Origin of the sequence: Kocuria sp. CH-021 (genome assembly GCF_049716185.1) — a bacterium.
Lineage (GTDB): Bacteria > Actinomycetota > Actinomycetes > Actinomycetales > Micrococcaceae > Kocuria > Kocuria cellulosilytica.
In genome coordinates, this window is the sequence record NZ_JBNAFK010000005.1 from 1 (window position 1) to 111232 (window position 111232).

At 73.8% G+C, this 111232-nt stretch carries 104 protein-coding genes and 2 pseudogenes; 60 read left to right on the forward strand and 46 right to left on the reverse strand.

Features of this window, described 5'->3' with window-relative positions; all coding sequences use genetic code 11:
- Both ACPYN7_RS04895 and ACPYN7_RS04900 read right to left on the reverse strand, forming a co-directional pair.
- Window positions 1-145 (reverse strand): annotated as a pseudogene (locus ACPYN7_RS04895) (creatininase); the annotation flags it as partial.
- 86 nt (window positions 146-231) lie between these two features.
- Window positions 232-1533, reverse strand: a complete 1302-nt coding sequence (locus ACPYN7_RS04900; RefSeq protein WP_424347011.1) for an MFS transporter — start codon at window positions 1531-1533, stop codon at window positions 232-234.
- 490 nt (window positions 1534-2023) lie between these two features.
- On the opposite strand from ACPYN7_RS04900, the pseudogene ACPYN7_RS04905 reads away from it, so the two are divergent.
- The 3 genes and pseudogenes from ACPYN7_RS04905 to ACPYN7_RS04915 form a co-directional block, all read left to right on the forward strand.
- Window positions 2024-2716, forward strand: a pseudogene (locus ACPYN7_RS04905) (NAD(P)-dependent alcohol dehydrogenase); the annotation flags it as partial.
- Between the two features lie 186 nt (window positions 2717-2902).
- Window positions 2903-3778, forward strand: a complete 876-nt coding sequence (locus tag ACPYN7_RS04910) for a helix-turn-helix domain-containing protein (RefSeq protein WP_424346870.1) — start codon at window positions 2903-2905, stop codon at window positions 3776-3778.
- A gap of 119 nt (window positions 3779-3897) precedes the next feature.
- Entirely contained in the window at window positions 3898-4443 is a 546-nt protein-coding gene (locus tag ACPYN7_RS04915; RefSeq protein ID WP_424346871.1) for a DapH/DapD/GlmU-related protein, read from the forward strand.
- A gap of 118 nt (window positions 4444-4561) precedes the next feature.
- On the opposite strand, the gene ACPYN7_RS04920 is transcribed toward ACPYN7_RS04915, so the two are convergent.
- Complete coding sequence (locus ACPYN7_RS04920) at window positions 4562-5218, reverse strand: isochorismatase family protein (RefSeq protein WP_424346872.1); 657 nt, start codon at window positions 5216-5218, stop codon at window positions 4562-4564.
- Between the two features lie 141 nt (window positions 5219-5359).
- Here ACPYN7_RS04920 and ACPYN7_RS04925 point away from each other — a divergent pair, with 141 nt between their 5' ends.
- Together ACPYN7_RS04925 and ACPYN7_RS04930 are read left to right on the forward strand one after the other, a co-directional pair.
- A complete protein-coding gene (locus ACPYN7_RS04925; protein ID WP_424346873.1) occupies window positions 5360-6322 on the forward strand; it encodes a GlxA family transcriptional regulator in 963 nt (320 codons plus the stop codon).
- Window positions 6323-6459: 137 nt separating this feature from the next.
- Window positions 6460-7536, forward strand: coding sequence for an SDR family oxidoreductase (locus ACPYN7_RS04930; protein ID WP_424346874.1), 1077 nt, complete (start codon window positions 6460-6462; stop codon window positions 7534-7536).
- Between the two features lie 136 nt (window positions 7537-7672).
- Here ACPYN7_RS04930 and ACPYN7_RS04935 read toward each other — a convergent pair whose 3' ends face one another.
- The gene (locus ACPYN7_RS04935) at window positions 7673-8707 is read right to left on the reverse strand and encodes an MBL fold metallo-hydrolase (protein WP_424346875.1); all 1035 of its coding nucleotides are present in this window, start codon (window positions 8705-8707) and stop codon (window positions 7673-7675) included.
- Window positions 8708-9138: 431 nt separating this feature from the next.
- Here ACPYN7_RS04935 and ACPYN7_RS04940 point away from each other — a divergent pair, with 431 nt between their 5' ends.
- From ACPYN7_RS04940 to ACPYN7_RS04950, 3 genes are all read left to right on the forward strand, one after another.
- Window positions 9139-9513, forward strand: a complete 375-nt coding sequence (locus ACPYN7_RS04940; protein WP_424346876.1) for an ArsR/SmtB family transcription factor — start codon at window positions 9139-9141, stop codon at window positions 9511-9513.
- Window positions 9510-10046 carry an SRPBCC family protein gene (locus ACPYN7_RS04945; protein WP_424346877.1) on the forward strand — a complete coding sequence of 179 codons (537 nt, stop codon included), beginning with the start codon at window positions 9510-9512 and terminating at the stop codon, window positions 10044-10046. The genes ACPYN7_RS04940 and ACPYN7_RS04945 overlap by 4 nt, the downstream gene beginning before the upstream one ends.
- 359 nt (window positions 10047-10405) lie before the next feature.
- Window positions 10406-10717, forward strand: a complete 312-nt coding sequence (locus tag ACPYN7_RS04950; RefSeq protein ID WP_424346878.1) for a hypothetical protein — start codon at window positions 10406-10408, stop codon at window positions 10715-10717.
- A gap of 190 nt (window positions 10718-10907) precedes the next feature.
- On the opposite strand, the gene ACPYN7_RS04955 is transcribed toward ACPYN7_RS04950, so the two are convergent.
- Window positions 10908-12080 (reverse strand): MFS transporter, encoded by a 1173-nt coding sequence (locus tag ACPYN7_RS04955; protein ID WP_424346879.1) that lies wholly within the window; start codon window positions 12078-12080, stop codon window positions 10908-10910.
- 548 nt (window positions 12081-12628) lie between these two features.
- Here ACPYN7_RS04955 and ACPYN7_RS04960 point away from each other — a divergent pair.
- Together ACPYN7_RS04960 and ACPYN7_RS04965 are read left to right on the forward strand one after the other, a co-directional pair.
- Entirely contained in the window at window positions 12629-13657 is a 1029-nt protein-coding gene (locus ACPYN7_RS04960) for an arsenic resistance protein (protein WP_424347012.1), read from the forward strand.
- On the forward strand, window positions 13654-14241 hold the full coding sequence (locus ACPYN7_RS04965; protein ID WP_424346880.1) for a hypothetical protein: 588 nt from the start codon (window positions 13654-13656) through the stop codon (window positions 14239-14241). The genes ACPYN7_RS04960 and ACPYN7_RS04965 overlap by 4 nt, the downstream gene beginning before the upstream one ends.
- A 15-nt stretch (window positions 14242-14256) precedes the next feature.
- On the opposite strand, the gene ACPYN7_RS04970 is transcribed toward ACPYN7_RS04965, so the two are convergent.
- Window positions 14257-14865, reverse strand: coding sequence for a flavodoxin family protein (locus ACPYN7_RS04970; RefSeq protein WP_424346881.1), 609 nt, complete (start codon window positions 14863-14865; stop codon window positions 14257-14259).
- Between the two features lie 225 nt (window positions 14866-15090).
- Between ACPYN7_RS04970 and ACPYN7_RS04975 the strand changes: the two genes are divergently transcribed.
- Window positions 15091-15576: a pyridoxamine 5'-phosphate oxidase family protein gene (locus ACPYN7_RS04975; RefSeq protein ID WP_424346882.1), complete on the forward strand. Its 486-nt coding sequence runs from the start codon at window positions 15091-15093 to the stop codon at window positions 15574-15576.
- A gap of 83 nt (window positions 15577-15659) precedes the next feature.
- Window positions 15660-15842: a PspC domain-containing protein gene (locus tag ACPYN7_RS04980; protein WP_058874078.1), complete on the forward strand. Its 183-nt coding sequence runs from the start codon at window positions 15660-15662 to the stop codon at window positions 15840-15842.
- A 115-nt stretch (window positions 15843-15957) separates the two neighbouring features.
- Here ACPYN7_RS04980 and ACPYN7_RS04985 read toward each other — a convergent pair whose 3' ends face one another.
- From ACPYN7_RS04985 to ACPYN7_RS05035, 11 genes are all read right to left on the reverse strand, one after another.
- On the reverse strand, window positions 15958-16755 hold the full coding sequence (locus ACPYN7_RS04985) for an ABC transporter permease subunit (RefSeq protein ID WP_058874079.1): 798 nt from the start codon (window positions 16753-16755) through the stop codon (window positions 15958-15960).
- Window positions 16752-17732 carry an ABC transporter ATP-binding protein gene (locus ACPYN7_RS04990; RefSeq protein ID WP_424346883.1) on the reverse strand — a complete coding sequence of 327 codons (981 nt, stop codon included), beginning with the start codon at window positions 17730-17732 and terminating at the stop codon, window positions 16752-16754. Before ACPYN7_RS04990 ends, ACPYN7_RS04985 begins: the two co-directional genes overlap by 4 nt.
- Before the next feature lie 240 nt (window positions 17733-17972).
- Window positions 17973-18758 (reverse strand): VOC family protein, encoded by a 786-nt coding sequence (locus tag ACPYN7_RS04995; RefSeq protein WP_424346884.1) that lies wholly within the window; start codon window positions 18756-18758, stop codon window positions 17973-17975.
- Window positions 18759-18917: 159 nt separating this feature from the next.
- Entirely contained in the window at window positions 18918-19946 is a 1029-nt protein-coding gene (locus ACPYN7_RS05000) for an ion channel (RefSeq protein ID WP_424346885.1), read from the reverse strand.
- An 86-nt stretch (window positions 19947-20032) separates the two neighbouring features.
- Window positions 20033-21133: an NAD(P)/FAD-dependent oxidoreductase gene (locus tag ACPYN7_RS05005; protein ID WP_424346886.1), complete on the reverse strand. Its 1101-nt coding sequence runs from the start codon at window positions 21131-21133 to the stop codon at window positions 20033-20035.
- 71 nt (window positions 21134-21204) lie between these two features.
- Window positions 21205-21411, reverse strand: a complete 207-nt coding sequence (locus tag ACPYN7_RS05010) for a hypothetical protein (RefSeq protein WP_058874083.1) — start codon at window positions 21409-21411, stop codon at window positions 21205-21207.
- A 45-nt stretch (window positions 21412-21456) separates the two neighbouring features.
- Window positions 21457-22401 carry an EamA family transporter gene (locus ACPYN7_RS05015; protein WP_424346887.1) on the reverse strand — a complete coding sequence of 315 codons (945 nt, stop codon included), beginning with the start codon at window positions 22399-22401 and terminating at the stop codon, window positions 21457-21459.
- Between the two features lie 33 nt (window positions 22402-22434).
- Window positions 22435-23307: an N-acetylglucosamine kinase gene (locus ACPYN7_RS05020; RefSeq protein ID WP_424346888.1), complete on the reverse strand. Its 873-nt coding sequence runs from the start codon at window positions 23305-23307 to the stop codon at window positions 22435-22437.
- A gap of 97 nt (window positions 23308-23404) precedes the next feature.
- Window positions 23405-23626: a hypothetical protein gene (locus ACPYN7_RS05025; RefSeq protein ID WP_298584530.1), complete on the reverse strand. Its 222-nt coding sequence runs from the start codon at window positions 23624-23626 to the stop codon at window positions 23405-23407.
- 274 nt (window positions 23627-23900) lie between these two features.
- Window positions 23901-24659 carry a dienelactone hydrolase family protein gene (locus ACPYN7_RS05030; protein WP_424346889.1) on the reverse strand — a complete coding sequence of 253 codons (759 nt, stop codon included), beginning with the start codon at window positions 24657-24659 and terminating at the stop codon, window positions 23901-23903.
- Window positions 24660-24665: 6 nt separating this feature from the next.
- Window positions 24666-26108, reverse strand: a complete 1443-nt coding sequence (locus ACPYN7_RS05035) for a sodium/glutamate symporter (RefSeq protein WP_058874088.1) — start codon at window positions 26106-26108, stop codon at window positions 24666-24668.
- A gap of 139 nt (window positions 26109-26247) precedes the next feature.
- Between ACPYN7_RS05035 and ACPYN7_RS05040 the strand changes: the two genes are divergently transcribed.
- The 4 genes from ACPYN7_RS05040 (at window position 26248) to ACPYN7_RS05055 (ending at window position 29633) form a co-directional block, all read left to right on the forward strand.
- A complete protein-coding gene (locus ACPYN7_RS05040; protein ID WP_424346890.1) occupies window positions 26248-27279 on the forward strand; it encodes a DUF368 domain-containing protein in 1032 nt (343 codons plus the stop codon).
- Window positions 27280-27357: 78 nt separating this feature from the next.
- Window positions 27358-28839 carry a DUF1538 domain-containing protein gene (locus tag ACPYN7_RS05045; protein WP_424346891.1) on the forward strand — a complete coding sequence of 494 codons (1482 nt, stop codon included), beginning with the start codon at window positions 27358-27360 and terminating at the stop codon, window positions 28837-28839.
- Window positions 28836-29186: a P-II family nitrogen regulator gene (locus ACPYN7_RS05050; protein ID WP_424346892.1), complete on the forward strand. Its 351-nt coding sequence runs from the start codon at window positions 28836-28838 to the stop codon at window positions 29184-29186. Before ACPYN7_RS05045 ends, ACPYN7_RS05050 begins: the two co-directional genes overlap by 4 nt.
- A gap of 57 nt (window positions 29187-29243) precedes the next feature.
- Window positions 29244-29633 carry a CBS domain-containing protein gene (locus ACPYN7_RS05055; protein ID WP_157571368.1) on the forward strand — a complete coding sequence of 130 codons (390 nt, stop codon included), beginning with the start codon at window positions 29244-29246 and terminating at the stop codon, window positions 29631-29633.
- Window positions 29634-29721: 88 nt separating this feature from the next.
- Here the strand turns inward: ACPYN7_RS05055 and ACPYN7_RS05060 are convergent, their stop codons facing one another.
- From ACPYN7_RS05060 to ACPYN7_RS05080, 5 genes are all read right to left on the reverse strand, one after another.
- Window positions 29722-29913 carry a CsbD family protein gene (locus ACPYN7_RS05060; protein ID WP_058874092.1) on the reverse strand — a complete coding sequence of 64 codons (192 nt, stop codon included), beginning with the start codon at window positions 29911-29913 and terminating at the stop codon, window positions 29722-29724.
- A gap of 115 nt (window positions 29914-30028) precedes the next feature.
- Entirely contained in the window at window positions 30029-30532 is a 504-nt protein-coding gene (locus tag ACPYN7_RS05065) for a hypothetical protein (RefSeq protein ID WP_424346893.1), read from the reverse strand.
- Between the two features lie 32 nt (window positions 30533-30564).
- The gene (locus tag ACPYN7_RS05070; RefSeq protein WP_424346894.1) at window positions 30565-31617 is read right to left on the reverse strand and encodes an alcohol dehydrogenase catalytic domain-containing protein; all 1053 of its coding nucleotides are present in this window, start codon (window positions 31615-31617) and stop codon (window positions 30565-30567) included.
- A gap of 83 nt (window positions 31618-31700) precedes the next feature.
- A complete protein-coding gene (locus tag ACPYN7_RS05075) occupies window positions 31701-32666 on the reverse strand; it encodes a hypothetical protein (RefSeq protein WP_424346895.1) in 966 nt (321 codons plus the stop codon).
- A gap of 189 nt (window positions 32667-32855) precedes the next feature.
- Entirely contained in the window at window positions 32856-33470 is a 615-nt protein-coding gene (locus ACPYN7_RS05080; RefSeq protein WP_424346896.1) for a PadR family transcriptional regulator, read from the reverse strand.
- A 178-nt stretch (window positions 33471-33648) separates the two neighbouring features.
- Between ACPYN7_RS05080 and ACPYN7_RS05085 the strand changes: the two genes are divergently transcribed.
- The 3 genes from ACPYN7_RS05085 to ACPYN7_RS05095 are packed head-to-tail and all read left to right on the forward strand — an operon-like array spanning window position 33649 to window position 37151.
- Window positions 33649-34764, forward strand: a complete 1116-nt coding sequence (locus ACPYN7_RS05085) for a Rieske 2Fe-2S domain-containing protein (protein WP_424346897.1) — start codon at window positions 33649-33651, stop codon at window positions 34762-34764.
- 10 nt (window positions 34765-34774) lie between these two features.
- On the forward strand, window positions 34775-35779 hold the full coding sequence (locus ACPYN7_RS05090) for a PDR/VanB family oxidoreductase (protein ID WP_424346898.1): 1005 nt from the start codon (window positions 34775-34777) through the stop codon (window positions 35777-35779).
- Window positions 35780-35789: 10 nt separating this feature from the next.
- Window positions 35790-37151, forward strand: a complete 1362-nt coding sequence (locus tag ACPYN7_RS05095; RefSeq protein WP_424346899.1) for an MFS transporter — start codon at window positions 35790-35792, stop codon at window positions 37149-37151.
- Between the two features lie 14 nt (window positions 37152-37165).
- Here ACPYN7_RS05095 and ACPYN7_RS05100 read toward each other — a convergent pair whose 3' ends face one another.
- Both ACPYN7_RS05100 and ACPYN7_RS05105 read right to left on the reverse strand, forming a co-directional pair.
- Window positions 37166-38098 (reverse strand): hypothetical protein, encoded by a 933-nt coding sequence (locus tag ACPYN7_RS05100; RefSeq protein WP_424346900.1) that lies wholly within the window; start codon window positions 38096-38098, stop codon window positions 37166-37168.
- 7 nt (window positions 38099-38105) lie between these two features.
- Window positions 38106-38603 carry a DUF427 domain-containing protein gene (locus ACPYN7_RS05105; protein ID WP_424346901.1) on the reverse strand — a complete coding sequence of 166 codons (498 nt, stop codon included), beginning with the start codon at window positions 38601-38603 and terminating at the stop codon, window positions 38106-38108.
- Between the two features lie 128 nt (window positions 38604-38731).
- On the opposite strand from ACPYN7_RS05105, the gene ACPYN7_RS05110 reads away from it, so the two are divergent.
- From ACPYN7_RS05110 to ACPYN7_RS05120, 3 genes are all read left to right on the forward strand, one after another.
- Window positions 38732-39787 carry a YeeE/YedE family protein gene (locus tag ACPYN7_RS05110; protein ID WP_058874102.1) on the forward strand — a complete coding sequence of 352 codons (1056 nt, stop codon included), beginning with the start codon at window positions 38732-38734 and terminating at the stop codon, window positions 39785-39787.
- Window positions 39788-39822: 35 nt separating this feature from the next.
- Window positions 39823-40050, forward strand: coding sequence for a sulfurtransferase TusA family protein (locus ACPYN7_RS05115; protein ID WP_058874103.1), 228 nt, complete (start codon window positions 39823-39825; stop codon window positions 40048-40050).
- A 196-nt stretch (window positions 40051-40246) separates the two neighbouring features.
- Window positions 40247-41680, forward strand: a complete 1434-nt coding sequence (locus tag ACPYN7_RS05120; protein WP_424346902.1) for an aminobutyraldehyde dehydrogenase — start codon at window positions 40247-40249, stop codon at window positions 41678-41680.
- A 76-nt stretch (window positions 41681-41756) separates the two neighbouring features.
- Here ACPYN7_RS05120 and ACPYN7_RS05125 read toward each other — a convergent pair whose 3' ends face one another.
- Entirely contained in the window at window positions 41757-42440 is a 684-nt protein-coding gene (locus ACPYN7_RS05125) for a TetR/AcrR family transcriptional regulator (protein ID WP_058874105.1), read from the reverse strand.
- Window positions 42441-42584: 144 nt separating this feature from the next.
- Here ACPYN7_RS05125 and ACPYN7_RS05130 point away from each other — a divergent pair, with 144 nt between their 5' ends.
- The 4 genes from ACPYN7_RS05130 (at window position 42585) to ACPYN7_RS05145 (ending at window position 47258) form a co-directional block, all read left to right on the forward strand.
- On the forward strand, window positions 42585-43316 hold the full coding sequence (locus ACPYN7_RS05130) for a hypothetical protein (protein WP_424346903.1): 732 nt from the start codon (window positions 42585-42587) through the stop codon (window positions 43314-43316).
- Window positions 43317-43417: 101 nt separating this feature from the next.
- A complete protein-coding gene (locus ACPYN7_RS05135; RefSeq protein WP_424346904.1) occupies window positions 43418-44869 on the forward strand; it encodes a flavin monoamine oxidase family protein in 1452 nt (483 codons plus the stop codon).
- Complete coding sequence (locus tag ACPYN7_RS05140) at window positions 44866-45741, forward strand: universal stress protein (RefSeq protein ID WP_424346905.1); 876 nt, start codon at window positions 44866-44868, stop codon at window positions 45739-45741. The genes ACPYN7_RS05135 and ACPYN7_RS05140 overlap by 4 nt, the downstream gene beginning before the upstream one ends.
- On the forward strand, window positions 45738-47258 hold the full coding sequence (locus tag ACPYN7_RS05145; RefSeq protein ID WP_424346906.1) for an APC family permease: 1521 nt from the start codon (window positions 45738-45740) through the stop codon (window positions 47256-47258). Before ACPYN7_RS05140 ends, ACPYN7_RS05145 begins: the two co-directional genes overlap by 4 nt.
- An 89-nt stretch (window positions 47259-47347) precedes the next feature.
- On the opposite strand, the gene ACPYN7_RS05150 is transcribed toward ACPYN7_RS05145, so the two are convergent.
- A complete protein-coding gene (locus ACPYN7_RS05150; protein WP_424346907.1) occupies window positions 47348-49327 on the reverse strand; it encodes a M13 family metallopeptidase in 1980 nt (659 codons plus the stop codon).
- A gap of 136 nt (window positions 49328-49463) precedes the next feature.
- Entirely contained in the window at window positions 49464-50327 is an 864-nt protein-coding gene (locus tag ACPYN7_RS05155; RefSeq protein ID WP_424346908.1) for a transporter substrate-binding domain-containing protein, read from the reverse strand.
- A gap of 277 nt (window positions 50328-50604) precedes the next feature.
- On the opposite strand from ACPYN7_RS05155, the gene ACPYN7_RS05160 reads away from it, so the two are divergent.
- The 6 genes from ACPYN7_RS05160 to ACPYN7_RS05185 all read left to right on the forward strand — a co-directional run bounded on the left by ACPYN7_RS05160 (window position 50605) and on the right by ACPYN7_RS05185 (window position 56961).
- Window positions 50605-50982, forward strand: a complete 378-nt coding sequence (locus tag ACPYN7_RS05160; protein ID WP_424346909.1) for an RNA-binding S4 domain-containing protein — start codon at window positions 50605-50607, stop codon at window positions 50980-50982.
- Window positions 50983-51111: 129 nt separating this feature from the next.
- Window positions 51112-52569 carry a benzaldehyde dehydrogenase gene (locus ACPYN7_RS05165; RefSeq protein WP_058874113.1) on the forward strand — a complete coding sequence of 486 codons (1458 nt, stop codon included), beginning with the start codon at window positions 51112-51114 and terminating at the stop codon, window positions 52567-52569.
- Between the two features lie 52 nt (window positions 52570-52621).
- Window positions 52622-53974: an MATE family efflux transporter gene (locus ACPYN7_RS05170; protein ID WP_424346910.1), complete on the forward strand. Its 1353-nt coding sequence runs from the start codon at window positions 52622-52624 to the stop codon at window positions 53972-53974.
- A 51-nt stretch (window positions 53975-54025) separates the two neighbouring features.
- Window positions 54026-55006, forward strand: a complete 981-nt coding sequence (locus tag ACPYN7_RS05175; protein WP_058874145.1) for a universal stress protein — start codon at window positions 54026-54028, stop codon at window positions 55004-55006.
- Between the two features lie 52 nt (window positions 55007-55058).
- Window positions 55059-55952 carry a universal stress protein gene (locus tag ACPYN7_RS05180; RefSeq protein WP_424346911.1) on the forward strand — a complete coding sequence of 298 codons (894 nt, stop codon included), beginning with the start codon at window positions 55059-55061 and terminating at the stop codon, window positions 55950-55952.
- 136 nt (window positions 55953-56088) lie between these two features.
- Window positions 56089-56961: a TPM domain-containing protein gene (locus tag ACPYN7_RS05185; RefSeq protein ID WP_424346912.1), complete on the forward strand. Its 873-nt coding sequence runs from the start codon at window positions 56089-56091 to the stop codon at window positions 56959-56961.
- 121 nt (window positions 56962-57082) lie between these two features.
- Here ACPYN7_RS05185 and pdxT read toward each other — a convergent pair whose 3' ends face one another.
- Together pdxT and pdxS are read right to left on the reverse strand one after the other, a co-directional pair.
- Window positions 57083-57685, reverse strand: a complete 603-nt coding sequence (gene pdxT / locus ACPYN7_RS05190; RefSeq protein ID WP_424346913.1) for a pyridoxal 5'-phosphate synthase glutaminase subunit PdxT — start codon at window positions 57683-57685, stop codon at window positions 57083-57085.
- Window positions 57682-58647, reverse strand: coding sequence for a pyridoxal 5'-phosphate synthase lyase subunit PdxS (gene pdxS / locus ACPYN7_RS05195; protein WP_197412676.1), 966 nt, complete (start codon window positions 58645-58647; stop codon window positions 57682-57684). Before pdxS ends, pdxT begins: the two co-directional genes overlap by 4 nt.
- Before the next feature lie 108 nt (window positions 58648-58755).
- Here pdxS and ACPYN7_RS05200 point away from each other — a divergent pair, with 108 nt between their 5' ends.
- The 4 genes from ACPYN7_RS05200 to ACPYN7_RS05215 all read left to right on the forward strand — a co-directional run bounded on the left by ACPYN7_RS05200 (window position 58756) and on the right by ACPYN7_RS05215 (window position 61890).
- Window positions 58756-60306: a PLP-dependent aminotransferase family protein gene (locus ACPYN7_RS05200; RefSeq protein WP_424346914.1), complete on the forward strand. Its 1551-nt coding sequence runs from the start codon at window positions 58756-58758 to the stop codon at window positions 60304-60306.
- A 69-nt stretch (window positions 60307-60375) separates the two neighbouring features.
- Window positions 60376-60966 carry a DUF308 domain-containing protein gene (locus ACPYN7_RS05205; protein ID WP_424346915.1) on the forward strand — a complete coding sequence of 197 codons (591 nt, stop codon included), beginning with the start codon at window positions 60376-60378 and terminating at the stop codon, window positions 60964-60966.
- Between the two features lie 60 nt (window positions 60967-61026).
- A complete protein-coding gene (locus ACPYN7_RS05210) occupies window positions 61027-61533 on the forward strand; it encodes a hypothetical protein (RefSeq protein WP_424346916.1) in 507 nt (168 codons plus the stop codon).
- A gap of 159 nt (window positions 61534-61692) precedes the next feature.
- Window positions 61693-61890, forward strand: a complete 198-nt coding sequence (locus tag ACPYN7_RS05215; RefSeq protein WP_058874119.1) for a hypothetical protein — start codon at window positions 61693-61695, stop codon at window positions 61888-61890.
- 82 nt (window positions 61891-61972) lie between these two features.
- Here ACPYN7_RS05215 and ACPYN7_RS05220 read toward each other — a convergent pair whose 3' ends face one another.
- The 3 genes from ACPYN7_RS05220 to ACPYN7_RS05230 form a co-directional block, all read right to left on the reverse strand.
- Window positions 61973-64195, reverse strand: coding sequence for a heavy metal translocating P-type ATPase (locus tag ACPYN7_RS05220; protein WP_424347013.1), 2223 nt, complete (start codon window positions 64193-64195; stop codon window positions 61973-61975).
- 67 nt (window positions 64196-64262) lie between these two features.
- Window positions 64263-64472 (reverse strand): heavy-metal-associated domain-containing protein, encoded by a 210-nt coding sequence (locus tag ACPYN7_RS05225; RefSeq protein WP_082697062.1) that lies wholly within the window; start codon window positions 64470-64472, stop codon window positions 64263-64265.
- Between the two features lie 67 nt (window positions 64473-64539).
- The gene (locus tag ACPYN7_RS05230; RefSeq protein ID WP_058874121.1) at window positions 64540-64854 is read right to left on the reverse strand and encodes a metal-sensitive transcriptional regulator; all 315 of its coding nucleotides are present in this window, start codon (window positions 64852-64854) and stop codon (window positions 64540-64542) included.
- Window positions 64855-64953: 99 nt separating this feature from the next.
- Between ACPYN7_RS05230 and ACPYN7_RS05235 the strand changes: the two genes are divergently transcribed.
- Genes ACPYN7_RS05235 through ACPYN7_RS05245 form a run of 3 tightly spaced genes read left to right on the forward strand, consistent with a single transcriptional unit; the run spans window position 64954 to window position 68026 of the window.
- Window positions 64954-66993, forward strand: coding sequence for a glycoside hydrolase family 15 protein (locus ACPYN7_RS05235; RefSeq protein ID WP_424346917.1), 2040 nt, complete (start codon window positions 64954-64956; stop codon window positions 66991-66993).
- Window positions 66990-67718 (forward strand): AzlC family ABC transporter permease, encoded by a 729-nt coding sequence (locus tag ACPYN7_RS05240; protein ID WP_058874123.1) that lies wholly within the window; start codon window positions 66990-66992, stop codon window positions 67716-67718. Before ACPYN7_RS05235 ends, ACPYN7_RS05240 begins: the two co-directional genes overlap by 4 nt.
- The gene (locus ACPYN7_RS05245) at window positions 67715-68026 is read left to right on the forward strand and encodes an AzlD domain-containing protein (RefSeq protein WP_368826677.1); all 312 of its coding nucleotides are present in this window, start codon (window positions 67715-67717) and stop codon (window positions 68024-68026) included. The genes ACPYN7_RS05240 and ACPYN7_RS05245 overlap by 4 nt, the downstream gene beginning before the upstream one ends.
- A 100-nt stretch (window positions 68027-68126) precedes the next feature.
- On the opposite strand, the gene ACPYN7_RS05250 is transcribed toward ACPYN7_RS05245, so the two are convergent.
- Window positions 68127-69548, reverse strand: coding sequence for an FAD-binding oxidoreductase (locus tag ACPYN7_RS05250; RefSeq protein WP_424346918.1), 1422 nt, complete (start codon window positions 69546-69548; stop codon window positions 68127-68129).
- A gap of 298 nt (window positions 69549-69846) precedes the next feature.
- Window positions 69847-70497, reverse strand: a complete 651-nt coding sequence (locus ACPYN7_RS05255; RefSeq protein ID WP_058874126.1) for a helix-turn-helix transcriptional regulator — start codon at window positions 70495-70497, stop codon at window positions 69847-69849.
- Between the two features lie 423 nt (window positions 70498-70920).
- Here ACPYN7_RS05255 and ACPYN7_RS05260 point away from each other — a divergent pair, with 423 nt between their 5' ends.
- The 4 genes from ACPYN7_RS05260 to ACPYN7_RS05275 all read left to right on the forward strand — a co-directional run bounded on the left by ACPYN7_RS05260 (window position 70921) and on the right by ACPYN7_RS05275 (window position 75149).
- A complete protein-coding gene (locus ACPYN7_RS05260) occupies window positions 70921-73092 on the forward strand; it encodes a glycosyltransferase (RefSeq protein ID WP_424346919.1) in 2172 nt (723 codons plus the stop codon).
- A gap of 152 nt (window positions 73093-73244) precedes the next feature.
- The gene (locus tag ACPYN7_RS05265) at window positions 73245-74633 is read left to right on the forward strand and encodes an OFA family MFS transporter (protein WP_424346920.1); all 1389 of its coding nucleotides are present in this window, start codon (window positions 73245-73247) and stop codon (window positions 74631-74633) included.
- 1 nt (window position 74634) lies between these two features.
- Window positions 74635-74736 carry an MFS transporter small subunit gene (locus ACPYN7_RS05270; protein WP_424346921.1) on the forward strand — a complete coding sequence of 34 codons (102 nt, stop codon included), beginning with the start codon at window positions 74635-74637 and terminating at the stop codon, window positions 74734-74736.
- 233 nt (window positions 74737-74969) lie between these two features.
- A complete protein-coding gene (locus ACPYN7_RS05275; protein WP_424346922.1) occupies window positions 74970-75149 on the forward strand; it encodes a hypothetical protein in 180 nt (59 codons plus the stop codon).
- Window positions 75150-75199: 50 nt separating this feature from the next.
- Here the strand turns inward: ACPYN7_RS05275 and ACPYN7_RS05280 are convergent, their stop codons facing one another.
- Both ACPYN7_RS05280 and ACPYN7_RS05285 read right to left on the reverse strand, forming a co-directional pair.
- Entirely contained in the window at window positions 75200-75958 is a 759-nt protein-coding gene (locus tag ACPYN7_RS05280; RefSeq protein ID WP_058874130.1) for a FadR/GntR family transcriptional regulator, read from the reverse strand.
- A gap of 75 nt (window positions 75959-76033) precedes the next feature.
- Window positions 76034-76180, reverse strand: coding sequence for a hypothetical protein (locus tag ACPYN7_RS05285; protein WP_157571373.1), 147 nt, complete (start codon window positions 76178-76180; stop codon window positions 76034-76036).
- Window positions 76181-76329: 149 nt separating this feature from the next.
- Between ACPYN7_RS05285 and eat the strand changes: the two genes are divergently transcribed.
- The 5 genes from eat to ACPYN7_RS05310 all read left to right on the forward strand — a co-directional run bounded on the left by eat (window position 76330) and on the right by ACPYN7_RS05310 (window position 82200).
- Complete coding sequence (gene eat, locus ACPYN7_RS05290) at window positions 76330-77760, forward strand: ethanolamine permease (protein ID WP_424346923.1); 1431 nt, start codon at window positions 76330-76332, stop codon at window positions 77758-77760.
- A 72-nt stretch (window positions 77761-77832) separates the two neighbouring features.
- On the forward strand, window positions 77833-79215 hold the full coding sequence (locus tag ACPYN7_RS05295; RefSeq protein WP_424346924.1) for a glutamine synthetase family protein: 1383 nt from the start codon (window positions 77833-77835) through the stop codon (window positions 79213-79215).
- Window positions 79196-80011, forward strand: coding sequence for a gamma-glutamyl-gamma-aminobutyrate hydrolase family protein (locus ACPYN7_RS05300; RefSeq protein WP_424346925.1), 816 nt, complete (start codon window positions 79196-79198; stop codon window positions 80009-80011). Before ACPYN7_RS05295 ends, ACPYN7_RS05300 begins: the two co-directional genes overlap by 20 nt.
- Complete coding sequence (locus tag ACPYN7_RS05305) at window positions 80008-81366, forward strand: aldehyde dehydrogenase family protein (protein WP_058874134.1); 1359 nt, start codon at window positions 80008-80010, stop codon at window positions 81364-81366. The genes ACPYN7_RS05300 and ACPYN7_RS05305 overlap by 4 nt, the downstream gene beginning before the upstream one ends.
- A gap of 57 nt (window positions 81367-81423) precedes the next feature.
- A complete protein-coding gene (locus ACPYN7_RS05310; protein ID WP_058874135.1) occupies window positions 81424-82200 on the forward strand; it encodes a 3-oxoacyl-ACP reductase in 777 nt (258 codons plus the stop codon).
- Between the two features lie 84 nt (window positions 82201-82284).
- On the opposite strand, the gene ACPYN7_RS05315 is transcribed toward ACPYN7_RS05310, so the two are convergent.
- Window positions 82285-83358, reverse strand: a complete 1074-nt coding sequence (locus tag ACPYN7_RS05315) for a threonine aldolase family protein (protein ID WP_424346926.1) — start codon at window positions 83356-83358, stop codon at window positions 82285-82287.
- A 95-nt stretch (window positions 83359-83453) separates the two neighbouring features.
- Between ACPYN7_RS05315 and ACPYN7_RS05320 the strand changes: the two genes are divergently transcribed.
- The 6 genes from ACPYN7_RS05320 (at window position 83454) to ACPYN7_RS05345 (ending at window position 92132) form a co-directional block, all read left to right on the forward strand.
- Entirely contained in the window at window positions 83454-83852 is a 399-nt protein-coding gene (locus ACPYN7_RS05320; RefSeq protein ID WP_424346927.1) for an NUDIX hydrolase, read from the forward strand.
- 223 nt (window positions 83853-84075) lie between these two features.
- A complete protein-coding gene (locus ACPYN7_RS05325; RefSeq protein WP_058874138.1) occupies window positions 84076-84549 on the forward strand; it encodes a DUF2867 domain-containing protein in 474 nt (157 codons plus the stop codon).
- Between the two features lie 131 nt (window positions 84550-84680).
- Window positions 84681-88232, forward strand: a complete 3552-nt coding sequence (locus ACPYN7_RS05330; RefSeq protein ID WP_424346928.1) for a proline dehydrogenase family protein — start codon at window positions 84681-84683, stop codon at window positions 88230-88232.
- A 39-nt stretch (window positions 88233-88271) separates the two neighbouring features.
- The gene (ggt, locus tag ACPYN7_RS05335; RefSeq protein WP_424346929.1) at window positions 88272-90122 is read left to right on the forward strand and encodes a gamma-glutamyltransferase; all 1851 of its coding nucleotides are present in this window, start codon (window positions 88272-88274) and stop codon (window positions 90120-90122) included.
- A 157-nt stretch (window positions 90123-90279) separates the two neighbouring features.
- Entirely contained in the window at window positions 90280-90966 is a 687-nt protein-coding gene (locus ACPYN7_RS05340; protein ID WP_424346930.1) for a hypothetical protein, read from the forward strand.
- 113 nt (window positions 90967-91079) lie between these two features.
- Window positions 91080-92132 carry an LLM class flavin-dependent oxidoreductase gene (locus ACPYN7_RS05345; RefSeq protein WP_424346931.1) on the forward strand — a complete coding sequence of 351 codons (1053 nt, stop codon included), beginning with the start codon at window positions 91080-91082 and terminating at the stop codon, window positions 92130-92132.
- 71 nt (window positions 92133-92203) lie between these two features.
- Here ACPYN7_RS05345 and ACPYN7_RS05350 read toward each other — a convergent pair whose 3' ends face one another.
- The 3 genes from ACPYN7_RS05350 to ACPYN7_RS05360 all read right to left on the reverse strand — a co-directional run bounded on the left by ACPYN7_RS05350 (window position 92204) and on the right by ACPYN7_RS05360 (window position 95318).
- The gene (locus ACPYN7_RS05350) at window positions 92204-93589 is read right to left on the reverse strand and encodes a sensor histidine kinase (protein WP_424346932.1); all 1386 of its coding nucleotides are present in this window, start codon (window positions 93587-93589) and stop codon (window positions 92204-92206) included.
- Entirely contained in the window at window positions 93586-94251 is a 666-nt protein-coding gene (locus ACPYN7_RS05355) for a response regulator transcription factor (RefSeq protein WP_424346933.1), read from the reverse strand. Before ACPYN7_RS05355 ends, ACPYN7_RS05350 begins: the two co-directional genes overlap by 4 nt.
- A gap of 155 nt (window positions 94252-94406) precedes the next feature.
- Window positions 94407-95318, reverse strand: a complete 912-nt coding sequence (locus tag ACPYN7_RS05360; protein WP_424346934.1) for an AfsR/SARP family transcriptional regulator — start codon at window positions 95316-95318, stop codon at window positions 94407-94409.
- A 287-nt stretch (window positions 95319-95605) separates the two neighbouring features.
- Here ACPYN7_RS05360 and ACPYN7_RS05365 point away from each other — a divergent pair, with 287 nt between their 5' ends.
- The 5 genes from ACPYN7_RS05365 to ACPYN7_RS05385 all read left to right on the forward strand — a co-directional run bounded on the left by ACPYN7_RS05365 (window position 95606) and on the right by ACPYN7_RS05385 (window position 101229).
- Entirely contained in the window at window positions 95606-96169 is a 564-nt protein-coding gene (locus ACPYN7_RS05365; RefSeq protein ID WP_424346935.1) for a hypothetical protein, read from the forward strand.
- 193 nt (window positions 96170-96362) lie between these two features.
- Window positions 96363-98159: a multicopper oxidase family protein gene (locus ACPYN7_RS05370; protein ID WP_424346936.1), complete on the forward strand. Its 1797-nt coding sequence runs from the start codon at window positions 96363-96365 to the stop codon at window positions 98157-98159.
- Window positions 98156-98647, forward strand: a complete 492-nt coding sequence (gene lepB, locus ACPYN7_RS05375; RefSeq protein ID WP_424346937.1) for a signal peptidase I — start codon at window positions 98156-98158, stop codon at window positions 98645-98647. The genes ACPYN7_RS05370 and lepB overlap by 4 nt, the downstream gene beginning before the upstream one ends.
- A 99-nt stretch (window positions 98648-98746) precedes the next feature.
- Window positions 98747-100426 (forward strand): peroxidase family protein, encoded by a 1680-nt coding sequence (locus tag ACPYN7_RS05380; protein ID WP_424346938.1) that lies wholly within the window; start codon window positions 98747-98749, stop codon window positions 100424-100426.
- 92 nt (window positions 100427-100518) lie between these two features.
- Entirely contained in the window at window positions 100519-101229 is a 711-nt protein-coding gene (locus ACPYN7_RS05385; protein ID WP_424346939.1) for a cation diffusion facilitator family transporter, read from the forward strand.
- Between the two features lie 144 nt (window positions 101230-101373).
- Here the strand turns inward: ACPYN7_RS05385 and ACPYN7_RS05390 are convergent, their stop codons facing one another.
- From ACPYN7_RS05390 to ACPYN7_RS05400, 3 genes are all read right to left on the reverse strand, one after another.
- Window positions 101374-103326 carry a hypothetical protein gene (locus ACPYN7_RS05390; protein ID WP_424346940.1) on the reverse strand — a complete coding sequence of 651 codons (1953 nt, stop codon included), beginning with the start codon at window positions 103324-103326 and terminating at the stop codon, window positions 101374-101376.
- Window positions 103327-103484: 158 nt separating this feature from the next.
- Complete coding sequence (locus tag ACPYN7_RS05395; RefSeq protein ID WP_058874143.1) at window positions 103485-104060, reverse strand: cysteine hydrolase family protein; 576 nt, start codon at window positions 104058-104060, stop codon at window positions 103485-103487.
- 115 nt (window positions 104061-104175) lie between these two features.
- Window positions 104176-104703: a hypothetical protein gene (locus ACPYN7_RS05400; protein WP_424346941.1), complete on the reverse strand. Its 528-nt coding sequence runs from the start codon at window positions 104701-104703 to the stop codon at window positions 104176-104178.
- A 214-nt stretch (window positions 104704-104917) separates the two neighbouring features.
- On the opposite strand from ACPYN7_RS05400, the gene ppc reads away from it, so the two are divergent.
- Window positions 104918-107734, forward strand: coding sequence for a phosphoenolpyruvate carboxylase (gene ppc, locus ACPYN7_RS05405; protein WP_424346942.1), 2817 nt, complete (start codon window positions 104918-104920; stop codon window positions 107732-107734).
- 93 nt (window positions 107735-107827) lie between these two features.
- On the opposite strand, the gene ACPYN7_RS05410 is transcribed toward ppc, so the two are convergent.
- The 3 genes from ACPYN7_RS05410 to ACPYN7_RS05420 form a co-directional block, all read right to left on the reverse strand.
- Window positions 107828-109612, reverse strand: coding sequence for an ABC transporter ATP-binding protein (locus tag ACPYN7_RS05410; protein ID WP_424346943.1), 1785 nt, complete (start codon window positions 109610-109612; stop codon window positions 107828-107830).
- Between the two features lie 51 nt (window positions 109613-109663).
- The gene (ppk2, locus tag ACPYN7_RS05415) at window positions 109664-110599 is read right to left on the reverse strand and encodes a polyphosphate kinase 2 (protein ID WP_424346944.1); all 936 of its coding nucleotides are present in this window, start codon (window positions 110597-110599) and stop codon (window positions 109664-109666) included.
- A gap of 126 nt (window positions 110600-110725) precedes the next feature.
- A complete protein-coding gene (locus tag ACPYN7_RS05420) occupies window positions 110726-111184 on the reverse strand; it encodes an OsmC family protein (RefSeq protein ID WP_424346945.1) in 459 nt (152 codons plus the stop codon).
- Window positions 111185-111232 lie beyond the last annotated feature (48 nt).

The following is a 111232-nucleotide window of genomic DNA, read 5'->3' on the forward strand; positions in this document are numbered from 1 at the left end:
TTCGGCGCAGCCCGGCCAGGCGGCGCTCGAACTCGGCGTCGGAGAAGGTCAGCTGCTCCTTGACTCCGTTGTGCAGGATCTTCAGGCGCTCGAGCTCGGCGACGCTGGTCGCGTTCGGGGAGGTGGCGGTGGGCGAGGTGGTCATGATCGTCCTTTCGCGGAGGATGTGTCGGGACAGAGGGTGAGGATTGCGCCGAGGGGCGCTGCCCGTGGGAGAGGAGGCGGGGAACCTCAGCGTGCCAGCGGCTTGTTGCACGTCTCGCGGGAGAGGGCGACGGCGACGAAGGAGATCGCGGCGGCGGCCATGAGGTACCAGGCCGGGGCGAGGTTCGTGGCGAAGACGGAGATCAGCAGGGTGGCCATGAACGGGGCGGTGCCGCCGAAGACGGCGTTGGACAGGTTGAAGCTCACGGCGAAGCCGCTGTAGCGGATGCGTGTGGGGAACAGCTCGGCCAGGAAGCTGGGGAGGGTGCCGTCGTTGAGGGTCAGCATGGCCCCGAGGACGATCTGGACGAGCAGCACGACCAGGAAGGACCCGGTGTCCAGGAGCATGAACAGCGGCACCGTCAGGAGGATGAAGCTCACGGAGGCGGTCATGAGCATCTTCTTGCGTCCGAACCGGTCCGAGGCCAGGCCGGTGAGGAAGATGAATCCGATGTAGGACAGCAGGGCGAAGGAGGTGGCGAGGAAGGACTCGGTCTTGCCGAAGCCGACCTCTTCGGAGAGGTAGGTCGGCATGTAGCTGAGCAGGATGTAGAAGCCCACGGCGTTGAGCAGTACGGCCCCACAGGCGCGCAGCAGGGTGGCCCAGTGGTTGCGGAACATGTCACGCACCGGGGCCGTGATGACCTCGTCCTCCTCGGCCAGCTCCTGGAAGACCGGGGTGTCCTCGAGCTTGGTGCGGATGTAGCGGCCGATCAGGCCCATCGGTGCTGCCAGCAGGAACGGGATCCGCCAGCCCCAGCTGTTCAGCTGGTCGTCGGAGAGCACCATGGTCAGTCCGGCCACGAACAGGGACCCGAAGAGCAGGCCGGCGGCGGTGGAGGCCGGCACGACTGCCGCGTAGAGCCCGCGCCGGTTGGCGGGGGCGTATTCCACGAGGAAGGCCGATGCCCCGGCGTACTCCCCGGCCGCGGAGAACCCCTGCACGATGCGCACCACCAGCAGGAGCGCCGGGGCGAAGATCCCGATGGTGGCGTAGCCCGGGATGAGGGCGATGCAGAACGTGGCCACCGACATGATCAGGATCGACAGGGACAGCGCGGTGCGCCGGCCGAGCTTGTCGCCGATGTGGCCCCAGACGAACCCTCCCAAGGGCCGGACGAAGAACGAGATGGCGAACAGGGCGAAGGTCGCCAGCAGGGCTGTCTGCGGATCGGACTCCGGGAAGAAGACCACCGCGATGGTGGCGGCCAGATACCCGTAGATGGCGTAGTCGAACCACTCGACGAAGTTGCCGATGAAGCTGGCAGAGATGACCCGACGTCGTGTGGAGGCGGTCACCACAGCTGCAGGATCGGAGGAGGTCTTCATCGTGGGCGGCACTTCGGTGCCGGCTTCGTGCGTCATAGATCCCCCAAGGGTGAAGGTGTTGCATTCATTGCAACGTGGTTGCATCAAAGTAAGCTGGGTCACACGGGTCAGTCAACGGTTGTGCAGAAGTTGCGCCGTTATCGTGATAGTGAGTGACATCCGCTTGACTCCAAGGGAGTGCGTGGAAAGCATCTATGGAAACTCAATTGCGATCAGTGCAACCGCAGGAGCCCTCGGCTGGCTGAGGGGCACCTTTCCCCGTCACGGCCATCCACGATGGGCTCGCCGGTCTGCGCCGTCATGGTCACCGTCAGGGTCGTCCTGGCGCAGACGGAGCTGGAGACCGAAAGGGGCGGATCACCGCGCGCTGACGTCGGCAGCGGTGTGAGCGCGGAGGCGCCGCCCATGGGGTGCTCTCCCGGTACACCCTTCACCAGGGACTCCCTGAGCTCTGCCGAACCTGAGGAGGTGGTGCAGTCGCCCCGCCGTCGGCCCCGACCGGGACGGCACCATCACCCAGGGCGGCTACTCCACCCACGTGGTCGTCGACGCCGGCTTCGTCCTGTCCGTGCCCGAGTCCCTGGACTTCGCCGCGGCCGCGCCGCTGCTGTGCGCCGGGATCACCACCTACTCCCCGCTGCGCCGCTGGGGCGCCGGCCCCGGCCGGAAGGTCGCCGTCGTGGGTCTGGGTGGGCTCGGGCACATGGCGGTGAAGATCGCTTCCGCGATGGGCGCTGAGGTGACCGTGCTCTCGCAGTCGCTGAAGAAGAAGGAGGACGGGCTGCGGCTGGGGGCGGACCACTACTTCGCCACGTCCGAGCCGGCCACCTTCGAGCAGCTGGCCGGGTCCTTCGACCTGGTGCTCAACACCGTCAGCGCGGTGATCGACGTGGACGCCTACCTGTCGCTGCTCACCGTCGACGGTGCGCTGGTCAACGTCGGGGCCCCGGCGGAGCCGCTGAGCCTGAACGTCTTCTCCCTCATCGGGGGCCGGCGCTCCTACGCCGGGTCGATGATCGGGGGCATCGCCGAGACCCAGGAGATGCTCGACTTCTGCGCCGAGCACGGCATCGTCCCGGAGACGGAGCTGATCTCCGCCGACCGGGTCAACGAGGCCTACGAGCGGGTGCTGGCCTCCGACGTGCGCTACCGCTTCGTGATCGACACCGCGACCCTGGTCTGAGCCGCCATGACGGAGAGACCCACCCACGTCAGAGCGCTGGTGGAGGCACCCCGTGCGACCACGGCAGTCCTTCCCCCGTCCCTGGTCGGGCACCGGCAGGATTCCTGCCGTCAGCGCGGGACTCCGGGCCGAGGGGTGTACGGGCAGGGTCTCCCTCGCGCGTCGACGGCGACCTACGCTGGCGGGATGGACAACCGCTCCGAGGTCCGTGAGTTCCTCGTCTCCCGCCGGGCCAAGCTCACCCCGGACCGTGCCGGTCTGCCCGCCGCGGGCAACCGGCGGGTGCCGGGGCTGCGCCGTTCCGAGGTCGCGGCCCTGGCGGGAGTGAGCGTGGAGTACTACGCCAAGCTCGAGCGCGGGGCGATCGCCGGGGCCTCCTCCTCGGTGCTGGAGGCCATCGCCGCCGCCCTGCGCCTGGACGAGACCGAGCGGGCCCACCTGCTGGACCTGGCCCGGGCCGCCGACGGCGTCCCGGCTTCGGGACGCCCGCGGCGCCGGGGCGTCAAGCCGGGGCCGGCCCGGCCGTCCCTGCAGTGGGCGCTGGAGGCGATCACCGACGGGGTGGCCTTCGTGCGCGACGCGCATCAGGACCTGTTGGCCACGAACGCCCTGGGCCGGGCCTTCTACTCCCCGCTGATCGGGGCCGGGGGGCGCACTCCCAACCTGGCCCGGTTCCAGTTCCTGGATCCGGCCGCCCGGGACTTCTACCCGGACTGGGAGGTCTTCGCCCAGATGTGCGTGGCGATCATGCGCGCCGAGGCCGGGCGCGACCCGCACGACCGGGGCCTGCAGGACCTGGTGGGGGAGCTGTCCACCCGGAGCGAGACCTTCCGCACGCTGTGGGGGGCTCACGACGTGCGGACCCACGGGACCGGCACCAAGCGCTTCCGGCACCCCGTGGTGGGGGAGCTGACCCTGGCCTACGAGGAGCTGGCCGTGACCGCCGAGCCCGGGCAGGTGCTGATGATCTACTCCGCCGAGCCCGGCTCGCCGTCCGCGGAGCGGCTGCGGCTGCTGGACTCCTGGGCCGCCGACCACCCCGCCACCGTCACCCACCACTGACCCGGGCTCCGGATCGCGGGGCACCCACGGACGCGTCCGCTGAGAGGGCGCGGGCCGGGCCGCTGGACCAGGCGCTGGACCCGCGGGCCTCGCTGCCCGGACACCACTGAGAGGACACCATGGACCTGACCGATCTTCTGGAGGCGCTCGACGCCGGGCGCACCATCACAGGGGACTCGCCCCTGCACGAGGTCATGCACCGGGTGAGCCAGGAGGCCCTGCGCATCACCGGGGAGCTCAACGGCGGATACCGTGAACCGGCCCGGGTGCGGGAGCTGCTGGCCCAGCTCACCGGCAGGCCGGTGGACGAGACGGTGACGGTGTTCCCGCCCTTCTACGCCGACTTCGGGAAGAACATCACCCTCGGGAAGCGGGTCTTCATCAACTCCGGCTGCAGGTTCCAGGACCAGGGCGGTGTGGTCATCGGCGACGACTGCCTGATCGGGCACAACACGGTGCTGGCGACCCTCAACCACGATCTCGCCCCGAGCCGCCGGGCGGACATGCACCCGGCGCCCATCGTGATCGGCCGCAACGTGTGGATCGCGGCCAACGCGATCATTCTCCCGGGGGTGTCGATCGGTGACGACGCCGTCGTGGCGGCAGCGTCGGTGGTGACCAAGGACGTCCCGGAGAGATCCGTGGTCGTGGGCTCCCCAGCATGAGTGGTGCGCTCCGTGAGCGGCTGAACCGCCCCGGCACCGCTTCGTCCGAGCCAGTGAGTGATCCGCGACCTCGGCTGGGCCACCGCCGACGGCGAACGCATCCCCGACGGCTACGGCCTCAGGCGGAACGCCCGGCCACGGCGGCGTGCTGCTGGGCGCCGGCGACGGCGGAGCTGCCCAGGTCGCTGCCCGGCAGGGGCTGCCCGGCGTTCAGCGCCTCGACCCAGGCATCCGTCGAGGCGACGGCGGCCCAGTTGGAGTGCAGCAGGGTCATGAGCGTGGTGTGCACGGTCTCGGCGTCGACGGAGCCGGCGTCATTGGCGAGGTTGACCGCGCCCGTGGCGTCGGCGAGCACCTCGGTGGTGAAGCCGAGGCCCTCGCCCTCGACGGCCGAGGCCAGGACGCAGTTGTTCGTCATGTATCCGACCAGCGTGACGGTGTCGACTCCCTGCTCGCGCAGCCAGGTGGAGACGTCGGTGTCGGCGTAGACGGAGCCGTACTGCTTCACCACGGTCTTCCAGTTCTCGCCGCGGCGCTGAGCCACCTCGGGGTGCAGCTGGAAGCCGGGCTGGGTCGGGTCGAACACCGGCGCGCCCTCACCCATCGTGTGCTGGACGACGACGACGGGGATCCCGGCGGCGCGGGCCGCCTCGATCGCCTGGGTGACGCGAGGGACCGACTCGCTGTGCGGCGGGTGCTGGATCGCCAGCGGGCCGCCGCCGAAGTAGTCCTGCTGGACGTCGACGAGGACAAGCGCGCGCTGCGGGCTGGGCATGGGGGACTCCTGGGGTTCCGGCGGTCGCGGAGGTGCGACCGGTGATGGGTGCTCCTCCATCCTGCGAACGCCGGCCAGGATCCACCAGTGGCGCAAAGGCCGACGTACGATGGATTCACGCCAAGCGGAAGGGGGGGGCGGATGCGGATCGGGATCCATGCCTTCGACGGGATCACCATGTTCCACCTGTCGGTGCCGCAGATGGTCTTCGACGAGGTCGCCCGGCAGGGCCTGGGCGACTGGGAGACCTTCCTGTTCGGCGACCGGCCCGGCAGGATCCGCACCGCGGAGGGATACGGCATCGAGGGGATCCAGGGCCTGACGGCCGCGGAGGGCGCCGACGTCCTCGTGATGCCGTCGTGGTTCCTCGACGGGCGCCCGGCCGGTGCGGCGGTGCGCGGCACGCTGAGGGCAGCCCATGCCGCGGAGGCGACGATCGTCGGTCTCTGCCTCGGGGCGATCCCGGTGGCCGATGCCGGACTGCTCGCCGGGCGCCCGGCTGTCACGCACTGGCAGGCCTTCGACCTGCTGGCGCAGCGGCATCCGGACCTCGCCCTGGACGAGTCGGTGCTCTACCTCGACCACGGCGACGTCCTCACCTCGGCGGGCACCGCATCGGGACTGGACGCCTGTCTGCACCTGGTCCGGACACGCCTCGGGGCCGACGCGGCGAACAAGGTGGCTCGGAGTCTGGTCATCGCCCCGCACCGGGAGGGCGGACAGGCCCAGTACATCGAGCGCCCCCTGCCTCCCCGGCCCGACGACGACGCGATCTCCCGGGTCATGGACTGGGCCGGGCAGCATCTGGCCGAGCCCCTGTCGATCGAGGTCCTGGCCGCCGCGGCGCACATGAGCACGCGGACCTTCGTGCGCACGTTCCGGGCGGCGACCGGAACCACGCCGGCCACCTGGGTGCGGACGCGGCGCCTGGACGAGGCCCGCCGGCTGCTGGAGACCACCGATCGGCCGATCGACACGATCGCAACTGACTGCGGCATCGGCAGCCCCGTGACGCTGCGCCAGAACTTCTCGGCCGCCTTCAAGATCTCACCCTCGCAGTACCGCGCGCGCTTCCGAGCCGAGGTGGCCCAGACCGAGGAGTGACCCCGTCGGTTCTGACGGACGAGCGCCGAGGGGGCGGTCCTCTGCCGGGCAGCGGCCGGTGCCGTCGATTTCTCCCTCCGCGCACATCGCCCTCCGGGAGCGGCGGGGCCCGGGGCGCGGTGGCACAGTGGGGTCCCATGAACTCATCTGAGATCTCCGCCCGGACCGCCCTGGTCGTCGGCGCCAGCGGCATCGCCGGCTCCGCGCTCGTCGAGCAGCTCACTGCCCAGGACTGGGACGTCGTGGCGCTGTCGCGCACTCCCGTGCCCGGCAGCACCGCCCGGCACGTGAGCGCGGACCTGCGCTCGGCCGAAAGCCTCGAAGCGGCGCTCGCCGCTGAGCGGCCGACGCACGTGTTCTTCACCGCGTGGTCCCGCCAGGCCACCGAGAAGGAGAACATCGAGGTCAACGCCGGGATGATCCGCAACCTCCTGGCCGCTCTGGCCCATGCCCCGGTGGAGCACGTCGGGCTGATGACCGGGCTCAAGCACTACCTGGGTCCCTTCGAGGCCTACGGGCAGGGCGACATGCCCGACACCCCCTTCCTGGAGGAGGAGCCCCGGCTGCCGGTGGAGAACTTCTACTACGCCCAGGAGGACGAGCTGTGGGCCGCCGCCGAGCGCCAGGGATTCCGCTGGTCGGTGCACCGGGCGCACACGGTCATCGGGCACGCGGTGGGCAACGCCATGAACATGGGACTCACCCTGGCGGTGCAGGCCGCGATCTGCCGGGAGACCGACCGGCCCTTCGTGTTCCCCGGCTCCGAGACGCAGTGGAACAGCCTGACCGACATGACCGACGCCACGCTGCTGGCCGAGCACATGATCTGGGCTGCCACCACGGAGGCGGCCGGGAACGAGGCCTACAACGCGGTCAACGGTGACGTCTTCCGGTGGCGGAGGATGTGGCCGGTCCTGGCCGACTTCTTCGGGGTCGACTGGGAGGGTTTCCAGGAGGCACCGCGGCCCCTTCAGGAGCAGATGCGCGGCGCCGACGACGTCTGGGCCCGGATCGTGGCCGAGCGCGATCTGGTCGAGCCGCGGCTCGAGCGAGTGGCCTCGTGGTGGCACACGGACGCGGACCTGGGCCGGCCGATCGAGGTCGTCGCCGACATGAGCAAGAGCCGGCTGGCCGGGTTCACCGGCTATCGCCGCACCCAGGACTGCTTCATCCGCCTGTTCGAGCGCTACCGGGCCGAGGGCATCATCCCCTGAGCGGAGCCCCGCCGGCCGGTCACCGCGGCACCGTCACGGACCTTCACGGAAGGACGGGCCGTCCCATGCTCGGCCGGCGGCTCGGGACGTTGTCGGGGGTCAGGGCGTTCCTGAGCCGCCCGGGATCGTCCGGCGGTCAGCCGATGGCGATGGAGTCGAAGTCCTCGCTGATGATCAGCTCCCCGGAGAAGTTCTTCCCGGCCTCCTCCCACTTCTCGACCGGCCAGTTGCCGGGCACGAGGTGGTTGAGCACCAGGGTCTTCACTCCGGCGCGTTCGGCCACGCCTCCGACGTCCTCGATGGTGGTGTGCGCTCCGATCAGGTGCTGGTACTCGGCCTCGGAGGTCGCATCGCGCGGGGCGGGGTGGTGCCGGCCGACCCACTCCTCGGCGATGGCCTCGTGCACCAGGAGGTCCGAACCCTTCGCCAGCTCCACGAGGTTCTCGCTCGGGCTGGTGTCCCCGGAGAAGGTCACGGAGCCGGTGTCGGTGTCGAACCGGTAGGCGAAGGCCGGGAAGACCGGGGCGTGCTGGACCAGGGTGGCGGTGACCTTGACCCGGTCGTCCTCGAAGACCTCGATCGGGCTCATCCGCGGGTGCGGATCACCGTTGGGGTCATCGGTCAGCTCGGCCGGCAGGGCGATGTCGCGGCCCACGAAGAACTCCCGGGGCGGGGGGTAGCCGGAGTCGATGATCCGGTCGTTGAAGTCCGTGGCGAAGGTCCTGATCATCGCCTCGATGGTCTCCCGGGTGCCCGGGGTGGGGTTGGCCGGATGGACCACCTGGTCGGCGGGGATCTGCTCGCCCTTGTAGTTGACCGGCAGCGCCCCGCGGTTGCCGGGCCCGAAGACCTGCAGCACCCGGTCGGGCACGGTCACGCCGTTCTGCAGGCCGGTGCCGAAGATGTTGTAGAGGTCGGAGATGTGGTCCGAGTGCAGGTGGGTGAGGAACACGGCCTCCAGGGCGTCCAGGGGGCCGCGCATGTCCTGGGTCCAGTTGCCCAGTTTGGCCTTCTTGATCTGCTTGCCCACTCCGTCGCCGGCGTCGATCAGGTAGTACTTGTCCCCGACGACGACGGCGGAGGCCACGCCTTCGCGGTGGGAGTCGTTCCACCAGGGCGGCCCGCCGCTGGTGCCCAGCAGCACGATCCGGTTCCGCGCCTCGGTGGTCAAGGGGGTCCGGCCCGCAGCCCGGCCGGGGGCGATCGCGGTGGGCGAGGCGGTGGCGCTTCCGCCGCTGGAGGAGGCTGCGCTGCCCGGGGCGCAGGCGGTGACCGCCAGCGGCGTCAGCCCCAGGGCGGAAGCCAGCCCGAGCGCGCGGCGACGCGAGATGCCTCCCGGTGAGTGGGCATGGTGATCGGATCCAGAAGCAGACATGGAGTTCCCCCAGGGATGTGGCGCACGTCAGGTGTGGAGATTCCAGTATGGATGACCGCTCCAGGCCCGTACCCCCCTTGCGGGGGGCCTTTCCCAGACATGATCAGCGCTCACTGATACGTGTCTCGGATGAGTAGTCACATCCCTGCTGGCGGGCATGGAAGCCTCCCGATGGTCTCGTCCAGGATGTCTGGCAAATTGGTAACTGGAGGATTACCATAGATGTCGTGGACGTGTTCACGGCTCTCGGGGACCCGGTGCGGCGGGCCCTGCTGCGGCGGCTGGCCGAGGGGCCGGCGCGGGTGGTCGACCTGGCGGCCGATCACGACATCAGCCGCCCGGCGGTCAGCAGGCACCTGAAGGTGCTCGGCGGCGCGGGCCTGGTGGCCGGGGCCACGCACGGCCGCGAGCGCCACTACACCCTGGTGCCCTCCGCCCTGGAGCCGGTCGCCGTCCTGCTCGAGGAGCTCAGCGGCCGGACACCGCGGATCCCGGAGCACGTCCTGGACGGACTCGACCTCGAGGTCCGCCGCACCAGCCGCGACCGCGCCGCCGGCCGGCAGGACCGGCCGGCCCGCACCGAGAGGAAGGACGCAGGATGACCGCACCACAGGCCACCGGCCGGCCCGAGACCCGCCAGGACGGTGAGTGGATCGTGTTCACCCGCCACTTCAGCGCTCCTGTCGAGGACGTGTGGGCCGCCGTCACGGATCCCGAACGCCTCGAGCGCTGGATCGGCACGTGGACCGGGGACCCGGCCTCCGGCAGCGTCACCTTCCGGATGACCGCCGAGGACGGCATGCCGGAGGAAGAGCATCACATCGAGGCCTGCGAGCCGCCGCGGCTGCTGCGCACACGCGCCCGCAGTGAGGGCCTGGACGGACAGGACCACGACTGGCGAGTGGAGTTCCGGCTCACCGAGGACGACGGTGGTACGACGCTGCACTTCGGCCAGGTCCTGCCGGAGCCGGGGTGGGCGCACAGCATCGGCCCGGGCTGGGACTACTACCTGGACCGCCTCGTGGCGGCCGAGACGGGTGGGGACGTCGCGGCGATGGACTTCGAGCGCGACTACTACCCCGCCCTGGTCCCCGCCTACGAGGAACGCTTTCCGGCCACGCCCCGGCAGTCCTGACCCGCCGACGGGACCACGGGCCGGCTGCAGGGCGACGGCGGCCCGTGCTCCAGCACGTTCCGGCCCGTTCTCGCGCGCCGATGCAACGACATATTTCGTCGGGTGGTTCCGCGCCAGGATCCGCTTCACTAGGGTCAGGGGCACCTGCGGGCGAACGCGAAGCCACACCGGTGCGTCGCCTGCCACTCTCGCAGTCCTCGGCGTCCACCAGCACGCCCGGTTCCACCCGGACCGCCGAGATCCCCGGGCCCAGTGACGGACCTGGGGATCCGGGAGGCGGAGCACTCCACCGGAGTCCTCACACCCTGCGCGGGTGGAGACCGCCCCAGCACACCACTACAACGACGTAGGGAAGCGCGATGACCACGACCACCAGCATCCACTTCGGATCCACTCCTTCTGCGCCGCCGGAGATCGAGGGCCCCATCGAGGGCCCTGGAGGGCTCCAGCTCCGACCTCTCGAGCAGTCCCGGCCCAGCACCCCACCGGTCACCGGAGTCGGGGGTTCCCCGAGTCCTTGGAGCCGCGAGCGGGAACGGCCCGAGGACGACGAAGCCGTCGTCACCGCGGTGCTGGCCGCTGCCACCCGTCGCGCCTTCGGGGAACGCCCCGAGGACGACGAGGTGATCCTCACCTACACGAGCGAGCCCGCCTGCCGGCGCATGAGGTGAGGCCCCGGCCGGGCGCATCAGTGCCCCGCGGGCCGGCGGACCGGGGGAGACCGGCGAACGCCTCTGTTCCCTCGATCGCCGAGAGGACGAGGGTGCAGCGCTGCTCGACGACGGCCTGCACCCGGTCCGCGAGCACCTAGGTGCTGCGCGCCGCCAGTCGGGCGGCGCGCAGCACGGTGGATGCTGGTGCTCACGGGCTGGTCTCGCCGACGGCCGCCCTCCGGGAGCTCCCCTGCACCAGCAGCAGCGCCGCTCCGCTGAGCAGCGCCACCGCGGCGGTGAGCACGAGCAGGGTCCCCAGGCCCAGGCCGGGGATGACCGCGCCGGCGACGGCCGGTGCGGCGACCGAGCTGAAGGCCCCCACGACCAGGCAGGCCGTGAACGCCGCCCCGGCGCGGTCGGGCACCAGCTCGGCGGTCCAGACGGCGAGCACCGCCGATCCGGTCATGTACCCGACACCGAAGATGCACGCCGAGACCATCGTCGCGGCCAGGGAGTCGGCGGCCAGCCCGAGCAGCGCCAGCGCCGCGGCGACCGTCACGAGACTCAGCGCGGCCACCCGCCCGCTGCCCATCCGCTGCGCGAGGGCCCCGGTCGTCACGCCCACCATGCCGGTCAGGCCGATGACCGCGTAGAGGGCAGGCACGGCCGCCGCCGGAAGGGTGCCGCTGCCGAGGGCGTCGGCGGCGTAGGTGAAGTAGATGACGACGACCGCGAAGTAGACGACGGAGTAGGCGCCCGGGACGCGCAGCGCTGTGACCAGGGAGGAGGCGCCGCCCGGTCCGTCCGGGCGCGGGGCCGGCCTGGTGCGCGGCACCAGGCGGAGGTTCACGACCGCGGCGGCCACCGCGGCCACGGCGATGCCGGCCCAGACCAGGCGCCAGGAGCCCAGCGCGGCCGTCACGGCCAGCCCGCCCAGCAGCAGCAACCCGCCGCTGGTGCCGGTCGTGATGATCGCCAGGGCCCTGGGCTGCTGCCGCAGGGGCACCGCACGGGTCACGATGTCGGAGTAGGGCGCCCAGACCCAGCCGCCGGCGCTGCCGGCCAGGACGACCCCGACGGCGAGCAGCCAGGGGGACTGCGCGAAGGTCACGATCACCGCCCCCGCGGTGCCGCAGACCCCGCCCACGGTCGTCGGAGCGCGCGAACCGTGCCGAGCGGCCAGTCGTCCCGCGAGCAGCAGCCCGGCCAGGTAGCCCGCGAACGTGGCGCTGGAGACCAGGCCGAGCACCAGCTCGGAGAGCCCCAGGTCCTCCCGGATGCCGGGCAGCGTCAGACCGTAGGCGTAGCGGGCCATGCCGAAGGCGACCCCGACCACCGCCGCTCCGGCCAGCCCGATCCGGTGGCCCGCGGAGAGTGTCATGAATGCCTCCAGGTTCTGCGGCGTGTCCCGGTGCCGCTGCCGGCCGCAGCGGAGTCGGCGTTCCGACGCGCTCGGCCCGACTGCTCATCGGTGCACCGGGGCGAAGAAACCGACAGCGCCGCTCGTGCCGTTCGTCCGACCTCGAGGCTACCGCGTGAGCTGATCGGGGTCCGGGGGCGGTGCCGGACCGCGTCGGCGGACGCCCATGTGTTCGCGATCACACACGTTTGCTTCCGATTGTGAATGCGCGGCACCCCGGGGGTCTTGCCTGGAGGGACGGGATGAGCGACGCTCCTGGTGAGAGGGCGTTTTCCAAGACCCCTCGAGCTCTGGGACAGGCGGGCAGCACAACGGATCCGGGGGGATCCGCCACCGTGGGTGGGCGTCCGTCCTGAGGCGGAGAACAGAGGGGCGGGAACGGCTGGGGGGCCGTCCCGCCCCTTTCTCCTGTCCTCCCCGTGGTGACCTCTCCTCGGTGTCCCCGTGCGGGGGCGGCAGGGAGCCGGCGGTGCCGCTCCAGCGGTGGCCGCCGGAGCCCTGCCCCTAGGCTGGGGCGGGTGAACGGGTCGACAGCCGCCGGGTGGGCGGAGCGCCACCAGGTGGCGGTGTACCTGGCCGCCATCGCGGCCGCGGTCCTCGTGGGCTGGGCGGTGCCCGGTGCGCCGGCGCTCGCCCCGGCCATCACCCCGGTCCTCGGGCTGCTGCTGTTCGCCACGTTCCTGGCCGTCCCGTTCGCCTCGCTGGGCCGGGCCTTCGCGGACCTGCGTTTCCTGGCGGCGCTGCTGGTGCTCAACTTCGTGGTGGTCCCGGTGGTGGTCCTCGGACTGTCCCGGGCGGTCGCGGGGCACGAGGCGCTGCTGCTGGGCGTGCTGCTGGTGCTGCTGGCCCCCTGCGTGGACTACGTCATCGTCTTCACCGGCCTCGCCGGCGGCGCCGCCGACCGGCTGCTGGCGGCGGCCCCCCTGCTGATGCTCGCGCAGATGCTGCTCCTGCCGGCCTACCTGCTGCTCCTCGCCGGTCCGGAGGCGGTCGCCCCCGTGGAGCTCGGGCCCTTCGCGGAGGCGTTCGTGCTCCTGATCCTGCTTCCCCTCGCCGCGGCCGCGCTCGTGCAGCGGGCGGCGTTCCGCTCCGCCGCGGCCCGGCGGGTGGGGGCCGCGACGACCGCCGCCATGGTGCCGCTGATGGCCCTCACCCTGTTCACCGTGATCGCCTCGCAGGTGCGCGGGGTGGGGGAGCAGCTGGCCGACCTCGCGGCGGTCGTGCCGCTCTACGCCGGTTTCCTGCTGCTCATGGTCCCGCTCGGGGTCCTCGCCGCCCGGCTGGCCCGCCTGGACGTGCCGTCCTCCCGGGCCCTGGTCTTCGGCGGGGCCACCCGCAACTCCCTCGTGGTGCTGCCCCTGGCCCTGGCGCTGCCGGAGCGGCTCGCGCTCACGCCGTTCGTCGTCGTCACCCAGACCCTGGTCGAGCTCGTGGGGATGGTGCTGCTGGTGCGGCTGGTCCCCGCGCTGGTGCAGGACCGCGATCCACGACACAGTGGGGGGAACCCCCCGTCCGATCGAAAGGCTCCCCGCCCATGACGCAGCGCCTCCGTCCCGCCGCCCAGGCCCTCCGCCTGTGGGGCCCGCGCCAGTGGGGCGTGGCCGTGCTCGCGGGCCTCGCCACCGCCCTGGTCCTGGGCCTGGCCACCGTGCTCATCCCCAACAGCGTCTTCAGCCGCGAGATCCCGCCGGTGTGGTGGAACTACCCCGTCTGGCTCGCCACCTCGGCGCTCACCGGTGTCCTCGTGGCCTCCTACGTCTCGCCCGTCGCCGGCGGGACCCCCCTGCCCGACGACGACGTCGCCGCGGCCACCGTGGCCCGTGCCGTCGAGTCCGGCGAGCGCCGCAGCGCCCGGCTGGGCGCGGCCGGCACGTTCGCCGCCTGGTTCGCCGTGGGCTGCCCGGTCTGCAACAAGCTCGCGCTCCTGGCCCTGGGGTCCACCGGGGCCATGACGTGGTTCGCGCCCGTCCAGCCGTGGCTGGGGGTGCTGGCGCTGGCCCTGAGCGCGTTCGCCGTGGTCCACCGCCTCGCCGGGCAGATGGCGTGCCCCGTGAACCTGCCCGTCAGCACCGCGAGGAACGCGGTGGTCCCGGCCGCGTCCGAGACCCCGGGCGACCGGTAGATCCCGGAACCGGTCTCAGGCCACCGGGTACGGCTCGGCGCGCAGCAGCCGCGCCAGGTGCGCGGCGTTGCGGGCGGCCCCGGCCGTGGTGGCCGTGACCTTCTCCGGCACCTGGTCGAGGTCCTGGTAGTCCACGGACTGCATGGCCTCGCCCACCCAGTACGTCCCGGCCTGCGCCGGGACGGTGAACCCGATGTCGCTCAGGGCCTGCGTCATGTCGGCGATCGTCTTGTGGGCGCCGTCCTCGTTGCCGACCACGGCCACGATCGCGGTCCGGTCGTACATGATGGGCCGGCCCTGCTCGTCGGTCTCGGCGAGGTCCGCGTCGAGGCGCTCGAGCACCCGCTGGGCGATGCTGCAGGGGTGGCCCATCCAGATGGGGGTCGCGAGCACCAGGATGTCGGCGTCCAGGACCTGCTGCCGCAGCGCCGGCCACTCGTCGCCGGTGCCCATGTCCACCTGCACGCCCGGCTTCACGTCGTGGTCGACCACCCGGACCGAGGAGGTGCGCACCCCGTGCTGCTCGAGCTGGTCCAGCACGTGCCGGGCCATCAGCTCGCTGCTCGAGGGCTTCGGCGAGGGGGTCAGGGTGCAGACGAGGGCGACGGCGGAGAGCTGCTGCATGGGGCGGTCCTTCCGGGTGGAACTGGCCTCGGGGCGGTGTCAGCTCCAACCTAGCGGTGACCGATCGCCGGGGCACCCCTCGTGCGATGCGCCCGGTGTTCGTAGACTGGCCGTCCGTGCCGCGGATCCGCAGCGCGGACGTCGACAGGTTCAGCTGTCGGCCGGCCCGGTTCTCGACCAGCCCAGTTGTCGAACAGAGTTGTCGAACAGAGAAGGGACCTCCCCATGACCGACCAGGACGACGGCACCGCCAAGGTGCGCGAGCTCATCAAGAACACCCGGATCGCCATGCTCACCCACGCGGACGAGCACGGGAACCTGATCTCCAAGCCGATGGCCACGCAGGACGTGGACTTCGACGGCACCGTCTACTTCATCGCCGAGCGCACCTCGGACCAGGTCCAGGACCTGCAGCAGCGGCCCTCCGTGAACGTCGCCTACGCCGGGGACGGCGCCTGGGTCTCGCTGACCGGGACGGCGCTCGTGCTCAACGACGAGGCGAAGCTCAAGGAGCTGTGGGACAGCTTCACCGGCTCCTGGCTCGAAGGCGGGCCCGAGAACCCGGACAACGTCCTCATCGAGGTCACCGGCCGCTCCGCCGAGTACTGGGACACCCCCGGCGGCGGCAAGGTCACGCAGGTGGCGAACCTCGTGAAGGCCAAGGTCACGGGCGACACCATCAAGGGCGACAAGGGCGTCGTCGACCTCTGACGCCTGTCCGGGGCCGTCCGCACCGCCCGTCCGGACGGCCCTGCGCCCGGGCGTGTCCCGGAGGCCGTTGGTAGAATCCGGGCATGAGAACTGCACTGGTCCGCCCCCGCAACGGCAAGCTCATCGCCGGCGTCTGCGCGGCCCTCGCGGCCCGCTTCGGACTGCCGAAGTTCCTCCTGCGCCTGGGCTTCATCGTCTTCGGCCTGGTGGGCGTGGGGGAGCTGGTCTACATCGCCCTGTGGATCATCATCCCCAAGGAGTCCTGAGCCCCGACTCCGCCCGAGCTCCGCGCCGGACCCGGCTCCGCCCGCCGGGGCCCGACCGGGCGGAGCCGGGTCCTGCCCGCCGAACGGGCCCGCGGGGCGGTGCGGGCCCGTGCCTTCAGACCATGAGGTCGCGCCGCGCGAAGGCGACGGCGCCGCCGAGCGCCACCAGCACCGCGAGGGCGGCCAGCAGCGCCAGCCCCGGTCCGTCGAATCCGGTGGCCAGGGGTTCGGCGCCGATGTACCAGTGGAAGGGCGAGATCTGCTCCATCCACGGCGCCTCCGCGATGGGGGAGAGGTAGCTGAGCAGGTAGGAGGCGACCGCGGCCGCCGCGGCCGCTCCCAGGGCGGTCCCGCGCCGGCCGGTCGCGGCTCCCACCGCGAAGGCCACGGTGCCCAGGGCACCCCCGAAGAGGAGCAGGCCTGCGCTCGCCGCCGCCACGTTCACGGCCGACAGGCCGAGCTCCAGCGCGGCGGAGAGCACACCGAGGGCGGCGGTGAGGGCGAGGACCAGCACCAGGACCGTCAGCCACAGCGCCGCCAGCCGCTCGGCGTAGATCCTCCGCCGCGAGACGGGGGCGCTGAGCTCGAGCTCGAGCGTGCCGTCCTCCTCCTGCCCGGCGATCAGGCGCGCGCCCAGCCCGATGGCGCACACCAGGGTGAGGACGGCGCCGAGGAGCGAGTACACCGTGGAGGTGACGTAGCCGGCCGCCGTGGTCATGCTGTCGAAGCCCATCGCCGTGATGAACTCCGACGGCATGGACTCGAGCATCGCGTCCATCTGGCCGCCGCCCACGCTCGGGTAGAACGCCGTGTACAGGGCCGTGACGGCCGCGACGGCGAGCGCCCACAGCAGCAGCGACCGCCGGTTGGTGCGCAGCACCCCGGCCAGAACGGTCCCGCCGCGGCCGGTCATCGCACGCCCCCCGGGCGCGTGGCCGCGGAGCCCGGCGCCGGCCGGTCCGAGGGGGCGGGCGGTGCCGGGGCGGTGGAGGGGAACGGCCGCCGGTAGAAGTCCAGGAACAGGTCCTCGAGCTCACGGTCCTCGGCCTGCCAGCGGACCACGCGGTGCCGGACGGCCGCGGTCAGCAGGGGCATCGGGTCGCCGCGGAGCAGGCAGCTCAGCGTCGTGCCGTCGGAGGGGTCGAGGGCTGCGTCCTGCACGCCGGGCAGGTCCGCGAACTCCGCCAGCGGCACCGGCTCGGCGAAGCGCAGGAGGACCTGCTGCCCGGCGCGGGCCCGCAGGGCCCGGACGTCGTCGAGGTCGACCACCCGGCCCTCGCGGATGATGGCGACCCGTCCGGCGACCTCCTCGACCTCCTGGAGCATGTGGCTGGAGAGGAAGACCGTGGCGCCCCTCGCGCCGGCCTCGCGGGCGAGGAGCAGGAACTCCCGCTGGAGCAGGGGGTCCAGGCCGCTGGTCGGCTCGTCCAGGACGAGCAGCTCGGGATCGTGCATGAACGCCTGGACCAGCCCGACCTTCTGCTTGTTGCCCTTCGAGAGCGCCCGGAGGGGACGGGACAGGTCCAGGGAGAGCCGCTCGGCGAGCTCGCCGGTGCGCCGCCGGCCCCGGCCGCCCCGCAGGGCCGCGAGGTAGGCGAGGTACTCCCCGGCGCTCATCCGGGCGGGGAAGGAGAGCTCACCGGGCAGGTAGCCGATCCGTGCGCGCAGCCCGGGCCCACCGGCGGCGGGGGCGGTGCCGAAGATCTCGACGCTGCCCGCCGTGGGGCGCAGCAGGTCCATGAGCACCCGGATGGTGGTGGACTTCCCCGAGCCGTTGGGGCCGAGGAAGCCGAACACCTCCCCGGCCCGCACCTCGAGGTCCACGCCGTGCAGGGCACGGGTGCGCCCGTAGTCCTTCACGAGCCCGTGCACGCGGATGGCCGGTGTCATGTCAGGGCTCCTGGACTTCGCGCACGCTCGGTGCTGGACGCATGGGCTCATCGTAGAACAGGGCGCACGGACGGTCCGGGACGCGGCGGACCCATCCGTGGCGCCGACGGCGCCGGCTTCCGAGCCGTCCTGCTGCGGCTCGACGTGGAGTTCTCCGCGCTTCCCGGTCGGGCCGGCACCCGGCCGGTCGCCGCGGCGCCGGGGCGTCTCGACCGGAGCCGAGACGCCCCGGTGCGGCGCCTACATCTCCTCCTTCGGGGTCATCACCGCGAAGACCTCCCGGTCGGGTCCGGCGACGCTCGCCATCCGCCCGAACTCGAAGTCGAACGGCTCCTGGTCGACCGACCCGCCGGCCTCGCGCACGCGCCGCACGGCGGCGTCGGCGTCCTCGACCTGGAAGGCGACCGACCAGCCGAGCTGGGTGTCACCGGCCCGGGGGTCGGGGCCGCCGATGCCCCCGGCGGGCATCTGCCCGCCGGGGACGGTGAACAGGGCGTAGGCCATGGTCTCGTCCCCCATGTCCTGGTACGTGTAGTCGAAGACCTTCGCGTAGAAGTCCTGGGCGCCGGCCGGGTCGCCGGTCATCAGGTCGCACCAGGCCACCGCGCCGGATTCCGCGGAGGCCTCGAAGCCGGTGTGCTCGTCGGCCTGCCACATCCCGAAGGACGCCCCGGTGGGGTCGGTCCACATCCCCATGGAGCCGAAGGACGCGACCTGCATGGGCTCGAACAGCGGGGTGGCCCCTGCCGCGGCCGCCCGCGCGGCGTGGACGGCGATGTCCTCGGTGGCCAGGTAGACCGACCACGCGTGCGGGGCGTCCGCCATGCCTTCCATGGTGGGCGAGAGCCCGGCGACGGCCCGGTCGCCGAGCAGGGCGTTGCAGTAGCCGCCGTACTCGGGCTGGGAGTCGGTGTACGTCCAGCCCAGGACGTCGCGGTAGAAGGCCTGGGTGCGGCCCAGGTCCGAGGCCATCAGGTCCACCCAGCAGGGTGTGCCGGCCGGCCAGGGTTCGATGTGCGTGGTCATGGCGAGGGTCCTTCCGGGGAACGGGTGCGGCGGAGCCGCCGGCGGTCTGCGGCGGGACCCGGGACCGGGCACCGGGGACTGTGACCTCCGACACGTTCCAGGCTAGGGGGCCGCTCGGACGCGCTAGCGGGACCGCGCCGACGGGACCGGCCGCCGGCCTCAGGCCGAGCAGGTGTCGGCGATCTCCTCCGCCGTGAGGCGGCGCCGGCCCACGTAGTACAGCACGGAGCCCTCCGGCAGCGGGGTCTCCCAGCTCGGGTCGAGCAGCTCGCCCCGGTGCTGGACGGCGAGCACGGTGGCGCCGAAACCGCGCCCCAGGGCCTCCTGGACCCGCCCGAACCCCCTGCCGGCCAGCCGCGCGGGCAGCCGGGCACTGTAGGTGTTCCGCCCGCCGTGGGTCATCAGCTCGGCGTAGACCGCGGCGATGCCGGGATCCTGCAGCTCCTCGGTGGCCAGGCGCGGCGAGTGCCACTGCACGCACCGCACGTCGTCGTCGACATAGGAGAAGTTCCGGGCCCGGCCCATGTCCCGCAGGGTCACGACGACGTGGGCGTCCGGGCGCACGTGCGTGACCGCCACGGTGAGCGTGAGCGCCTCGTTGTCGTCGCGGGCGTCGACGAGGACGCGGGCCGCGCGGTGCAGGCCCGCCCGGCGCAGCGCGGCCTCGTCGGCGAGGTCGCCGCGGACGAACTCGACGCCGGCGTGCTCGGGCATCGGGTGCTGCGGCACGTCCTCCCACGCGCACAGCGCGATCGACCCGGTGCCGTCCCCGGCGAGCTCCTCGACGAGCCGTTCCGTGCGGCCGGGCGTGTAGCCGAGGATCACCAGGTGGTCCGAGATGTCGAGCTCGATCCGGCCCTTCATGCGCTGTCCCTTCGCGGTCTCGATCGCGGTGGCGATCCTGGTGAAGACGGTGGTCAGCGTGGCGATGCCGCCGACGATGACGTACACGCCGACCAGGTGGCCGCCGAGCGTGGTGGGGAAGAAGTCGCCGTAGCCCACGGTGGACGCGGTGACCAGGAACCACCACCAGTAGTTCTCCGCGGCGGTGATGGTGTTCTCGGGCGGCTCCGCCCAGGCCATCAGGGGCCAGCTGGTCAGGAACACCGTGAGGATGATCAGCAGCGGCAGCCCCCAGGCCTGCACGCGGCCGAGCCGGCGGACCAGGCGGATCAGGATGAACGGCACCGGACGTCTCCTGTCTGCTCGCGGGGCACCTCCGGTGACCTTACGCCGATCCGCGCCGGCGGCCACCACCGCGTGGCCCGGCGGTGTCAGCCGGCCGAGCGGCCCAGCTGCTGCCCGTGGTGGAGGTGTCCGGGGACGGCGCCGGTCAGCGCGGTCTCCGCCAGCGCCTCGCCGAGCGCCGGGGCCTGCTTGAAGAGGTTGTGCCCGGCCAGGGCGGTGAGCCCGTCCCCGGACCAGATCCCCACGCCGTCGTCGCCCCACGGCAGCCGGGTGACCCAGCAGTGCACGTGGTCCACCGGGCGCGGGTCCAGCCCGGGCAGGGCGCGCTCCACGTAGGCCACGGTCCGGTCGGCCAGGGCGGCGAGCGCCGCGGGGTCGGCGAGGCCACCGTCCGGACGGGCGGGGGTGTCGGCGCTGAGGCCCACCGAGAAGTGGCGGCCGTCCGGGTACGGCGCGGCGTACACGCCGGTCTCCCCGAAGGCCCCGCTGCCGTCCTGGAAGGTCGGCAGACCGCGGCCTGCGGGTACGCCGGGGGTCACCGCGAAGGTGAGGCGGACGTGCGCGCCCACCTCCACGGGCAGGTCGAGCCCGGCGCCGCGGGCCAGCGGGGCGGTGCCCCGGCCGGCGCACAGCACCACGTGGTCGTAGGTCTCGCACGTGGTCCCGGTGCGCACCTCCACCGGTCCGGCGTCCGTGCGCCGCACCGAGAGCACGTGCTCGCGCAGCACCGCGTCCTCGAGCCGGTCCGTCAGCGCCGCGACGGCGGCGAGGGTGCGGATGGCGCCGCCGTCGACGTCGAGCATCGCCGGGCCCGTCCAGGCGGCCAGGAGGGGCAGCCGCTCGTGCAGCTCCTCGGACGCGAGACGCCGCACGGGGATCTCCGCGAACGGCTCCAGGGTGCGGAGCTTGTCCTCGACCCCGTCCCCGATCGCCACGGCGCCGTCGGGGGAGATCAGCTCGAGGCCGAACTCCTGCTCCCACTCCCGCCACAGGGCCCGGCTGCGGGCGACCAGCGCCACCAGCCGGGGGTCCTCGTGGGCGTGCCGGAAGATCCGGCCCTGCCCGGCGGACTGTCCGCCGCCGGGCGGCCCGGACTCGTAGAGGATGACGTCGGCGCCGCGTGCGCGCAGGGCGTGGGCGGCGGCGAGGCCCACGATGCCCGCGCCGACCACGGCCGTGCGGGCCACCGGTCCGCTCCGGGCGGCCTCCTCATCGCGTGCGGGCGCGCCGTGGTCCGAGGGTCCGGGCACCCGGGTGCTCAGCCGTCCTGCTCGGGGTCGGAGCTCTCGCCGAGGATGTCGTCGAAGGCCTCGCGCACGGCCTGCCGGGTGGCCAGGCGCACGCTCGCGGCGCCCTGCTTGTCCGCGGTGTCGGCGGAGGCGATGTTGCTGCGCTCCTCGCGCTCCTGCTCCAGGGCGTGGTCGCGGGCGGAGCGGATGCGGTCCATGATCTCGTTGGCTTCCATGGACCCATCCCATCACGGGAGATCAGGTTTTGAACAGGGGGCTGATCATTTTCTGCCGGGCCCGGCGTCCAGCGCGGCGTCCGTCCCGGGCGCGGCGTCCGTCGCGGGGTCCGCCCCGAGCTCGGGCGTGCCGCCGCCGACCATGACCACGGCGCTCGCGGCCACCACCAGGCCCATGCCCGCGAGCTGCGGGCCGGTGAGCCCCTGGCCGAGCACCAGCAGCCCGGCGAGGGCGGCGACCGCGGGCTCCAGGCTCAGCAGGATCCCGAAGACCTTGGGCGGGATGGCCCGCAGCGCCAGCAGCTCGAGGGAGTAGGGGACCACCGAGGAGAGCATCGCGATCCCCGCCCCGGCGCCCAGCACGGCCCACGTGAGGGCGGGGGCGTGGGCGGTGAGCACGCCCACGGGGGTGACCAGGACCGCGGCCACGACCAGCGCCACGGCCAGGCCGTCCAGCCGGTCGAAGTGCCGGCCCGCGGAGCGGCTGCCCAGGATGTAGGCGGCCCAGCCCGCCCCGGCCAGGGCCGCCCAGGCGATGCCGGCGAGGTCCAGCTCCGCCCACGGCACGGTGAGGGCCTCGGAGATGAGCACGATCCCGGCCAGGGCCGCCACCACGGCGAGGACGTCCCGGGGGCGGCGGGAGAGCACCGCCGAGAGGGTGAGCGGGCCCAGGAACTCGATGGTCACGGCCACGCCCAGCGGGAGGGTGGCCAGGGACTGGTAGAACGCGAAGTTCATGCCCGCCAGGGCCGCCCCGAAGAACAGGCCGGACCGCCACGCCTGCCGGGACCGGCCGCGCAGCCGCGGGCGGATGACGGCCAGCATGATCGCGGCGCTGATCAGCAGACGCATGGTCACCGTGGCGGAGGCCCCGATCAGGGGCACCAGCACGGCGGCGAGGGCCCCGCCGAACTGGACGGAGACGACGGCGGCCAGCACGTAGACGGTCGGCCGCAGCCCGGGGCGGCGGGCGGGAGCGAGGGTGGTCACCCGTTCAGGGTAGGGCTCCGCCGCGCCCCTCGCTCACCGGCGGGCCGCGAGGGCCGGGGCGCCGTGCACGGGATCGCGCTCGAGCACCCGCAGCTCGCCCAGCCCGCGGGCCGCGGCCGCCTCCCGCAGCCGCTCGCGCAGCAGCGGCTGGTGCCGCGCCAGACCGCCGCCCACCACCACCGGGCCGGTCAGCTCCAGCCGCCGGGACACGGTGGCGGCGAGGTCGGCCAGGGCCCCGGCCGCGCAGTCCACCAGCCGCAGGGCGTCGTCGTCGTGCGCCGCGGCCTCGAAGGCGACCCGGGAGAGCCCGGCCCAGTGCCCGCGGTCCGCGCCGCCGTGGAAGCGCTCGATGAGCCGGCCGGGCTCGGTCAGTCCGCAGTGCGCCAGCACCGCGCGGTCCAGGGCGTCGGGGCGCAGCCCGTCGTCGAGCCGGGCGAGGGCACGGCGGACGAGCTCGCGGCCCAGCCAGTAGCCGCTGCCCTCGTCGCCCAGCAGGTGCCCCCAGCCGCCGGCCCGGGCCTCCCGGCCGTCCGGGGTGGTGCCCCACGCGGCGGAGCCGGTGCCGGCGATGACCGCGATGCCGGTGCTGCACCCGCCGGCCGCCAGGACCAGCCGGGTGTCGTGCACGACGACGATCCGCGCCGCGCCCGTGTGCGGGGCGATGAGCGCGCGCAGCGCCTCGGCGTCCGCGGGCGTGTCGACGCCCCCGGCCCCCGCCACGACCACGTCGGCGTCGGCGGACCCGAGCTCGCCGAGGACGCCCGCCAGGGCACGGGAGGCCTCCTCGGCGCTGACGTTCTGCACGTTGGCGCTGCCGCCGACGGCCTCCCGCGCCGGGCGGCCGTCCTCGGCCCGCAGGCCGTGGGTCGAGGTGCCGCCGATGTCCAGGCCGATGAGGATGCTCATGGGTTCATCCTGCCGTGCGGGCCCCGGCCGGGCACGACGACGCCCGACCGGGCGCCGGTGGGAACCGGCCCGGTCGGGCGTCGTGGACCGTGTCCGGTCAGGCCGCGAGGGCCAGGGGCGCGGGGCGCAGGCGGCACCCCTCGAAGGAGAACAGCCGGCGGACCCCGGTGCCGGCCTCGAGGATCCACAGGACCCCCAGGGGGTGCGAGACCTGCCCCACGGTGCCGATGCAGCTCTCGTAGAACTCGTCCCAGATCTCGAGCCGGTCACCGGGCTGGATCCGGCTCAGATCGGTCATCCACTTCTCAGCAGCGGTCATGTCGCCACCTCCCATCACGTGTTCGTCTGTGTACCCCTCCATGGTGCACCGTCCCGGGCGACCTGCGCGGACGCGTCGATTTGACAAACGCCCCGGACGTCTTGAGCTTCGTCACACCCTCTCCCGGCCGGCAACCCGCACCGGTTGTCCGCGCCCGTGCAGGGCGGCGATCCGTGACGGGCGTCCCGGCCGGGAACGTGAACATCACCACGTCGGAAATCCGCCTTCGCACGCCGTCATCCGTGTCGCGCAGGCCCGCCGGCGCCCCGCGGGCTCAGCCGGCGGTGTCCTGCGCCACGTCCGGGCCGGACCGCTCCCGCAGGTGCCGGTCGAAGAACGCGGCGATCCGGCGCCGGGCGTCCTGGGTGGCGGGGTCGTCGTAGGCGGTGCGGCTGAACCGGCCGAGGACCCGCAGCACCGGGGAGAAGTCCTCGGGGTCGTGGTCGTTCATGAAGCCGTGGCCCACGCGGGGATAGATCTTGATGTCGTGCTCCACCCCGAGCTCCGTGAGGATGCCCTCCAGGCGGCGGCCGGCGTCCCCGCCCAGGGGCGTGGTGTCCGCCCCGCCGTAGCTGCCCACGATCGGGCACGCGCTCGGGAGCCACTGCTCGGCGCCCCGGGGGCACCCGCCGTAGTTCGTGCTCGCGGCCGAGAAGCCGTGCTCCGCGGCCAGCGCGAGCGCGTAGCCGCCGCCCATGCAGAAGCCGATCACCCCGATCCGGCCGGTGCAGTCGGGGCGTTCCGCGAGCCAGGACCGGGCCGCCTCGACGTCGTCGAACGTGCGTCCCCGGCGGGCGCCGATGTCCTTCACGATCGTGCGCAGGCAGCGCAGCCGCCCGCCCCAGTGGAAGAGGTCCGGGGCGACGGCCAGGAACCCCTCGCCCGCCAGCCACTCCGCCTGGTGGCGCAGGTCCTGGCTCATCCCGGTGAAGTCGTGCACGAGCACCACGCCGGGCCAGGGCCCCGGACCGTCGGGCACCGCCACGTGGGCGGGCATCCGCCCGTGCTCGGTGGCGACGACGACGTCGCTCATGACCGCTCAGGCCTGCCGGGCGTGGACGGCGTCGGCGGATCCGGTCGCCACGAGCCGGCGGCGGTAGGCCATGCCGCCGAACAGGGCGATCACGAACAGCACCGACATGGCGATGAACAGGGGCCACGGGCCGAACTGGTAGATCAGCGGCACCGAGGCGGCGGTGATCAGCCCGCCGCCGAAGAACGGCTCGAAGAACAGCTGCTTGTAGCCGAAGGCCTCCATCGCCGGGCTCTCGTCGTGCGGATCGGCGATGCGCATCAGGATGAGGCCGGTGGCGGTCACGCCCATGGACTGGCCGAAGTCCGCGATGCCGCGCTCGAGCCAGTAGTCGGGGATGACCTTGGGCACGAACAGGAGCAGGAAGCCGGTGCAGAAGACGACACCGGCGACGGACAGGACCAGGAAGACCTCCCAGTTCGCGGCGATCGCGGTGAGGGACAGGGTCGCGATCGCGGCCAGGATCAGGAAGTCGAGGGCGAGCCCCTGGATGCGCAGCATCATCTGGTGGTCCAGCAGGTGGCCGATGCCCCGCCAGTCCATGACCAGCTGCACCACCACCCCGCCGAGCATGGCGAGCGGGAACAGCGGCACGAACGCGAGCAGCTCCACGGTGTCCGCCCACAGCGCCTGCTCGATCCACTGCAGGGCCGTGAGGATGAGGTAGCCGATGAGGATGGCGATCCCCACGACGGCCACGTGCAGGGTGAGCGGCTCGATCGAGGCCGGCCGGGAGGTCATCATGGCCGCGGGGATGTTCTCGTCCCGGCGGTAGAGGCCCTTCTGCTCCTCGACGGACTGCTCCACGTTGCCCTTGAGCACCTTGGTGCGCCCGGTGCGCACGCCCCAGTTGATGACGGCGATCCCGATGACGATGCCGCCCACCAGGCCGATCGTGGCCATGCCCAGGGCCAGGTCCGCGCCGTCCGCGAAGCCCAGCTCCTCCATCACCGGGCGCATCCCGGCCGCGGTCCCGTGACCGCCCTCGAAGCCGATCTCGATGAGGGCCCCGGCCATGGGGGAGATCCCGAACAGCGGGCCGAGCACCGCGATCACCAGCAGCAGGCCGACGACGTACTGGCCCGAGCCGAAGGCCAGACCCACCGACAGCTGCGGGCCCGCGAGCCGGGCGACGCGGCGGGGACCGGGGATGGATGCCCCGAGGAAGAGCGTCGCGAACACCACGCTGATGAGCAGGCTGGGCAGCGTGGCCCAGACCTCGAGGATCTCCGGGGTGAAGACGCCCCCGTCCGCGAGCCAGCCGACGCCGGCGGCCTCACCGATCCGGCCCAGGACCTGGGGGCCGGCCAGCAGGGCCAGGAAGCCTGCGATGATCGAGCTCGGCAGGAAGATCTTCTGGATCCACCGCACCCGGACCCGCAGCCACTTCCCCACCAGGAACAGCGCTGCCAGCAGGATCAGGGCGAAACCGACGTGGTTCGGACTCATGGCGGGCTCCTGGGTCGGGGGCGCGTGCGGTCGGGCCAGTCTACGCACGAGTGGCCGACGGCACGCCAGGAGCCGCCGGGACGGGCGCCCGCCCCGGTACCCTGGCAGGCGTCCCCTCTTCCCCTGCCCAGGAGCACCCGTGACGCCCTCGTCGCCCCCGGACCGGCCCTCGTCCCCGCCGACCACCACCACGACCGCCGCCCCCGCCGGTGAGCCCCGCCGCAGCATCCCCGGCAACGTGGTGCGCGGCGCCCTCATCGGCGTGGTCGAGACCGTCCCCGGGGTCAGCGGCGGCACCGTGGCCCTCGTGGTCGGCATCTACGACGAGCTCATCAACTCCGCCGGGCACGTGGTGTCCGCCGGCAAACGGGCACTGCTCGGGCCCGACCGCGCCGCCGGGGTGCGCCACCACCTGGCCCTGGTCCACTGGCGCATCGTGGTGCCCGTGGTGCTCGGCATGGTCGCGGCCCTGCTCACCGTGGCCGGGCCCATGAGCCACCTCGTCGAGGAGTACCCGGTGACCATGCGGGCGCTGTTCTTCGGCATGGTCCTGGCCTCCGTCGGGGTGCCCCTGCGCCTGGCGGGCGGAGCCGTGCGCGCCCGGGACGCCGCCTTGGTGGCGCTCGCGGCGGCGCTCGCGTTCGTGCTCGTGTCGATCCCGCCCACCACGGTCGCGCCCGCGCCGCTGCTCGTCGTGCTCGCGGCCATGGTCGCGGTGTCCGCGCTGCTGCTGCCCGGGCTCTCCGGCTCCTTCCTGCTCCTGACCATCGGGCTCTACCAGCCGACGCTGCGGGCCGTCGACGAGCTCGACCTCGGCTACCTGTCCCTGTTCTTCCTCGGCGCCGCCCTGGGCATGGTGGTCATCGTCAAGGGCCTGCAGTGGCTCCTCGACCACCACCACCGCGTCACCATGCTGGCGCTGACGGGACTCATGCTCGGGGCCCTGCGCACCCTGTGGCCGTGGCAGCTCGAGGACCGCACGCTGCTCTCCCCGGAGGGGGACTGGTGGGTCCAGCTGCTCGCGGCCGCGGCCGGCTGCGTCGTCGTCCTCGTCCTGCTGGCCGTCGACGCCCGCACCCGGGCGCGCACCGGGCACGGCTCCCAGGAGGAGCTCGCCGGCGTCGAGTCCGGCGACGAGGCGGCCGGCGGGGCCCCCGGCAGCACCCGGTAGACGGCCCGGGCCTGCCACGACAGACTGGCAGGGCACACTCCCGTCCGCGGATCCCCCGGAGGAGGTCCGGCAGCGCCCATGGAGCACGTCAGGCAGTTCTCGCGGGAGTTCCTCGGGGCCCTGCGGAGCCTGCTGCCCATCGTGGCGGTGGTCGTGGTGTTCCAGCTGGCCGTGTTCCGGCAGGCCCCGGACCGGCCCCTGCAGCTCGTGGCCGGGCTGCTGGTCGTGGGCGCCGGGATCGCCCTGTTCCTGCACGGGCTGGACCTGAGCGTCTTCCCCGTGGGCAAGAACCTGGCCAACCAGTTCGCCCGCCGCGGTGCCCTGGGTCTGCTGCTGCCGTTCGGCTTCGCCATCGGCTTCGCCGCGGCGGTCGCCGAGCCCGCGCTGATCGCCGTGGCCGCGCAGGCCGAGCTCGTGAGCGAGGGGCGCGTCGACGCCCTCACGCTGCGCCTCGTCGTCGCCGTGTCCGTGGGCGCGGTGCTCGTCCTCGGGATCCTGCGCATCCTCCGGGGCTGGGCCGTGCAGCGGCTGCTGATCCCCGGCTACGCGCTCGTGCTCGTGGTCACGTACGTCTCGCCCCCGGAGATCGTCGGCCTCGCCTACGACTCCGGCGGCGTCACCACGAACATCGTCACCGTCCCCCTCATCGCCGCCATCGGGATCGGTCTGGCCAACTCGATCCGGGGCCGCAGCGCGCTCACGGACGGGTTCGGCCTCGTGGCCCTGTGCGTCATGGTGCCCATGATCGGCGTGCAGCTCTACGGCGTCTGGGTCTACACCGTCGGCGACGCCGCGCCCGTCGGCGCCGGCGCGTCCGGGGACACCCCGGTGCACCCCGTCCTGGAGCACGTCCTGGGGCTCGCGCAGATGGTCCGGGACGTCCTGCCCATGGTGCTCGTGGTCCTGTTCTTCCAGTACGTGGTGCTGCGGCGCCGGCTGTCCCACCCGCTGCGCGTCGCCGTGGGCTTCGTGATGGTCCTCGTGGGGCTCTACGCGTTCGTCGTGGGGCTCAAGCTCGGCCTGTTCCCGATCGGGACGATGATGGCGGAGCAGCTGATCGAGCGCGGAGCGCCCGCCCTCATCCTGCTCTTCGCCCTGCTCATCGGCTTCGCCACGACCATGGCCGAGCCCGCCCTGGTGGCCATCGGCGAGCAGGCCGAGGCGGCCTCGCCCGGCAGGATCAGGGGATCCGTCCTCCGGATCGTCGTGGCCGTCGGCGTGGCGGTCGGCATCACCCTGGGCGTCTACCGCATCCTCCTGGGAGCACCGCTGCACTACGTGATCATGGCGTCCTACGCCGTGGTCATCGTCCTGGTCCTGCTGGCGCCGAAGCACATCGTGGCCCTGGCCTTCGACCTCGGGGGCGTGACCACCTCGGAGGTCACCGTGCCCCTCGTGACCGCCCTGGGCATCGGGCTCGCGAGCTCGATCGAGGGTCGGGACGCGCTGATCGACGGCTTCGGCCTGATCGCCTTCGCCTCCATCTTCCCGATCATCTCGGTGCTCGGGTACGCCATGATCCTGGAGAGGATCTCCCGACCGCAGAAGGAGCCGACATGAAGTTCACCGCCGTGGTGGTCATCGCCCCCGACGACCTCGAGGACACCGTCATCGAGCAGTCCCAGCGCGCCGGGGCCACGGGCGTGACCATCCTCCCGGGCAAGGGCATCGGAGGCGGGGCCAAGCGGACGTTCTTCGGCCTGACGTTCGAAGGGTCCCAGACCGTGCTCCTGATGGTCGTGGGCACGCACCTGGCCACGCCCATCCTCAAGGTGCTGCACGACATACTGATCGACGAGGACGGCTCCCGCGGCATCGCCTTCTCCGTGCCCATCGACCACCTCACCGGCATCGACATGCAGCAGGTCGCCCGGTTCGAGGAGCACATGCGCCGCGAGGGCGCCTGAGCCGACCGCTGCCCGAGCCCCGTCCGAACCCCGTCCGAGAACTCCAGGAGGATCCCCGTGCTGACCGTCCAGGACGTCATGGTGCGCGACGTCATCACCATCTCCCCGTTCAGCACCCTGCGCGAGGCGCTGACGACCATGCGCACCCGTCAGGTCAAGAGCCTGGTGGTGGAGCCGCAGCACCCGCACGACGGCTACGGGCTGCTCAGCTACAGCGAGCTGCTGCAGACCATCGTGGCGGAGGAGGGGGACGTGGACCTGCTCAACGTCTACGACGCCGCCGTCAAGCCGGTGGTCACAGTCGGCGAGGACCTCTCCGTGAACCAGGCTGCGGCGCTGATGGCCCGGTTCCGCCTCAACCGCCTGGTGGTGGTGCAGGGCAACGAGCTCATCGGACTGCTGGCGATGAACGACATCCTGGCGCGGCTGATCAGCGACCTCACCTGAGCCCCCGGGGTCACCTTGGGCACGGCGAAGGGCCCCGGTGTCGCGTGCGACTCCGGGGCCCTCCGGGTGGTCCGACGGCTGGACCGTCCTACTGAGTTCCGTCCTTGAAGTTCTTGCCCGCGTCCTTGACGTTCTCGCCGGCCTGCTTGGCGCTGCCGGACAGCTTGTCCGCCTGGCCCTCGGCCTGGAGGTCGCGGTTGTCGGTGGCGTCGCCGACCTTTTCCTTCGCGGTGCCGCCCGCCTTCTCCGCGGCGTTGCTGATCTTGTCTCCGAGTCCCATGGGCTCTCCCTCCGGTCGGTGAACAGGTGCTCCCAGCGTAGACCTGTCAGCATGCTGAGGGAACAGGGAGGGGGCGCCGCGGTCGGGTGTTCTCCCCAGGGCGAACAGCCCGCGCTCAGCGCTCCGGGACGTCAAGCCCGGCCCCGGCCACGCGCTCCCGCAGCCAGTCCGGGATCCTGCGGTCCATCCGCCGGTAGCGGGCCAGGTGCCGCCGCCAGTCCTCCGCGGACACCGGGTGCGGGGCGTGCGCCGGGAGGACGGGGTCGTCGCCGTAGTTGAGCACGAGCTCCACGCCGGGGCGCTGCCAGCGCCGCTCGGCCACGGTGACGATCAGCGCGGCGGACAGCCACGACCCGTCGACGAGGTCGGCGTAGTCGTCCTGCAGGGCCCGGGCCAGCCGCCGCGGAGTGCTCCGCAGCCCGCCGGGGTCCACGGGCCGGCGGACCGTGCGGTCGCCGCGGACCTCCCGCACCTGCAGGCGCAGGTCCCGGCCCACGCTCAGCACGTCCAGCACCAGCGCGTCCCAGCCCGGCTCGGTGCCGTGGGCGCGGACGAGCCACCGGGCCAGCCGGTCGATGGTCTTCCGCTGCCGGGGGCTCTGGAGTCTGTCGGTCCGCACGGCCACACGCTAGCAAGCGCCGGGCGGGCTGCTCAGTCGGCCGTGATGACCACCTTCACCGCCTGGTGCTGCGCGGCGTTGCCGAACAGCTCGTAGGCCTCCTCCATCCGGGACATCGTGAACCGGTGGGTGGCCATGGCGCGAGCGTTCAGGCGGCCGGAGCGGACCATGTTCAGCAGGCTGCCCACGGTGCGGCAGTCCACCAGGCCCATGTTGATGCGGACGTTGGAGATCCACATCCGGTCCAGGGGCAGCTCCACCGGTCTGCCGTGCACGCCGGCGTTGGCCACGGTGCCGTAGGGCCGGACCACGTCGAGGCAGGTTCGGAAGGTCTCCGGCACGCCCACGGCCTCGATGGCCACGTCCACGCCGAGACCGTCCGGGGACAGCGCCCTGATCTTCTCGACGGCGTCCGGGTCCCCGGCGTCGACCTTGTCCGTGGCCCCGAGCTCGAGCGCCTTGTCCATCCGGTTCCCGTCGAGGTCCACGGTGATGACCCGTCCGGCGCCGCACAGGTTGGCCGTCATGACCGCGCCCAGGCCCACCGGTCCCGCGCCCACGATCGCGACCGTGTCGCCGGGCTTCGTGTTGCCGTTGAGGATCCCGATCTCGAAGCCCGTGGGCAGGGCGTCGGTCAGGAACAGCACGTCCTCGTCGTCGAGCCCCTCGGGGACCTTGTGCACCGAGGTCTCGGCGAACGGCACGCGCACGTACTCGGCCTGCGTCCCGTCGATGAGGTGCCCGAACACCCAGCCGACCCCGCCCAGGGTCTGGCAGTGGGAGGGCTGGTTGTTCCGGCAGTAGGAGCACTTCCCGCAGTTGGTGACGGCCGGGATGATGATCCGGTCACCGGGCTTCAGCCCGGTCACGGCGTCCCCGACCTCGGTGATGGTGCCGACCGCCTCGTGGCCGAGGATCCGCCCGTCGACGACGGCGGGGACGTCGCCCTTGAGGATGTGCAGGTCGGTGCCGCAGATGGTGGTCGTGTCGACCTTCGCGATGACGTCCGTGGGGTCCTGGAGAGCAGGGTCCGGGACGTCCTCCCACGCCTTGCTTCCCGGTCCGTGGTAGACGAGTGCCTTCATGGGGTCCTCCTCGGTCGCCGGTCCGGCGGGCTGCCGGGCCGCCCGTCCTCATCGTAGGCAGGGCGGCGCCGCCGGCCGAGGGGTTACTGGTAGGAGACGAACCAGGGCTGCGGCTCGATCGCGGACGTCTCCTCCGGCGTGAACGTGGGCGTGTCCTCGTCGTAGAAGTTCTTCCACGCCATCCGGATCCCCTCCGGCAGGCCCTGCTGGAGCCTCTCCCACGTCCCCTTCTTCAGCTCCGGGGTGCCGTGGCCGTCGGCGTGCAGGATCAGCGCGAGCTCGGGGCGGGAGGCGTCCACGAGGTGGCGGTTCGTGATCATGGACTCCGCGAACTGGTGCAGGACCACCACCTTCTGCGGCAGCTCGTGCTCCTGGGTCAGGTCGGCGAGCCACGCCGTGGTCGCGTTGATCTCCGCCGCGTCCACCGAGCCGATCTGCACCATGTGCACCTGGCCCGGGGCCAGTCGCCACTCCGGGTCCAGGGCGAGGCCCACGTTGGGCAGCTCGAGCAGCTCCTGGTACTGCTGCGCCTGGCTCAGGAAGTCCTGCCGGCCGGGCTGGAGGTCCAGCACCACGTAGACGTCCTGCTCCGCGGCGGCCTCCACGTAGGGGCGCAGCTCCTCGACCGAGGTCTCCTCGGAGTAGTCCCCGTCCTCCCCGGGCCCCGCGGAGGCCGTGGTCGCGATGATCTCGAACGCGGGGACCACCGGCACCTCGCTGAAGGGCTCGTACTGGGCGGCGAGCTCCTTCGCCCGGGCCGCCGACTCCTCGGGGCCCTGCTCGCCGAGCACGCCCAGGGCCGGCGTCCCGGGGCGGCCGTAGAGGGCCACCATCCGCCGGTCGGGGAACACCTCGGTGCCCCCGCCGATCAGCTCCGCGGGCTCCTCCGGCGTGGGGGTGGGCGTGGGGGACGGGGTGGCCGACGACGGCGACGCGCTCGCCGCCGGTGCCGCCGCCGAGCCGGGGCCGGCGCCCTGGGCGCAGCCGGTCAGGAGGAGGGCGGCGCACAGGGCCGGGACGAGCGGGCGGGGCGGTGACGAGCGGGTCATGGTCTGTCCTGGGGGCCGGAAGCAGGGGGTCCGCCCAGCCTACGCACCGCCCGGCGCGCCCGGCGGGAACGGGGCCGGACGCGGACCGCGCCGCGTGCCAGGGCGCGTCCCAGGCCGCGTCCCAGGGTGCGTCACGGGGCGACCCGGACCCCGGCCCGCCCGGACCGGGCCCAGGAGGCCCGCCGGGGCTCACGGGGTGCCGGGTTCCTCCGGTGCGCCCAGCTCGCCCAGTTCCGCCAGCAGCTCCAGACCGCGCTCCGCCCAGGCGATCTCCTGGTCGGCACGGGCCACCTGGCCCTCGTAGGCGAAGATCTTGAACCGGGTGATCCGCTCCCACTGGTCCTCGGGGTTCACGGCCAGCCGGCGTGCCAGGGTGGGGCTCGTGCGGTCCCGGAGCGCCCCGATCTGCTGGAGGGCCTGCGCGCGCTGGTCCCGGTAGTGCTCGATGTGGGCGCGCAGCTGCGCGGCCGCCGCGCCGGGGGGCGCCCACTCGAAGTACGCGGCCCGGAGGTGTGCGGGGTCCCGCTCCCGGACGTAGCCGAGCGGCTGCTCCTGCCACTGCCGCAGGGCGCGCTCGCCCGCGGGCGTGATGGAGTACTCCGTCTTGGTGGCCCCGCGCGAGCCCCACGGGACGGGCCGGCTCGCGAGCAGCCCCTCCGCGTGCATCTTGCGCAGCTCCGGGTAGATCTGCGAGTCGGGGGCGTGCCACACGTGGCCCACGGAGGAGCTGAACTGCTTGACCACGTCGTAGCCCGTCAGCGGCCCCGAGGAGAGCAGTGCCAGCAGGGCCGAGCGGAGGCTCACGGGCGGATCCTTTCCGTCGAAGCAGGGCGTCGTCCTGCAGAGCCTAGCGGGGACGGGCCCGCCGTGACCCTTGTCACTCACTATCAACATAGGTATTGTGTGTTCCGCGCCACCCACTATCTATGGAGGTAGTGAGTGGGCCGTGCTCTCCCCGGACCGCCCAGCAGAGGACCGCGCCATGACCGTCGCCGCCACGAAGACCACCTCCACCGCCAAGCTGCTCTCCCACCCGCTCGACGCCTGGTACGTGGCCGGGTGGGACCACGAGATCACCGGCAGGGGCATCCTCTCCCGCACCGTCGCGGGCCGTCCGCTGGCCCTGTACCGCACCGAGGACGGGCGCCCCGTGGCCCTGGCGGATGCCTGCTGGCACCGGCTGGCGCCGCTGTCCCAGGGGAAGCTGGTGGGCCGCGACGAGATCCAGTGCCCGTACCACGGGCTGCGCTACAACGCCGCGGGCCGGTGCACCTCGATGCCCGCCCAGGAGACGCTGAACCCCTCCGCCACGGTGCCCTCCTATCCCGTGGTGGAGCGCCACCGCTACGTGTGGGTGTGGCTGGGCGAGCCCACCCGGGCGGATCCGGCCCTGGTGCCCGACATGCACCAGCTGGACAGCCCCGAGTGGGCCGGGGACGGGGAGACCATCCACGCCCCCTGCAACTACCAGCTCGTCCTGGACAACCTCATGGACCTCACCCACGAGGAGTTCGTGCACTCCTCCAGCATCGGCCAGGAGGAGCTCTCCGAGTCCGAGTTCGAGACCACCCACGACGAGAACTCCGTGACCGTGACCCGCTGGATGCGCAACATCGACGCCCCGCCCTTCTGGCTCAAGAACATGCGGGACAGGTTCCCGGGCTTCGAGGGCAAGGTGGACCGCTGGCAGATCATCCACTACACCTTCCCCTCCACCATCTGCATCGACGTCGGGGTGGCCGAGGCCGGCACCGGGGCCCCGGAGGGGGACCGCTCCCGCGGGGTCAACGGCTACGTGATGAACACGATCACCCCGGAGACGGACCGGTCCTGCCACTACTTCTGGGCGTTCATGCGCAACTACCGGTTGGAGAGCCAGCTCATCACCACCGAGCTGCGCAACGGGGTGCACGGGGTGTTCGGCGAGGACGAGGCCATGCTCCAGGCCCAGCAGGCGGCCATCGACGCCAACCCCGAGCACGAGTTCTACAACCTCAACATCGACATGGGCGGGATGTGGGTGCGCCGGCTCCTCGAGCGCGCGCTCGAGGCCGAGGGCCGCCCCGCCGCCGCCCCGGCCGCTCCCGCCGGGGCCTGAGGAGGCGACCGTGGCAGATTCCCAGCACGAGGTCTGGCAGAACGCGGTCGTGGTCGCCGTCGAGGACGTCGCCGCCGGCATCCGGCGCGTCGTCCTGGCCCCCGAGCAGCCCCGGCCGGTGCGGCCCGGCGAGCACGTGGACGTCCGCGTCCTCGTCCACGGCGAGCAGCAGGTGCGCTCCTACTCCGTGGTCGACGCCGACGAGGACGGCGCGCAGCTGGCCCTCAGCGTGTTCCGCACCCCCGCCTCCCGCGGCGGCTCGATCTTCATGCACGAGCTCCGGCCCGGGCAGGTCCTGGAGATCACCCAGCCGCTGCAGAACTTCCCGCTGCGCGTCGGGGCCCCCTCCTACGTCCTGCTGGCCGGGGGCATCGGCATCACGGCCATCGCCGGGATGGCCGCGCTGCTGCGCCGGCTCGGGGCGGACTACCGCCTCGTCTACGTCGCCCGCTCCCGGGCCGCGATGGCCTACCTCGACGAGCTGACCGCCCTGCACGGGGACCGGCTCGAGGCCCACGTCGACGACGAGGGCGGCTCGCTCGACGTCCCGGCCCTCGTGGCCGGCGTGCCCGAGAGCGCCGAGCTCTACATGTGCGGCCCGATCCGGCTCATGGACGCGGTGCGCCGGTCCTGGGCCGAGCGCGGGCTCGACCGGACCGGCCTGCGCTACGAGACCTTCGGCAACAGCGGCTGGTTCGAGGCCGAGCCGTTCGTGGTGCGCGTCCCGCGGCTGGGCGCCGAGACCGTCGTCGGCTCCGACGAGTCCCTGCTCGAGGCCCTCGAGCGGGAGGGCCTCGACATGATGTCCGACTGCCGCAAGGGTGAGTGCGGGCTGTGCCAGGTCAAGGTCCTCGGCCTGGCCGGGCGGATCGACCACCGCGACGTGTTCTACTCCGACCGCCAGAAGGAGACCGGCGCGTCCCTGTGCTGCTGCGTCTCGCGGGTGGTCTCCGCCGCGCCGCAGACCGGTCCCGGCGAGCGCCCGGCCGCCGTCCTCACCATCGACGTCCCCTGAGAGGCTCCCCATGGACATCCGACACCAGATCGACGCATCCAGGATGTCGTCGTACCAGTGGCTCATCATCGCGGTGACCACGTTCCTCAACGCCCTCGACGGCTACGACGTCCTCGCCATGGCCTTCACGGCCACGTCCGTGACCGAGGAGTTCGGGCTCTCCGGCTCCCAGCTGGGCTGGCTGCTCAGCGCCGGGCTCATCGGCATGGCCGCCGGCTCCCTCGTGCTCGGCCCCTTCGCGGACCGGTACGGCCGGCGGAAGATCCTCGTCGTGGCCCTCGCCGTCAACGCCCTGGGCCTGTTCCTGTCCACCACGGCCGGGACCGTGCTCGAGCTCGGGCTGTGGCGGGTCGTCACGGGCCTGGGCGTGGGCGGCATCCTCGCCTCCGCGACGGTCATCACCAGCGAGTACGCCAGCGCCCGCCGCCGCGGCATGGCGGTCAGCATCTTCACCGCGGGCTACGGCGTGGGCGCCACCCTCGGCGGCATGGGCGCGACCCAGCTGATCCCCGCCTTCGGCTGGCGCTCCGTGTTCCTCACCGGCGGCCTGCTCACCCTCGTGGCGATCGCGCTGGTGCTGGCCGTGCTGCCCGAGTCCGTCGACTACCTCCGCACCCGGCGGCCGGCGGGCGCCCTGCAGAAGCTGGACCGCATCGCCCGGCGCATCCGCCTCGACGGCGAGGTCGAGCTGGGCCCGGCCCCGGCCGGTGCCGACGGGCGGCACAGCAGCGTCGGCATGCTGCTCAGCGGCCGCTACCGCACCGCGACCCTCCTGCTGTGGGCCGCCTTCTTCGTCATCATGTTCGGCTTCTACTTCGCCAACTCCTGGACGCCCCGGCTCCTCGTGGAGACCGGGATGACCGAGCAGCAGGGCATCGTCGGCGGGCTCATGCTCACGATGGGCGGCACCTTCGGGTCCCTGCTCTACGGGGCGCTGACCACCCGGTGGGACGAGCGGCTGACGCTGATGGCCTTCACCGTGCTCTCCGCGGTGACCCTCGTCCTGTTCATCACCACCACGTCGGTGCCGCTGCTGGCGTTCTCGTCCGGCGTGGTGGTCGGCATGCTCATCAACGGCTGCATCGCCGGGCTCTACACCGTGGCCCCCATGACCTACGAGCCCGGGATCCGGACCACCGGGGTGGGCTGGGGCATCGGGGTCGGGCGGGCCGGCGCGATCCTGGCCCCCATCGCGGTCGGCGCGCTGCTGGACACCGGCTGGACCCCCGTGCAGCTCTACGTGGGGGTGGCGGTGGTCGTGGCCCTCGCGGCCCTGGCCCTCGTGCGGCTGCGTCCCTGGGCGGAGTCGGATCAGGAGCCGGCCGGCGGCCGGCCGGGGCGGCGGAGCACGCCGTCCTCCTCGGCCGGCTGAGGCCGGGCGCCGGCTCACCACCCCGCGAGATCCTCGCAGCCCTCCTCGTGGGGCAGCAGCGGCCGGAGCAGCACCGACCAGCGCTCGCCGTCCTCGGACAGCCAGGGCGTCTGCGTGTCGGCCGATCCGGCGGCGTCCAGGACGGCGCGGGCCTGCTCGCCCGTGGCGGCCACGCAGCTCAGCCCCAGCCGCGGCTCGAGCGGCTCCCCGGGCAACGGGGGCCCCGGCCACGGCACCGGGCGGGGATCCTGGCCGTCCTGCGGATCCCGCCACTCGGTGACCACGCCGGCGACCGCCTCCGGGACCCAGACCTCCTGCGCGCCGACGGCGTCCTCCGGCAGCACCGAGGCCGGGTCGCCCAGCTCCTCGACGAGGGCCTGCAGCCCGGCCCGCGCGGCCCGCTGCTCCGGGGTCAGGGCGTCGTCCGTGCTCCCGGGGCGGTCCCCGGCCGGCGGGCCGGGCGGCGTCTCGGCGCCCAGGGCGTACACCTCCCGCACGTAGGTCCGCTCCGCCGTCCGCACCGTGAAGCGGGTCGAGGGGAGGTCGGCCACCGGTGGCCGGCCGAGGTCCGCGGACCCGTCGACCCCCGCCCGGAGCGCGTGCTCGACCAGCACCGCCACCGCGTCCTCGTCGACGTGCTGGACCTGCAGGGCGGGAAGGGCCGGCGGCGGGAAGACCTGGATCTGCGGGCCCGGCGTGATGACCCGGCCGTCGGCGTGGACGCTGACCAGCGGCAGCCGGGCGGCCAGCAGCTCCGGGGTGGTGAAGCCCCCGGTGTGGGCCACCTCGATCACCTGACGCGCCGCGGGGGCCGCCGGGGCCGATCGCGCGCCCGCGGCCGCCGTCGCCGGGGTCGTGGCGGCGGCCCCGGCGGGATCCCGCTGCGCGCACGCGGTGGTCAGGAGCAGGGCGGTCAGCAGGAGCGCGGGCCACGGGGCGCGGGGCATCGCGGGCTCACCAGCCCCGGCTGCCGGGAGCGCCCTTGAACGGGCCGGCCACCCGCGAGGTGATCCAGCCCCCGTAGAACCCGCCCTCCTGCGGGCGCACCTGCTCCCCGGCCACGAGGCACCGGTCCATGAGCCCGGGCATCAGGGCCACGTGCCCGCGCAGGGCCTCGAAGCCCGGAGCGGGGGAGGGATAGGTCCAGGACGCCCGGGGTGCCGTGCGGTCCCCGCCCCGCACGTCGAAGTACGCCGCCGCGCCCTTCCACTCGCACCACGAGCTCCCCTCGCACGGACGCAGGCTGCCCTCGGCGAAGGCCTCGCGGGGCAGGTAGTAGGTGGGCGGGTGGCTGGTCTCGAGCACCCGCAGCGCGGCCGTGGTCGAGGCGACGCGCTCGCCGCCCAGCCACACCTCCACGTGCTCCGCGCTGGGCTCCGTCCGGGGCGGTCTCGGGTAGTCCCACACGGACTCCTGGCAGGGGCCGGGAGCGTCGGGCCGGGGTCGTCTCATCTGCTCGCCCTCCGAAGGTCCGTCCGGGAACCCGGTGCGGGACCCGGCGGGGATGTGCTCTGCACCACAATGCTACGGCGGGTGACGGTGTGCTGGAGCGCCCGCGCCGGGGCGGATAGCGTGCTCGGGTGCTCATCTCAGGTCTTCTCATCGGTGCCGCCCTCGGGTTCGTCCTCCAGCGCGGCCGCTTCTGCGTCACCGGCGCGTTCCGCGACGTCTGGATCGCCAGGAACACGTGGTGGCTGTCCGCCTTCTTCGTGGCCATCGCCGTCCAGGCGGTCGGCATCTGGGTGCTGAACGCCCTCGGCGTCATCACCCTCGAGGCCTCCGCCTTCCCGTGGCTGGCCACGGTCGTCGGCGGCTTCGTCTTCGGCTTCGGCATCGTGCTCGCCGGCGGCTGCGCCACCGGCACCTACTACCGCACGTCCGAGGGCCTCGTCGGCTCCTGGTTCGCGCTCATCTTCTACGCCCTGTTCGCGGCCGTCTCCAAGTACGGCCCGCTGGCCGGGACCACCGAGGCCGTGCGCGGTGTCACGGTCGGGACCCAGGGCTCGATCCACGAGACCCTCGGGATCTCCCCGTGGGTGCTCGTGCTGGCCCTCGTCGGCATCGCCGCCGTGTGGGCCCGCCACCACCTCACCAAGCCGCGGGCCAGGTTCGCGACCCTCCCGCCGGAGAAGACCGGCCTGAACCACCTGCTGTTCGAGAAGGCGTGGAACCCGTTCGCCACCGCGCTGGTCATCGGCGTCATCGCGATCATCGCCTGGCCCGCCAGCTGGGCCACCGGCCGCGAGTCCGGCCTCGGCATCACCACCCCGTCCGCCAACATCGCGAGCTACCTCACCACGGGCGACGTCGAGCTCGTCGACTGGGGCGTGTTCCTGGTCCTCGGCATCCTGATCGGCTCGTTCATCGCGGCCAAGGGCTCGGGCGAGTTCAAGCTCCGCGTCCCCGACGCGCCGACGATCGTGCGCTCCATCGGCGGCGGCGCCCTCATGGGCGTCGGCGCGGCGTGGGCCGGCGGGTGCACCATCGGCAACGCCCTGGTCGCCACCGCCGCCTTCGAGTGGCAGGGCTGGGTGAGCTTCGCCGTCATGATCCTCGGCACCGGGGCGGCCGCCAAGATCTTCATCGCCCCCCGCAAGAAGTCCGCCGCCCCGGGCCGCGTCCCGGCCGGCGTCTGATCCGCACCGACCCCCAGTCCCAGGAGGCACCCCTGATGGCCCAGCACATCCTCGAGACCGACGGCCTCGTCTGCCCGTTCCCCGTGGTCGAGGCGAAGGCCGCGATGGCCGGGATGCCCGCCGGCGACGAGCTCGTCATCAACTTCGACTGCACGCAGGGCACCGAGGCCATTCCCCGCTGGGCGGCGGAGAACGGCTACCCGGTCACGGAGTTCAGCAAGCGCGGTGCGGCCGAGTGGTCGATCACCGTGCAGAAGGCCTGATCTCCCGCGAGATCCCTGGCAGCGGCGGACCCCCGCGACCGAGCACCCTCGGCCGCGGGGGTCCGCCGCTGTCGGTCGCGCCCGTCGCGCCCCACCTGCCACCATGGTGCTGCCGGTCACGTCGGACCCTTCTAAAATGAACCATCGTCATTTAGAGTGGCAGGCACCGCGCACTCGCCCGCAGAGAGGAACCACCATGAGCGACGTCCTGCAGAACTACGTCGACGGCGCCTTCGTCGACGCCCACGGCACCGGCCGGATCGACGTCGTCGACCCCACCACCGGCTCGACGGTCGCCGTCTCCCCGGTCTCGGACGCCACGGACGTGGACGCGGCCTTCGCCGCCGCCCGGAGGGCGTTCCGGTCCTGGAAGCGGACCACCCCGAGCGAGCGCCAGCTCCTGCTGCTCCGGCTCGCGGACGCGCTCGAGGCCCACAGCTCCGAGCTCGTCGACGCCCAGCACCGCAACACCGGCCAGCCCCGCCAGATGATCGCGGACGAGGAGGTCGGCGCCGGCGCCGACAACCTGCGCTTCTTCGCCGGCGCGGCCCGCACCCTCGAGGGCAAGGCCGCGGCGGAATACCTGAGCGAGCACACCTCCTACGTGCGGCGCGAGCCGGTCGGCGTCGTGGCGCAGGTGACCCCCTGGAACTACCCGCTGCTCATGGCGATCTGGAAGCTCGGCCCCGCGCTGGCCGCCGGCAACACCGTGGTCCTCAAGCCCTCGGACACCACCCCGGAGTCCACCCTGGTCCTGGCCCGGCTCATCGACGGGATCTTCCCCGCCGGCGTGGTGAACATCCTCCTGGGGGACGGCTCCACGGGGGCGCTCATGACCGCCCACCGCACGCCCTCCATGGTCTCCATCACCGGCTCCGTGCGCGCCGGTCGCGCCGTGGCCCTGGCCGCGGCGCAGAACCTCACGCGCGGTCACCTCGAGCTGGGCGGCAAGGCGCCCGCGGTCGTGTTCGCGGACGCCGACCTGCCCGCCGCGGCCAAGGCCCTCGTGGAGTTCGGCACCTTCAACGCCGGCCAGGACTGCACCGCGGTGACCCGCATCCTCGTCCAGGACAGCGCCCACGACGAGTTCGTGCGCCTGCTCGCCGCGGCCGCCCGGGACACCGTGACGGGGGACCCGGACGAGTCGAAGAACTTCTACGGCCCCCTCAACAACGCCCGCCACTTCGAGGACGTCTGCCGCAAGCTCGCCGACCTCCCCGAGCACGCGACCGTGGTCACCGGCGGGAAGCCGGTCGAGGGCGCCCCCGGCTATTTCTTCGAGCCCACCGTGGTGTCCGGGGTGCACCAGGACGACGCCCTCGTCCAGGAGGAGACCTTCGGGCCCGTGCTCACCGTGCAGCCCTTCGCCACGGAGGAGGAGGCGCTCGAGCTCGCCAACGACGTCGACTACGCCTTGGCCTCGAGCGTGTGGACCACCGACCACGGCACGGCCATGCGCGTCTCCCGCGACCTCGAGTTCGGGTGCGTGTGGGTCAACACCCACGTCATGCTGATCTCCGAGATGCCGCACGGCGGGTTCAAGAACTCCGGCTACGGCAAGGACCTCTCGCTCTACTCGGTCGAGGAGTACACCCAGGTCAAGCACGTCATGCACGCCCTGGACGCCTGAGCCGGGCCGGCGCCGCCGGCGGCCGGGTCCCCGCGGGCTGCTCCCCGGTCCCTGCCGGCGGCTCCCCGCCGGCCGCTCAGCCCGGTGCGGGGGCCCCGTCCCGCACGGCCGCCAGGCGCATCCGGAAGCCGTCCAGCATGGCGGTGAGGGCGACGTCGAAGGCCTCGTCCGCCGCCGCGGCGGCGTCGGCCGGCCGTGCCCGCACGGCGTCGGCGAACACGGGGGCCAGGTCCGAGCGCTCCCCGGGGTCGAAGATGTCGGCGGGCGCCGTGGCGTCGTAGGCGGCGCCGAAGACCAGGGACTCGATCGAGACGATCACGTCCGCGATGCCGGCCCCCTCCCAGCCCGCGTCCGCGAGGCCGCGGGCCACGGTCTCGTACATCTGCAGGGTGTGCGGGGAGTTCGCGACCGGCAGCACTGCCATGATCGGGATCATGGCCGTGTGCTGGGCGTAGCAGTCCCGGTACGACCGCGCCCAGCGCTCGAGGGCCTCGTCCCACGGGACGGCGCCGAACGCGGAGCGGTCGATCCCCTGGTTGATCCGGTCCTGCACCCGGATCAGCACGTCCCGCTTCGACGGCGTGTGGTTGTACAGGGCCGAGGTGGAGACCTTCAGCTCCTGCGCCAGCTCCGTCATCGTCAGGTGCTGGTAGCCCCGGGTGGCCACGATCTTGATCGCGGCCTTGGTGATCCGCTCCTCGGAGAGCACGGGCTTGCTCGGGCGCCCGCGGCGGCGCGGAGTGGTGCCGGCAGCAGCCATGGGCAGATCCTCCTGTGGTCGGTGCTGCGGGCCCCGGGGGCGAGGGATCCGGGCCGCGGGTCGGGCGGTCACCTCCGAGTCTAGGGCGGCGGCCCGACGCCCGTGTCCTTGACCGCCGCCCCGCCGGCTCCTAGCATCTGCCCGGTGAGCAGCGCCGACATCCACTTCTACTTCGATCCGACGTGCCCCTTCGCATGGCTGACCAGCTCGTGGGTCCGCACGGTGACGGCCCGCCGGGAGTACCGGGTGGACTGGCGGTTCATCTCCCTGCGCCTGCTCAACGAGCACGTGGACTACGACGCGTGGTTCCCGCCGGAGTACGAGGAGTCCCACACGGCGGGGCTGCGCCTGCTGCGCGTGGCCGCGCGGACCCGGGCGGAGCGCGGGCGCGCAGCGGTCGGGCGGCTGTACGAGGGTCTCGGCGCCCGGATCTTCGACGCCGATCCCGTGCCCGGCACCGAGGGGGCGGGGCACGGCCACCGCGGCACCCGTGCCTTCCTCGAGCCGGTGCTGACCGCCACGGGGCTCCCGGTGGAGCTCGCCGACGCCCTCGAGGACCGGTCGTGGGACGCGGTGCTCCGGGCGGAGACGGAGGAGGCCCTGGCGCTCACCGGCCGGGACGTCGGGACCCCCATCATCCACTTCGAGCCGCCGGAGGGCGTGGCCTTCTTCGGCCCCGTCATCAGCCGCCTGCCCGCCGAGGAGGACGCGGTGGAGCTGTGGGACCACGTGGTGGCCCTCGCCCGGTTCCCCGGCTTCGCCGAGCTCAAGCGCAGCCTCCGGGAGCAGCCGCGGCTGCGGGGCCTCGGCGCCGCGCCGGACGCGCCCGGGATCGAGGAGGACTGGCACGCCGGGAGCCGCCGGACCAAGAAGTAGGCGTTCCCGCCGCCGGGCGGATTTCTCGCCGCAGGTCTTGACGGACCGCTGTGCGCACGCGCTTAATGAAAGAAGTTCATTTTAGCGTGAAGGAGAGCACAGTGACCGATCAACGCACCCTGGGCAGCCGGACGGCGATCGAGCGCGACGTCGTCGTCGTCGGCGCCGGCCCCGCCGGACTGATGGCGGCCCGGCGCCTGGCCGCCGCCGGGAGGTCCGTGGCCGTCCTCGAGGCCCGTGACCGCGTGGGCGGACGGACCTGGTCGAAGACCGTGGACGGGGCGTTCCTGGAGGTCGGCGGGCAGTGGATCTCCCCGGACCAGACCGAGCTGCTGGCGCTGGTGGACGAGCTCGGCCTGCAGACCTACCAGCGCTACCGCGAGGGCGAGTCCGTCTACCTGGCCCCGGACGGCACCCGCCACACCTACACCGGCTCGATGTTCCCGGCGGGGGAGTCCACGACCGCCGAGATGGCGAAGCTCGTCGCGCTCCTGGACGGGCTGGTCGAGCAGATCGGCGCCGCCGAGCCGTGGGCGCACCCGGCGGCCCGGGAGCTGGACACCGTCTCCTTCCACCACTGGCTGCGGCAGCACTCCGACGACGAGGCCGCCTGCAACAACATCGGGATCTTCGTGGCCGGCGGGATGCTCACCAAGCCGGCGCACGCCTTCTCCACGCTGCAGGCCGTGCTCATGGCCGCCTCCGCCGGATCCTTCTCGAACCTCGTGGACGAGGACTTCATCCTCGACCGGCGCGTGGTCGGGGGCATGCAGTCCGTCTCCGAGGCGATGGCCGCCGAGCTCGGGCCCGACGTCGTGTTCCTCGACACCCCGGTGCGCACCATCCGGTGGGCCGGGAACGACGGGACCTACGCCGAGCACGTCCCCGGCACCCCCGTCACCGTCTGGTCCGACCGGCTCACCGTGGTCGCCCGCGACGTGGTCGTGGCCGTGCCCCCGAACCTCTACTCCCGGATCTCCTTCGAGCCGCCCCTGCCGCGGCTGCAGCACCAGATGCACCAGCACCAGTCCCTGGGCCTCGTGATCAAGGTGCACGCCGTCTACGAGACGCCCTTCTGGCGGGACATGGGCCTCTCCGGCACCGGCTTCGGCGCCCACGAGCTGTCCCAGGAGGTCTACGACAACACCAACCACGGGGACCCCCGCGGCACCCTGGTCGGCTTCGTCTCGGACGAGAAGGCCGACGAGGTCTTCCGCCTGCCCGCCGAGGAGCGCCGGCGGCTGGTCCTCGAGTCCCTCGCCCGCTACCTCGGGGAGGAGGCCCTGCACCCGGTGGTCTACTACGAGTCGGACTTCGGCTCCGAGGAGTGGACCCGCGGCGCCTACGCCGCCAGCTACGACCTCGGCGGGCTGCACCGCTACGGCGCCCACCAGCGCACCCCCGTGGGGCCGATCCGCTGGGCCTGCTCCGACCTCGCCGCCGAGGGCTACCAGCACGTCGACGGCGCCCTGCGCCAGGGCCGGCTCGCCGCCGCCGAGATCCTCGGCGCCGGCGCCGCGCCCGTCGCCGCGATGCACGGAGCCGGGCGGTGACCGGCGACCGTCCGGGGCGCTGCGTCGTCGGCTACAACGGGGACCGGCCCAGCAAGGACGCCGTCCGGCTCGCCGGGGCGATGGCCCGGGCCTTCGGGGCCGAGCTGGAGATCGTGCTCGTGCTGCGCGCGGACAGCCCCTACCAGCAGGTCTACCCGCCGGTCGGGGACATCGCCCCGGTCGTGCGGCACCAGGCCCGCACGTGGCTCGAGGAGGCCGCGCAGCTCGTGCCGGAGGGCGTCACGGTCCGCACGCACCTGCGGGAGGACGGCTCCGCCGCCGCGGGCCTCCTCCGGGCCGCCGAGGAGCTCGGCGCGCAGCTGATCGTGGTGGGCGCCGGCACCGGGGCGGGACGCTTCTCGGCCGGGCCCGTGGTCAGCGCCCTGCTGCACAGCTCGCCCGTGCCCGTGGCCCTCGCCCCGCGCCGGTATGCCGGGGACGTCCCGCTCACCCGGCTCTCCGCCGCCGTGGGCACCCGCCCCGGCGCGCACCAGGTCATCCGGGAGGCCGTCCGGGCGGTCGAGCACTCCGGGCTCGAGCTCGAGCTGATCTCCTTCCTCGAGGGCGAGGCCGCGGACCCGGGCGCGGCCGAGCAGGTCCGCCGGCGGGTCGAGGAGCACCTCGAGGCCGCGGCGGACGAGGTCCGCCGCACCCGGCCCGTGAGCGTGCGGGTCGCCACCGGGCGCACCCTCAAGAAGGCCGCGCAGGACGTCGACTGGTCTCCCGGCGGCCTCCTGCTCATCGGCTCGTCCCGCCTGGCCCAGGGGCGGCAGACCTTCCTGGGCACCACCGCAGCACGGCTGCTCAAGCACATCCCGGTGCCGATGGTCGTCGTGCCGCGCCCGGACCGCACCGAGGAGGACGCGTCATGAGCACATCCGACATCGAGGCGCCGGCGCGCACCGGCACCGACAAGGGACTCAGCAAGGGCGCCGTGGGGCTGCTCGGCTCCGTGGTCATCGGCGTCTCCTGCATCGCCCCGGCCTACACCCTCTCCGCGGCCCTGGGGCCCACCGCCGCGGAGGTCGGCACCTCCCTGCCGGCCATCTTCCTCGTGGGCTTCCTCCCCATGCTGCTCGTGGCCCTCGGCTACCAGCAGCTCAACCGGGCCATGCCGGACTCGGGCACCACCTTCACGTGGGGCTCCAAGGCCTTCGGGCCGTGGCTGGGCTGGATGGGCGGCTGGGGCCTGCTGGCCGCCACCATCCTGGGGCTCTCCAATCTCGCGGGCGTGGCCGTGGACTTCCTCTACCTGGCCCTCGCCCAGCTCACCGGCAACGCCGCCATCGCGGAGCTCACGCGCAACGTGCCCGTCAACGTGGCCACGTGCCTCGTGTTCGTGGCCCTGGCCGCCTGGATCTCCTACCGCGGGATGGAGACCACCAAGGCGTTCCAGTACGTGCTCGTGGCGTTCCAGGCGGTCGTGCTCCTGTGGTTCTCGTTCGCCGCCTTCGGCCACGTGGCCGCCGGCACCGCCTACGAGGGGCTGACCGTGCGCGCCGAGTGGTTCAATCCGTTCGGCGTCGAGTCCTTCTCCGCGTTCGCGGCGGGCGTGTCCCTGTCCGTGTTCGTCTACTGGGGCTGGGACGTGGTGCTCACCATCAACGAGGAGACCAAGGGGGCCGCCACCACCCCGGGCAAGGCCGCCGTGACCACCATCTTCGTGATCGTCGCCCTCTACCTGACCATCGCCCTCGCGGTGCTCACGTTCTCCGGGGTCTCCGACCAGGGGCTGGGCATGGGCAACGAGGAGATCCAGGAGAACATCTTCGCGGCGCTCGCGGGCCCCGTGATGGGTCCCTTCGCGATCCTGATGTCCCTCGCGGTGCTGTCCTCCTCGGCGGCCTCCCTGCAGTCCACGTTCGTCTCCCCGGCCCGCACGATGCTGGCCATGGGCTACTACGGTGCGCTGCCGCCGGAGTTCGCGCGGGTCACCCCGCGGTACCAGACCCCGGGCTACGCGACGGTCGCGGCGGCCGTGATCTCCGCGGGCTTCTACGCCGTGATGCGCGTGGTCTCGGAGAACGTCCTCTGGGACACCATCACCACCCTCGGCATGATGGTCTGCTTCTACTACGGGGTCACCGCCCTGGCCTGCGTCTGGTACTTCCGGCGCGAGGCCTTCCGGGGCGCGAAGAACGTGTTCACCAAGTTCCTCGCGCCGCTGCTCGGCGGGATCCTGCTGCTGGTGTTCTTCGGGCAGACGGCCTACGACTCGATGGACCCGGAGTACGGCTCCGGCTCGCAGATCGGCGGCGTGGGCCTCGTGTTCCTCCTGGGCGTGGGCATCCTGCTGCTCGGCGTCGCGGTGATGCTCGTGCAGTACCGGCGCAATCCTGCGTTCTTCCGGGAGCGCTTCGAGACCACCGAGCTGCCCGTCCTGGACTGACTCCCCGCCTCGCGAGATGGGAGCTGACGGCGACCGTGGCTGCTCCGCTCGCCGTCAGCTGCCATCTCGCGCAAGGGGGAGGGGGAGGGTCACCAGATGTTCACGCGGTCCTCCGGGGGCAGCCACAAACCGTCCCCGGGCCGGGTGCCGAAGGTGTCGTGGAACGCGAACATGTTCTGCACCACCCGGTTGCAGCGGAACTCGTCCGGGGCGTGCGGATCGGTGGCCAGCCGGTTGACCAGCTCCTGCTCCCGGGCGGTCGAGCGCCACAGCGCCGCGTAGGCGTAGAAGAAGCGCTCCGCGCCGGTCAGCCCGTCGAGCACCGGCGCGCTGTCCTGGTCCAGGCCCCGCTCGGCCAGGGACATCCGGTAGGCCACCAGCGCGATCTCCAGCCCGCCGAGGTCCCCGATGTTCTCGCCCACCGTGAAGGCCCCGCTGACGTGGTGCCGCTCCGGGTCCAGCCCGCGCGGCGTGCAGCCGTCGTACTGGGCCACGAGCGCGGCGGTGCGCCGGGCGAACTCCGCGCGGTCCTCGTCGGTCCACCAGTTCTCCAGGTGGCCCCGGGAATCGTACTTGGCGCCCTGGTCGTCGAACCCGTGGCCGATCTCGTGGCCGATCACGGAGCCGATCGCCCCGTAGTTCACGGCGTCGTCGGCCTCGATGTCGAAGAACGGCGGCTGCAGGATCCCCGCCGGGAAGACCACCTCGTTGAGCACGGGGTGGAAGTAGGCGTTGACCCAGTGCGGGTAGAGGAACCACTCGCCCCGGTCCACGGGGGTGCCCATCCTCCCGACCGTGCGGTCGTGCTCCAGCGCCAGCCCCGCCCGGACGTTGCCCAGCAGGTCCGCCGGATCCAGCTGCAGGGAGGAGTAGTCCCGCCAGGACCCGGGGTAGCCGACCTTGACCGTGAACGTGGACAGCTTCTCCAGGGCGCGGGCCCGGGTGGCCTCCGACATCCACTCCAGCCGGGAGATCCGCTCCCGGTACGCGGCGAGCAGGTGCGCCACGAGCTGCTCCACCCGGGCCTTGTGCGCCGGCGGGAACCAGCGGGCCACGTAGTCGCGCGCCACGTCGTCGCCCAGGACCCGGGTGACCAGGTACTCGGCCCGCTTCCACCGCTCGCGGGGGCGGGTGATCCCCGACAGGGCGGTGCTGTAGAAGCGGAAGTTCTCCTCGACGAAGGCCCGGGGCAGGAACGGGGCGCGCTTGGACACGATCCGCCACGACTGCCAGATCCGGATCTGCTCCTCCGACCACTCCTGCCACAGCAGGCCCAGCCCCGCCGCGAAGGAGGGCTGGCGGACGATGACCCGGTCGAAGATGCCCGCGCCGCGCTCCGGGGCGGTGCCCTCGAGCCACGCCGTCCACGGGAATCCCGGCGCCATGGCCTCCAGGCCGGGCAGGTCCACGGGGTTGTACATCTCCTCGACGTCGCGCGCCGAGACGGTGTCCCAGTGGGCGGCGGCGAGCTGCGTCTCCATGGCGAGCACGGTCGCCGCGGCGTCCCCGGCGGGCACGCCCCAGCGCGCCGGCAGGTCCGCCAGCTCCAGCATCGCCGCGACGTGGGCCGTGAACGCCGTGCGCAGCCGTTCGTGCAGCGGGTCCGTGTAGTAGCTGTCCGCGGGCAGGGACAGCCCGTCCTGGCGGAGGAAGAAGGAGTAGCGGGACGAGTCCCGGGAGTCGTTCTCCACGAAGAAGGACAGCGGCCCGTCCACGCCGGTGCGGTGCAGGGCGGCCGAGGCGCGGGCGAGCCCCTCCTTGCCCCGGGCGGCGTCGAGCACCGCGAGGTCCGGGGCCAGGGCGGCCCGCCCGCGGCGCTCGATCTCGTCCTCGTCGAGGAAGGAGCGGTGCAGCGCGGCCATCCGGGACCCGGCCGGGGCCTCCTGCACGATCTCGTGCACCCGCCGCGTGTTGAGGTCGGCGAGGATCGCGGAGGCGCCGTCGAACGCGCGGTCCGCCGGGAGCTCGTGCGCCTCGATCCAGCCGCCGTTGACGTGGCGGTACAGGTCGTCCTGGGGCCGGACCCCGGGGTGGACGTGCTGCAGCTCGAGGCCGGAGACGGTGGTCACGGGAGCTTCCCCTGTCGTCGTGGCGGGGCGGCGCGGTCCGCCTCGCCCCAGCCTACGGACGGCGGCGCCGTGGCCCGCCTCGCGCGGGCCACGGCGTCCGTGGCGCTCGTCACACCCGTCCGGCGGGTGCGGCGGATCAGCTCGCGGCCGGCTCCGGGCTCGCCGAGGAGTCCGTGCCCTCGGAGTCCGCGGTGCCCAGCCACTCGGCCTTGAGCTGGTCGAGGGTGCCGTCCTCCTCCATGGCGGCCAGCGACTCGTTCACCCGCTCCAGCAGGGCCGTGTTGCCGGTCTTCACGGCCAGGCCGAGCTGCTCGCCGGTCTCGATCTCCTCGACCAGCCGCAGCTCCGGGTTGTCCGCGATGGCGGGGCCGGTCACGGAGATGTTGCCGAGCACGGCCTTGACGTCGTCGGTGTTGAGCCCCTGGATCATCAGCGAGGAGGTCTCGTACTGGACGACGTCCGCTCCGTTGTCCCGGGCGTAGTCCTCGCCGGTGGTGGCCTGCTGCGCGCCCACGCGCTGGCCCTCGATGTCGGCCACGGACTCGATGCCGGAGTCCGGCGCCACGAGCAGGGCGAGGTTGTCCTCGAGGTAGGGGTCGGAGAAGTCCATCACCGACTCGCGCTCCTCGTTGATGGTCATGCCGGACGCGGCGAGGTCGCACTGGTCGGTGTCCAGCGCGGAGCCGGTCTCGATGGCCTCGAAGGGCGTGGTGATGACGTTCGTCTCCACGCCGAGGTCCTCGGCGATCCGGTTGACCAGGTCGATGTCGAAGCCCACGGTCTCGCCGTCCTCGACGTACTCGAAGGGGGCGTAGGGGATGTCCGAGCAGACCGTGAGGGTTCCCGGGCTGATCAGGCTGACCTCGCCCCCGCTCTCGCCCCCGCTCTCGCCCCCGCCGGAGGCCTCCTCGCCCCCTCCGGTGCTCGTGCACGCGCTCAGGGCCAGCGCGGAGACGGCCAGCACGGACAGGGTCGCTGCCCCGTGGAACCTGCTCTTCATGGATCTGTCCTTCCCTCGGGAGGTGGCCGGCCGCCGGTCCGTGCGCGGGGTCGTGCTCCGGTGCGGCCCACCGCTGAATGAGCCTCAGTGTAGGGGCTGTCGTGCTCCCGGTGTGTCGCGCACCACTGGTCGGTAGCTAATTCCCCGTGCCGCGCTCGCGACGACGGGGCGCGGGCCCGCGGAAGCCGCCCGGTGCCCGGGGCCGGCACGGCTTCGGCACAATGGAGCCCATGACTCCGATCGACGACGACCTGGGACCGGCTCCCGAGGAGGGGCGATGACGGCGGCTCCGGCGCCCGCGAGCGTGCGCGTGGACGTGTGGCTGTGGGCGGTGCGCGTGTTCAAGACCCGCTCCGCCGCGACGGCCGCGTGCCGCGCCGGGCACGTGAAGATCGACGGGACCTCGGTCAAGGCCGCCCAGCCGGTGCGGCCCGGCCAGCGGGTGGCCGTGCGCCGCCCCGGCCACGAGCAGGTCCTGGAGGTGGTGCAGCTGCTGACCAAGCGCGTCGGGGCCCCGGTGGCCGCGAAGGCCTACGTGGACCACAGCCCGCCCCCGCCCCCCGCGCTGCACGCGGCCGTCCCGCGGCGGGACCGGGGCGCCGGCCGGCCCACCAAGAAGGACCGCCGGGAGATGGACCGCCTCCGGGGTCTCTGAGGGCCCCGGCGCGCCCGGCTCCGGGCCGGCTCCCAGGAAGGCGCAGAATAATCCCCACTGCACGTGTGCCGTGGGTCACCCCGCCGTCCGGTGGTCCGACCCGCGGCCGGAACCCGAGGAGTTCGACCCATGGCACTGCTGGACACATCGGTGTGGACCGGAAAGATCTACGTCAACGGGTGGCGCGACGGCCGCGGCGGCACCGAGGACGTCACGAACCCGTCGACGGACGAGACGCTGGGGCAGATCGGCTTCGCGTCCCCCGAGGACGTGTACGAGGCGGCGGAGAAGGCCGCGGCGGCCCAGAAGGAGTGGGCGGCGCTGAAGCCCTCCGAGCGCGCCGCGGTGCTGCGCCGCGCCGGCCTCCTGTTCGAGGAGCACGCCGAGGAGGTCATGGACTGGGTGGTCCGGGAGACCGGGGCGATCCAGCCCAAGGCCGGGCTGGAGGCCTCGGTCGCGGCCGCGGAGTGCTACGAGTCCTCCGCGCTGCCGACCCATCCGCACGGGGAGTACCTGCCCTCCGACGCGCCGCACTGGTCGCTGTCCCGCCGGGTGCCGGCCGGGGTGGTCTCGGTCATCTCGCCGTTCAACTTCCCGCTGATCCTCTCGATCCGCTCCGTGGCCCCCGCCCTCGCTCTGGGCAACGCGGTGCTGCTCAAGCCGGACCCCCGCACCTCGGTCACGGGCGGCGCGCTCATCATGCGCGTGTTCGAGGAGGCCGGGCTGCCGCCCGGGGTCCTGCAGCTGCTGCCCGGCGGCGGCGACGTGGGGGCCGCCACGGTCGAGGCCCCGCAGGTGGACGTCGTGTCCTTCACCGGGTCCACCGCGGCGGGACGGCACGTGGGCGCCGCCGCGGCGCAGCACCTCAAGCGGGCCCACCTGGAGCTCGGCGGCAACAACGTGGTCATCGTGCTGCCGGGCGCGGACGTGGACCTGGCCGCCGGGGTCGGGGCGATGGGCTCCTTCTTCCACCAGGGCCAGATCTGCATGACCACCGGGCGCCACCTGGTGCACGAGGACCTGCACGACGAGTACGTGGACAAGCTCGCGGCGAAGGCCGAGGCGCTGGTGGTCGGGGATCCCGCCGAGGGGCCCGTGCACCTGGGCCCGATCATCGACGAGCGCCAGCTCAAGTCCATCGACGCGATCGTGCAGGAGACCGCCATCGCCGGCGCCCGGGTGGTCGCCGGCGGCTCCCACGACGGGCTGTTCTACCGGCCCACGGTGCTCGCCGACCTGACCCACGAGATGACGGCCTGGAAGGACGAGATCTTCGGCCCGGTGGCCCCCGTGATGAAGGTGTCCAGCGCCGAGGAGGCGGTGGAGTTCGCCAACGCCTCCGAGTACGGCCTCTCGGTGTCCATCATCGGGGACGTCGGCGAGGCCATGAAGATCGCCGACCGGATCCGCTCCGGCAAGATCCACATCAACGAGATGACGGTCGCCGACGAGGCCAACGCCCCCTTCGGCGGCATGGGCGCCTCGGGCACCGGCTCCCGGTTCGGCGGACCCACCGCCAACATCGACGCGTTCACCGAGACGCAGTGGATCACGATCAGCCCGGACGTCCCGCACTACCCCTTCTGAGCGCCGCCCCCTCCGGGCAGCGGGGACGGGAGGTCGTCGGTAGCCTGGACCGGTGACCACGACCTCCCGCCCCCGCGGCCTCAACCGGCAGATCCTGGCCCTGGCGGTCCCCGCCTTCGGGGCGCTCGTGGCCGAGCCGCTGTTCCTGCTGGCGGACTCCGCCATCGTCGGCCACCTCGGCACGCCCCAGCTCGCCGGCGTGGGCGTGGCGGCGGCCGTGCTGCAGACGGTCGTGGGGCTCATGGTCTTCCTCGCCTACAGCACCACCCCGGCGGTCGCCCGGCACCTCGGCGCGGGCCGGCTCCACGAGGCCGTGGCGGTGGGCCGGGACGGGCTGTGGGTGGCCGCGGGACTCGGCCTGCTCCTGTCCGCGGCGGGCTGGGCGGCGGGCCGCCCGCTGCTGGCGCTGATGGGCGCGCGCGGCGAGGTCCTCGAGCACGCCGTCGTCTACCTGCACTGGTCCCTGCCCGGGCTCACCGCGATGCTCCTGGTGCTCGCGGCCACCGGCGTGCTCCGCGGGCTCCAGGACACCAGGACGCCGCTGCTCATCGCCGGGATCGGGGCCGCGGCCAACGCGGGGCTCAACCTCCTGCTCGTCCACGGCGCGGGCCTGGGCGTGGCCGGCGCGGCGATCGGCACGAGCGCCGTGCAGTGGGCCATGGCCCTGGCCTACCTCCGGATCCTCCGCCGGCTCGCCCGCGAGCACGGCGTGGGGGCCCCGACCACGTGGCCGCGGCTGCGCTCGCACCTCGCGGTGGGCTCCTGGCTCATGCTCCGCACCGTGTCCCTGCGGGTGGCCATCCTCGCGACCGTCCTGGTGGTCACCGGACAGGGGGCGCAGAACCTCGCGGCGCACCAGCTCGTGATGACGGTGTTCAACTTCCTGGCGTTCGCCCTGGACGCCCTCGCCATCGCCGCACAGGCCCTGCTGGGCCGGGACATGGGGGCGCGGGACGTCGGGGACCCCGCGCAGCGCCGGGCGGTCCGGGCGCTGATGGACCGGCTGGTCCTGTGGGGGCTCGGCTTCGGCGTGCTGACCGGTCTCCTCGTGGCCCTGGTCGGCACGCGGCTGGGGTTCCTGCTCAGCCCCGACCCGGCGGTGCAGGCCCTCTTCGCGGCGGGGCTGCTGGTGGTGGCGGTCGGCCAGCCGCTGGCCGCCTACGTCTTCGTCCTGGACGGCGTGCTCATCGGGGCCGGGGACGCCCGCTACCTCGCGGTGGCCGGGGTGCTCAACCTCGCGGTCTACGCCCCGCTGCTGGTGCTCGTCGCGCTCCGTGCGGGGTCGGGGACCGGAGGGTTCGTGTGGCTGTGGGCCGCCTACGCCGGCGGGTACCTCGGGGCCCGCGCCCTGACCCTGGGGCTGCGTGCCCGCGGCGACTCCTGGCTGCTCAGGAACGCTCGGTAACAAGCGGGGGCGCACCCGGGGGATGTGGGGCGGATCACCTACGATGCCACTATGAACAGTGATTCCCGTGCAGAGAACCAGTCCGCCGCCGACTCCGGGCACAACGTGGTGCTCGTCGGCATCGACGGCTCCGACCAGGCCCGCCACGCGCTCGAGCGCGCCATCGACGAGGCCCGGGCCCAGGACCTGACGGTGCGCCTGCTGGGCGCCTACCCGGTCATCGGGGTCGGGGACCCCGGGCTCGAGATGCGGTTCACCGAGGCCGTGATGAAGGAGAACGCCGAGCACCTGGCCGAGGCCCGGCAAGCCGTGGAACAGGCGGGGCTGCCCGTCGAGGTCGTCGAGGCGGCCGGGGACGCCGCCAAGGCCGTCGTGGAGCAGTCGGGCGAGGCCGCCCTCGTGGTCATGGGCAAGCGCGGGCGCGGCGGCGCGCTGCGCGGCCGGCTGGGCTCGGTGTCCGCGGCCGTCGCGGCGCACGCCAAGAGCCCGGTCATCATCGTCCCCGAGGCCGCGGAGAGCCGGCACTCCGAACGGCGCGGGGGCAGCGCGGGCGACTTCGCGCTCGAGGCCGAGGGCCCGGTCAAGGCCGACGAGATCGACTTCACCGGCCGGGTGGTCGTGGGCCTGGACGCCCTCGGCTCGCGCAGCCCCGCGCTGGGGAAGGCCGTGGCGTACGCCCAGGAGCACGGCAAGTCCCTGGCGCTGGTCTCCGTGAACGGTGCCCTGTCCGGCACGCCCGCCTGGTTCCAGGACGAGTTCAACCAGGCGCGGTACTTCCACGAGGCCGACCGGAAGCTCACCGAGATCTCCGACGAGATCGCCGCCGAGCACCCCGAGCTGACGGTGGAGCACCACATCTTCGTGGGCCGCCCGGGCCGCATCCTGATGAACGCCACGCACTCCGCGGACCTGGTCGTGGTGGGCTCCCGCGGCATCGGCGGCTTCCGGGGACTGCTGCTCGGCTCGGTGTCCCAGGCGGTGCTGGAGAACGCCACCGGCCCGGTCATGGTCGTGCCCGCGCACCGCCCCTGAGCGGGCGTTCCCGGCACCACACCCCCACGGCGAGCACAGGGAGCAGCGGCACATGACGGAGCAGATCGTCGTCGGCTACGACGGGTCCGAGAACAGCGAGCGGGCCCTGGACTGGGCCGTCCGGGAGGCCGCCGCCCTCGGCGGCGAGCTCAAGGTGGTGGTCTCCATGGGGCGGCCCGTGGCCGTGGACCCCAGTCTCTACGGGCCGTTCCTGGAGGCGATCGAGGAGGAGGCGGACAAGCTGGCCGGCACCGCCGTCACCCGGGCCCGGGACGCCGGCGTCCCGGCGGTCGCCGTGGTCGAGCGCGGTGACGCGGCCGGGGTCCTGGTGCACGAGGCGGAGGGCGCCGCGGCCCTGGTGCTCGGCCGGCGCGGGCGCCGCGGCGTGCGCGGACGCCTCGGGTCGGTCACGGCCGCGGCGTCCGCGCACGCGAAGTGCCCCGTGATCGTCCTCCCGGACCGCTGGGACCCGGAGGCGAGGGCCGCCCAGGGCACGGCCGGGCCCTTCGCCGGCCGCGTGGTGGTCGGCGTGGACCGGCTCGGGCGGGACAACCCGGCCGTGCTGGCGGCCGGACGGTACGCGGTACGGCACGGCGCGGGCCTGGCGCTGATCACCGTGGTCCCGGAGGCACTGAGCATGCCGACGGGCTCCGCCGACCTGGACCGGGCCGTGCGCGAGCAGCTCACCGAGCCCGCCCAGGGGCTCGTGGACCAGGTCGCGGCGTCGGTCCGGGAGGACCACCCGGACCTGGACGTCCGGACGTTCGTCTTCTCCGGCACGCCCGCGGACCAGCTCGTGGAGGCCGGGCGGTCGGCGGAGCTCGTGGTGGTCGGCAGCCGCGGCTACGGCGGGTTCCGGGGACTGCTCATGGGCTCCGTCTCGCAGGCCGTGCTCAACGAGGGCGAGGGCCCCGTGATGGTGGTCCCGAACCGCAGGAAGGACTGACCGGTCCGCCCGCAGGAGGAGCGCCCGGCCCGGGACGGCCGCGGAACTCCTCCTCCCGGAGGTTCTCCGGACCGGGGCCGCCGGGCCATCCTGAGGACGAGCCCGCGGACCCGCCGCGGACGGAGGGGGGCGCACCGTGGACCGCAGAGGACTCGCCGGGACCGCCCTGGTCCTCGCCGCGCTCACCGGGTGCTCGGCCCCGGTGGAGGTCCCGGACCCGCCCGCCGGGTCCAACGTGCTGGACGCGGCCGGCGTCCTGACCGACGCGCAGGAGCAGGAGCTCGACGCCCTGATCGAGGACCGCAACGCGAGCACGGACGCCGCCCGCGTCGCCGTGCTCACCGTGGAGGAGACGGCCGGGTCGATCGAGGACCACGCCCGCGAGGTCGCCGCGGCCTGGGAGGTGGGCGACGCCGGGGCGGACAACGGCGTGCTCGTGGTTGCCGCCACCGAGGACCGGGAGCTGCGGATCGAGTCGGCGGACGGGGTGCGCGAGGCCTTCTCGGACGACGAGGCGCAGCGGGTGGTCGACGACGTGCTGGCGCCGGCCTTCGCGGACGGGCGCTACGCGCAGGGCCTGAACGGGGCCGTCGAGCAGATCTACACCTACGCGCAGGGCGGGGAGCCGCCGCAGGAGCCCTTCGACTGGGCCCTGCTCGGCTGGGTCGTCGGCGGCTTCGGCCTGGTCATAGCGCTGGTGGCGTGGTGGATCGTCGCAGACCTCCGCCGCCGGCGTCGGATCGCCGACGAGGAGCTCCGGGCGGCCGGGCAGCGCGACCCCGGGCTGCGGCTCACCGAGGAGCAGCGCGAGGCCTACCGGAAGTACCGCTGCCACCACCGCAAGCAGGACGCCGTGACGAACCCCGCCGTCTGGCTGCCGCTCTACCTGGCCAACCCGGGGCTGTACTCCGGCGGCCCGGGCGGAGGCACGGGCGGGGACGGACCGGGCGGCTCCTCGTTCGGCGGGGGCGGCGGCTTCACCGGCGGCGGGGCGTCCGGAAGCTACTGAGCACCCCGCGCGCGGGGGCGTGCGCCCCCGCGTGCGGGGCGGAGCCGGCCGGCCGGGGCAGAACGGCTCGGCGAAGCGGGACCGCTCAGCGAAGCGGGACCGCTCGGCGAAGCGGGACCGCTCAGGCGGGGAGGCCGCGCCGGGCGGCCACGAGGGAGAGCAGGTGCCGGTGGACCGTGGTCTCCCCGGTCAGCTCGGGGTGGAACGAGATGCCGACGACGGCGCCGCTCGCCACCGCGACCACCTGCCCCCGGTGCCGGGCGAGGACCTCGACGCCCTCGCCGACACGCGTCACCGCGGGGGCCCGGATGAAGGCCGCGCGCACGACGTCCCCGGCGCCGCCCCAGGCCAGGGTGACCTCCTCGGAGGCCGTCTGGGGGCCGAACGCGTTGCGGGCCACCGTGACGTCCAGGACCCCGAGGGACTGCTGGCCGGGGGCGGGGTCCTCGATGCCCGTGGAGAGCAGGATCAGCCCGGCGCACGTGCCCAGTGTGGGAAGGCCGCCGAGGACGGCCTCCCGCAGCGGCTCCCGCAGCCCGAACAGGCGCAGCAGCCGGTCCACGGTGGAGGACTCCCCGCCGGGCAGCACGATCGCGTCCAGCCCGGCGAGCTGCTCGGCCGTCTTCACGAGCACGGGCTCGGCGCCGAGCTCCTGCAGCATCGCGGCGTGCTCGGCGACCCCGCCCTGCAGGGCGAGGACGCCGACGCGGGGCGCGGAACTCACCAGCCGCGCTCCGCGAGCCGGTGCGGGGCCGGGAGGTCGCCCACGTTGATGCCGACCATCGCCTCGCCGAGCCCGCGGGAGGCCTCGGCGATCTTCTCCGGGTCGTCGAAGTAGGCGGTGGCCTTCACGATGGCCTGGGCGCGGGCCGCGGGGTTGCCGGACTTGAAGATCCCGGAGCCCACGAACACGCCGTCGGCGCCGAGCTGCATCATCATGGCGGCGTCCGCGGGGGTGGCCACGCCGCCGGCGGTGAACAGCACGACCGGCAGCTTCCCGGTGCGGGCGACCTCGAGGACGATGTCGTAGGGGGCCGCGAGCTCCTTCGCCTTCACGTACAGGGCGTCGGGGGAGACCTTGTAGAGGGCCTGCAGCTCGGCGATCTGCCCGCGGATGGTGCGGATGTGCTTGGTGGCCTCGGAGACGTCGCCGGTGCCGGCCTCGCCCTTCGAGCGGATCATGGCGGCGCCCTCGGCGAGCCGGCGCAGGGCCTCGCCCAGGTTGGTGGCCCCGCACACGAACGGGACGGTGAAGCGCTGCTTGTCGATGTGGTTGACGTAGTCGGCGGGGGAGAGCACCTCGGACTCGTCGATGTAGTCGACCTTCAGGTGCTCGAGCACCTGGGCCTCCACGAAGTGGCCGATGCGCACCTTCGCCATGACGGGGATGGAGACGGCGGCCTGGATGCCCTCGATCAGGTCGGGGTCGGACATGCGGGCCACGCCGCCCTGCGCGCGGATGTCCGCGGGCACGCGCTCGAGGGCCATGACGGCCACGGCGCCGGCGTCCTCGGCGATGCGGGCCTGCTCGGCGGTGACGACGTCCATGATGACGCCGCCCTTGAGCATGTCGGCGAGTCCGCGCTTGACGAGCGGGGAGCCGGTCAGCGGGGTCGCGTCCGAGGCGGCGCCGCGGGCGGTGTCGTGGGCGGGGGTCTGGGCAGGGGTGGTCTGCAGATCGGTCATGGAGTCCATCCTCCGTTCCGGAGTGGTCCATCGACAGGTCCACCATCGATAGAATCTGTTGGACCACCGAACATCCTGCGGAGACCTGCGGGAGAGAGGAGCCGGCCCGTGCGGCACCCCCACGACGTGGAGCTGCCCGTGCGCGTGGACCGGGCCGACCCCGCGCCCCTGCCCGCGCAGCTCGTCCAGCAGCTGCGGGAGCTGGTGGTCTCCGGGGCCCTGCGCCCCGGGGACCCGCTGCCCTCCACGCGCGGGCTCGCCGCCCGGCTGGGGATCTCGCGCGGCTCCGTGGTCACCGCCTACGACCAGCTCCACGGCGAGGGCTACCTGCACGCGACCAACGGGGCCACGGTGGTCCACCCCGACCTGGCGCGCTCCCGGGCGGAGCCCCCGGCCGCCCGCACCGGCCCCCGCCCGCCCGTGGCGCGGCCGCGCCGGGCCCGCGAGCGGCCCATGATCGACCTCACGCCCGGGCGGCCCGACACCGGGCGGCTGGCCACCCCGCAGTGGCGCGCCGCGTGGCGGGACGCCGCGGCCGCCGCCGGGACGGGCGCGCCCCCGCCCCAGGGCTCGGAGCCGCTGCGCGAGCAGATCGCCGAGCACCTGCGGCTGATGCGCGGCGTGGTCCGGGACCCCGGGGACCTCTTCGTCACGGCGGGCGCGCGGGACGGGCTCCAGCTGCTGCTCGCGGTGCTCGGCGGCCACGCGGGCCGCGGGCTGCGGGTCGCCGTCGAGGACCCCGGCTACCCCTCGCTGCGCCGGGTGCCGCAGCGGCTCGGCCACGAGGTGCTGCCCGTGCCGATCGACGACCAGGGGCTCGACCCCGCCCGGCTGCCGTCCGGCGCCTGGGCCGGCCCGGGGGAGTGGGAGATCGAGCGCCCCCCGGACGCCGTGATCGTGACCCCCAGCCACCAGTACCCCCTCGGCGCGTCGATGCCCGCCGCCCGCCGGCTCGAGCTGCTCGGCTGGGCGCGCGCCCACGACGCGCTGATCGTGGAGGACGACTACGACTCCGAGCTGCGCTACGTGGGCGAGCCGCTCCCGGCGCTGTCCTCCCTCGACCACGCCCCGGGCGCCGCCCCGGAGCCGCCCGCCCCGGGGCGGCTGCTCGGCGCCGGCGGCCACGTGGCCACGCTGGGCTCCTTCACCAAGGTCCTCGCGCCCGGGCTGGGGGTCGGCTACCTGCTGGCCCCGCCGGCCCTCCGGGAGGAGCTGCTGCGGCTGCGCACGGACCTGGGCAACCCCGCCTCCGCGGTCGCCCAGGACGCCATGGCCCGGTTCCTGGCCGAGGGCGGGCTGCGCCGGCACACCGCCCGGATGCGGCGGGAGTACCGGCGCCGGCGGGACCTGCTCACCGCGGCCCTCGCGGGCGTCCGCGGGGTGCGGGCCGTGCCCATGGACGGCGGGCTGCACGCCGTCCTCGAGTTCACGGGGGAGGTGCCGTTCGAGGAGCAGGACGTCGTGGACCGGGCCGCGGCCGCGGGCGTGCGGGTGGCGGCGCTGGGCTCGTACTGGGCGCACGGCGCGCGGGGCGCCCGCCGCGGCGTCGTCGTCGGCTTCGGCGCCACCGGCGCCGCCCCGCAGGGGGAAGCCCTGCCGGACGCCCTCGCCGTGCTGGCCCGGGTGCTCTCGGCGCCCGGCCGCGGCTCCGGTCGCTAGACTGACCCGGGCCCTGCGGGCCGTTCCGCCCGGGCCTTCCCGCCCGCACGTCCTCCCGAAAGGCGCACCGTGAACCCCGACCCGAGCACCGGCATCCACCGCGACCTGTTCGCGCCCACGCTGCTGCGCGCGCTCGTGGCCCTGGTCCTCGGCGCCGTGACCGTGTTCTGGCAGGAGCCGACGCTGGCCGTGGTGACCTGGGGCGTGGGGCTCTACCTCGTGCTCACGGGGGCCGCGAGCGTGTTCCTGCAGCTGCGGCTCAACGGCAACGACGCCGTGGACCTGGGCCCCGCCCGGCAGGTCCCGCAGTCCTACGGCGTGCTGTACCTGCTGGGCGGGATCTTCACGGTCCTCGGCGCCGACAGCCCCGCGTGGCTCGTGGTCTACGCGGCGTCCGTCATGGGCCTGGCCGGGCTCACGGAGCTGGCCCTCGGGCTGCGGTTCCGCACGAGCTTCCCCCTGGGCCGCGACTGGACCATCGCCGGGCTCGTCACGGTCCTCGCCGCCACCGGCCTCGTGCTCGTGGTGGACCTCGGCGCCAAGGCCCTCTTCGGGGTGGTGGGGGCCGCCGCGGTGGTCATCGGCGTCACCCACCTGCTGGCCGCCCTGACCCTCCGGCACGAGGACCGCCGGGGACGGGCTCCCGCCGGGACCGCGTAGACTGGGCTACCGCACGGCAGGCCCCGTCCTGCCGAGGACACCAGCTCACGAGGAGGACCAGTGGCACAGCGCAAGGGCTCGAGAGGCGGCTCCCGGGCCGACGTCAAGGGCCCCCTGATCCTGTCCGCCGTGCTCGCGGCGATCGCGTTCGTCGCCGTGGGGATCTTCGCCAGCGGCGGCACGGACAACGCCCTGCGCCTGGACCTCGCCTTCATCGCCGCCGGCATCGTGTTCATCGTGACGCTCGTGATCAGCGCCACGCTGATGATCGTCGAGAAGCCCAACGACCCCCACCTCGGCGAGGGCACGGGCGTCAACCGCTCCTCGGCCAAGCTCTACGCCGAGGCCCGGGCCCGCCGGCAGGCGGCCGCACGGCCCGCCGGCGAGGCCGAGTTCGGCCAGCGCGTCCGGCCCGACACCGAGGGCGAGGACCTCCTCGGCCGGCGCTCCGCCGATGGCGCCGCACCGGACGACGGACCCGCGCGGGCGGACGACGGCGGCCCCGCGGGCGGCCGCGGCCCGGCGCACGGGCCGGACGGCGACGACGGCCCCGCCCCGCGCGCCTGAGGCCACGCTCGCGCCGCTCCGCCCGCCCGGGGCCCCGGCGAAGCCTGTTGCCGCCGGGCGGGCCTGTTGCCGCCGGGCGTCCGCTCGATAGATTGGACGGCACCTGAGCAGCAGGGCCGGCCCCCGTGCCCTGCTCGAGACCGGACGACGGGAACCAGCATGAGCCAGCAACCGGAACCGCCCACCGAGGGCGACGCGGAGTTCGAGCAGAAGGTCCAGCAGCGGATGGCCGACCAGCAGGAGGACGGTCCCGACCAGGACCCCGTGGACGTGGCGCAGGAGGACTACAAGTCCGAGGTGCCGGAGCTCCCGGAGAACGAGGAGAGCCCGGTCGACCCCGGCCAGGCCGGCGCCTGAGCAGCACCTCGCACGGACGACGACGCCCCGGGGCGGACCAGGAGGTCCGCCCCGGGGCGTCGTCGCGTCGGGAGGCCCCGGCTCAGCGGCCGAAGCCGCGCAGCCGCAGGGAGTTCAGCACCACGAACACGGAGCTGAAGGCCATGGCGGCGCCCGCGATCACGGGGTTGAGCAGGCCCGCGGCCGCCACGGGGACGGCCACCGTGTTGTAGGCGAAGGCCCAGAACAGGTTCGACTTGATGATCGACAGGGTCCGGCGGGACAGGGCGATGGCCGTGGGGACCGAGCCGACGTCGCTGCGCACCACGGTGATGTCCGCGGCCTCGATCGCCGCGTCCGTGCCGGCGCCCATCGCGATCCCGAGGTCGGCCTGTGCCAGGGCCGCGGCGTCGTTGACGCCGTCGCCCACCATGGCGACCACGCGGCCGTCGTCCTGGAGGTCGCGGACCACCGCGACCTTGCCCTCCGGGCTGACGTCCGCGACGGCGTCCTCGGCGGCGATGCCGGCCTCGGCGGCGACGGCCCGCGCCACGGGCTCGTTGTCGCCGGTCAGCAGCATGGGCCGCAGCCCCAGCTCCTTGAGCCGCGCGATCGCCGCCCGGGCGTCGTCCTTGACGGTGTCGCGCAGGTCCACGAAACCGACCAGGGCCCCGTCGACGGCCACGAGGATCGTGGTGAACCCGCCCTCCTGGGCCCGGCGCAGCGCGTCGAGCTGCGCGCCGTCCAGGCGCACGCCGTTCTCGGCCAGCCAGGTGGTGCGCCCGACCACCACCGAGCGGGAGTGCATCCCGTCCGTCACGTGCGCGCGCACGCCGCCGCCGGGGGCCGAGACGAACCCGGAGACCGGGAACCGGTGCGGGGTGGCCGCGGCCACGGCTCGGGCGATGGGGTGCTCGGAGTGCTGCTCCACGGTGGCCGCGAGGTCCAGCACCTGGTCCCGGGAGTACCCGGACACGGGCGTCACCGCCGCGACGGAGAGCTGGCCGCTCGTGACGGTGCCCGTCTTGTCGAGCACCACGGTGTCCACCGTGCGGGTGTCCTCGAGCACCTCGGCGCCCTTGATCAGGATGCCCAGCTGCGCGCCCCGGCCCGTGCCGGTGAGCAGGGCCGTGGGAGTGGCCAGGCCCAGGGCGCAGGGGCAGGCGATCACGAGCACGGAGACCGCGGCCACGAAGGCCGCGTTGACGTCCCCGGTCAGCAGCAGCCAGCCGATCAGCGTGGCCAGGGCGAGCACCAGGACGATCGGGACGAAGACCCCGGAGATCCGGTCGGCCAGACGGGCCACAGGGGCCTTGCTCGACTGGGCCCGGGCCACCATCCGGCCCATCTGGGCCAGGGTGGTGTCGGAGCCCACGCGGGTCGCCTCGACCAGCAGGCGGCCGTTGGTGTTGATCGTGGCGCCGGTGACGGTGTCGCCGACCTCGACCTCCACGGGCAGGGACTCGCCGGTGAGCAGGGAGGTGTCCACGGCCGAGCGGCCGTCCACGACCACGCCGTCGGCGGCGATCTTCTCGCCGGGACGCACCACGATCAGGTCCCCCGGGCGCAGCTGCTCCGCGGGCAGGTCGGTCTCGACACCGTCCCGCAGGACCACCGCGTCCTTCGCGCCGAGCTCCAGCAGCGCGCGCAGCGCCTCGCCGGAGCGCGCCTTCGCCCGGGCCTCCAGATAGCGGCCCAGCAGCAGGAACGCGGTGACGAGGGCCCCGGTCTCGAAGTAGAGCTGGTGCCCGCTCATGTCCATCGCGTGGCCGAGCATCGCGCCGGCCGTCATGCCGGGCTCCCGCAGCAGGTTCCACAGCGAGAACAGGTACGCGGCGGACACGCCCAGGGACACGAGGGTGTCCATGGTGGAGGTCAGGTGCCGGGCGTTGATCGCCGCCGAGCGGTGGAACGGCCACGCCGCCCACGTGACGACCGGCAGGCTCAGCACCGCGACCACCCAGCCCCAGTGCGGGAACTGGAAGCCGGGCAGCATCGAGATCACGAACACCGGGACCGAGAACGCGGCCGCCACGAGCAGGCGCCGGCGCAGGGACTCGGGCGAGCGCAGCGACGACGCCTCCCGCCCCGCGACCCTCGTCATGGCGTCGGGGCCGTCCGCGGCCGCCTCGTCGTCGTCCCCGGGCGCGTTCCTGAGGGTGGCGCCGTAGCCGGCCTTCTCGACCGTCTCGACGACCTGCTCGTCGCTCACGCCCGCGGGAACGTGGACGGTGGCGGTCTCGAGGGCGAGGTTGACGGACGCGTCGACGCCCTCGAGCTTGCCCAGCTTCTTCTCGACCCGGCTGACGCACGAGGAGCACGTCATGCCGGTGATCTCGAGCTCGAGGGTGCGCAGGGGCCCGGCGACCTCGGTGGGGACGGGTGTGCGGGTCTCAGGCAACGGTGTACCCCGCTTCCTCGACGGCCTCCCTGATCTCGTCCTCCGACAGCTCGCGGGAAGTGGTCAGGACGACGGGGGAGACCCCGCCGGCCACGAGGTCGACGTCGACGGACTCGACGCCCTCCAGCTCGGTGAGCTCCTCGGTGACGGACATGACGCAGTGGCCGCAGGTCATGCCGGAAACGTTGACGGTGGTCTGCACGATGTTCTCCTCGGTGGGCAGGTCGGTTCGGTGGAGTGGTTCGGTCGGTCCGGTGCGCCGGTCCGGGTCAGCTCTTGAGCAGGCGGGCGATGGCCGCGGACGCCTCCTGGAGCTTGTCGTCGATGCTGGCGGCGTCCCCGGACTCCTGGGCGGCCTCGACGGCGCCGACCACGCAGTGGTTCAGGTGCTCGTCCAGCAGGCCCAGGCTCACGGCCTTGAGGGCGGACTGGATCGCGGAGACCTGGGTGAGGATGTCGATGCAGTACTTGTCCTCCTCGACCATCCGGTGGATGCCGCGGACCTGTCCCTCGATGCGGCGCAGCCGCTTGAGCCAGGCATCCTTGTCGTGGCTGTACCCGTGCGGCGGCAGGGTCTGCGTCATGAGCTCCTCCTCGGTCGTCCCGCCCCCACTGTATACCCCTTGGGGGTATAGATCCACCCCGGTGCCGGCGCGTCGCCGCAGGTGTGCGAATCTTGAGGCATGGCTTCACTGATCGAGGACTACGCCCTGCTCTCGAACATGCGCACGGGTCCGCTGGTCTCCCGCACCGGGTCCATCGACTGGCTGTGCGCTCCCCGGTTCGACTCCCCCTCGGTCTTCGGCGCCCTGCTCGGGGAGGCCGACCACGGACGGTGGCTGCTCGCCCCCGCGTGCACGGTCGTGGAGGGGGAGGACGGGGAGGTCCTCGACGAGGACGAGGGCGGCGCCCAGGTCGCCGAACGGTTCTACGTGGAGAACACGTTCGTGCTGCAGACCGTGTGGGTCACCGACTCCGGCTCCGTGCGCGTGACCGACTTCCTCCCGCTGACCTCCCGCACGGACGTGGTCCGCCGTGTCGAGGGCCTCACGGGGGAGGTCGAGATGTACCACGAGCTGCGGGTGCGCTTCGGCTACGGCGCCGTGGTCCCCTGGGTCAGCCGCTTCGAGGGGGAGGCGGACCCCGGCGGCGGCGACGCCGCCCCGCCCATGCTCGTGGCCATGGCCGGCCCGGACGCCCTCGTGCTGCGCGGGGAGCCCCTGCCCGAGTCCACGGACGACGACGACCAGCGCCGCCACCGCGGCACCTTCACCGTCTCCGCCGGTCAGGCACGGGACTTCGTCCTCACCCACTTCCCGTCCCACCGCACGCCCCCGGCGCCCATCGACGTCAACGAGCAGCTCACCCGCACCGTGGAGCTGTGGCAGGAGTGGTCCGGGCTGTACTCCCCGCCGGCCGTGGAGGGGGAGGAGCCGGTGCACATCGTCCCGGTCCGCGGCCACGCGGTGGCCCGGCGCTCGGACGTGGTCCGGCGCTCGCTGCTCGTGGTGCGGGCCCTGATGCACCAGGAGACGGGCGGGCTCGTGGCCGCCCCCACCACGTCCCTGCCGGACGTGGTGGGCGGGGAGCGCAACTGGGACCACCGCTTCGCCTGGCTGCGGGACGCCGCGATGGCCCTCGAGGTCATGCTCGACCACGACCACGACCGCGAGGCCGCGCAGCTGCGCAACTGGCTGCTGCGCGCCGTGGCGGGGGATCCGCACGACCTGCAGAACATCTACGGGGTCGCCGGGGAGCGCCGCGGGCGGGAGCACCAGCTCGACCTGCCCGGCTACGAGCGCTCCCGGCCGGTCCGCGAGGGCAACGGCGCCGCGGGCCAGCACCAGTCCGACGCCGTGGGCCACGTCATGGTGGTCTTCGAGCGGCTCCGCCGCCGCGGCGCCGTGGAGGACCACCTCTCCTGGCCCCTGCAGCAGGCGATGCTGCGCTCGGTCGTGGACAACTACGAGGTCACGGACCAGGGCCTCTGGGAGATGCGCGGCGAGCGGCAGTACTACACGCACTCGCGCGTGCTGATGTGGGCGGCCCTCCAGTGCGGCGTGGACGCGGTGCGCGTGCACGGCCTGCCCGGCGACGCGCAGCTCTGGGAGCAGCTGCGGGACGCGCTCGCCGAGGAGATCTGGACCAGCGGCTACGACCCCGAGGTCGGCTCCTTCGTGCAGTACTACGGGTCGAAGACCGTGGACGCCTCCCTGCTCCAGCTGCCGCAGGTCGGGTTCGTGGCCTACGACGACGAGCGGATGCTCGGGACCGTGCGGCGGATCGAGGAGGAGCTGCGCCACCCCGGCGGACTGATCCACCGCTACCGCAACGTCCTGGGGCCGGTGGACCCGGACGACCCCGACGCGTACTCCGGGGTCATCGGGGTGGACGGCTTCCCCGGCCAGGACAACCCGCACCTCGGCGCGTCCCTGTGGCTGGCCGCCCAGTACGCGCGCTCGGGCCGCACGGACAGCGCCCGCAAGCTCGTGGACCTCGTGCTGTCCCGCGCCAACGACCTCGGGCTGCTCTCCACCGAGTGGTCGCCCGAGCAGCGCCGGATGACCGGCAACTTCCCCCAGACCTTCACCCACCTCGCCCTCGTCCAGGCCCTGGACGCGCTCGACGCCGCCCAGGGGCGCCGGACGCCGGCCGAGCAGCACGGGAGCACGGGGGAGCCCGCGCCGGACCTGAGCGGGGCGTCCGCGGCCGGGGCGTCGTGAGCCACGCGGCTCCCGTCGACTGGCGGTCCTCGCCGGCGGTCCGGATCGGGCTGTCCGTGGCCGTGGCCACCGGGCTGTACGGCATCTCCTTCGGGGCCCTGTCCGTGGCGGCCGGGCTGAGCTTCTGGCAGACCGTAGCCCTGTCCGCGCTCATGTTCACGGGCGGCTCCCAGTTCGCCTTCATCGGCGTGGTCTCGGGCGGTGGCGCCGGGGCCTCGGCGCTGGGGGCGGCGACCCTGCTGGGGGTCCGCAACGCCGTCTACGGGATGAACATGAACGCCCTGGTCCGCCCGCGCGGCTGGCGCCGGCTTCTCGCCGCGCACGTGACCATCGACGAGTCCAACGCGGCCGCCTCCTCCCAGGTCCATCCGGTCGAGGAGCGGCGGGGGTTCTGGACCGCGGGCCTCGGCGTGTTCGTGCTCTGGAACCTGTTCACCGTGCTGGGCGCCCTGCTCGGCAACGCCCTGGGCGATCCCGCCCGCTGGGGTCTGGACGGGGCCGCGGTCGCCGCGTTCCTGGGCCTGCTGTGGCCGCGGCTGAGCGCCCGGGAGCCCGTGGCGGTCGCGGTGGTCTGCGGTCTCGTCACGGCCCTGACCATCCCGGTGCTGCCGGCGGGGCTGCCGATCCTCGTGGCCGCCGTGGTCGCGGCGTTCCTGGGCCGCTCGCGCGGCGCCGGCCCGGCCGGGGCCGCCTCCGGCCCCGGCGGGCAGGAGGCGGGGGCATGAGCATGTGGTTCTGGGTGCTCGGGGCGTGCGCGCTCGCCTACGCCCTGAAGCTCGTCGGCTACCTCGTGCCGGACCGGGTGCTGGACGACCCGCGCGTGGGGCGCATGGCGGGCACCGTCACGGTGGGCCTGCTCGCCGCGCTCGTGGTCATGAACGCGTTCGGCTCCGGCCAGGCCCTGGCCCTCGACGCCCGGCTGGGCGCGCTGCTCGTGGCGGGGCTCGCGCTCGTGCTGCGGGCGCCGTTCCTCGTGGTCGTCGTGCTGGGGGCGGTCGCGGCCGCCGTGCTCCGGCTGCTCGGCGCCCCCTGAGCCCGCGCCGCGGCAGGGCGGCCCGACCGGCCGGCGCACCCCGCCGCCCCGTCGTACTGCGTAGTTCCCAAGTGCGCGGCGGCCGGGGCCACGGGCGCGGTCAGGCGGTGCTCGGCAGGACGTTGTGGTTGAGCCGGAACAGGTTGGCGGGGTCGTAGCGGTCCTTCAGCTCCACGAGCCGCCGGTGCGTCCGCTCCCCGTAGGCCTCCCGTGCCGCCTCGGGGGTGACCGGGCCGTGCTCGGCGCCGAGGAAGTTCACGTACTGCCCGGCGTCGGCGAACGGCGCCACGGCGGCGTGCACGCGGCGGGCGAACGCCGTGAGGCGGGCGTCCTCGGCGGCGTCCGGCCAGTAGCCGTAGACGTTGAGCCAGTACCGCGCGGACCGGTTGGGAAAGGCGGTGGCCCCGGCGGGGACCCGCCCGAAGAACCCCTCCATGTGGTGGATGTCGATGCCCGTGCCGAACCAGGTGATCTCCGAGGCCACGCCGAGCAGGGCGTCGACCACTTCGTCGTCCAGGCGGGAGAAGGAGGCGTTCTTCCAGTACGCGCGCGCGCCCTTCGGGAAGAGCTCGTCCATGGCCGCCTGCCACTCGGTCCACTGCACCGGGCCGACCTCCTCCTCGTCCGGCGGGGCGTCGGCCCGCAGCCGCTCGGCCAGCCGCAGGCCCTCGGCGTGGTCGGGTGACATCCACGCGAAGGCGATGATCAGCCAGGGCTCGTCGCCCATCCCGAAGCTGGGCGGCAGCCGGAGGATCGAGACGATGCCGTTCATCTCGTCCGGCAGGTCGGCCGTCCAGCGCGCGAAGGCCTGCAGGGCCGTGCGCCACTTCTCGGGCCGGTAGAACAGGTTCCCGCCCAGCACGGACGGGGGCAGCTCCCGGGCGCGGAAGGTGAAGGAGGACACCACCCCGAAGTTGCCGCCGCCGCCGCGGATGCCCCAGAACAGGTCCGGGTTGTGCTCCGCATCGGCGTGCAGGTGCTCCCGGGTCCCGGTGATCACCTCGGCGTGCACGAGGTTGTCGAGGCTCAGGCCGTCGCTGCGGGTCAGCCAGCCCACACCGCCGCCGAGGGTCAGCCCCGCGACGCCGGTGGCGCTCACCACGCCGAGGGGCACCGCCAGCCCGTGCGGCACGGTGGCGCGGTCGACGTCCGCGAGGGTGGCACCGGGCTCGACCGTCACGAGACGGGTCCCGGGATCCACATGGACCCCGCGCAGCGCGCCGAGGTCCAGGACCAGTCCGCCCTCCACGGTGCCGTGGCCGGTCACGCCGTGCCCGCCGCCGCGGACGGCCAGCGGCAGGCCCGTGTGCTGGGCGGCGGCCAGCACCGGGTCGATGTCGGACACGGCGCCGGCCCGCACGATCGCGCGCGGCCGCACGTCCACCATGCCGTTCCAGACCCGTCTCGCCTCGTCGTAGAGCGGGTCGTCGGGCTCGACGAGCGTCCCCGTCAGGTGGTTGCGCAGCTTCTCGAGCTCGCGGGCGGTCTCGTGGTCTTGGTCCCCGCGGTCCACGGCGTTCATGGGATCGGCTTCCTGTGGGCGGGGCGCGTCCCCCGGGCTGCTGCTCGTGCCCGGCGGCGGTGCGCGGACCGTCGCCGGCGGTGCCGGAAGGGTCACGGGCGGACTCGGAGCGGTCCGGGCGTTCGGCCCCGCCGGGGCTGGGGTTCCGGTGGGGGAGGCGGAACGGCACAGGGTGCTGTTCCCCCAGCGTAGGAGCGTCCGCGGCGCGGCACAACGGGGCGGCCACAACGGTCCGGGCAGCGTTCCGCCGGTCAGGAGCCCAGCGGAGGAGCGTCCCCGGGCGCGGCCGGTCCGGTGCTCAGGCCAGCGGCAGCACCGGCGGAATGATCCCGTCCTCCACGGCCCGCTTGTAGAGCTCGAGCTTGGTGCGGGCCGGGCGCTCCACCAGCGCGTACTTGCGGCGGATCCGCTTGAGGTGCTCCTCCACCGTGGACTCCGCGATCTGCAGCCGCCCGGCCACCTCCTGCTCCTGGAGACCGTCCACGTAGAGGGCGAGCACCTCGCGCTCCCGGGCGGAGAGCTTCGCCGGGGCCCTGCTGGGCAGCTCGACCAGGGCCGACTGGAGCAGGTCGCTCACGAAGTGGCCCAGCTGGCGGGAGAGGCGCATGGTCCGGAAGACGGTCCTGATGGGCTCGCACTTGCCCACGGCACCGGACGCCCCGCAGGCGAACGCGGAGCGGACCCGGGCGAGGTCGTCCGGCGGCACCAGCACGACCACGGTGTGCTCCCGTCCGATGAGGTCCGTGACGTTCTGCACGAGGCTGCGGCCGTCCAGGGTGTTCAGGCTCAGCAGCACCACCATCTCCTCCGCGGGGCTCTGCGCGAGGAACTCCGGGACGCTCGCGGCCACCGCGCTCACCCGCACGCCGTGCTCGGGGTGCTCGACGGACTCGCGCTGGAGCGCGATGCGCGTCATGGGCTGGGGGCTGATGACGGCTGCATTCAACATGGTGGGACTCCTCGACGTCTCCCGCGGTGCGGTGCGCGGGATCTCCGGGGCCGGGGATCGACGGCCCGTTCCGGCGGCGGGAGGACCGAGTGCCCGGGCGGACCCGGCGTCCGCCCGGCACATGCCTTCGGAGGAATATGCGGTGGTGCGTCAGGGGGGTCCCAGGGCTCGTGGTCCTCCGGGCGGTCGCCGCCGGGGGAGATGGTGCACTGTGTTCCTCCACAGTGGCGGACCCGCCCGCGCGCGGGCAAGGGGATTCCGTGCGGACCCGGAACCTCGCACACCGGATCCCGACCGGGCGGGACCCGGCCGGGGCGGCCCTTTCCGGTCCGGGCGGGGCCGCCCGTGCCGGGGACGGGCGGAGGAGGGCCCGGCTGGAAGAATGGGGGAGCACGCATCGGTCGAGGAAAGGTCCGTTCCGTCATGCCCATCGACGTACTTCTCGGACCGGTCGGCCCGGTCCGCCTCCCCGGCGGGGCGCACGAGATCGGCCGGCTCCTCGGGGAGCTCTCCCTGCGCGGGGTCGACGCACGGCTCGTCGACCCGGCCGGCGAGCCCGGGCCCGCGGCGCCCTCCCCGGACCACCCCGAGCCCGGGGACGAAGCTCTCGGGACGCCTCCCGAGGCGGACGCGCTCCTGCTGTTCGGGCCCGGGGCCGACGCGCCCGCGGACGACGCCCGGCTCGGCCACTGGCTCGACCGCGCACGGGCCGCGGCGGCGGCCGGGCGGCCCGTCGTCATCAGCGGTCTCGTCCTCCGCGCCGGGGCGGTTCCGGAGGAGCCCGTGCGCCGGCTGCTCTCGACCGCCTCCCTCGTGGGCCTGCAGGACGAGGCGTCCCTGGCGGTGGCCTGCCGGCTGTGCCCCGAGCACCCCGGCCTGCGCGTCGGCCGGCAGGACGACCTCCTCCTGCCGGGGCCCGCCGGCCCGCAGGGGGCGCCGGGCGGGCCGGCCGCACAGCGGCAGGAGGCGGACGGGGCGGCGCCGCCGCGGATCGCCGCGGTGGTGGGGCGCCCGGGCGGCCCTTGGCCCCCCGAGGTGGCCGCTCCGGTGCTGGCCGCCCTGCTGGACGCCCTGGTGCACCGGACCGGCGGGACGGTGGCGGTCCTGGCCTGCGGCGGCACGTCCGCCGACGAGGAGTTCGCGGCGGACGTCGCGGCGCGGCTGCGGGACGACGTCCGCCGGGTCGCGCCGGCGGGGGACGGCACGGGGCCGGCCGCGCTCCGGGCGGACTGGGTCCTGACCACGTGCCCCCGCGGCGCGGTCCTCGGCTCCGCGGCGCGGGCCGTCGTGCTCCCCGTGGCGCCGGAGAAACATTCTCTGAACGGCATGGACGTCGTCCTGGGCCGCTGGGGGCTCGGCGGCGGCGCCGTGCCCCTCGCGGCGCTGCTCACCCCGGGGGACGTCGCGTGGGACACCCGTGCCGCCGTCCAGCAGTGGGCCTCGGAGGCCGTCGAGCACCGCGGGGCCGTGCGTGCCGCCCTGGCGGACGCCGAGCCGGCGGTCCGGGACGCGGCGGCCCGCTGGTGGGACGAAGTGGCCGGGGCGCTGCACGGCCGGCCGGCTCCGCCCGCTCCGGAGACGGCGGTCGCGGCGCGCGGAGTCGGCGCCCCGGTGGTGCGGGCGCTGCGCCGCCGGTACACCGTCCCCGCGGTGCCGCCCGAGCGCCCCACCGTCGCGGTCGTGCTGCGGCACCGCGGCGGTCCCGCACGTCTGCGCCGGGCCGTCGAGGACCTCCTGGCGCAGACGTTCACCGACTGGCGGCTGGTCGTGGTGGACGACGGCGGCGACCCTGCCGAGGTGGACGACGTCCTGGCGCCGCTGCGGGACGAGCTCGCGGGGCGGGTGGCGGTCCTGCACCACCGCAGGGCCCTCGGCCCCGCGGCGTCCGCCAACCGCGGGCTGCGGGCCGGGGAGTCCGAGCTCGTCGTCCGGCACGACGGGACCGGGCACTGGCCTCCCACGCTGCTGCAGCGCGCCGTGGCCCACCTCGAGGACCCGCTCGTGAGCGACGACGGGGTCGTGGTGCGGACCGAGGACGCGCCCGGCTCCGCCGAGGAGGCGCCGTCCGGCCGGCCGGAACGGGGACCGGGCCGGCCGGACCGGGGAGTGCTCACCCTCACGGACGTGCTGGACGGCGACCGCACTGCGGTCGACTCGCCGTTCGTGTACCGGCGGGCGGTGCACGGCGTGCTCGGCGACCACGACGAGACCCTGGGGGCCGCGGCGGACTGGGAGTTCGTGCTCCGCTTCCTCGAGACGTTCACCGTGGGCCTGCTCCCCGCGCGCCCGCCCGGGCACAGCGAACGGATGGCAGGCGCCTCCGCCGCGCAGGACGAGCTGGTGGTGCGCGAGCGCCGCCTGCGGCAGTGGAGCGCGGAGCACGGGATCGGCCTGCCGCTCTACCTGCGCCGCGCGGCAGCCGAGGAGGCCGCCGCCCTGCACCGGCGGCTGGACGCCGCCGAGGAGCTCGCGCACGAGCTCCTCGGCGTGGTCCGGGACCAGTCCCGGCAGATCGACCGGCTGGAACGGGCCGTGGCGGAGCGGGGCTTCGTCGCCTTCTGGCGGCGTGCGTGGCGGTCCCTGCGCGGCCGCTGAGCGCCCCGGACCGGCGCGCCGGTCAGCAGGTTGCTTCCCAAATTTCTGCACCGTGTGACATGCTTCACCATCAGGTGCCCGGGCCCGGGTGCGTGCGGTCCGCCCGGGACGCACCGTTCGCGCAGTGTTCGCAGCAGATGAGGAGTCGGGGCATGGGATGGCTTGATCGACAGCACTCGGTGGCGCCACCGGGATTCAACCGCTGGCTCATACCGCCGGCAGCCCTCGCGGTCCACCTGTGCATCGGACAGGCCTACGCCACCAGCGTGTACAAGAACGCGCTGGTGGCGCACTTCGACGCGAGCCTCACCCAGATCGGCATCATCTTCTCCATCGCGATCGTCATGCTGGGGCTGTCCGCCGCCGTCTTCGGCACGTGGGTGGACACCGGCGGGCCGCGCAAGGCGATGTTCACCGCCGCGCTGCTGTGGTCCGGCGGGTTCCTGGTCGGGGCGCTCGGGATCTTCACCGAACAGCTCTGGCTCGTCTACCTGGGCTACGGGGTCATCGGCGGCATCGGGCTGGGCATCGGCTACATCTCGCCCGTCTCCACGCTGATCAAGTGGTTCCCGGACCGTCCCGGCCTCGCCACGGGCATGGCGATCATGGGCTTCGGCGGCGGCGCGCTGATCGCCAGCCCCCTCTCGGCGGCCCTGCTCAACTTCTACGACCCCGACTCCGGCACGCCGGGCTGGGTGGCGAGCGGTGACGCCGTCGGCAAGCTGTTCCTGACGCTGGCGGTCGTCTACCTCGCCTACATGCTCTTCGGGGCGTTCACCATCAGGGTCCCCGCCGCGGACTGGAAGCCCGAGGGGTTCGACCCGTCGAAGGTCAAGTCCAAGGCCCTCGTCACCAAGAACCACGTCTCGGCCCGCAACGCGATCCGCACCCGGCAGTTCTGGCTCGTGTGGATCGTGCTGTTCTGCAACGTGACCGCCGGCATCGGCATCCTCGAGCAGGCGGCCCCGATGATCCAGGACTTCTTCCGCCAGGCGGACGGCAGCTCCCTCGTGACGGTGGCCGTGGCCGGCGGCTTCGTGGGCCTGCTGTCCATCGGCAACATGGGCGGACGCTTCGTGTGGTCCACCACCTCGGACATCCTGGGCCGCAAGCGCATCTACCTGATCTACCTCGGGGTCGGGGCGGTCCTCTACACCGTGCTGGCGCTGTTCGGCTCGACCTCCACCCTGCTGTTCGTGCTGCTGGCCTTCGTGATCATCTCGTTCTACGGCGGCGGCTTCGCCACGGTGCCGGCCTATCTGCGGGACCTCTTCGGGACCTTCCAGGTGGGCGCCATCCACGGCCGCCTGCTCACGGCCTGGTCCGCGGCGGGCATCGCCGGACCCCTCATCGTCAACGCGTTCCTCGACGCCCAGGGCACTCCCGGCGAGCTCACCTCGCAGGCGTACCAGCCGGCGCTGCTGACCATGGTCGGCCTGCTGGTCGTCGGCTTCGTCGCCAACCTCCTCGTGAAGCCGGTGGACGCCAAGTACCACGAACCCGCACCGTCCGGCACCAAGGTCCACGCGAAGGAGTCCTGACATGACCAAGGCACGACTGGCACTCGGATGGGTCCTCGTCGGGGTCCCGCTCGCCTACGGAGTGACGGCGACCCTCATGCGGGTGACCGCGCTGTTCTACTGACGGGCGCACGGGGCAGGGGCGGACCATTCCGGTCCGCCCCTGCCCCGTGCGCCGGAGGTCAGCTGAGGCCCACGGCACCGCGGGGTGCGAGCCGGTGCGCCCGGACGCGGGAAGACCCGTGGCCGCTCCTGCGGCGGCGCCGGACGTCCTGGGGCGCCACGCCCGAGGAGGTCTCCGCGACCTGGCTCGGCGACGAGCTGCTCCCCGTCCCTGCCTGGACCGCGACCCACGCCGTGACCGTGGACGCCCCGCCGGAGCGGATCTGGCCCTGGCTGGCCCAGCTCGGCCAGGGCCGCGGCGGGCTCTACAGCTTCGAGCGGCTCGAGAACCTCATCGGCTGCCGGATGCGCAACACCGACCGGATCCTGCCCGAGCACCAGGACCTCTCGGCCGTCCCGTCGAGGACGTGCTGACGGACCCGCCGGGGGGCGCCGGGATCCGCCCGTTGCCCGCGGGCGGCAGCTCAGCCGGGACGGCGGCCACCGGGGGCGCCGTCGCCGGGGGAGTGCGTGCCGTGGCCCAGGAAGCCGCGCAGCAGCGCGGCCGTGCCCTCGAGGTGCGCGAGGGAGGCGGCCCGGGCGGCCGGGGCGTCCCCGGCCAGGACGGCGTCGGCGAGCTCGCGGTGCTGGCGGTCGGAGTGCTCGAGGTTGACCGGCAGCAGGGGGATCCGGTCCAGCAGGTCGCTGGCCCGCGAGCGGACCTCCGCGACGGCGCGGACCAGGCTGGGGCAGCCTCCCAGCTCCGCGACGGCGATGTGGAAGCGGGCGTCCGCGGGACGGTAGTCCTCCGGCGAGCTCTCCTCGACCTGCCGCAGGCACGCGAGCAGGTGCTCCCGGGCGGCCGCGCTGAGGGCCGCCGCCGCGGCCAGCTCCGCCGCGGCGGGCTCGACGACGGCGCGGAACACGAGCACGTCCTCGACGTCCGCGGGGTCCACCGGGGGGAGGGTCCCGTCCGGCAGGGCGGTGCGGCCGGTCACGAAGGTCCCGCCGTAGCGGCCGCGCACCACCTCCAGGACGCCGGCGGCCTGGAGCTCGTGCAGGGCCTCCCGCAGCGTGGCGCGGGAGATGCCGAGCATCGCCGCGGTCTCCCGCTCGGGCGGGAGCCGCTCGCCCCTGCGGAACAGGCCGAGACGGATCGAGTCGAGGATCCGCTCCACGGCCTCCTCGAAGGCGTTGCCCTGCCGCACGGGCCGGATGAGGGGGTGCTGGACCGGGTCGCTCACGGTGGCGCTCCTCCCTGCGGTGCGGCGGGCGCCCGCCGCACCACGGTGCCGGCGGGCCGCCCGGCGGGGTTCCGCCTAGCTGAGGTCGAGGGCGACCACGCCCACGGCGATGATCAGCGCGACGGAGACGAGGAAGCCCGCCGTCACGGCGATGAACGCCCAGGAGGGGCCCTGGCCGGAGTTCTGCGAGCGGGAGCGGTCGGAGGCGTCGGTCTGGTTCATGCTCCCCATTGTGCGTCATCCGCCCGCGGCCGTCAGCACGGCGGGCCGGGCCCCGGGGTCTTGACGGGGCGGGGGGCAGCCCACAGACTGTGACCACTCGCGCCATATGTCTGTTTTCAGACCTTTGTGGAACCCGGAGGGATCGTCCCATGCCCGACTCCCCAGCCCAGCCCGACCGCACCGACGAGTACTTCCAGCACCGCCAGCTCCGCTCCGGCGCCGCCGGCTGGGTGCTGCTCGCGGGCCTGGGCATCGCCTACGTCATCTCCGGGGACTTCTCCGGCTGGAACATCGGGCTCTCCGAGGGCGGGTGGGGCGGGCTGCTCATCGCCTTCGTGCTCATGGGCCTCATGTACACCTGCATGGTCTTCGGCCTCGCCGAGCTCTCCTCGACCCTGCCCACGGCAGGGGCCGGCTACGGCTTCGCCCGCCGCGCGCTGGGCCCGCTGGGCGGCTTCGCCACCGGGATGGCCGTGCTGATCGAGTACGCCGTGGCCCCGGCGGCGATCGCCACGTTCATCGGCGGCTACATCGAGGCGCTGGGCCTGTTCGGGATCACCAACTCCTGGCCGGTGTACCTCGTGACCTACCTCGTGTTCATGGGCATCCACATGTACGGGGTGGGCGAGGCCCTCAAGCTGATGTTCGGGATCACCGTGATCGCGGTGCTCGCGCTGGGGGTGACCGTCGTCGCGCTCGTGCCGCACTTCGACGCCGCCAACCTCTTCGACATCGTCCCGGACGACGCCGTGGGGGCGAGCACGTTCCTGCCCATGGGATACGCGGGGGCGATGGCGGCCCTGGTGTACGGGATCTGGTTCTTCCTGGCGATCGAGGGCGTGCCGCTGGCCGCCGAGGAGACCGCCGACCCCCGCCGCGACATGCCGCGCGGGATCATCGTGGCCATGGCCTTCCTGCTGGTCTCCGGGGCGCTGATGCTCGTCCTCGTCCCCGGGGCCGCGGGCTCGGAGGCGATGAGCACCTCGGACAACCCGCTGCCGGAGGCCATCCGCGCGGTCGCCGGGGCGGACAGCGTCATGGCGAACATCGTGAACTACGCGGGCCTGGCCGGGCTGGTCGCGAGCTTCTTCTCCATCATGTTCGCCTACTCGCGTCAGCTCTTCGCCCTCTCCCGGGCCGGGTACCTGCCCCGGTGGCTCTCGCTGACCGGCAAGCGCAGGACCCCGTGGGTCGCCCTCATCGTGCCGGGCACCGTCGGCTTCGTGCTGGCGGCCGTGACCGGCGACGGCGGGCTGCTCATCAACATCGCGGTGTTCGGCGCCACCGTCTCCTACGTGCTGCTGAACCTCTCCCACATCGTGCTGCGGCTGCGCGAGCCCGACCTCCCGCGCGGCTACCGCACCCCGGGCGGCGTGGTCACCACCGGCATCGCCCTGGTGCTGGCCCTCGTGGCGGTGGTCGCGACGTTCCTGGTCGACGTGCTCGCCGCGTCCATCACCGCCCTCGTGTTCGTGGTCTTCCTCGCCTACTACTGGTTCTACAGCCGGCACCGGCTGGTGGGCCACGCCCCCGAGGAGGAGTTCGCGCAGATCCGCACCGCCGAGGCGGACCTGCACTGACCAGCCGTTCCCCCCCCCCCACCGTGGCCACCCCCGCGGCACCACCGATCTCAGCGACGAAGGACCGGACCCATGACCCAGACTCCCCAGCACCCGCGCAACGACCGGATGCTCACCGTCGAGCAGCTGCGCCGGCACGTCGCCGACGGGCTCGTGGACACCGTCGTGCTCGCCTTCACCGACATGCAGGGCCGGCTGCAGGGCAAGCTCAACCACGCGCAGTTCTTCCTGGACTCGGTGCTCGACGAGGGCGCCGAGGGCTGCAACTACCTGCTGGCCGTGGACACGGAGATGAACACCGTGGGCGGCTACTCGATCAGCAGCTGGTCCTCCGGCTACGGGGACATGGAGTTCGCCATGGACCTGGACACGATCCGGCTGATGCCGCACAACCCCGGCCAGGTCCTGATCCAGTGCGACCTCACCGGCCACGGCGGGCGGCCCATCCCGATGTCGCCGCGGTCCATGCTGCGCCGCCAGCTGGACCGCGCCCGGGACCTGGGCTTCACCATGGTCACCGGCACCGAGCTGGAGTTCTGCGTGTACAACACCAGCTACGAGGACGCCTGGGACGGCGGCTACCGCAACCTGGTCCCCGCCAACCAGTACAACGTGGACTACTCCGTGCTGGGCTCCCAGCGGGTCGAGCCGCTGCTGCGGGAGATCCGCAACGCGATGTACGCGGCCGGGCTGACCGTCGAGTCCGCGAAGGGCGAGTGCAACCTCGGCCAGCACGAGATCGCGTTCCGCTACGACGAGGGCATGGTCACCGCGGACAACCACGTGGTCTACAAGCTGGCCTCGAAGCAGATCGCCCACCAGCAGGGGAAGTCCATCACCTTCATGGCCAAGCCCAACGAGCGCGAGGGCAGCTCCTGCCACATCCACATGTCCCTGCGCGGGCCCGACGGCGAGCTGGTCTTCTGGGACCGCGAGCGGGACGCCCGGTCCCGGACCTACGACCGGTTCATCGCCGGGGTGCTGCGGACCATGCGCGAGTTCACGCTGTTCTACGCCCCCACCATCAACTCCTACAAGCGCTTCGTCGAGGGCAGCTTCGCCCCCACCTCGGTGGCCTGGGGCGTGGACAACCGGTCCTGCGCCGTGCGCCTCGTGGGCAGCGGGCAGTCCGCCCGGATGGAGAACCGGCTCCCCGGCGGCGACGTGAACCCGTACCTGGCGCTCGCCGCGATGCTGGCCTCCGGGCTGCACGGCATCGAGCAGGAGCTCGAGCTCGAGCCGATGACCGAGGGCAACGCCTACGAGTCCGACGCCCCCGTGGTGCCCTCGACCATGCGCGAGGCCCGGGACCTGCTGGCCGGTTCGGAGCTCGCACGGGAGCTGTTCGGCGAGGACGTCGTGGAGCACTACGTGCACTACGCCGACGTGGAGCTGGCGGCCTTCGAGGCCGCCGTCACCGACTGGGAGCTGCGCCGTGGCTTCGAGCGCCTCTGAGCCGGGCGGGCCCGGGTACCGGCCCCGGATCGGTCTGACCACCTACTACCAGGAGGGCTCCTGGGGGGTCTGGAACTCCGTCGCCGCGATCGTCCCCGGCGCCTACGTGGAGGCGGTCGCCGCGGCCGGGGGCACGCCCCTGCTGCTGCCCCCGGTGGGCACGGACCCGGACGTGCTGGAGCTCGTGGACGGGCTGATCGTCATCGGGGGCGTGGACGTGGACCCGCAGTTCTACGGCGCCGACCGGCACGAGCTGACCTCGTCCCAGCCCTCCCGCGACGAGCACGACCTCGCCCTGACCCGGGCGGCGCTGGAGCGCGGGATGCCCCTGTTCGCGATCTGCCGCGGCGCCCAGATCCTCAACGTGGCCCTCGGCGGCACCCTGATCCAGCACCTGCCGGACGTCAACGAGAACGCCGTGCGCTACCAGCCGGAGCCGGGCCGCTACGGGGAGGTCGAGTTCAGCACCGCGCCGGGCAGCCGCTGCCGCGAGCTGCTGGGCGAGACGGCCTGGTCTCCGTGCTACCACCACCAGGCCCTGGAGACCGTGGCCGAGGGACTGGTCGTCACCGCCCGCGCCGAGGACGGGACCATCGAGGCCGTCGAGACCCTCGAGGGCGGCTGGACGCTCGGCGTGCAGTTCCACCCCGAGGAGAACCGGAAGGACGCCCGGCTCTTCGAGGGCTTCGTCCGCGTGGCCCACGGCTGGGCGCAGCACCGCGCCCGGCAGGACCGCCCCGGGAGGACCGGCCGGGCACAGACCGCCCCACAGCGAGAGGACACCCGCATCCCATGACCACCACGCAGATCATCGACCCCGCCACGGAGGAGGTCGTCGGCGCCGTCGAGCTGACGTCCCTGGAGCAGACGGACGCGGCGGTGGAGCGGGCCCGGCGCGCCTTCGGGACCTGGCGCGCCGTCGCCCCGGCCGACCGGGCCCGGCTGCTGCGCCGGTTCGCCGACGCGGTGGACGCCGACCTGGAGCACCTCGCGGCCCTGGAGGTGCGCAACGCGGGGCACACCATCGGCAACGCCCGCTGGGAGGCGGGCAACGTCCGGGACGTGCTGACCTACTACTCCGGGGCGCCCGAGCGGCTCTCCGGCCGGCAGATCCCCGCCCCGGGCGGGGTCAACCTCACCTTCCACGAGCCCCTGGGCGTGGTGGGCGTGATCGTGCCGTGGAACTTCCCCATGCCGATCGCCGCGTGGGGCCTCGCCCCGGCGCTGGCCGCCGGGAACACGGTGGTGCTCAAACCGGCCGAGCTCACCCCGCTGACCGCGATCCGGCTCGGGGAGCTCGCGCTCGAGGCGGGCCTGCCCGAGGGCGTGCTCACGGTGCTGCCCGGCAAGGGCTCGGTGGTGGGGGAGCGCTTCGTGACCCACCCGGACGTCCGCAAGGTCGTGTTCACCGGCTCCACCGAGGTGGGCCGGCGGATCATGGCCGGGTGCGCGGAGCAGGTCAAGCGCCTGACCCTCGAGCTGGGCGGGAAGAACTCGAACATCGTCTTCGCGGACGCCGACCTGGAGCGGGCCGCCGCGTCCGCCCCCGCCGGCGCCCTGGACAACGCCGGCCAGGACTGCTGCGCCCGCTCCCGCGTGCTGGTCCAGCGCTCCGTGCTCGAGACGTTCCTGGAGCTGCTGGAACCGGCCGTGCGGGACTTCGCCTGCGGGGACCCGTGGGACGAGCGCACGCAGATGGGCCCCCTGGTCTCCGCCGCGCACCGGGACTCCGTGGCGTCCTTCCTCGACGACGACGCCCCGGTCGCCTTCCGCGGCACGGCCCCCGAGGGCCCCGGCTGGTGGTTCCCGCCGACCGTGCTCACCCCCGCCCCGGACTCCCGGGTGTTCCGGGAGGAGATCTTCGGCCCCGTGCTCGCCGTGGTGCCCTTCGAGGACGAGGCGGACGCCGTCCGGATCGCCAACGACACCGACTACGGGCTCTCCGGGTCGATCTGGACCCGGGACGTCGGGCGGGCGCTGCGGGTGTCCCGCGCCGTGGACGCCGGGAACCTCTCCGTCAACTCGCACGCCTCCGTGCGCTACTGGACGCCGTTCGGCGGCTTCAAGCAGTCCGGCTTCGGCCGGGAGCTCGGCCCGGACGCCCCGCAGGCGTTCACCGAGACCAAGAACGTGTTCCTCGCCGACGACTGACGCCCCGGCCCAGCACTGCCCCGTCCCGGGGCACCCCCCACCACCGAAGGAGGACCCATGGAGGTCAACGCCCGCCGTCTGGTCGGCCGCAGTGCCGTCATCACCGGAGGCGCCAGCGGCATCGGACTCGCCGCGGCCCGCCGGCTCGCCGCCGAGGGCGCGCACGTCGTCGTCGCCGACCTGAACCCCGCGGCCGGGGAGGCGGCCGCCGAGGAGGTCGGGGGGCTGTTCGTGCGCACCGACGTGGCGGACGAGGCCGACGTGGTCGCGCTCTACGCGGCCGCGCACGAGGCCTATGGATCGGTGGACATCGCCTTCAACAACGCCGGCATCAACCCCACCGACGACGGCTCGATCCTGGACACCGGCCTCGACGCGTGGCGGAGGGTGCAGGAGGTCAACCTCACGAGCGTCTTCCACTGCTGCAAGCACGCCCTCCCGTACATGCGCGAGCAGGGGAAGGGGTCGATCATCAACACCGCGTCCTTCGTGGCCGTGCTGGGCGCGGCCACCTCGCAGATCTCCTACAGCGCCTCGAAGGGCGGTGTGCTCTCGATGAGCCGGGAGCTGGGCGTGCAGTTCGCCCGGGAGGGGATCCGGGTCAACGCGCTGTGCCCCGGCCCTGTCAACACGCCGCTGCTGCAGGAGCTGTTCGCCGCGGACCCCGAGCAGGCCCAGCGCCGGCTCGTGCACGTGCCGGCCGGGCGGTTCGCGGAGCCGGAGGAGATCGCCGCGGCGGTCGCGTTCCTGGCCAGCGACGACGCCTCGTTCGTCAACGCCGCCACGTTCCTGGTGGACGGGGGGATCTCCGGGGCCTACGTCACCCCGGTGTGAGCGCGCGGCCGCGGACCGTTCCCGGCACCGCCGTGCGGCCCTCCGGCGCCGGGCGGCCCCGCCGGCGCCGGGCGGCCCCCGGGGTCAGGGGGCGGCGGCGGCCATCTGCTCCCGCAGCGCCGCCACGAACCCGTCCACGTCCTCCTCGGTGGTGTCCCACGAGCACATCAGCCGGACCTCGCCGGCGGCCGGATCCCACACGTAGAACGGCCAGCGCTCCTGCAGCCGGGCCGTGACCCCGGGCGGGAGCACCGCGAAGACCGCGTTGGCCTCGGGGACCTGCGTCACCCGGGCACCGGGGACCTCCGCGATCCCGGCGGCCAGGCGCCGGGCCGCGGCGTTGGCCCGGCGGGCCGCCTCGAGCCACAGGTCCCCCGTGTGCAGGGCCAGCAGCTGCGCGGACACGAAGCGCATCTTCGAGGCCAGCTGGGTCGAGAGCTTGCGCACGAACCGGGGCTGCCGCACGGCGTCCGGGGTGAGCACCACGACCGCCTCCGCACCCATCAGCCCGTTCTTGGTCCCGCCCCAGGAGACGACGTCCACGCCGGCGTCGGTGGTCAGGGCCCGCAGCGGGACGTCCAGGGCCGCGGCGGCGTTGGCGAGCCGGGCGCCGTCCAGGTGGACCGTCAGGCCCAGTCCGTGGGCGTGCTCGCAGACCGCGCGCAGCTCCCCGGGCGTGTAGACGGTGCCGAGCTCCGTGGACTGGGTGACGGTCACGACGCGCGGCTGGGCGTGGTGCTCGAAGCCGAAGCCGTGCGCCTCCCGGTCGATCAGCTCCGGGGTGAGCTTGCCGTCCGGCGTGGGCACGGCCAGCATCTTCACGCCCGCGACCTTCTCGGGGGCCCCGCACTCGTCCACGTGCGCGTGGGCGGTGGCCGTGCAGATCGCCGCGTCCCAGCGGTCGGTCATCGCCGCGAGCGCCACGACGTTCGCGCCGGTGCCGTTGAACAGCGGATAGCAGGCCGCCTGCTCCCCGAAGTGCCGGCGGACCACGTCCTGCAGCGCCTCGGTGTAGGGGTCGGCGCCGTAGGCCCCCACGTGACCGCCGTTGGCGGTCGCGAGGGCCTGGAGCACCTCGGGGTGGACCCCCGCGTGGTTGTCGCTGGCGAAGCCCTTCCGGGCGGGGTCGTGCAGGCGGGACAGGACGGAGTCGCTCACGGGTGGCCCTTCCGGTGGGTCGGCGGTGTGCTGGGCGGCACTCGCACTCTACTCGCGCCCCCGGGCCCGGCGCGGGCCCTCGGTAGGGTCGGGGCATGCGCATCGTCCAGGCCGCCGCGGCGGTGGTCGTCCGGGAGGACGGCCGGCTCCTGCTGGTCCGCCGGGGCCGGGAGCCCCAGCGCGGACGCTGGAGCGTGCCGGGCGGGAAGCTGGAGCCCGGTGAGACGGTGGCGCAGGCGGCGGTCCGCGAGACGTTCGAGGAGACCGGGGCCCGGGTGCGCGCGGAGCGCGAGCTCGGGACGGTCCGCGTCCCCGGGGGACCGGGCCTCGTCTACGAGGTGCACGACGTCGCCGCCACCTACCTCGGCGGTGTGCTGCGCCCCGGCGACGACGCCGACGCCGTGCGCTGGGTCGCCCCCGCGGAGCTGCCGGGGCTGGAGACCACCGACGGCCTGCTGAAGCACCTCGCCCGCTTCGGGATCCCCCGGGGCTGAGCCCCGGGGGCCCGGTCCGGGCGGGATCCCCCGTCCGGGCGGGATCGTCGCGCGCCGCGGCCGGCCGCGCCCTGCCCGGCCGTACCCTGCCCGGCTGCGCCCTGCCCGGCTGCGCCCTGCCCGGCTGCGCCCTGCCCGGCTGCGCCCTGCCCGGGCCCGGACTGCCAAAGCCGCCCGGGCCCGGCCTCTCGTCCGGGCCGGGAGCGCGTGCTTGGATAGGGGCATGGCACAGACGCGGGGCTTCTACGTCGACACCGTGGAGCGGACCACCACGGCGGACCGGGACGCGGTGTGGGCGGTCGTCGAGGGCATCGGCGGCGAGCGCGGCTGGTACAGCACCGACCGGGTGTGGGCCGCCCGCGCCGCGGCCAACCGCCTGGGTCTGCCGCCCGGGCGGCTGCGGCACCGCGAGGACCCGGACCGCCTCGCGGCCGGGGAGCGCCTGGACTGGTGGACGGTCGAGGCCCTCGAGCCGCCGCGACGGCTGCGGCTGCGGTCCCTGGTGCGGATGCCGGGGGACGCCTGGCTGGACATCTGCCTGGAACCGGGACCGGACGGGACCCTCGTCTACCGCCAGACCACGGTCTTCCGCCCGGCGGGCTCGGCCGGCCGCGCCTACTGGTACGCGATGCTCGCCCCGCACAAGGCGGTCCTGGGCCGGCTCGCCACCGACATCCTGCGGCAGGCGGGCGGATAGGGCCCTTCCGCCCCGGCCGCTCCGGCCGTAGCGTGGACTCACCGGCCACCGTGACGCCCGGTGGACACGGCCGGTGGCCGAGGGTGTGCCTCGGCACCGCTGCCGGGCGGAGTCCTCAGGAGAGTGCCGCCATGACCGCCGACGCCCCGTCCGTCCCCGACTCCCGCGCGCTGGCCGACGAGGCCGTCGCCCTGGTCCGCGAGTGGCTCGGCCGCGCCGCCGAGGGCCGCCGGCACCGCGACGGCGCGGCCGACCGGCTCGCCACCGTCCTCCAGGACCCCCACGGCCTGGAGTTCACGGTCGGCTTCGTGGACCGGGTGGTGCGCACCGAGGACGTGCGGGCCGCGGCGCGGGCCCTGCACGCGCTCGCCGGGATCGTGCCCCGCACCATGCCCGCGGCGGACCGCGCCCAGATCCTGGTCGGGGCCGCTCTCTCCGGCCGGGCGCCCCAGGTGGTCGTGCCCGCCGCCCGCGCCAGGCTCCGGCAGCTCGTGGGGCACATGATCGTCGACGCCCGCCCCAAGGCCTTCGGGCAGGCCGTGAAGAAGCTGACGGCCCAGGGCCACCGCCTCAACATCAACCTGCTCGGCGAGGAGGTCCTCGGCGCGGAGGAGGCGGACAAGCACCTCGCCGACGCCGCCGCGCTGCTGGACCGGGACGACGTCGACTACGTCTCCGTGAAGGTCTCCTCCGTGGTCCCGCAGCTGTCCCACTGGGGGTTCGAGGGGACCGTGGCGAAGGTCGTGGAACGGCTGCTGCCCGTCTACCGCGCCGCCGCCGAGGCCCCGGCCGGGAGCAAGTTCATCAACCTCGACATGGAGGTCTACTCCGACCTGCACCTGACCACCGAGGTGTTCACCCGCCTCCTGGAGCACCCGGAGCTGCGGGGGCTCGAGGCAGGGATCGTGGTCCAGGCCTACCTGCCGGACGCCCTCGCGGTGGTCCGGCGGCTCTCGGCGTGGTCCGCCGAGCGGGTCGAGGCCGGGGGCGCGGGGATCAAGGTCCGGCTCGTGAAGGGCGCGAACCTCCCCATGGAGCGCGTGGACGCCGAGCTGCACGGCTGGCCCCTGGCCACGTGGAGCAGCAAGCAGGAGACCGACACCAACTACAAGCGGGTCCTCGACTGGCTGTTCGTGCCCGGGCGGATGACGGGGCTGCGGCTGGGGGTGGCCGGGCACAACCTCTTCGACATCGCCTTCGCCCACCTGCTCGCCGAGCGCCGCGGCGTGACGGACCGGATCGAGTTCGAGATGCTCCAGGGCATGGCGGTGGAGCAGGCACGGGCCGTGAGCGCCGACGTCGGGCAGCTGCTGCTCTACGTGCCCGCCGTGCGCCCGGCCGAGTTCGACGTGGCCGTGTCCTACCTCGTGCGCCGGCTCGAGGAGAACGCCTCGCACGAGAACTTCATGTCGGGGATCTTCGAGCTGGCCCCCGACAACGAGATCTTCGCGCGGGAGGAGCAGCGCTTCCGGGCCGCCCTCGAGGGGCTGGACCCGCAGGAGGAGGCCGCCCCGGCCCCCGCCCGCGCCCAGGACCGCACCGCGCCCGGTGCCGGATCCGCGCACCTGCCGCTGGAGCAGCCCTTCCGCAACGAGCCGGACACCGACGTCGCCGTGCCCGCGAACCAGGCGTGGGCGGAGGAGATCGCCGCCCGGATCGAGGACCGGCAGTGGTACGAGGCCCTGCCCGTGCCCGATCCAGTCGAGGCGGAGGACGTCGAGCGGCTGGTGCGCACGGGCCGGACCGCCGCCGAGGGCTGGCACGCCCGCGGCGCCCGCGAGCGCGCGGAGATCCTCAACCGGGCGGCCGACGTCCTGGCCGAGCGCCGGGGGCACCTCCTGGCCGTGGCCGGCGCGGAGGCGGGCAAGACCCTGGGCCAGTCGGATCCGGAGGTCTCGGAGGCCGTCGACTTCTGCCGCTGGTACGCCCGCCGGGCCCTCGAGCTCGAGGACGTGGACGGCGCCCGCTTCGTCCCGGACCGGCTCGTGCTGATCACCCCGCCGTGGAACTTCCCGCTGGCGATCCCCACCGGCTCCACGGTCGCGGCCCTGGCCGCCGGCGCCGCCGTGCTGCACAAGCCCGCCCCCGAGGTCCGGCGCTGCTCGACGGCCGTGGTCGAGGCGCTGTGGGAGGCCGGGGTGCCGCGGGACGTGCTCCAGCTCGTCGACTCCGTCGAGGGGGACGTGGGGCAGGCCCTGGTCTCCCACCCGGGGGTGGACCGCATCGTCCTCACCGGCGCCTACGAGACGGCCCGGCTGTTCCAGTCCTGGCGGGCGGGACGGGCGATGACCGCGGAGACCTCGGGCAAGAACGCCCTGGTCATCACCCCCAGCGCGGACCGGGACCGGGCCGTGTGGGACCTCGTGACCAGCGCGTTCGGCCACGCCGGGCAGAAGTGCTCGGCGGCCTCCCTGGGCATCCTGGTGGGCAGCGTGGCGGACTCCGAGCGGTTCCGGCGGCAGCTGCTGGACGCCGCGTCCTCGATGGTCGTGGACTGGCCGCAGAACCTGCAGGCGTCGGTGGGCCCGGTGATCGCCGAGCCCGGCGACAAGCTGCACCGCGCCCTGACCCGCCTCGACCCGGGGGAGCGGTGGCTGCTGGAGCCGCGCCCGCTCGACGACACCGGGCGGCTGTGGCGGCCCGGGATCAAGACGGGGGTGGCCCCGGGCTCCTTCTTCCACCGCACCGAGTGCTTCGGCCCCGTCCTCGGGCTGATGGAGGCCGCCGACCTGCAGGAGGCGCTCGAGCTGCAGAACGCGGTCGAGTACGGGCTGACCGCCGGGCTGCACTCCCTGGACCCGGAGGAGATCAGCACCTGGGTGGAGCTCGTCGAGGCGGGCAACCTCTACGTCAACCGCGGCATCACCGGGGCGATCGTCCAGCGCCAGCCCTTCGGCGGCTGGAAGAAGTCCTCGGTGGGCCTGGGCGCCAAGGCCGGCGGACCGAACTACCTGGCCCAGCTCGGCTCGTGGCAGAAGGCGCCCTTCCGGGAGGTCCCCGCCGGGGAGACCCCGCCCGAGGAGGCCGGCGCGGAGCCCTCGGAGGCCGTCGCCCACCACCTCGCCGCGCTCCGGCCGCTCGTGCCCGAGGCGGACGCCGCCTGGCTGACCGCCTGCGCCGAGCAGGACCAGGCGTGGTGGGACCGGGAGTTCGGCCGCGCCCACGACCCCACCGGCCTGGAGAGCGAGGCCAACCTGTTCCGCTACCGCCCGCGCGACGTCGTCGTGCGCGCGGCCGAGGACGCCCCCCTGACGGACGTCATCCGGGTCGGGCTCGCCGCGGTGCGCTCCGGCGCGCGCGCGGTCCTCGTCCCCGCGGGCGAGCTCCCCGCCGAGGTGCGGGAGCTGTTCCGCTCCGTGCTGGACCCCTGCGGGGACGAGGCCTTCGCCCGGGTGGCCGCGGACTGGACCGACCCGAGCGGCGCCGGGCGGATCCGGGTCGTGGGCACGGCGCCCGGCCTCGCCGAGGCGCTCGCGGAGCGGCCCGAGATCGCGCTGCTCGCGGACCCGGTGGTCGGCGCGTCCCGCGTGGAGATGCTCCCGCTGCTCGCGGAGCAGGCCGTCTCGATCACGATGCACCGCTTCGGCAACCCCTCGACGGACGCCGAGACGGTGGTGCACCGGCTCATCGCCGCCTCGCAGGGCCTGGGCACGCCGGCGACACCCACCGAAATGTCGGCGTAGCCCCTGGTCGGAACGGTGCGGCGGTGCCAGCATGAGCCCATGCGCGCATCCCTGAGGTACCTCGCGCTGGGCCTGGCCGGAGCGCTCGGCGTCTCCGGCACCGTTCTCGGCGGCTCCCCGGCCGTCGCGCACGACGCCGGGGGGCACGGGGGCCGGGACGCGCCCGTCACCGCCGAGCTGCCACAGGTCCCCACCATGACCGGCGGGGGCGGCGCGGTCTCCTCGGTGGACCCCCTCGCCAGCCAGGTGGGCATCGACGTGCTCGAGCGCGGCGGCACCGCCGCGGACGCCGCCGTGGCCGCGGCCGCGGCCCTGGGCGTCACCGAGCCGTACTCCGCGGGCATCGGCGGCGGCGGGTTCTTCGTCCACCACAGCGGGCGGACCGGGGAGGTCCGCACGATCGACGGGCGCGAGACCGCGCCGGCCACCTTCACGGAGGACGAGTTCCTGGGCGCGGACGGCGAGCCCCTCGACTTCGCCACGGTGGTCAGCTCCGGGAGGTCCGTGGGCGTGCCCGGCACCCTGGCCACGTGGGAGCTCGCGGCCGAGGAGTTCGGCACGATGGACCTGCACGAGCTGCTGCGGCCCGCGGAGCGGATCGCCTCCCGCGGGTTCGTGGTGGACGAGAACTTCCACGAGCAGACGGCGCAGAACGCCGAGCGCTTCGGCATGTTCCCCGAGACCGCGGAGCTGTTCCTGCCCGACGGCGAGGCGCCCGCGGTCGGGACCGTGTTCCGCAATCCCGATCTCGCCCGCACCTACCACACGATCCGGCACGAGGGCACCGGCGTCTTCTACGAGGGGGAGATCGGGCGGGCGGTGGTCGACGCGAGCCGTGCACCGGCCACCGCCGAGGGCGTGGAGGTGCTCGCCGGAGAGCTGACCGCCGCGGACCTGGCGTCCTACGAGGCCCTGCTCAAGGAGCCGACGCACACCGAGTACCGCGGCCTGGACGTCTACGGCATGGGCCTGCCCAGCTCCGGCGGCATCACGGTGGCCGAGACCCTCAACCTGCTCGAGGCCTACGACGAGCGCACCGGGACCGGCCTCGGCGAGGTCTCCGAGGCCCAGTACCTGCACCGCTTCTCGGAGGCGACCGCCACGGCCTTCGCGGACCGCAACCGGTGGATCGGGGACGTCGAGGGCGTTCCCGTGGCGGAGCTCACGAGCCAGGAGTTCGCCGACGAGCGCGCCTGCCTCTTCGACCCGGGGGCGGCCCAGGAGCGCCCGGTCCCGTTCGGGGAGCCCGACGGGGAGTACGCCGGGTGCGGGGCACCCGGGGCCCGCCAGCAGGCGTCCGCCGGGGGCGTCTCGACGACCCACCTGAACGTGGCCGACCGGTGGGGCGACGTGGTCTCCTACACCCTCACCATCGAGCAGACCGGCGGCTCCGGGATCACGGTCCCGGACCACGGGTTCCTGCTCAACAACGAGCTGACCGACTTCAGCTTCGCGCCCGTCACCGAGGGCGTGTCCGACCCGAACCTGCCGGGTCCGGGCAAGCGGCCCCGCTCGTCGATGAGCCCCACGATCGTGCTGAAGGACGGGGAGCCGTGGATGTCGGTGGGCACGCCCGGCGGCGCCACGATCATCACCACGGTGGCGCAGATCCTCACCGGGCACGTCGACCGGGACCTCGCCCTCGTCGACGCCGTGGCCGCGCCGCGGCTGAGCTCGCGCAACGGGGCGGAGGAGGCCGACCTCGGCCTGGCCGAGTCCGAGGTCGGCCGGCAGCTGAGCGGGCTGGGCCACGACCTGGTCCCGCCCCCGCGCCGCTGGATCGGCAACGCCTCGGCGCTGCGGATCCTCGGCGGCGACCGCTTCGAGGCGGCGGCCGAGACCGAGCGCGGCTACGGCGGCTCCGCGATGGTGGTGCATCCCGAGCCGTGACACCGTCCCGCCGGTGACGCCCCGCCGGTGACGCCCCGCCGGTGACGCCCCGGGCCCCGTCCGCTCCGGACGGGGCCCGGCCCCGTGCCGGGAACGCCCTACGCTGGGTCCGGACCGCGCGTCCCGCACCAGTCCCGTCCGACCCAGGAGCCGCACCGTGTTCAGCCACCCGCCCGCCGACCGCCCCGGCCCCACCGAGCCCGTGGTCCCTGGGGACCCCGCACTGGACGACCGGTGGCGGGCGGCGACGGCCGGCTGGCGCCCGTCCTCGATCCGCCCCTCGACCGTCCGCTCGGGCGAGCCCGACCGGACCCGGGCGTGGGTGCGCCACGCCTGGGAGGGCCTCGACGGTCCGTCCGCCGGACCGGAGGACGACGACGGGATCGGCCGGCGGGTGCGCGACGTCCTGACCGTCGCCGCGCTGTTCGCCCTCCAGGAGCGCTTCCTGGCCGTCGCCGCCGGCGAGCCGGTCCCGGCCGAGGTCCCCGACCCCCGCCGGGACGGCGCTCCCCTGGGCGAGGACGAGGTCCTGGCGGTCGTGCGGCAGACGTGGGAGATCGACCCCGCGGAGCGGGGCGCGGGCGGGTTCGCGGCGGAGCTCACCGGTTTCCTGCAGGACCACCTGGACGAGCTCGCGGAGGAGGTCCGCGAGCGGCTGGTGGACCGGCGCGGTCCCACCCAGGTGTTCGCCGAGCTGTGGAGCCTCGAGCACGTGGACGAGCTCGAGCCCGCCGAGCAGGAGGGGGCGCCGCCGTTCCCGCTGTCCACCGACGACATCGCGTGGATCGTCAGCGGGGTCCCCGGCCCCGAGAAGCACACCGCGTGGGAGTGGCTGACCCGTTGATCCGACCGCCCGCGACCCCGCCGGCCACGGCGATCCCGCGGTCCCCCGGAATAAGGACGTCCGACGGCGACTTTTATGGATGTATCCACAAAATCGGCAACGAGGAGCTCCGCATGACCGTCCAGCTCGGCCTCAACACCTTCGGCGACCTCTACCCCGGGCCGGACGGGGAGCTGCTCAGCGGTGCGCAGGTGATCCGCAACGTCGTGGCGGAGGCGGTGCTGGCCGACCAGGTGGGCCTGGACTTCTTCGGTATCGGGGAGCACCACCGGGAGGACTTCGCGGTCTCCTCGCCCGAGACGGTGCTCGCCGGCATCGCCACGGTCACGGAGCGGATCCGCCTGGGCTCCGCGGTGACGGTGCTCAGCTCCGACGACCCGGTGCGGGTCTACCAGCGCTTCGCCACCGTGGACGCCCTCTCCTCCGGCCGCGCCGACGTCATCCTGGGCCGTGGTTCCTTCACCGAGTCCTTCCCGCTGTTCGGCTACCCGCTGGACGAGTACGAGGCGCTGTTCGAGGAGAAGCTGCAGCTGTTCGACCGGCTCCGCACCGAGGGCCGGATCGACTGGCAGGGCCGGCTGCGCGCGCCGATCCAGGGCCTGGAGGTGTACCCCAAGACCGAGGCCGGGGCGCTGCGCACCTGGATCGCCGTGGGCGGCTCGCCCACCTCGGTGGTGCGCGCCGCCCACTACGGGCTGCCCGTCATCTTCGCCATCATCGGCGGCAGCCCGGCGGCCTTCGCGCCCTTCGCCGACTACTACCGCCAGGCCCTCGAGCACTTCGGCAAGGAGCCGCAGCCGGTGGCCTTCCACTCCCCGGGCTACGTGGCGGAGACCGACGCGCAGGCCCGCGAGGAGTTCTTCCCGCACCAGGCCTACACGCACGCCCGGATCGGCAGGGAGCGCGGCTGGGGCCCGCTGACCCGCGCGGAGTTCGACTCGATGTGCGGGCCGGAGGGCGCCTACTTCGTGGGCTCGCCGGAGACGGTCGCCCGCAAGATCGTGCGGTCCTCGGCGGCGCTGGGCGCCTCCCGCTTCGACCTCAAGTACGCGGTGGGCACCCTGGACCACGCCCGGATGAGCCGCAGCATCGAGCTGTTCGGCACCGAGGTGCGCCGCTACGTCGAGGACATGGCCGCCGACCTGCCCGAGACCGCCACCGCGTAGACCCGGTCCCGTGGGCACCCGCGCCGCGGGCGTCCGGGCCGTGGCCGCCGGCGCCGTGCGGGGCCGGGCCCTCAGAAGCGGCGTGTGACCGCGTCGTGGGGGAGGGTGACCAGCACCGTGGTCCCCACTCCGGGCCGCGAGCTGAGCTCGAGGGCGGCACCGGCGGCGTCGGCGATGTCCCGCATGATGCGCAGGCCCAAATGGCCCTCCGGGGACCCGCGGGAGTCGTCGAAGCCGGTGCCGTCGTCGGTGATCGACATGACCGTGGCGCCGGGCTCCGCGTCGAGCCGCAGCCGGACCGTGGACGCGTGGGCGTGCTTCGAGATGTTGGCGAACGCCTCCCGCGCCACCTTCAGGAACATGCCCTCCTGCTCGGGCGTGAGGAGCACTGCGGGGCTGATCTGCACGGACGTGTCGATCCCGCGCTGGGCCAGCGGGTCCGCGAGGCGGGCCAGGGCCCGCGGCAGCCCGAGGGTCAGCAGGTCGGGGGAGTACAGGGCGGTGGTGATCCCGCGCAGGGTGCGCAGGCTGCCCTGCAGGACGGACCGCGACCGGCCCAGCGCGCTGCGCTGCTCCGGCACGGCCGCCGTCATCTCCTGGGCCTCGAGGGAGTAGGACAGCCCCGCCAGCTCCTGGATCACGTCGTCGTGCAGGTCCCGGGCGACCCGGACGCGCTCCAGCTCGGCGGCGTCCACGGCGTGCTGGAGCAGCTGGGCGCGCGCCGTCCGGTGGTCCTGGATCCGCCGGGCGAGGCCCACGGCCGGGGCGAGCTGCGCGAGCTGGAACAGCAGCAGGGTCAGCAGGAACGCAGGGGCCATGCCCATGAGCACGGAGCGCTGCTCGTCCCGCACGATCGAGTCGTCGTAGTACGCCTCGAAGACGAGCTGCTCGCCGCCGGCCGGGACGAACCCCACGTAGACCTCCACGAGCTGCCCGGCGCCGGACTCGTGGGAGTTCTCCGGGTCCTGCTGGTGCTCGACGGTGGCGACCCCCTCGCCCCGCGCGACGAGGTCGCCGTCCCACGCGGGCGGGCCGTAGTTCTGCCCGATGAGCTCGTGCTCGTCCGAGTAGACGATCGTCCCCTCCGCGTCCCAGATCTTGATCCGGCGGATGGTCCCGTCGTTCAGCCAGGGCTGCAGCCGCACGTCCAGCTGGGCCGTGGCGGCCGGGCCGCCGGCCAGCAGCTCGTCGGTGATCAGGGGCGCCACGGCGTAGTTGGCCAGCCGCTGGGTGACGCGCAGGACGTGCTCCACGGCGTGCTCCTCGGCGACGGCCCGGATCCACCACGTCGCCGGCACGGCCACGACCAGCAGCACCACGAGCCCCGTGAGGAGGAAGCGGCGCACGGCGGCCCGCACCTCCGAGCGGTCGGCCGGCGGCGGGGGCGCCGGCCAGTCGGCGAGCAGGCCCTCGATGTCGGGGGCGGCCCGGTCCGTGCGGGGGAGCAGACGCCTCATGGCTGCGCCGTCAGCAGGCCGAGCCTCGAGGCGACGGCGACCGCCTCGAGCTGGGAGTGGGCCCCCAGCTTGGCCAGGATCGCCTTCACGTAGCCGCGGCAGGTGTTCGGCGTGATGTGCAGCAGCCGGGCGTTCGCGCACACGCTGTGCCCCTGGGCCATGAGCTGCAGGACCTGCAGCTCGCGCCGGGTGAGCACCGGCACCTCGGCGCCCGGCCGACGGCCCGGGTCCGCGGCCGCGAGCAGCGAGGGGTGGACCGCCATCGTGCCGCAGCGGGCGCTGCGGATCGTCCCGAGCAGGGTCGCGAGCGAGCCGTCCTTCGGCAGGAACGCGCAGATCCCGGTGGCCGCCGCGGCCTCGAGCACGTGCTGCGCGGGGTCGCCCGTCAGCATGACGATCCGTGTCCCCGGCCGGTCGCGGAGGATCCGGGCGGAGGCCGTCACGCCGTTGCCGCCGGTGAGGTGGTAGTCCATGACCACCACGTCCGGCCGCAGAGCCGCGCACAGGCGCACGCTCGAGTCGACGTCGGAGGCCACGCCGACGCTGTCCAGGTCCGGTTCCTGGCTCAGGGCGCCGGTCAGCAGCTCCGCGAACGTGGTGTGGTCGTCGACCACGAGGATCGAGGTGCGCGCGGCGCGCCCCTCCTCGTTCTCAGTGCCCATCCCGGACCAGCCCCCCGGCATTCCCCCGACTGCGTAGCCGTAGTATGGCGATCGCAAATCCCGGGAGGCAAGTCGGGGGATGTACCCATTTCGGGGGTTGACCAGGAGGAACGCCGTGCGGCACCGCGGTGCGCGCGGTCGCGGGGCCCGCTCTTTCACGCGGCTGCGCTCAGGGAGCGGCCCAGGAAGGCCTGCAGCACCGAGGCCGCCTCCTGCCGGGCGAGGGGGTCGCGGGTGCCGGGCATCCAGTCCGGGTCGCCGAGCTGGCCGTGCAGCACCAGCAGGGCCGTCAGGGCCTGACCCAGCTCGTTGCCGGTCGCGGCCGTGGTGCGCAGCATGCGGGCGTAGGCGCCCTGCAGCGCCGCGGACGGAGCGCAGCCCAGCTCCCGGTCGAGGGCCTGCCGGCACTGCTCGTAGGCCTGCAGGCCCTCGACCGGGCGGCCGGCGCCCTCGAGCCCCAGGACCAGCACCGTCCACGCCCGCTCCTGCAGCAGGTCCTCGACGAGCGCCGCCCGCGCGTGCCGCACGGCCTCGGTGTGGAGCCCCAGCTCGAGGGCGCACTCGGCGGCCGAGACGCGGGCCTCGAGCACGCGGGCGGCGTGCAGCTCGCGCTGGAGCTCCGCCCACTCGCAGCGCAGCTCGTTCTCGAGCAGCGGCGCCGACGCCCGCTCGAGCGCCTCGCACCACAGGGCGTAGGCCTCGTGCGGGCGGCGGTGGCCGGCGCGCTCCACCGCCAGCTCGAACCGGCGGAGGTCCAGGTCCACGGCCGCGGCGTCCATGACGTACCCGCCGTTGGCGGTCCGCAACGGTCCTCTGCGGCCCGCCCCGGGCTGCAGCCCGCGGCGCAGCACGCTGACGTAGCTCTCGAGGTTCTGCAGGGCGGCGGCCGGCGGCCGGTCCCCCCACAGGAGCTCGACCAGCCGGTCCTTGGACACCGGCGTGCCCAGCTGCAGCAGCAGGATCTCCAGGATCTGCCGCTGCTTCGGACCGCCCAGCTCCCGCGCCGTCAGCACGCGGTCCCCCCGGCGCACCTCCAGCGGTCCCAGGACCCGGACGGAGAGCCGCACGCCCGGGCCGTTCGGTCCTCCACCAGCACCTGTCGTTTCCACGGGTCCCCCTTCCCGAAAGTGAACTCCAGTGTGGGGTGTCTCCCCGCGTCCGGATCAGTCCCGTATGGGGGGTGCGCCACCCCCCAAAAATGGGGGTCGGGTGCCGGCGCCCGGATCCCGAGGAGGAACGGGCCGGACCCGGGAACGCCACGCATGACGCCGTGTGTCCTCCCCGGGCGGCGGCCCTTGGGGCGTGGCTACCGGCCGGCAACTTTTCTCCAAGGTCGGCTCCTCATCGTGCTGGCATGACCTCATCCGCCACGCTTCCGACCTCCGGCGCCCCCGCCCTTGCCCGCACCGCGGGCAGCGGCTCCCGGCGCTGGGTGGTGCCCGCCGTCTTCCTCCTCGGCCTGCTCGGGGTGCTGGGCGCCGCGGTGCTGGGCCAGGACGAGGAACCGGGGGCGCCGCTGGGTGCGGTCGCCACCGTGCCCGGGGGTCTCGCCCGCGTCAACGGTGTCCTGCCGGAGGAGCCGGAGACCGGCGCGCCGGCCATCGGGGACGGCATCACCGGGGACGGGGCCGCCGAGGACGGCACCCACCGCGTCCGCGTCCTGCTCGAGCTCACCGCGCTCGAGCCCGACGGCGTCGACTTCGACGCCGCGGACTGGGAGGTGGAGCGCCTCGGCGGCGGCTCCTCCCGCGCCGTGCACGCCTCGGTCCCGGAGCGGGCCCTCGTCCAGGGCGAGGCCCTGCGGACCGAGCTCCTCTTCGAGGTCCCCGACCGGGCCCTCGAGCTGACCCTCGAGGGGCCCCGCGGCGCGCGGCTGTCCCTCGGGACGGACCACCACCGCGGTGGTGGTCCGCGGTGACGCCCGTGGCGACGTCCCCGGTACCCCCCGCGTCGACCCCCGCGTCGACCCCTGCGGCGACCCCTGCGGCGACCCCTGCGGCGACCGCCGCGACGACCGCCTCGGCACGGCCGGCCGCTCCCGCTGCGCGGCTCCGCAGCGCGTGGCGCGGAGCCGGCCCGTCGTCGTCCTGCCAGCTCGAAGGAGAACTCCGATGACCGTCTCGAGAAGAAACGTCCTGCTGCTCGGCGGACTGGGTGCGCTGGGGGCCGGCGCGCTCGCGGTGCCCACCCGCTCCGTGGAGGCCAAGTCCGCCAGCGAGCTCCGCGACTCCGACATGCCCCGGCCGTTCAGCACGCCTTTCGTCCAGGCGCCGGTGCTGCGGCCGCACACCACGTCCGTGGACCCGGCCGACGGGCGGCCCGTGCACCACTACGTGGTGACCGAGCGCGCGGCCCAGGCACAGATCCTGCCCCGGGCCGGCCTCACCACGCCCATCCTGGGCTACAACGGGATCTTCCCCGGGCCCACGATCAGCCTCGACCGGGGGACCAAGGCCGTCCTGCGGGTGCGCAACCAGCTGCCCGCCGTGCACCCCCTGGACGGGCACATCCTGTCGACCTCCACGCACCTGCACGGATCGGCGTCCCTGCCGCAGTACGACGGCTACGCCAACGACGTCACGAACCCGGGCTTCTACAAGGACTACTACTACCCGAACTTCCAGCCGGCCCGGACCCTCTGGTACCACGACCACGGCGTGCACTACACGGCGCTCAACGCCTACTCCGGGCTCGCCGCGCACTACCACCTGCACGATCCCCTGGAGCGGGAGCTCCTGCCCCAGGGGCGCTACGACGTCGCCGTCACGATCTCGGACGCGATGTTCGCGGAGGACGGCTCGCTCGGCTACGACGACAACAGCCACTCCGGGCTGTGGGGGGACGTCATCCTGGTGAACGGGCGGCCCTGGCCCGTCATGCAGGTGCAGAAGCGCGTCTACCGCTTCCGGGTGCTCAACGCGTGCATCTCCCGGTCGCTGCGTCCCACCCTGAGCACGGGCGACCCGATCGCGATCGTCGCCACGGACGGCGGCCTGATGCCGAGCACCCAGTTCGTGAACAACTACCGGCACGCCGGGGCGGAGCGCTACGAGCTGCTCATCGACTTCCGTCAGTACCGGACCGGCCAGCGCGTCGAACTGCGCAACCTCTCCAACGACAACAACGTGGACTACGACTACACCCACCAGATCATGGCCTTCGACGTCGTCGACGAGCCCGTGGACACCTCGGACCCGACCTGGAACCGGATCCCCGCGCAGCTGGACGGGCACAACGAGGTGATGGCGCTGACCGCCGCGCAGTCGACGCGGACCCGGCGCTTCGAGCTGGACCGCACCGACAGCATGTGGACGATCAACGACGTCACCTGGCAGGAGGTCGTGGCCAGCGGTTTCCAGAAGGTCGCCGCCCAGGTGGACGTGGACGCCGTGGAGATCTGGGAGTTCGAGAACAACTCCGGCGGGTGGTACCACCCGCTGCACATCCACCTCGTCGACTTCCAGGTGCTCAGCCGCAACGGCAGGGCCGCGTTCAACTACGAGCGCGGACCCAAGGACGTCGTCTACGTGGGCGAGGGCGAGACCGTCCGGCTGCTCATGAAGTTCGGCCCCCACAAGGGCCGGTACATGATCCACTGCCACAACCTCTCCCACGAGGACCACGACATGATGGTCCAGTTCCGGGTGGGTCTCGCGGAGGACGAGCCGGACCCCTGTGACCCGATGACGGCCGCGCCGGCGCAGTGGGACGACGGCTCCGCACCCGCTCCCTCCGCGAGCCCCTCGCCGAGCCCGTCCGAGAGCGCCACGCCCTCACCCTCGCCCACCTCGAGCCCGACGCCCACGGCGAGCCCGGTGCCGACCACGAGCCCGACCCCGACGCCGACGCCGACGCCGACCAAGCGGAGCAAGGGCAGGAGCGGCGGCGGGAAGCCGGAACGCCGGTGACCGTTCCCCGGGTCCGGCGGCGGAGGACCGCCGCGGTGCTGCTGGGCGCCGCGGCGGTCCTCGCCTGCCGGCTGTGGCTGGTCGAACCCCTCCTCGTCGGCTCCGACAGCATGGAGCCGACGCTGCCGGAGGGCGGGGTGGTCCTGCTGCTCAAGGCCGGGGCCCCGGAGCGGCGGGCCGTCCCGGGCGCCCTGGTGGTCTTCGCGGACCCGCAGGACGGCCGCACCACGGTCAAGCGGGTCGTGGCCGCCGGGGGCCAGACCGTGGCGATCGAGGACGCCGTGCTGGTGGTCGACGGAGAGGCGGTCCCCGAGCCCTTCGTGGACCACAGCAGGATCGACGCCACCTGGTTCGGGCCGGTCACGGTCCCGCCGGGACACCTGTTCGTGCTCGGCGACAACCGGTACCCGTCCGTGGACTCGCGCGACTACGGGGCCGTGCCCGCCTCCTCCGTCGAGGCGACGGTGCTGCTGCCCCGCACCCCCTGAGCGGCGCCCCGGACGCGGTCCAAGACTTTTCCAAGACCCTGTCGATTCACTGGAGCGAATACCTGCCCGCCGCGGCGGACCGTCCCGGAAGGACGCACCATGGAAGCCCAGCACCCCACCGCCTGCCCCGCGGCTCCGACGACGGGCGGCCCCGGCGTCTCGCGCCGCGGCGTCCTCACCGGGCTGGCGGCGGGGCTCGCAGCACTGCCCGCCGTGGAGGCCACGGCGGCCCATGCCGCCCCGCGCCGGCCGGCGCCGACCCCCGCGGCCGGCGTCCTGTCCCGCGGCACGGGGCACGGGACGGGTGAGCTGCGAGGCTCCCAGATCGCGGTCACGGCCGGCCGGAAGGCCGAGGGACGGTTCGGCGTGATGTTCCCGAAGCTGCCGGCCTTCGCGCCCGACGACGCGCTGCTCGACGCCCTCGCGGAACGGATGATCGACCGGACGCCGCCGCTGTCCGACGTGTCCCTGAGCAACGACGGCTTCGACAACCCCGAGATGCCCGCGGGCTTCGCCTACCTGGGCCAGTTCATCGACCACGACATGACCCTCGACCTGACCCCGCTGTCGGAGCAGGAGCGCGATCCGAGGGCGCTGACCAACTTCGACACCCCCTTCTTCGACCTCGGCTCCGTGTACGGCAGGGGTCCCGGGGCCGATCCGCAGCTCTACGACCCGGCGGATCCGCGGCGGATGCGCATCGGGGTCACGCCCGACGGCCGCCCCGACCTGCCGCGCCACGCGGACGGGACGGCGGTGATCGGCGACCACCGCAACGACGAGAACCTGATCATCGCCCAGTTCCACCTGGCCTTCCTGCAGGCGCACAACCGGTTCGTGGACTCCGGGGCGTCCTTCGAGGAGGCGCAGCGGCTGCTGCGCTGGCACTTCCAGTGGCTGATCGTGCACGACTTCCTGCCCCACGTGGTCGGCCGGCCGCTGGTGCAGAGCATGTTGTCGGCGGGCAGGGCGGGCTCCGTGGCCGTGGACCGCCGCTTCTACAAGCCGGGCAACTCCGCCCGCCCCATGATGCCCATCGAGTACTCCGTGGGCGCCTACCGGTTCGGCCACTCCATGGTGCGGGCCGAGTACGAGATGCACGACGAGGTCACCATCCCGTTCTTCGGCTCCCCGGGCCACGACCTCCGCGGCTCCCGCCCGATCCCCTCGACGGCCCGGGCGGACTGGAACTACTTCTTCGAGATCCCCGGCATGAGCGCCCCGGACGACCGCAACATGACCCGGCTCATCGACACGAAGCTCGCGCTGCCGCTGTCCGAGCTCCCGCCCACCGTGGTCAAGCACGTCGACGGGGCCATCCTCAACCTGGCCCGGCGCAACCTGCTCCGCGGCAAGCGGCTCGGGCTGCCGGCCGGCCAGGACGTCGCCAGGGCGATGGGGGTCACCCCGATCCCCAACGACCGGCTGGGGCTCGCGGAGCGCGGCTGGAACGGCAGGGCCCCGCTGTGGTTCTACGTGCTGAAGGAGGCCGAGCTGCTGGGCGGCCGCACCCTGGGACCGGTGGGCGGGCGGATCGTCGCCGAGGTCGTCCTCGGGATCCTCGCCCTCGACCGGACCTCGTTCCTCAACGCGGACACCCCCTGGTCGCCGGCGGCGACGCCCTTCGCGTGCGGCGACTTCCTGCGCCTGGCCGGGGTCGCCCCGGGCGGCTTCCCCGCGGCGGAGGTCCCGGAGGACGAGCCGCCGGAGGACGAGCTGCCCGAGGACGAGCTGCCGGAGGACGAGGCGCCCGAGGACGACATGCCCGAGGAGCTCTGACCGTCCCGCTCTCGGCACGCTCCGGGGCCTGACCGGTCCGGGCCTCCTGCCGGCCCCGCACCGGGGTGCGCCGAGGCGGGTACCGTGGAGGCATGACCTCGGCATCTCTCGGGGCCCGGCCCCTCACCGCCGACCGGCGGGCGGTCCTGCACCGGCGGGTGCGCCTGATCGTGGCCGGGACCATCACCTACAACGTCCTCGAGGCGGTCGTCGCCCTGGTCGCCGGCACCATCGCCTCCTCCGCGGCACTGATCGGCTTCGGCCTGGACTCCATCGTGGAGGTCCTCTCGGCCGCGGCGGTCGCCTGGCAGTTCGCCGCCCCGGACCCTCACCGCCGGGAAAAGGTGGCGCTGCGGGTGATCGCGTTCTCCTTCTTCGGCCTGGCCGCCTTCGTCACCGTCGACGCGATCCGCACGCTGCTCGGGGCCGCCGAGCCCGAGCACTCCCCGGTCGGCATCGGCCTGGCCGCGGTGAGCCTGGTCGTGATGCCGCTGCTGTCCTGGTTCGAGCGCCGCACCGGCCGTGAACTGGGCTCGGCCTCGGCCGTGGCCGACTCCAAGCAGACCCTGATCTGCAGCTATCTCTCGGCCGTGCTGCTGGTGGGCCTGGTGCTCAACAGCACGCTGGGCTGGACCTGGGCCGATCCGCTGGCCGCGCTCGTCATCGCCGGGTTCGCCATCAAGGAGGGAATGGAGGCCTGGCGCGGGGACGCCTGCTGCACCCCCGTGGGCGCGATGCTGGGCGAGGGCGCCGACGACTGCGCCGACGGGTGCGGTCCGGGCTGCTCCTGCTGCGGGCCCTGACCTCTCCTCCGTCGCGGTGACCGCGCGCCGCCGCGCGCACAGGCGCGGGCCCGTGCGCCGGGCGCCGCTGCGTGCACAGGGGCCGGCCCGCGCTCCGAGGGGGTCGGGGCGCGGGCCGGCTGGGAGGAATGCTGTTTCAGATGCTCATCCGGTGCCCACCACCCCCCTCGCCTCTCCGCCGCGCGTGGACTGCACGAGCACGCTCGAGATGCGCCGGCCCGGGCCGGGCTTGGCCCGGTACTCCCAGTTGCCCAGCGAGTCCACCGGGGCGGAGCCGATCTTGACGGGCGTGCCCGAGGTCGTGTCGTAGATGTTCACCGACGTGGCCGGGTTCAGCAGGGTCGGTGCGCCCGGGACGAGTGCCGTCCCCATGATCCGCAGCTCCTTGCCGGTCCGGTGCCGGGAGGCCGCCGCGACGGTCACCTCGTCGTCGCTCTGCAGGGTGATCGTGGCGGGCTCGCTCGCGACCCCGGCGGCGTTGGTGACCACGAGTTGCAGGACCGGGTCCTCGTCCGCGGCGGATGGCGCCGTGGCGGCGACGGTGGTGAAGAACGGCACCACGACCTTGGGCCTGGCCACGGTCGTGTCGCTGAACGTCACCTCGGGCCCGCTGAGCTGCGTCCACGCGTAGCTCACCGCGTTCGTCGACCCGCTGCCGTCCAGCTCCGTGGCCATCCCGCGGGCGACCGAGCCCGGCAGGGCGGCGACGGCCGCGGTGGCCGCGGGCTGCTCGACGTCGGGGTTGTCCGGGGTGGTGCCGTCCGTGACGGGACCGGGATCCGGCTGGGGCTCGACCGGGTCCTCCCCGACCGGGGAGGCCTCCCCGCCGGTGACCACCACGGGCACGGTGGTGCTGCTCGTCCCGGAGGTGGAGACCGTGGCCTCGACCGGGGGAGCGGCCGTGGTGAACGAGCCCGTGAACAGGTTCGCCGTGCCGGTGGCCTCGAGCGCTCCGAAGCCGGCGACCTCCGGGACGGCCCCGGACGAGGACGTCGCCTCGACGGTCAGGGCGGTTCCGTCGTACGTCGCGGCCGTCGCCACCGAGACGTCGATGACGGCGACCTCGGCGCTGCTGACGGGCTTGTCCCCGAGGTTCCGGACCGTCACGGCGGCCGGTGCGGTGCCCGTGTACGCGATCCGGGCGTAGGCCCGCTCCGAGTCGCCCTCGTCCTTCTCCATGGGCGTGGTGCTGAACACGCCGTCCTGGCCGACCACCTCGAGCTGGTCCCCGCGGCTGGTCGCGAAGACGTCGATGTGGCCCTCGCCCGCCACGGCCCGGTCGGCCTGCACACCCGTGTTGGTGGAGAGCTTGCCCATCACGGAGAACTGGTCGTTGCGGGCGGTGGCGCCGTCCGCGGTGGTCACCTCGAAGTAGTTCGTGCCGAGCGGGCTGCCCGTCACCGCGTGCTCCACGTCGGGATTGCCCAGGTACCCTTCGGGCGCCCCGCTGTCCCACTGCAGGAACGGGCCGATGTCCCCCTTGAGCGGGGTCTGGAAGTTGCCGACGGCCGGGGAGACGTCCTCGACCAGGCGGCCGCGGCCGCGCTCGTCGGTGTCGACCGTGACGGTGCCGTAGGGGTGCGTGAAGGTCAGGGTGGTGTTGGGTGCGGCGGCGTCTACGTCGATGCGCTGGCGGGCGAAGACCACCTGGTCGCCGGGCACCGGGTTCTCGTTGGCGAAGGCGGCTTCCAGGGCGAGGGTCAGCACCGCGTCCCCGCCGCCGGGCAGGGCGACCTCGGAGCCGGCGAGCATGTAGAAGGCCTCGCCGGGGAAGTTGTCCGGGAAGGAGATGGGCTTCAGCGGGTCCGGGACGTCCCCGGGCGGAAAGGCGCAGAGCGGGTTGTCGGCCTCCAGGCACAGTTCCGTGCGGACCTTGCTGCTGTCCTCGTACCAGGCGGGGAAGCCGTGCTCGGTGTTCACCGGCCCCACGGCGGTCAGCCCGCCGGGATTGCGCTGGATCACCTCGGTCGCAGCGACCGAGGCGCTGATGCCCGTGGCCCCCAGCACGAAGGCGGCCGCCGCGGCGACCGTGCGGCGTCCCCGCGGACGCTGTGGCGGGTCCCGCAGCAGTTCCCGGGGCCCGGATGAGGTGTTCATGGTGTCTCCTCGAGTAGTGACGGTGCTGATAGCGCGAATATGCAAAGTCACACTTGAGAAAACCCTGTGGCGGCCGTCCCGGCCGCGGTCCGGGGCGGAACCGGGCGCGGGCGGCGCCGACGCGGGACGTCACGCGGGGACCGGGGCCCCGCGGCCGCTCAGCCCCGCAGCCGGGCCACGGCGTCCTGCTGGCCGAGGAGGTCCTGGCGCAGCTCGTCCTCGAGGAAGGCCAGCAGCGCGCGGGAGAGGTCCCCGTTCTCGGAGGCCACGGCGTCCCGGGCCACGGCCCCCCGGAAGTTGTGGGCGAACGCGTCCATCGCGGTCTGTGCCACGCAGCTGTGCGTGGAGAGCCCGCACAGCACCACGTGGGTGGCGTCCAGGTTCCGCAGCCGGGCCGCGAGGTCGGTGTCGAAGAACGCGCTGTCCCGGGTCTTGATCAGACCCGTCCCGCCCTCGGTGTCGAGGCCGGCCACGTACGCGGACTGCTCCGTGCCCGGGAACGCGAAGCCCTGGTCGTCGTCGTGCATGTTGACGGTCCACGTGGAGCGGTCCCGCTCGTGCTGGGTGCGGATCAGCAGGATCGGGCAACCGCCCTCGCGGGCCGCCCGGATCAGCTCGTTGACCTTCTCCGTCACCGGTTCCCGCTGCTCCTCGAGCTCGGGGAAGTCGAAGTACGAGTTCTGCATGTCGATGACGAGCAGGGCGGTGCGGCCCGTCGGGGGGTGCTGGCTCATGGCGTCCTCTCCGGTGGAGGAGTCCCCGGGGGACTCCCGTGGTCGGCTGATCCGATCAGCAAGCTTACTGCCACCGGGCGGGCCGGCTCCACCCGGTGCCGGGCCGCCCTGCCGGTCAGCGCAGCGCCGCGCGCACCCCGGGACGGCTCGCCGCCACGAGCCACACGACGTTGACCGCCACCAGGACCACGGTGCTCAGCCCGGGCAGCAGGTGCCCGCCCAGGAGGTACACGGCGAGGTCGAAGACGTCGCCCAGCACGGCCAGGGAGCAGAAGACGAGGCCCAGCACCCAGCCCCACTGCAGCTGATCGCGCAGCGGGAACCAGACGAGCGCGTAGAGCGCCGCCGTCAGCACCACGCCGAACAGCGTCACGGCCGCGGCCAGCCCGCCCCCGGGCAGGCCCGGGACCCGGACCACGTCCTCCATCCCGGGCAGCGTGCTGGGCCCCGCGGCCGCCTCCACCAGGCCGTTCGCCACGCTCACCCCGAGCGAGAGCAGGGTGAGCCGCAGCAGCAGCCGCAGCTGGGGGGTCATCGGGGGCCGGGGCGGGACGAGCCCTGGACCCGGCCCGCCGGGGAGGTGCGGGGGCTGCCCGCCGCCCGGGCGGCGCGGACCACCGGGACCGTGCGGGTGCTGGCTCATGGACGGTGCCTCCTGGCGGGTGCGGGGTGCGCTCACCGCCGAACCTACCGCCCCCGGGCCCGTCCGGCACGGGGGTCCCCGGGGGCTCCGGCGGGAACACCTCCGTGCGACGTGGATCACGCGGGGTAGGCTGGCACGACAGGCACCGACGGCGCGACCGCTCGTCGGTCGCGCGCGCCGCCGCGACGACCGACCAGCCAGGAGCAGCCGCGACATGACGACCCAGCACGACCGCCCCGCAGCCCCCGACCGCCGCCCGTCCGGGGTGATCGACGCCCCGCTGCGTGCGGACGTCCGCCGCATCACGACCCTGCTGGGGGAGACCCTGGCGCGCCAGCGCGGCCCGGAGCTGCTGGAGCTGGTCGAGCAGGTCCGCCGGCTCACCAAGGACGCGAAGGACGCCAAGACCTCCGGGGGCGACGACGCCGCGGCCCGGGTCCGCGACCTGCTCGGCTCCCTGCCCCTGGACCGGGCGACGGACCTGGTGCGGGCCTTCGCCCACTACTTCCACCTCGCCAACGCCGCCGAGCAGGTGCACCGCGTGCGCGTGCTCGGCCGCCGTCCCGAGGACGAGGGGTGGCTCGCCGCGGCCGTCACCGACGTCGCCGCCGAGGCCGGTTCCGACGCCCTGCGGGAGGCGGTGGGCAGCCTCGACGTCCGGCCGGTGTTCACCGCGCACCCGACCGAGGCCTCCCGGCGGTCCGTGCTGACCAAGATCCGGCACCTCTCCGACATCCTGGCCCTCGAGACCCCCGAGGGCTCCGCCGCGCGCCGCAGCCAGGACCGGCGCCTGGCCGAGCTGATCGAGCTCCTGTGGCAGACCGACGAGCTGCGCCAGAACCGCCCCACCCCGCTCGACGAGGCCCGCAACGCCCTGTACTACCTCCGGGAGGTCCTCACCGAGACCATGCCCGTGCTGCTCGCGGACCTCGAGGACCAGCTGTCGCAGCACGACGTGCACCTGCCGGCCGGCCCCCCGCCGCTGCGGTTCGGGTCCTGGATCGGCGGGGACCGGGACGGGAACCCCAACGTCACCCCCGAGATGACCCGCCGCGTCCTCCAGCTCCAGGGCCAGGCGGCCGTGGACATCGCCCTGAGCTTCCTGGACGTGCTCGTCTCCCGGCTGTCCCCCTCCACCGCCATCGTCGAGGTCGATCCCGAGCTGCGGGAGTCCGTGGAGCGGGACGTGGCGCACCTGCCCGGCCTGGACCCGCGGGTGCTGGAGCTCAACGCGCAGGAGCCCTACCGGCTGAAGCTCACCTGCATCAAGGCCAAGCTGATCAACACGCGCCGCCGGTTCGCGGAGGAGACCGCGCACGAGCCGGGCCGGGACTACCGGACCACGGCCGAGCTCGTGGCCGACCTCGACGTGGTGGCCCGCTCGCTGCGCCACCACGCGGGCGCGCTCGCGGCCGACGGCTCCCTGGCCGCGGCGACCCGCACCATCGCCGGCTTCGGCCTGGGCCTGGCCACCCTCGACGTCCGGGAGCACGCCGACGCCCACCACGAGGCCGTGGGGCAGCTGCTCGACCGGCTGGGGGAGCTCGAGCAGCCCTACGCGGACCTGGACCGCGCCGCGCGCGCCGCGGTGCTCTCCGGGGAGCTCGCCGGCCGCCGGCCCCTCGCCCCGCCAGGGCTCGCCACGGGGTCCGTGCACCTCGACGGGGACGCGGACCGGACGTTCGCCGTCTTCCGGGAGATCGCCCGGGCCCAGGAGACCTACGGCGAGGAGGTCGTCGAGACGTACATCGTGTCCATGACCCGAGACGCGGACGACATCCTCGCCCCCGTGATCCTGGCCCGCGAGGCCGGGCTGGTGGACCTCACGGGCGAGCAGGACCGCGCCACCCTCGGCTTTGCGCCGCTGCTGGAGACCGTCCAGGAGCTGCGCCGCTCCGCGGAGGTCATCGACGAGCTGCTCTCCGACCCGGCCTACCGGCGGGTGGTCGCCGCGCGCGGGGACATCCAGGAGGTCATGCTCGGCTACTCCGACTCCAACAAGGAGGCAGGGGTGATGACCAGCCGGTGGGAGATCCACCGCACGGAGCGCCGGCTGCGCGACGTCGCCGCCCGGCACGGGGTGCGGCTGCGGCTCTTCCACGGCCGCGGCGGCTCCGTGGGCCGCGGCGGCGGGCCCACCCACGACGCCATCCTGGCCCAGCCCAGCGGCGTCCTGGCCGGGGAGATCAAGTTCACGGAGCAGGGCGAGGTGATCAGCGACAAGTTCTCCCTGCCCACGCTGGCCCGGGAGAACCTGGAGCTGTCCCTGGCCGCTGTGCTCCGGGCCACGGCGCTGCACCAGGACCCGCGCTCCACCGAGGAGGAGCTCACCCGGTGGGGCGAGGTCATGGACGTGGTCAGCGACGCCGCCTTCGCCGCCTACCAGGCCCTGGTCGAGGACCCGGACCTGCCGGAGTACTTCCTGTCCGCGACCCCGGTGGAGCAGCTCGGTGCGCTGAACATCGGCTCCCGCCCGGCCAAGCGCCCGTCCTCGGACAAGGGGCTGTCCGGGCTGCGGGCCATCCCGTGGGTCTTCGGCTGGACGCAGTCCCGCCAGATCGTGCCGGGCTGGTTCGGGGTGGGCTCGGGACTGCGGGCCGCGCACGAGGCGGGGATGGAGGAGGACCTGCGCACCATGCTGGAGCGCTGGCACTTCTTCGGCTCCGTGATCTCGAACGTGGAGATGACCGTGGCCAAGACCGATCTGGAGATCGCCGCCCACTACGTCAGGGCGCTCGTGCCCGAGCGGCTCCAGCACGTGTTCGAGGCGATCCGCCGCGAGTACGAGCTCACCCTCGACGAGCTCGCCCGGCTCACCGGGCAGCAGGAGCTGCTGGACGGCAACCCCACCCTGCAGCAGACGCTCGAGGTACGGGACCAGTACCTGGACCCCATCTCCTACCTGCAGGTCGAGCTGCTGCGCCGGATCCGGGAGCAGGACGCCGAGGGCCAGGAGGTCGACGAAGGACTGCAGCGGGCCCTGCTCATCACCATCAACGGGGTGGCCGCCGGCCTGCGCAACACCGGCTGACCGGCCGACCGGGGCGGCGGCGGCCGGAGTGCGGGGCCTGCCGCGCCTCCCCGGGCGGTGCTCCGCGCCGGAGGGCGCAGCGGCGGTCCGCCGTCAGGCGAGCAGCTGGTGGCGGGCCAGCTCGCGGTAGAGCTCCGAAGAGCCCAGGAGCTCGTCGTGGGTGCCCACGGCCGTCACCCGGCCCCGGTCGAGCACCACGATCCGGTCGGCCCCGGCGACGGTGGACAGCCGGTGGGCGACGATGAGCACCGTGCGCCCGGCCGCGGCGGAGCGGATCGCGGTCTGCAGGGCCTTCTCGTTGCGGGAGTCCAGGCTGGCGGTGGGCTCGTCGAGCAGCAGCAGCGGGGTGTCCGCGAGCAGGGCCCGGGCGATGGCCAGGCGCTGGCGCTCGCCGCCGGACAGGCCCGCGCCGTCGTCCCCGACGGTGGCGTCCAGGCCCTCGGGGTGCGACCGGACGCGCTCCCGGAGGTTGACGGCGTCCAGCACCGCCCAGCAGGACTCCTCGTCGGCCTCGGGGGCGGCGAGCACGAGGTTCTCCCGGAGGGACCCGGCCAGCACCGGTGCGTTCTGCTCCACGAAGCCGATCCGGGCCCGCAGCTCGGCGCGGGACACGGCGCGCACGTCGGTGCCGCCGAGCCGGATCGACCCGGCCACGGGGTCGTAGAAGCGCTCGACCAGGGCGAGCAGGGTGGACTTGCCCGCCCCCGACGGCCCGACGATCGCGGTGGTCGACCCGGCGGGGACCGTGAAGCTGAGCCGGTCGAGCACGGGACGGTCCGTCCCGTACGCGAAGGTGACCCGGTCGAAGACCAGCTCGAGGGGACGCCGGACGTCTGCCGCGGCACCGGCCCGGGCGACGGACGCCGGGCCCGCCCGGTCGGGGACGTCGTCGTCCGCGTCCTCGCGGGGCAGGCCCAGGATCTCCTGGATGCGGCCCAGGGCGCCCAGGGCGGTGCGGACCGTGGTGATGGCCGAGAAGAACTGGCCCAGGGGCATGACCATCATGAAGAGGAACAGGATGAAGGTCACCAGGTCGGCGATCGCGAGGGCGCCCGAGGCCACCCGGTAGCCGCCCACGCCGAGGACGGCGAGGAAGGAGCCCTGGACGGCCAGCCCGCTGATCGGCCAGAGCACGGCGCCGACGCCGGCGACGCGCACCCCGAAGCCGTAGGCGGACACCGCCTCGGCCTCCAGCCGGGCCACCTCGCGGTCGGTGGCCCCGCCGGCGCGGATGGTGCGCACCGCCGACACCGCGCGCTCGACGCCGGCGGCGAGCCGGCCCACCGCCTCCTGGGCCGAGCGGGTGAGGGACTGGATCCGGGCCGACGCGACCACCACGGCCAGCACGGCCACCGCCACGACGCCGAGCGTGATGCCGAGCAGGAGCGGGTCCAGCAGCGCCATGCCGACCAGCGCGCCGGCGAACACCAGCGCCCCGCCCAGGGCGTCCACGAGCCCGCCGGTCAGCGCGGCCCGCACCATGGTGGTGTCCGACCCGACCCGGGAGACCAGGTCCCCGGCCCGGCGGGCGTCGTGCTCCCGCACCGGCAGGTGCAGCAGGTGCCCCACGAGCCGCCGGCGGGCGGAGAGCACCACGCCCTCGGCCGTGCGCTCGAGCAGGTACCGCTGCACCGCGCCCACCAGGGCGGCCCCGAGCACCAGCAGCACGAGCGCGGCCACCAGCGGCGCCAGGGGCCGGCCGGTGCCGATGGAGCCGATGACCCGGTTGACGACCACCGGCTGCCCGAGGGACAGCCCCGCGCCCAGCACGGACAGGACCAGCACCACGCCCAGGACGCCGCGGTGCTCGGCGAGGTAGCCCGCCAGGTCGCGCAGGCGACCCCGCGGCGCCTGCCCCTCCTCGGCCGGCGCCGTCACGGGCGGGAACGCCGGCGAGGACCCGTCGGCCAGGTCTCCACGGTGCCGGGCTCAGTCGCCGACGGCGTCGCGGCCGCGGCGGACGATCAGCGGGTCGGCGGGGTGGACCACGGACGGGTCCTTGTCCTCGTAGTCGAACTGGTCGAGGAAGAAGCGCAGCGCATTGATCCTCGCCCGCTTCTTGTCGTTGGACTTCACAGTGGTCCACGGGGCGTGGTCGGTGTCGGTGCGCAGGAACATCTCCTCCTTGGCCTCCGTGTAGTCCTCCCACCGGTCGAGGGAGGCGAGGTCCTGCGGGGAGAGCTTCCAGCGCCGCACGGGATCGATCTGGCGGATCGCGAACCGGGTGCGCTGCTCCTGCTGGGTGACGGAGAACCAGAACTTCGTCAGGTGGATGCCCGAGTCCACGAGCATCTTCTCGAAGACCGGGGCCTGGCTCATGAACCTGGCGTAGTCCTGCGGGGTGCAGAAGCCCATCACGGGCTCCACGACCGCGCGGTTGTACCAGGAGCGGTCGAAGAGCACCATCTCCCCGGCGGTGGGCAGGTGGCGGATGTAGCGCTGGAAGTACCACTGCCCGGCCTCGCGGTCCGAGGGCTTGGTGAGCGCGACGACGCGGGCCGCGCGCGGGTTCAGGTACTCGGTGAAGCGCTTGATCGTCCCGCCCTTGCCGGCGGCGTCGCGGCCCTCGAACACGATGACGTGCTGGAGGTCGTGGTCCTGGCCCCAGTACTGGAACTTCAGCAGCTCGATCTGCAGCTGGTACTTCTCGAGCTCGTACTCCTCCCGGCTCATCAGCTCGTCGTAGGGATGTTCCTCCCGCCAGGTCTCCACCGCCGAGCCCCCCGGGTCGATCAGGTCCGGGTCCTCCTCGTGCCCGTGGGGCACGGTGTAGCCCATCTGCGTGAGGTGGTCGATGAACTCCCGCAGGTTCTCCCGCACCGCCCACTGGTCGGCGGGCATCCACTGCCGTTTTCCGTCGGGCATCGGCCGTTCCTCTCCGGTCGGGTCTCTTCAGCGCAGTGTAGGCCCGGCCGTCCTGACCGGTGCGGACGGTGGGCACATGACTCCCGGGGGACCGGCCGGAGCACGGTCCCCCGAAGGTGCGGACGCCTACCGGCCGTCGGCGCCGTCGAGGCCCACGCTGAGGTCGTGGCCGACGGCGGTCCCGTGCTCCACCGTCCGCGAGACCGTGCAGTACTTGTCGTGGGAGAGGCCGACGAGGCGCTCGACCAGGCCGGCCGCCTTGCGGCCGGCCGCGTCGTCGGGGAACGACAGGTGGAACGAGAGGTTCAGGTCCTCCAGGCGGTTCGCGCCGCTCTCCTCGACGATCTTCCGCCCCGTGGCCTCGATCCGGAACTCCGAGGGCTCCGCGCTGCGGGCGGTCGCGACGTCCACGTCGATGGCGGAGCACCCGGCGATGGCGGCCAGCAGCAGTTCCACGGGGGACAGCAGGTCCTCGCCGCGGCCGAAGGCGATCTCGGCCCCCGCCGGGTTGCGGGCGGTGTAGCGGCCGGTGGCGGTGCGGGTCAGCTCGACGGAGCGCGGGGTGGGGTCCGGAGTTTCACTCATGGGTCCATGATGCCAACCTCACCGCGCCCGGGGACGCATCACCGGCAC

Excerpts from the sequence above, each read along its gene's own strand:
- ACPYN7_RS04930 (WP_424346874.1), top strand. The coding sequence starts at position 6,460 with ATGAACTCATCTGAGATCTCCGCCCGGACCGCCCTGGTCGTCGGCGCC.
- ACPYN7_RS05345 (WP_424346931.1), top strand. The coding sequence starts at position 91,080 with ATGACCGTCCAGCTCGGCCTCAACACCTTCGGCGACCTCTACCCCGGG.
- ACPYN7_RS05220 (WP_424347013.1), bottom strand. The coding sequence starts at position 64,195 with ATGACGTGCTCCTCGTGCGTCAGCCGGGTCGAGAAGAAGCTGGGCAAG.
- ACPYN7_RS04990 (WP_424346883.1), bottom strand. The coding sequence starts at position 17,732 with ATGACACCGGCCATCCGCGTGCACGGGCTCGTGAAGGACTACGGGCGC.
- ACPYN7_RS05245 (WP_368826677.1), top strand. The coding sequence starts at position 67,715 with ATGAGCATGTGGTTCTGGGTGCTCGGGGCGTGCGCGCTCGCCTACGCC.
- ACPYN7_RS05420 (WP_424346945.1), bottom strand. The coding sequence starts at position 111,184 with ATGAGTGAAACTCCGGACCCCACCCCGCGCTCCGTCGAGCTGACCCGC.
- ACPYN7_RS05070 (WP_424346894.1), bottom strand. The coding sequence starts at position 31,617 with ATGAAGGCACTCGTCTACCACGGACCGGGAAGCAAGGCGTGGGAGGAC.
- ACPYN7_RS04910 (WP_424346870.1), top strand. The coding sequence starts at position 2,903 with ATGGACAACCGCTCCGAGGTCCGTGAGTTCCTCGTCTCCCGCCGGGCC.
- ACPYN7_RS05235 (WP_424346917.1), top strand. The coding sequence starts at position 64,954 with ATGGCTTCACTGATCGAGGACTACGCCCTGCTCTCGAACATGCGCACG.
- ACPYN7_RS05145 (WP_424346906.1), top strand. The coding sequence starts at position 45,738 with ATGAGCACATCCGACATCGAGGCGCCGGCGCGCACCGGCACCGACAAG.
- ACPYN7_RS05385 (WP_424346939.1), top strand. The coding sequence starts at position 100,519 with ATGACCTCGGCATCTCTCGGGGCCCGGCCCCTCACCGCCGACCGGCGG.
- ACPYN7_RS05010 (WP_058874083.1), bottom strand. The coding sequence starts at position 21,411 with ATGGAAGCCAACGAGATCATGGACCGCATCCGCTCCGCCCGCGACCAC.
- ACPYN7_RS05125 (WP_058874105.1), bottom strand. The coding sequence starts at position 42,440 with ATGGCTGCTGCCGGCACCACTCCGCGCCGCCGCGGGCGCCCGAGCAAG.
- ACPYN7_RS05265 (WP_424346920.1), top strand. The coding sequence starts at position 73,245 with ATGGGATGGCTTGATCGACAGCACTCGGTGGCGCCACCGGGATTCAAC.
- ACPYN7_RS05255 (WP_058874126.1), bottom strand. The coding sequence starts at position 70,497 with ATGTTGAATGCAGCCGTCATCAGCCCCCAGCCCATGACGCGCATCGCG.
- ACPYN7_RS05350 (WP_424346932.1), bottom strand. The coding sequence starts at position 93,589 with ATGAGGCGTCTGCTCCCCCGCACGGACCGGGCCGCCCCCGACATCGAG.
- ACPYN7_RS04915 (WP_424346871.1), top strand. The coding sequence starts at position 3,898 with ATGGACCTGACCGATCTTCTGGAGGCGCTCGACGCCGGGCGCACCATC.
- ppc (WP_424346942.1), top strand. The coding sequence starts at position 104,918 with ATGACGACCCAGCACGACCGCCCCGCAGCCCCCGACCGCCGCCCGTCC.
- ACPYN7_RS05060 (WP_058874092.1), bottom strand. The coding sequence starts at position 29,913 with ATGGGACTCGGAGACAAGATCAGCAACGCCGCGGAGAAGGCGGGCGGC.
- ACPYN7_RS05175 (WP_058874145.1), top strand. The coding sequence starts at position 54,026 with ATGAACAGTGATTCCCGTGCAGAGAACCAGTCCGCCGCCGACTCCGGG.
- ACPYN7_RS04970 (WP_424346881.1), bottom strand. The coding sequence starts at position 14,865 with ATGCAGCAGCTCTCCGCCGTCGCCCTCGTCTGCACCCTGACCCCCTCG.
- ppk2 (WP_424346944.1), bottom strand. The coding sequence starts at position 110,599 with ATGCCCGACGGAAAACGGCAGTGGATGCCCGCCGACCAGTGGGCGGTG.
- ACPYN7_RS05180 (WP_424346911.1), top strand. The coding sequence starts at position 55,059 with ATGACGGAGCAGATCGTCGTCGGCTACGACGGGTCCGAGAACAGCGAG.
- ACPYN7_RS05115 (WP_058874103.1), top strand. The coding sequence starts at position 39,823 with ATGGCCCAGCACATCCTCGAGACCGACGGCCTCGTCTGCCCGTTCCCC.
- ACPYN7_RS05155 (WP_424346908.1), bottom strand. The coding sequence starts at position 50,327 with ATGAAGAGCAGGTTCCACGGGGCAGCGACCCTGTCCGTGCTGGCCGTC.
- ACPYN7_RS05285 (WP_157571373.1), bottom strand. The coding sequence starts at position 76,180 with ATGAACCAGACCGACGCCTCCGACCGCTCCCGCTCGCAGAACTCCGGC.
- pdxS (WP_197412676.1), bottom strand. The coding sequence starts at position 58,647 with ATGACCGATCTGCAGACCACCCCTGCCCAGACCCCCGCCCACGACACC.
- ggt (WP_424346929.1), top strand. The coding sequence starts at position 88,272 with ATGCGCGCATCCCTGAGGTACCTCGCGCTGGGCCTGGCCGGAGCGCTC.
- ACPYN7_RS05050 (WP_424346892.1), top strand. The coding sequence starts at position 28,836 with ATGAAGTTCACCGCCGTGGTGGTCATCGCCCCCGACGACCTCGAGGAC.
- ACPYN7_RS05030 (WP_424346889.1), bottom strand. The coding sequence starts at position 24,659 with ATGAGCGACGTCGTCGTCGCCACCGAGCACGGGCGGATGCCCGCCCAC.
- ACPYN7_RS05370 (WP_424346936.1), top strand. The coding sequence starts at position 96,363 with ATGACCGTCTCGAGAAGAAACGTCCTGCTGCTCGGCGGACTGGGTGCG.
- ACPYN7_RS05085 (WP_424346897.1), top strand. The coding sequence starts at position 33,649 with ATGACCGTCGCCGCCACGAAGACCACCTCCACCGCCAAGCTGCTCTCC.
- ACPYN7_RS05095 (WP_424346899.1), top strand. The coding sequence starts at position 35,790 with ATGGACATCCGACACCAGATCGACGCATCCAGGATGTCGTCGTACCAG.
- ACPYN7_RS05320 (WP_424346927.1), top strand. The coding sequence starts at position 83,454 with ATGCGCATCGTCCAGGCCGCCGCGGCGGTGGTCGTCCGGGAGGACGGC.
- ACPYN7_RS05025 (WP_298584530.1), bottom strand. The coding sequence starts at position 23,626 with ATGACCGCTGCTGAGAAGTGGATGACCGATCTGAGCCGGATCCAGCCC.
- ACPYN7_RS05295 (WP_424346924.1), top strand. The coding sequence starts at position 77,833 with ATGACCCAGACTCCCCAGCACCCGCGCAACGACCGGATGCTCACCGTC.
- ACPYN7_RS05020 (WP_424346888.1), bottom strand. The coding sequence starts at position 23,307 with ATGAGCATCCTCATCGGCCTGGACATCGGCGGCACCTCGACCCACGGC.
- ACPYN7_RS05325 (WP_058874138.1), top strand. The coding sequence starts at position 84,076 with ATGGCACAGACGCGGGGCTTCTACGTCGACACCGTGGAGCGGACCACC.
- ACPYN7_RS05230 (WP_058874121.1), bottom strand. The coding sequence starts at position 64,854 with ATGACGCAGACCCTGCCGCCGCACGGGTACAGCCACGACAAGGATGCC.
- ACPYN7_RS04900 (WP_424347011.1), bottom strand. The coding sequence starts at position 1,533 with ATGAAGACCTCCTCCGATCCTGCAGCTGTGGTGACCGCCTCCACACGA.
- ACPYN7_RS05355 (WP_424346933.1), bottom strand. The coding sequence starts at position 94,251 with ATGGGCACTGAGAACGAGGAGGGGCGCGCCGCGCGCACCTCGATCCTC.
- ACPYN7_RS05305 (WP_058874134.1), top strand. The coding sequence starts at position 80,008 with ATGACCACCACGCAGATCATCGACCCCGCCACGGAGGAGGTCGTCGGC.
- ACPYN7_RS05400 (WP_424346941.1), bottom strand. The coding sequence starts at position 104,703 with ATGAGCCAGCACCCGCACGGTCCCGGTGGTCCGCGCCGCCCGGGCGGC.
- ACPYN7_RS05365 (WP_424346935.1), top strand. The coding sequence starts at position 95,606 with ATGACCTCATCCGCCACGCTTCCGACCTCCGGCGCCCCCGCCCTTGCC.
- ACPYN7_RS05045 (WP_424346891.1), top strand. The coding sequence starts at position 27,358 with ATGGAGCACGTCAGGCAGTTCTCGCGGGAGTTCCTCGGGGCCCTGCGG.
- ACPYN7_RS04995 (WP_424346884.1), bottom strand. The coding sequence starts at position 18,758 with ATGACCACGCACATCGAACCCTGGCCGGCCGGCACACCCTGCTGGGTG.
- ACPYN7_RS05380 (WP_424346938.1), top strand. The coding sequence starts at position 98,747 with ATGGAAGCCCAGCACCCCACCGCCTGCCCCGCGGCTCCGACGACGGGC.
- ACPYN7_RS05120 (WP_424346902.1), top strand. The coding sequence starts at position 40,247 with ATGAGCGACGTCCTGCAGAACTACGTCGACGGCGCCTTCGTCGACGCC.
- ACPYN7_RS04985 (WP_058874079.1), bottom strand. The coding sequence starts at position 16,755 with ATGACCGGCCGCGGCGGGACCGTTCTGGCCGGGGTGCTGCGCACCAAC.
- ACPYN7_RS05075 (WP_424346895.1), bottom strand. The coding sequence starts at position 32,666 with ATGACCCGCTCGTCACCGCCCCGCCCGCTCGTCCCGGCCCTGTGCGCC.
- ACPYN7_RS04975 (WP_424346882.1), top strand. The coding sequence starts at position 15,091 with ATGACCGACCAGGACGACGGCACCGCCAAGGTGCGCGAGCTCATCAAG.
- ACPYN7_RS05395 (WP_058874143.1), bottom strand. The coding sequence starts at position 104,060 with ATGAGCCAGCACCCCCCGACGGGCCGCACCGCCCTGCTCGTCATCGAC.
- ACPYN7_RS04945 (WP_424346877.1), top strand. The coding sequence starts at position 9,510 with ATGACCGCACCACAGGCCACCGGCCGGCCCGAGACCCGCCAGGACGGT.
- ACPYN7_RS05310 (WP_058874135.1), top strand. The coding sequence starts at position 81,424 with ATGGAGGTCAACGCCCGCCGTCTGGTCGGCCGCAGTGCCGTCATCACC.
- ACPYN7_RS04980 (WP_058874078.1), top strand. The coding sequence starts at position 15,660 with ATGAGAACTGCACTGGTCCGCCCCCGCAACGGCAAGCTCATCGCCGGC.
- ACPYN7_RS05165 (WP_058874113.1), top strand. The coding sequence starts at position 51,112 with ATGGCACTGCTGGACACATCGGTGTGGACCGGAAAGATCTACGTCAAC.
- eat (WP_424346923.1), top strand. The coding sequence starts at position 76,330 with ATGCCCGACTCCCCAGCCCAGCCCGACCGCACCGACGAGTACTTCCAG.
- ACPYN7_RS05105 (WP_424346901.1), bottom strand. The coding sequence starts at position 38,603 with ATGAGACGACCCCGGCCCGACGCTCCCGGCCCCTGCCAGGAGTCCGTG.
- ACPYN7_RS04925 (WP_424346873.1), top strand. The coding sequence starts at position 5,360 with ATGCGGATCGGGATCCATGCCTTCGACGGGATCACCATGTTCCACCTG.
- ACPYN7_RS05270 (WP_424346921.1), top strand. The coding sequence starts at position 74,635 with ATGACCAAGGCACGACTGGCACTCGGATGGGTCCTCGTCGGGGTCCCG.
- ACPYN7_RS05330 (WP_424346928.1), top strand. The coding sequence starts at position 84,681 with ATGACCGCCGACGCCCCGTCCGTCCCCGACTCCCGCGCGCTGGCCGAC.
- ACPYN7_RS05215 (WP_058874119.1), top strand. The coding sequence starts at position 61,693 with ATGAGCCAGCAACCGGAACCGCCCACCGAGGGCGACGCGGAGTTCGAG.
- ACPYN7_RS05035 (WP_058874088.1), bottom strand. The coding sequence starts at position 26,108 with ATGAGTCCGAACCACGTCGGTTTCGCCCTGATCCTGCTGGCAGCGCTG.
- ACPYN7_RS05390 (WP_424346940.1), bottom strand. The coding sequence starts at position 103,326 with ATGAACACCTCATCCGGGCCCCGGGAACTGCTGCGGGACCCGCCACAG.
- ACPYN7_RS05100 (WP_424346900.1), bottom strand. The coding sequence starts at position 38,098 with ATGCCCCGCGCCCCGTGGCCCGCGCTCCTGCTGACCGCCCTGCTCCTG.
- ACPYN7_RS05250 (WP_424346918.1), bottom strand. The coding sequence starts at position 69,548 with ATGAACGCCGTGGACCGCGGGGACCAAGACCACGAGACCGCCCGCGAG.
- ACPYN7_RS04965 (WP_424346880.1), top strand. The coding sequence starts at position 13,654 with ATGACGCAGCGCCTCCGTCCCGCCGCCCAGGCCCTCCGCCTGTGGGGC.
- ACPYN7_RS04920 (WP_424346872.1), bottom strand. The coding sequence starts at position 5,218 with ATGCCCAGCCCGCAGCGCGCGCTTGTCCTCGTCGACGTCCAGCAGGAC.
- ACPYN7_RS04950 (WP_424346878.1), top strand. The coding sequence starts at position 10,406 with ATGACCACGACCACCAGCATCCACTTCGGATCCACTCCTTCTGCGCCG.
- ACPYN7_RS05160 (WP_424346909.1), top strand. The coding sequence starts at position 50,605 with ATGACGGCGGCTCCGGCGCCCGCGAGCGTGCGCGTGGACGTGTGGCTG.
- ACPYN7_RS05260 (WP_424346919.1), top strand. The coding sequence starts at position 70,921 with ATGCCCATCGACGTACTTCTCGGACCGGTCGGCCCGGTCCGCCTCCCC.
- ACPYN7_RS04955 (WP_424346879.1), bottom strand. The coding sequence starts at position 12,080 with ATGACACTCTCCGCGGGCCACCGGATCGGGCTGGCCGGAGCGGCGGTG.